This window comes from Desulfovibrio sp. JC022, assembly GCF_010470665.1.
Lineage (GTDB): Bacteria > Desulfobacterota > Desulfovibrionia > Desulfovibrionales > Desulfovibrionaceae > Maridesulfovibrio.
In genome coordinates, this window is the sequence record NZ_VOPZ01000002.1 from 115,344 (window position 1) to 230,686 (window position 115,343).

Annotated in this window: 111 protein-coding genes (2 of these 111 cut by a window edge); 28 read left to right on the top strand and 83 right to left on the bottom strand. The window is 47.6% G+C overall.

Annotated features, from left to right (window positions below):
* The 9 genes from terL to FMS18_RS03540 form a co-directional block, all read right to left on the bottom strand.
* Positions 1–853: the 5' portion of a phage terminase large subunit gene (gene terL, locus FMS18_RS03500; protein WP_163292368.1), read on the bottom strand. The gene continues 689 nt to the left of window position 1, outside the view; the window shows 853 of its 1,542 coding nt (coding positions 1–853); its start codon is at positions 851–853; its stop codon lies beyond the left edge, outside the window.
* Positions 822–1,103 (bottom strand): hypothetical protein, encoded by a 282-nt coding sequence (locus FMS18_RS03505; RefSeq protein WP_163292369.1) that lies wholly within the window; start codon positions 1,101–1,103, stop codon positions 822–824. The genes terL and FMS18_RS03505 overlap by 32 nt, the downstream gene beginning before the upstream one ends.
* A gap of 149 nt (positions 1,104–1,252) precedes the next feature.
* Positions 1,253–1,477, bottom strand: a complete 225-nt coding sequence (locus tag FMS18_RS03510; protein WP_163292370.1) for a hypothetical protein — start codon at positions 1,475–1,477, stop codon at positions 1,253–1,255.
* Positions 1,474–1,683 carry a hypothetical protein gene (locus FMS18_RS03515; protein ID WP_136673149.1) on the bottom strand — a complete coding sequence of 70 codons (210 nt, stop codon included), beginning with the start codon at positions 1,681–1,683 and terminating at the stop codon, positions 1,474–1,476. Before FMS18_RS03515 ends, FMS18_RS03510 begins: the two co-directional genes overlap by 4 nt.
* Complete coding sequence (locus tag FMS18_RS03520) at positions 1,676–2,065, bottom strand: holin family protein (RefSeq protein WP_163292371.1); 390 nt, start codon at positions 2,063–2,065, stop codon at positions 1,676–1,678. Before FMS18_RS03520 ends, FMS18_RS03515 begins: the two co-directional genes overlap by 8 nt.
* On the bottom strand, positions 2,062–2,271 hold the full coding sequence (locus FMS18_RS03525) for a hypothetical protein (RefSeq protein WP_163292372.1): 210 nt from the start codon (positions 2,269–2,271) through the stop codon (positions 2,062–2,064). The genes FMS18_RS03520 and FMS18_RS03525 overlap by 4 nt, the downstream gene beginning before the upstream one ends.
* Positions 2,272–2,430: 159 nt before the next feature.
* Entirely contained in the window at positions 2,431–3,186 is a 756-nt protein-coding gene (locus FMS18_RS03530) for a sulfite exporter TauE/SafE family protein (RefSeq protein WP_163292373.1), read from the bottom strand.
* A gap of 2 nt (positions 3,187–3,188) precedes the next feature.
* Entirely contained in the window at positions 3,189–3,569 is a 381-nt protein-coding gene (locus FMS18_RS03535; RefSeq protein WP_163292374.1) for a rhodanese-like domain-containing protein, read from the bottom strand.
* A 202-nt stretch (positions 3,570–3,771) separates the two neighbouring features.
* Positions 3,772–4,782 carry a FecR domain-containing protein gene (locus FMS18_RS03540; RefSeq protein WP_163292375.1) on the bottom strand — a complete coding sequence of 337 codons (1,011 nt, stop codon included), beginning with the start codon at positions 4,780–4,782 and terminating at the stop codon, positions 3,772–3,774.
* A gap of 290 nt (positions 4,783–5,072) precedes the next feature.
* Here FMS18_RS03540 and FMS18_RS03545 point away from each other — a divergent pair, with 290 nt between their 5' ends.
* Positions 5,073–6,785: a methyl-accepting chemotaxis protein gene (locus FMS18_RS03545; RefSeq protein ID WP_163292376.1), complete on the top strand. Its 1,713-nt coding sequence runs from the start codon at positions 5,073–5,075 to the stop codon at positions 6,783–6,785.
* Positions 6,786–6,830: 45 nt separating this feature from the next.
* Here FMS18_RS03545 and FMS18_RS03550 read toward each other — a convergent pair whose 3' ends face one another.
* The 7 genes from FMS18_RS03550 to FMS18_RS03580 form a co-directional block, all read right to left on the bottom strand.
* The gene (locus FMS18_RS03550; protein ID WP_163292377.1) at positions 6,831–7,796 is read right to left on the bottom strand and encodes a zinc-binding dehydrogenase; all 966 of its coding nucleotides are present in this window, start codon (positions 7,794–7,796) and stop codon (positions 6,831–6,833) included.
* Between the two features lie 128 nt (positions 7,797–7,924).
* On the bottom strand, positions 7,925–8,917 hold the full coding sequence (hpnA, locus tag FMS18_RS03555; RefSeq protein WP_163292378.1) for a hopanoid-associated sugar epimerase: 993 nt from the start codon (positions 8,915–8,917) through the stop codon (positions 7,925–7,927).
* Between the two features lie 260 nt (positions 8,918–9,177).
* On the bottom strand, positions 9,178–9,792 hold the full coding sequence (locus tag FMS18_RS03560; protein WP_163292379.1) for a hypothetical protein: 615 nt from the start codon (positions 9,790–9,792) through the stop codon (positions 9,178–9,180).
* Between the two features lie 156 nt (positions 9,793–9,948).
* The gene (locus FMS18_RS03565) at positions 9,949–11,691 is read right to left on the bottom strand and encodes a carbon starvation protein A (protein ID WP_163292380.1); all 1,743 of its coding nucleotides are present in this window, start codon (positions 11,689–11,691) and stop codon (positions 9,949–9,951) included.
* Positions 11,692–12,102: 411 nt separating this feature from the next.
* On the bottom strand, positions 12,103–12,855 hold the full coding sequence (locus FMS18_RS03570) for an N-acyl homoserine lactonase family protein (RefSeq protein ID WP_368854141.1): 753 nt from the start codon (positions 12,853–12,855) through the stop codon (positions 12,103–12,105).
* A gap of 73 nt (positions 12,856–12,928) precedes the next feature.
* Positions 12,929–13,264, bottom strand: a complete 336-nt coding sequence (locus FMS18_RS03575) for a YciI family protein (RefSeq protein WP_163292381.1) — start codon at positions 13,262–13,264, stop codon at positions 12,929–12,931.
* A gap of 10 nt (positions 13,265–13,274) precedes the next feature.
* A complete protein-coding gene (locus FMS18_RS03580; protein ID WP_163292382.1) occupies positions 13,275–13,691 on the bottom strand; it encodes a MarR family winged helix-turn-helix transcriptional regulator in 417 nt (138 codons plus the stop codon).
* Between the two features lie 434 nt (positions 13,692–14,125).
* Here FMS18_RS03580 and FMS18_RS03585 point away from each other — a divergent pair, with 434 nt between their 5' ends.
* The 6 genes from FMS18_RS03585 (at position 14,126) to FMS18_RS03610 (ending at position 22,042) form a co-directional block, all read left to right on the top strand.
* Positions 14,126–14,902 (top strand): DUF169 domain-containing protein, encoded by a 777-nt coding sequence (locus FMS18_RS03585; RefSeq protein ID WP_163292383.1) that lies wholly within the window; start codon positions 14,126–14,128, stop codon positions 14,900–14,902.
* A gap of 166 nt (positions 14,903–15,068) precedes the next feature.
* Positions 15,069–16,229: a sulfite exporter TauE/SafE family protein gene (locus FMS18_RS03590; RefSeq protein ID WP_163292384.1), complete on the top strand. Its 1,161-nt coding sequence runs from the start codon at positions 15,069–15,071 to the stop codon at positions 16,227–16,229.
* Positions 16,230–16,484: 255 nt separating this feature from the next.
* A complete protein-coding gene (locus tag FMS18_RS03595) occupies positions 16,485–17,111 on the top strand; it encodes a hypothetical protein (RefSeq protein ID WP_163292385.1) in 627 nt (208 codons plus the stop codon).
* A gap of 52 nt (positions 17,112–17,163) precedes the next feature.
* Positions 17,164–18,123: a phosphate/phosphite/phosphonate ABC transporter substrate-binding protein gene (locus tag FMS18_RS03600; protein WP_163292386.1), complete on the top strand. Its 960-nt coding sequence runs from the start codon at positions 17,164–17,166 to the stop codon at positions 18,121–18,123.
* On the top strand, positions 18,120–20,057 hold the full coding sequence (locus tag FMS18_RS03605) for an ATP-binding protein (RefSeq protein ID WP_163292387.1): 1,938 nt from the start codon (positions 18,120–18,122) through the stop codon (positions 20,055–20,057). The genes FMS18_RS03600 and FMS18_RS03605 overlap by 4 nt, the downstream gene beginning before the upstream one ends.
* A gap of 38 nt (positions 20,058–20,095) precedes the next feature.
* Complete coding sequence (locus FMS18_RS03610; protein ID WP_163292388.1) at positions 20,096–22,042, top strand: PEP/pyruvate-binding domain-containing protein; 1,947 nt, start codon at positions 20,096–20,098, stop codon at positions 22,040–22,042.
* Between the two features lie 108 nt (positions 22,043–22,150).
* On the opposite strand, the gene FMS18_RS03615 is transcribed toward FMS18_RS03610, so the two are convergent.
* The 8 genes from FMS18_RS03615 to FMS18_RS03650 all read right to left on the bottom strand — a co-directional run bounded on the left by FMS18_RS03615 (position 22,151) and on the right by FMS18_RS03650 (position 33,541).
* Positions 22,151–22,897: a tetratricopeptide repeat protein gene (locus tag FMS18_RS03615; protein WP_163292389.1), complete on the bottom strand. Its 747-nt coding sequence runs from the start codon at positions 22,895–22,897 to the stop codon at positions 22,151–22,153.
* A gap of 51 nt (positions 22,898–22,948) precedes the next feature.
* Positions 22,949–24,565: a SpoIID/LytB domain-containing protein gene (locus tag FMS18_RS03620; protein ID WP_163292390.1), complete on the bottom strand. Its 1,617-nt coding sequence runs from the start codon at positions 24,563–24,565 to the stop codon at positions 22,949–22,951.
* Positions 24,555–26,945 (bottom strand): right-handed parallel beta-helix repeat-containing protein, encoded by a 2,391-nt coding sequence (locus tag FMS18_RS03625; protein WP_163292391.1) that lies wholly within the window; start codon positions 26,943–26,945, stop codon positions 24,555–24,557. Before FMS18_RS03625 ends, FMS18_RS03620 begins: the two co-directional genes overlap by 11 nt.
* A gap of 2 nt (positions 26,946–26,947) precedes the next feature.
* Entirely contained in the window at positions 26,948–29,119 is a 2,172-nt protein-coding gene (locus FMS18_RS03630) for an AsmA-like C-terminal region-containing protein (protein WP_203544522.1), read from the bottom strand.
* Positions 29,120–29,143: 24 nt separating this feature from the next.
* On the bottom strand, positions 29,144–30,130 hold the full coding sequence (locus FMS18_RS03635) for a hypothetical protein (RefSeq protein WP_163292393.1): 987 nt from the start codon (positions 30,128–30,130) through the stop codon (positions 29,144–29,146).
* A 14-nt stretch (positions 30,131–30,144) separates the two neighbouring features.
* Positions 30,145–31,350 carry an S-layer homology domain-containing protein gene (locus FMS18_RS03640; protein WP_163292394.1) on the bottom strand — a complete coding sequence of 402 codons (1,206 nt, stop codon included), beginning with the start codon at positions 31,348–31,350 and terminating at the stop codon, positions 30,145–30,147.
* A gap of 125 nt (positions 31,351–31,475) precedes the next feature.
* Positions 31,476–32,582 (bottom strand): hypothetical protein, encoded by a 1,107-nt coding sequence (locus tag FMS18_RS03645; RefSeq protein ID WP_163292395.1) that lies wholly within the window; start codon positions 32,580–32,582, stop codon positions 31,476–31,478.
* Between the two features lie 29 nt (positions 32,583–32,611).
* Complete coding sequence (locus tag FMS18_RS03650) at positions 32,612–33,541, bottom strand: hypothetical protein (protein WP_163292396.1); 930 nt, start codon at positions 33,539–33,541, stop codon at positions 32,612–32,614.
* Positions 33,542–34,077: 536 nt separating this feature from the next.
* Here FMS18_RS03650 and FMS18_RS03655 point away from each other — a divergent pair.
* Complete coding sequence (locus FMS18_RS03655) at positions 34,078–34,548, top strand: hypothetical protein (RefSeq protein ID WP_163292397.1); 471 nt, start codon at positions 34,078–34,080, stop codon at positions 34,546–34,548.
* 62 nt (positions 34,549–34,610) lie between these two features.
* On the opposite strand, the gene FMS18_RS03660 is transcribed toward FMS18_RS03655, so the two are convergent.
* Positions 34,611–35,102, bottom strand: coding sequence for a YajQ family cyclic di-GMP-binding protein (locus tag FMS18_RS03660; RefSeq protein ID WP_163292398.1), 492 nt, complete (start codon positions 35,100–35,102; stop codon positions 34,611–34,613).
* 96 nt (positions 35,103–35,198) lie between these two features.
* The gene (locus FMS18_RS03665; RefSeq protein ID WP_163292399.1) at positions 35,199–35,528 is read right to left on the bottom strand and encodes an STAS domain-containing protein; all 330 of its coding nucleotides are present in this window, start codon (positions 35,526–35,528) and stop codon (positions 35,199–35,201) included.
* Positions 35,529–35,673: 145 nt separating this feature from the next.
* On the opposite strand from FMS18_RS03665, the gene FMS18_RS03670 reads away from it, so the two are divergent.
* Positions 35,674–35,970: a YciI family protein gene (locus tag FMS18_RS03670; protein ID WP_163292400.1), complete on the top strand. Its 297-nt coding sequence runs from the start codon at positions 35,674–35,676 to the stop codon at positions 35,968–35,970.
* 36 nt (positions 35,971–36,006) lie between these two features.
* On the opposite strand, the gene FMS18_RS03675 is transcribed toward FMS18_RS03670, so the two are convergent.
* Positions 36,007–37,137, bottom strand: a complete 1,131-nt coding sequence (locus FMS18_RS03675) for a hypothetical protein (protein WP_163292401.1) — start codon at positions 37,135–37,137, stop codon at positions 36,007–36,009.
* Positions 37,138–37,167: 30 nt separating this feature from the next.
* Complete coding sequence (locus FMS18_RS03680) at positions 37,168–37,341, bottom strand: hypothetical protein (protein WP_163292402.1); 174 nt, start codon at positions 37,339–37,341, stop codon at positions 37,168–37,170.
* 448 nt (positions 37,342–37,789) lie between these two features.
* Here FMS18_RS03680 and nhaB point away from each other — a divergent pair, with 448 nt between their 5' ends.
* The gene (gene nhaB, locus FMS18_RS03685) at positions 37,790–39,412 is read left to right on the top strand and encodes a sodium/proton antiporter NhaB (RefSeq protein WP_163292403.1); all 1,623 of its coding nucleotides are present in this window, start codon (positions 37,790–37,792) and stop codon (positions 39,410–39,412) included.
* 141 nt (positions 39,413–39,553) lie between these two features.
* Positions 39,554–39,946 (top strand): tRNA (N6-threonylcarbamoyladenosine(37)-N6)-methyltransferase TrmO, encoded by a 393-nt coding sequence (gene tsaA, locus FMS18_RS03690; RefSeq protein WP_163292404.1) that lies wholly within the window; start codon positions 39,554–39,556, stop codon positions 39,944–39,946.
* A 137-nt stretch (positions 39,947–40,083) separates the two neighbouring features.
* On the opposite strand, the gene infA is transcribed toward tsaA, so the two are convergent.
* The 12 genes from infA to FMS18_RS03750 form a co-directional block, all read right to left on the bottom strand.
* Positions 40,084–40,302 (bottom strand): translation initiation factor IF-1, encoded by a 219-nt coding sequence (infA, locus tag FMS18_RS03695; protein ID WP_027722537.1) that lies wholly within the window; start codon positions 40,300–40,302, stop codon positions 40,084–40,086.
* Between the two features lie 184 nt (positions 40,303–40,486).
* Complete coding sequence (locus FMS18_RS03700) at positions 40,487–40,753, bottom strand: RNA-binding protein (protein ID WP_163292405.1); 267 nt, start codon at positions 40,751–40,753, stop codon at positions 40,487–40,489.
* Positions 40,754–41,029: 276 nt separating this feature from the next.
* Positions 41,030–42,019: a ketol-acid reductoisomerase gene (gene ilvC, locus FMS18_RS03705; protein WP_163292406.1), complete on the bottom strand. Its 990-nt coding sequence runs from the start codon at positions 42,017–42,019 to the stop codon at positions 41,030–41,032.
* A gap of 126 nt (positions 42,020–42,145) precedes the next feature.
* The gene (ilvN, locus tag FMS18_RS03710; protein WP_163292407.1) at positions 42,146–42,628 is read right to left on the bottom strand and encodes an acetolactate synthase small subunit; all 483 of its coding nucleotides are present in this window, start codon (positions 42,626–42,628) and stop codon (positions 42,146–42,148) included.
* Between the two features lie 9 nt (positions 42,629–42,637).
* A complete protein-coding gene (ilvB, locus tag FMS18_RS03715) occupies positions 42,638–44,332 on the bottom strand; it encodes a biosynthetic-type acetolactate synthase large subunit (RefSeq protein WP_163292408.1) in 1,695 nt (564 codons plus the stop codon).
* 12 nt (positions 44,333–44,344) lie between these two features.
* Positions 44,345–44,563 (bottom strand): DUF465 domain-containing protein, encoded by a 219-nt coding sequence (locus tag FMS18_RS03720; RefSeq protein WP_163292409.1) that lies wholly within the window; start codon positions 44,561–44,563, stop codon positions 44,345–44,347.
* A gap of 30 nt (positions 44,564–44,593) precedes the next feature.
* On the bottom strand, positions 44,594–44,914 hold the full coding sequence (locus FMS18_RS20630) for a DUF167 domain-containing protein (protein WP_163292410.1): 321 nt from the start codon (positions 44,912–44,914) through the stop codon (positions 44,594–44,596).
* Positions 44,911–45,414, bottom strand: coding sequence for a DivIVA domain-containing protein (locus tag FMS18_RS03730; RefSeq protein WP_163292411.1), 504 nt, complete (start codon positions 45,412–45,414; stop codon positions 44,911–44,913). The genes FMS18_RS20630 and FMS18_RS03730 overlap by 4 nt, the downstream gene beginning before the upstream one ends.
* Before the next feature lie 14 nt (positions 45,415–45,428).
* Positions 45,429–45,719, bottom strand: coding sequence for a YggT family protein (locus FMS18_RS03735; protein WP_163292412.1), 291 nt, complete (start codon positions 45,717–45,719; stop codon positions 45,429–45,431).
* Positions 45,720–45,909: 190 nt separating this feature from the next.
* Complete coding sequence (locus FMS18_RS03740; protein WP_163292413.1) at positions 45,910–46,620, bottom strand: HAD family hydrolase; 711 nt, start codon at positions 46,618–46,620, stop codon at positions 45,910–45,912.
* Positions 46,621–46,631: 11 nt separating this feature from the next.
* Positions 46,632–47,426, bottom strand: coding sequence for a hypothetical protein (locus tag FMS18_RS03745; RefSeq protein WP_163292414.1), 795 nt, complete (start codon positions 47,424–47,426; stop codon positions 46,632–46,634).
* Positions 47,427–47,452: 26 nt separating this feature from the next.
* Positions 47,453–47,812, bottom strand: a complete 360-nt coding sequence (locus tag FMS18_RS03750; RefSeq protein ID WP_368854147.1) for a hypothetical protein — start codon at positions 47,810–47,812, stop codon at positions 47,453–47,455.
* Positions 47,813–48,016: 204 nt separating this feature from the next.
* Here FMS18_RS03750 and FMS18_RS03755 point away from each other — a divergent pair, with 204 nt between their 5' ends.
* Positions 48,017–48,202, top strand: a complete 186-nt coding sequence (locus FMS18_RS03755) for a twin-arginine translocase TatA/TatE family subunit (RefSeq protein ID WP_163292416.1) — start codon at positions 48,017–48,019, stop codon at positions 48,200–48,202.
* 79 nt (positions 48,203–48,281) lie between these two features.
* Here the strand turns inward: FMS18_RS03755 and FMS18_RS03760 are convergent, their stop codons facing one another.
* Genes FMS18_RS03760 through FMS18_RS03790 form a run of 7 tightly spaced genes read right to left on the bottom strand, consistent with a single transcriptional unit; the run spans position 48,282 to position 54,523 of the window.
* The gene (locus FMS18_RS03760) at positions 48,282–48,854 is read right to left on the bottom strand and encodes a CDP-alcohol phosphatidyltransferase family protein (protein ID WP_163292417.1); all 573 of its coding nucleotides are present in this window, start codon (positions 48,852–48,854) and stop codon (positions 48,282–48,284) included.
* 10 nt (positions 48,855–48,864) lie between these two features.
* A complete protein-coding gene (locus FMS18_RS03765) occupies positions 48,865–49,878 on the bottom strand; it encodes a hypothetical protein (RefSeq protein WP_239060935.1) in 1,014 nt (337 codons plus the stop codon).
* Positions 49,844–50,887 (bottom strand): hypothetical protein, encoded by a 1,044-nt coding sequence (locus tag FMS18_RS03770; RefSeq protein ID WP_163292418.1) that lies wholly within the window; start codon positions 50,885–50,887, stop codon positions 49,844–49,846. Before FMS18_RS03770 ends, FMS18_RS03765 begins: the two co-directional genes overlap by 35 nt.
* A 55-nt stretch (positions 50,888–50,942) precedes the next feature.
* The gene (gene miaA / locus FMS18_RS03775) at positions 50,943–51,860 is read right to left on the bottom strand and encodes a tRNA (adenosine(37)-N6)-dimethylallyltransferase MiaA (protein WP_163292419.1); all 918 of its coding nucleotides are present in this window, start codon (positions 51,858–51,860) and stop codon (positions 50,943–50,945) included.
* Positions 51,861–51,863: 3 nt separating this feature from the next.
* Positions 51,864–52,364, bottom strand: coding sequence for a pantetheine-phosphate adenylyltransferase (coaD, locus tag FMS18_RS03780; protein ID WP_163292420.1), 501 nt, complete (start codon positions 52,362–52,364; stop codon positions 51,864–51,866).
* The gene (rsmD, locus tag FMS18_RS03785; protein WP_163292421.1) at positions 52,352–52,912 is read right to left on the bottom strand and encodes a 16S rRNA (guanine(966)-N(2))-methyltransferase RsmD; all 561 of its coding nucleotides are present in this window, start codon (positions 52,910–52,912) and stop codon (positions 52,352–52,354) included. The genes coaD and rsmD overlap by 13 nt, the downstream gene beginning before the upstream one ends.
* Before the next feature lie 3 nt (positions 52,913–52,915).
* Positions 52,916–54,523 carry an MBL fold metallo-hydrolase RNA specificity domain-containing protein gene (locus FMS18_RS03790; protein ID WP_163292422.1) on the bottom strand — a complete coding sequence of 536 codons (1,608 nt, stop codon included), beginning with the start codon at positions 54,521–54,523 and terminating at the stop codon, positions 52,916–52,918.
* 125 nt (positions 54,524–54,648) lie between these two features.
* On the opposite strand from FMS18_RS03790, the gene FMS18_RS03795 reads away from it, so the two are divergent.
* The 5 genes from FMS18_RS03795 to FMS18_RS03815 all read left to right on the top strand — a co-directional run bounded on the left by FMS18_RS03795 (position 54,649) and on the right by FMS18_RS03815 (position 59,415).
* Positions 54,649–55,536, top strand: a complete 888-nt coding sequence (locus FMS18_RS03795) for a DMT family transporter (RefSeq protein WP_163292423.1) — start codon at positions 54,649–54,651, stop codon at positions 55,534–55,536.
* A 469-nt stretch (positions 55,537–56,005) separates the two neighbouring features.
* On the top strand, positions 56,006–56,227 hold the full coding sequence (locus FMS18_RS03800) for a hypothetical protein (RefSeq protein WP_163292424.1): 222 nt from the start codon (positions 56,006–56,008) through the stop codon (positions 56,225–56,227).
* Positions 56,228–56,558: 331 nt separating this feature from the next.
* Complete coding sequence (gene wtpA / locus FMS18_RS03805) at positions 56,559–57,536, top strand: tungstate ABC transporter substrate-binding protein WtpA (RefSeq protein WP_163292425.1); 978 nt, start codon at positions 56,559–56,561, stop codon at positions 57,534–57,536.
* Positions 57,537–57,592: 56 nt separating this feature from the next.
* On the top strand, positions 57,593–58,381 hold the full coding sequence (locus FMS18_RS03810; protein WP_163292426.1) for an ABC transporter permease: 789 nt from the start codon (positions 57,593–57,595) through the stop codon (positions 58,379–58,381).
* Entirely contained in the window at positions 58,378–59,415 is a 1,038-nt protein-coding gene (locus FMS18_RS03815) for an ABC transporter ATP-binding protein (RefSeq protein WP_163292427.1), read from the top strand. Before FMS18_RS03810 ends, FMS18_RS03815 begins: the two co-directional genes overlap by 4 nt.
* Here FMS18_RS03815 and FMS18_RS03820 read toward each other — a convergent pair.
* The 13 genes from FMS18_RS03820 to FMS18_RS03880 all read right to left on the bottom strand — a co-directional run bounded on the left by FMS18_RS03820 (position 59,412) and on the right by FMS18_RS03880 (position 77,780).
* A complete protein-coding gene (locus tag FMS18_RS03820; protein ID WP_163292428.1) occupies positions 59,412–60,860 on the bottom strand; it encodes a lipopolysaccharide biosynthesis protein in 1,449 nt (482 codons plus the stop codon). The genes FMS18_RS03815 and FMS18_RS03820 overlap by 4 nt on opposite strands.
* Positions 60,850–61,824 carry a sulfotransferase gene (locus tag FMS18_RS03825; RefSeq protein ID WP_163292429.1) on the bottom strand — a complete coding sequence of 325 codons (975 nt, stop codon included), beginning with the start codon at positions 61,822–61,824 and terminating at the stop codon, positions 60,850–60,852. The genes FMS18_RS03820 and FMS18_RS03825 overlap by 11 nt, the downstream gene beginning before the upstream one ends.
* Entirely contained in the window at positions 61,821–63,761 is a 1,941-nt protein-coding gene (locus FMS18_RS03830) for a DUF4962 domain-containing protein (RefSeq protein WP_163292430.1), read from the bottom strand. Before FMS18_RS03830 ends, FMS18_RS03825 begins: the two co-directional genes overlap by 4 nt.
* Positions 63,762–63,775: 14 nt before the next feature.
* Positions 63,776–64,756: an ExeA family protein gene (locus FMS18_RS03835; RefSeq protein ID WP_163292431.1), complete on the bottom strand. Its 981-nt coding sequence runs from the start codon at positions 64,754–64,756 to the stop codon at positions 63,776–63,778.
* An 11-nt stretch (positions 64,757–64,767) separates the two neighbouring features.
* The gene (locus FMS18_RS03840) at positions 64,768–65,658 is read right to left on the bottom strand and encodes a polysaccharide biosynthesis tyrosine autokinase (RefSeq protein WP_163292432.1); all 891 of its coding nucleotides are present in this window, start codon (positions 65,656–65,658) and stop codon (positions 64,768–64,770) included.
* Positions 65,659–65,675: 17 nt separating this feature from the next.
* A complete protein-coding gene (locus FMS18_RS03845) occupies positions 65,676–67,427 on the bottom strand; it encodes a lipopolysaccharide biosynthesis protein (protein WP_163292433.1) in 1,752 nt (583 codons plus the stop codon).
* A gap of 12 nt (positions 67,428–67,439) precedes the next feature.
* Complete coding sequence (locus tag FMS18_RS03850) at positions 67,440–69,110, bottom strand: hypothetical protein (RefSeq protein ID WP_163292434.1); 1,671 nt, start codon at positions 69,108–69,110, stop codon at positions 67,440–67,442.
* Between the two features lie 38 nt (positions 69,111–69,148).
* On the bottom strand, positions 69,149–69,724 hold the full coding sequence (locus tag FMS18_RS03855; protein ID WP_163292435.1) for a polysaccharide biosynthesis/export family protein: 576 nt from the start codon (positions 69,722–69,724) through the stop codon (positions 69,149–69,151).
* Between the two features lie 74 nt (positions 69,725–69,798).
* Positions 69,799–71,190 (bottom strand): undecaprenyl-phosphate glucose phosphotransferase, encoded by a 1,392-nt coding sequence (locus FMS18_RS03860; protein ID WP_163292436.1) that lies wholly within the window; start codon positions 71,188–71,190, stop codon positions 69,799–69,801.
* A gap of 127 nt (positions 71,191–71,317) precedes the next feature.
* The gene (locus FMS18_RS03865) at positions 71,318–73,702 is read right to left on the bottom strand and encodes a tetratricopeptide repeat protein (protein ID WP_163292437.1); all 2,385 of its coding nucleotides are present in this window, start codon (positions 73,700–73,702) and stop codon (positions 71,318–71,320) included.
* A gap of 36 nt (positions 73,703–73,738) precedes the next feature.
* On the bottom strand, positions 73,739–75,247 hold the full coding sequence (gene xrtD / locus FMS18_RS03870; protein WP_163292438.1) for a VPLPA-CTERM-specific exosortase XrtD: 1,509 nt from the start codon (positions 75,245–75,247) through the stop codon (positions 73,739–73,741).
* Between the two features lie 158 nt (positions 75,248–75,405).
* Complete coding sequence (locus tag FMS18_RS03875) at positions 75,406–76,683, bottom strand: O-antigen ligase (protein ID WP_163292439.1); 1,278 nt, start codon at positions 76,681–76,683, stop codon at positions 75,406–75,408.
* Positions 76,680–77,780, bottom strand: a complete 1,101-nt coding sequence (locus tag FMS18_RS03880; protein ID WP_163292440.1) for a glycosyltransferase family 4 protein — start codon at positions 77,778–77,780, stop codon at positions 76,680–76,682. The genes FMS18_RS03875 and FMS18_RS03880 overlap by 4 nt, the downstream gene beginning before the upstream one ends.
* Before the next feature lie 248 nt (positions 77,781–78,028).
* Here FMS18_RS03880 and FMS18_RS03885 point away from each other — a divergent pair, with 248 nt between their 5' ends.
* Positions 78,029–80,299 carry a GGDEF domain-containing protein gene (locus FMS18_RS03885; RefSeq protein ID WP_163292441.1) on the top strand — a complete coding sequence of 757 codons (2,271 nt, stop codon included), beginning with the start codon at positions 78,029–78,031 and terminating at the stop codon, positions 80,297–80,299.
* 153 nt (positions 80,300–80,452) lie between these two features.
* Here the strand turns inward: FMS18_RS03885 and FMS18_RS03890 are convergent, their stop codons facing one another.
* From FMS18_RS03890 to FMS18_RS03915, 6 genes are all read right to left on the bottom strand, one after another.
* Complete coding sequence (locus FMS18_RS03890) at positions 80,453–82,645, bottom strand: ATP-dependent RecD-like DNA helicase (RefSeq protein WP_163292442.1); 2,193 nt, start codon at positions 82,643–82,645, stop codon at positions 80,453–80,455.
* Positions 82,646–82,828: 183 nt separating this feature from the next.
* Positions 82,829–83,434 carry a recombination mediator RecR gene (gene recR / locus FMS18_RS03895; protein ID WP_163292443.1) on the bottom strand — a complete coding sequence of 202 codons (606 nt, stop codon included), beginning with the start codon at positions 83,432–83,434 and terminating at the stop codon, positions 82,829–82,831.
* Positions 83,435–83,696: 262 nt separating this feature from the next.
* Positions 83,697–84,008, bottom strand: a complete 312-nt coding sequence (locus tag FMS18_RS03900; RefSeq protein ID WP_163292444.1) for a YbaB/EbfC family nucleoid-associated protein — start codon at positions 84,006–84,008, stop codon at positions 83,697–83,699.
* 69 nt (positions 84,009–84,077) lie between these two features.
* Positions 84,078–85,961, bottom strand: coding sequence for a DNA polymerase III subunit gamma/tau (gene dnaX / locus FMS18_RS03905; protein ID WP_163292445.1), 1,884 nt, complete (start codon positions 85,959–85,961; stop codon positions 84,078–84,080).
* Positions 85,962–86,038: 77 nt separating this feature from the next.
* Positions 86,039–86,962, bottom strand: a complete 924-nt coding sequence (locus FMS18_RS03910) for a branched-chain amino acid transaminase (protein WP_163292446.1) — start codon at positions 86,960–86,962, stop codon at positions 86,039–86,041.
* A gap of 230 nt (positions 86,963–87,192) precedes the next feature.
* A complete protein-coding gene (locus FMS18_RS03915) occupies positions 87,193–87,501 on the bottom strand; it encodes an isoamylase early set domain-containing protein (RefSeq protein ID WP_163292447.1) in 309 nt (102 codons plus the stop codon).
* A 339-nt stretch (positions 87,502–87,840) separates the two neighbouring features.
* On the opposite strand from FMS18_RS03915, the gene FMS18_RS03920 reads away from it, so the two are divergent.
* From FMS18_RS03920 to FMS18_RS03940, 5 genes are all read left to right on the top strand, one after another.
* Positions 87,841–89,016, top strand: a complete 1,176-nt coding sequence (locus FMS18_RS03920; protein WP_163292448.1) for an aminotransferase class I/II-fold pyridoxal phosphate-dependent enzyme — start codon at positions 87,841–87,843, stop codon at positions 89,014–89,016.
* An 88-nt stretch (positions 89,017–89,104) separates the two neighbouring features.
* Positions 89,105–90,394 (top strand): homoserine dehydrogenase, encoded by a 1,290-nt coding sequence (locus FMS18_RS03925; RefSeq protein WP_163292449.1) that lies wholly within the window; start codon positions 89,105–89,107, stop codon positions 90,392–90,394.
* A gap of 123 nt (positions 90,395–90,517) precedes the next feature.
* On the top strand, positions 90,518–91,699 hold the full coding sequence (locus tag FMS18_RS03930; protein ID WP_163292450.1) for a cofactor-independent phosphoglycerate mutase: 1,182 nt from the start codon (positions 90,518–90,520) through the stop codon (positions 91,697–91,699).
* Positions 91,699–92,109, top strand: a complete 411-nt coding sequence (locus tag FMS18_RS03935) for a thioesterase family protein (RefSeq protein WP_163292451.1) — start codon at positions 91,699–91,701, stop codon at positions 92,107–92,109. Before FMS18_RS03930 ends, FMS18_RS03935 begins: the two co-directional genes overlap by 1 nt.
* A gap of 131 nt (positions 92,110–92,240) precedes the next feature.
* Entirely contained in the window at positions 92,241–93,026 is a 786-nt protein-coding gene (locus FMS18_RS03940; protein WP_163292452.1) for an amidohydrolase family protein, read from the top strand.
* Positions 93,027–93,066: 40 nt separating this feature from the next.
* Here FMS18_RS03940 and FMS18_RS03945 read toward each other — a convergent pair whose 3' ends face one another.
* From FMS18_RS03945 to gpt, 9 genes are all read right to left on the bottom strand, one after another.
* Complete coding sequence (locus tag FMS18_RS03945) at positions 93,067–93,570, bottom strand: DUF2867 domain-containing protein (RefSeq protein WP_163292453.1); 504 nt, start codon at positions 93,568–93,570, stop codon at positions 93,067–93,069.
* Positions 93,567–94,034 (bottom strand): pyridoxamine 5'-phosphate oxidase family protein, encoded by a 468-nt coding sequence (locus tag FMS18_RS03950; RefSeq protein WP_163292454.1) that lies wholly within the window; start codon positions 94,032–94,034, stop codon positions 93,567–93,569. The genes FMS18_RS03945 and FMS18_RS03950 overlap by 4 nt, the downstream gene beginning before the upstream one ends.
* Before the next feature lie 16 nt (positions 94,035–94,050).
* Complete coding sequence (locus tag FMS18_RS03955; protein WP_239060943.1) at positions 94,051–94,614, bottom strand: TetR/AcrR family transcriptional regulator; 564 nt, start codon at positions 94,612–94,614, stop codon at positions 94,051–94,053.
* Between the two features lie 166 nt (positions 94,615–94,780).
* The gene (locus FMS18_RS03960) at positions 94,781–95,278 is read right to left on the bottom strand and encodes a cytochrome c3 family protein (protein ID WP_163292456.1); all 498 of its coding nucleotides are present in this window, start codon (positions 95,276–95,278) and stop codon (positions 94,781–94,783) included.
* 507 nt (positions 95,279–95,785) lie between these two features.
* Entirely contained in the window at positions 95,786–97,327 is a 1,542-nt protein-coding gene (locus FMS18_RS03965) for an ABC transporter ATP-binding protein (protein WP_163292457.1), read from the bottom strand.
* A 9-nt stretch (positions 97,328–97,336) separates the two neighbouring features.
* Positions 97,337–98,257: an ABC transporter permease gene (locus FMS18_RS03970; protein WP_163292458.1), complete on the bottom strand. Its 921-nt coding sequence runs from the start codon at positions 98,255–98,257 to the stop codon at positions 97,337–97,339.
* A 12-nt stretch (positions 98,258–98,269) separates the two neighbouring features.
* Complete coding sequence (locus tag FMS18_RS03975; RefSeq protein WP_163292459.1) at positions 98,270–99,328, bottom strand: ABC transporter permease; 1,059 nt, start codon at positions 99,326–99,328, stop codon at positions 98,270–98,272.
* A 6-nt stretch (positions 99,329–99,334) separates the two neighbouring features.
* Positions 99,335–100,411 (bottom strand): BMP family ABC transporter substrate-binding protein, encoded by a 1,077-nt coding sequence (locus tag FMS18_RS03980; protein ID WP_163292460.1) that lies wholly within the window; start codon positions 100,409–100,411, stop codon positions 99,335–99,337.
* A 176-nt stretch (positions 100,412–100,587) separates the two neighbouring features.
* Positions 100,588–101,085, bottom strand: a complete 498-nt coding sequence (gene gpt, locus FMS18_RS03985) for a xanthine phosphoribosyltransferase (protein ID WP_163292461.1) — start codon at positions 101,083–101,085, stop codon at positions 100,588–100,590.
* Positions 101,086–101,416: 331 nt separating this feature from the next.
* On the opposite strand from gpt, the gene FMS18_RS03990 reads away from it, so the two are divergent.
* Both FMS18_RS03990 and FMS18_RS03995 read left to right on the top strand, forming a co-directional pair.
* Complete coding sequence (locus FMS18_RS03990) at positions 101,417–102,499, top strand: GGDEF domain-containing protein (protein WP_163292462.1); 1,083 nt, start codon at positions 101,417–101,419, stop codon at positions 102,497–102,499.
* Positions 102,500–102,503: 4 nt separating this feature from the next.
* Entirely contained in the window at positions 102,504–104,435 is a 1,932-nt protein-coding gene (locus tag FMS18_RS03995) for a S9 family peptidase (protein ID WP_163292463.1), read from the top strand.
* Positions 104,436–104,516: 81 nt separating this feature from the next.
* On the opposite strand, the gene FMS18_RS04000 is transcribed toward FMS18_RS03995, so the two are convergent.
* The 8 genes from FMS18_RS04000 to FMS18_RS04035 all read right to left on the bottom strand — a co-directional run bounded on the left by FMS18_RS04000 (position 104,517) and on the right by FMS18_RS04035 (position 112,884).
* Positions 104,517–105,839: a deoxyguanosinetriphosphate triphosphohydrolase gene (locus FMS18_RS04000; RefSeq protein WP_163292464.1), complete on the bottom strand. Its 1,323-nt coding sequence runs from the start codon at positions 105,837–105,839 to the stop codon at positions 104,517–104,519.
* 5 nt (positions 105,840–105,844) lie between these two features.
* Positions 105,845–106,633 (bottom strand): ABC transporter substrate-binding protein, encoded by a 789-nt coding sequence (locus FMS18_RS04005; protein ID WP_163292465.1) that lies wholly within the window; start codon positions 106,631–106,633, stop codon positions 105,845–105,847.
* A gap of 3 nt (positions 106,634–106,636) precedes the next feature.
* Positions 106,637–107,404, bottom strand: a complete 768-nt coding sequence (locus FMS18_RS04010) for an ABC transporter substrate-binding protein (RefSeq protein WP_306774073.1) — start codon at positions 107,402–107,404, stop codon at positions 106,637–106,639.
* 63 nt (positions 107,405–107,467) lie between these two features.
* Positions 107,468–108,901, bottom strand: coding sequence for an NAD(P)/FAD-dependent oxidoreductase (locus tag FMS18_RS04015; protein ID WP_163292467.1), 1,434 nt, complete (start codon positions 108,899–108,901; stop codon positions 107,468–107,470).
* A gap of 12 nt (positions 108,902–108,913) precedes the next feature.
* The gene (locus FMS18_RS04020; RefSeq protein WP_163292468.1) at positions 108,914–109,870 is read right to left on the bottom strand and encodes a glucokinase; all 957 of its coding nucleotides are present in this window, start codon (positions 109,868–109,870) and stop codon (positions 108,914–108,916) included.
* Between the two features lie 212 nt (positions 109,871–110,082).
* On the bottom strand, positions 110,083–110,952 hold the full coding sequence (locus FMS18_RS04025; RefSeq protein ID WP_163292469.1) for a motility protein A: 870 nt from the start codon (positions 110,950–110,952) through the stop codon (positions 110,083–110,085).
* An 11-nt stretch (positions 110,953–110,963) separates the two neighbouring features.
* Positions 110,964–111,686 (bottom strand): OmpA family protein, encoded by a 723-nt coding sequence (locus tag FMS18_RS04030; protein WP_163292470.1) that lies wholly within the window; start codon positions 111,684–111,686, stop codon positions 110,964–110,966.
* Between the two features lie 241 nt (positions 111,687–111,927).
* Positions 111,928–112,884, bottom strand: coding sequence for an MBL fold metallo-hydrolase (locus FMS18_RS04035; RefSeq protein ID WP_163292471.1), 957 nt, complete (start codon positions 112,882–112,884; stop codon positions 111,928–111,930).
* A gap of 187 nt (positions 112,885–113,071) precedes the next feature.
* On the opposite strand from FMS18_RS04035, the gene FMS18_RS04040 reads away from it, so the two are divergent.
* The 3 genes in view from FMS18_RS04040 to FMS18_RS04050 are tightly spaced (at most 46 nt apart) and all read left to right on the top strand, a layout consistent with a single transcriptional unit that may run on beyond the window.
* On the top strand, positions 113,072–113,674 hold the full coding sequence (locus FMS18_RS04040) for a nucleoside triphosphate pyrophosphatase (RefSeq protein WP_163292472.1): 603 nt from the start codon (positions 113,072–113,074) through the stop codon (positions 113,672–113,674).
* Between the two features lie 45 nt (positions 113,675–113,719).
* On the top strand, positions 113,720–114,085 hold the full coding sequence (locus FMS18_RS04045) for a hypothetical protein (protein WP_163292473.1): 366 nt from the start codon (positions 113,720–113,722) through the stop codon (positions 114,083–114,085).
* A 46-nt stretch (positions 114,086–114,131) separates the two neighbouring features.
* Positions 114,132–115,343, top strand: the 5' portion of a protein-coding gene (locus FMS18_RS04050; RefSeq protein ID WP_163292474.1) for a diguanylate cyclase. 429 nt of this gene lie beyond the right edge of the window; only the first 1,212 of its 1,641 coding nucleotides appear in the window; its start codon is at positions 114,132–114,134; the stop codon falls past the right edge of the window.

Consider the following 115,343-nt stretch of genomic DNA (forward strand, 5'->3'; position numbering starts at 1 on the left):
TCATCTGGCAGCCGAACACATAAGGTCCCATTTCCCGCCGCTTTGTCTGCAATTGCTCACGGGTCAAAAGCATAGGTTCACCGTCCATAGTACCATCCGCAGTAGCCGGATAAACACGGGGAATTGCAGCCTCACGCTTCATCATTTCCCGATAAGTATCGTTAAAGTGATAACGGGTCCCGATGTACCGCTTGATGCCCTCACGGGTACCGAGGTTGATGGACAATGCCCATGCCTCAGTGGTCTTAAAAATCATATCCGGCGAGGAAACCGACTCGCGGGTCACCACATCATCATAGATAAGCCGGGAGAAATGTTTGCCCGTGGGCTGTCCGTCCACCAGTCCCCAAGCTTCTACCGTGGCTTCTTTGGGATTTGATTTACGTTTGACGATAATCCCATCCTCTTCAGACCATTTGGGGGAATCCTTTTTGGGATTAGCCCAGAGCACATCCGGGTAGCACTGCTTGAGCAGCTCGTTACGTTCAAATTCCTGCTTGATCTGACGCAGAAATCCCTTGGCAACAGGCCGGGTGTGGCTGAAAATTCCTACGGTAACTTCCGGGTCACGCAAAATATCCTGTATGGTCAACGCGAAAGTAATGATGGTCGATTTGTAATGCTCACGAGACCAGAGATCGAGATGTCCATCCGGGTTGGCCTGCACTTCGCGGCAACGTTCAAATACCCATTCGTTATTAGCGTCAGCACGGCCCAGCAACCGGGTCAGCAAAAAGAAAAGATCATTGCGGCCCAATTCTGCCATAATCAGCAAGGGCTGCTTATGCTGCTCCGCTTCACGCAGAATTTGGGCGTACCATTTATTTGCGCTGTCCAGATCCGTAAACTTCATCAAGTTTCTCCCTCAGTTCCGGGCTGATAGCACGGCTTTTCTTCGCACCTTTTGCCGCTGTACCCTCCTTTTTAGTGTCTGTGATGCCCCATGCTTTGCGTTCCATGTCGTGCCTTTTGTGCATGATGTCGAGCTTGGCTTTCAGGTCTTTGACCATGTCAGAATCATTGCCCTCTACTGCCAGTGCGAACACCTCCCGGAACCGGTCCAGCTCCTCTTTCTGTTTTTTAATGACTTCACTTTTTGTCATTTTTTCTCCAAAAAATATTTAATTTGATGCGCTGCGCGCTTTGTCAGATGATTTCGCCTCCGGCGGCCAAAGGGGATAATCCCCTTTGGAATCCCTATTAGTTGGGTCAGGATTCCTTTTGCTCTGGCGAGCTAAATTCATCATTTTTGCTAGTGAACCCATTTTGTTTCCGGCAGGCAGGAAATTTCAGCTCTCGCCCGATTCATGCACTTACGGCAGAGCCGGGCTTCGCGAACCATCTTGCGTTTACCAAAGTGAATCTCGATTTTAAACGGCTCCAGTACATCTGTACGTCCGCATCGTTCACAGCGATCTCCGTCAAACATCCCGCCAATCCATGCCGAGGCTTCAGCCAGTATTGCTGTCCCGGTCATTTGAAAGCCTCGTAAGCAACTCGCCCTGCTACCCCGGCAACAACAGCCGCAGTTCCCCAGACAGCCCTTTCCAAATTACGGAACTTCTCCGCATGGGTGTGGCAACGACGCGCCCCGTTAATTTCCGAGATATCCTCCTGAATGGACTTGACCCGTTCATCAATGCGGATGAGCAGATCCTGCAATTCACTCCTTTCCTCAACCATTTTTTTCCCTCCATGTTTTTGCAACCTTCTCAGCACTGCGCCCGACCACGTATCCTCCAAGCCCAAGTTCCATAAGCGACCAGAGCTGCGCAGGCAGTTCCAGATGAGGAGCCTTGGTCCAGAACAAAGCAAGATACGGATAAAGAAGGTAGTTGTTAGCTACGATGGCAACAATGGTCAGCATCAGAATCGGCCGCCACGAACGCTGCAACCAGTTGCCGGACATCTCCGCCAGCATGATCTTGACCCTCGATTCAAGGTCTGCCAGTTCGCCACGATTCTGCATTTCCATGAGCCGCAGCTTCGCCTTTTCGCGCTCCCCGGCATCAGGCCAGATCTTGTCGATGATGGTCGACCCAAGATCGAGGATTGAACCGATCATTCTGCCACCTCTACTCCGCCGCTACTTCCTCGACGTACGGGGCTGGAATAAGTTGGGCGTACTTTCTGCCTCTTGTAATCGAGCAGGGAATTTCCGAATTCGAGCCATTCGGGATGCTCATCAATAAAAGATGCATAGTTTTTGATTGTTCGCCGCGTCTCAAGCGGATAAAGCGCGGCAAGTGTTTCTGCCTTGATTTCTTTCACTATTTCGTCCTCCTATAACTATAAGATAATTGGCAGGGCGGACCTGAAGTAGGTGACTCAGGTCCGCCCGTGGGACTTTTGTGAAAAAATGACAAAAAAAATCCTCCCTGACCGAAATCAAGGAGGAAGTACAAATCCTATGGAATTAATGTTTAAACTTTAATTCAAAACAACAGACCATAGTAGTTTTATACCCAGCAGGATAAGCACCCCGCCGAGAAATTTCTTAACTGTAGCAGGCTTCATCTTAGCATGCATAACCTTGGTACCAAGATAACCGCCTCCCCAGGCAGCCAGTCCGGCAAAGATCAGTAGCTTAATGGAAACCGAGCCCATCATGGCATAAGCCGCAAAAGCGGTAATGGATGAAAAAGGCACAGCAAAAGCGGTTACAGTCGCTACCTTTTTGGGATTAAATCCCTGCATAATCATGAGCGGGGAGATAACACCTCCGCCGCCAACCCCGAGCAGTCCGGAAATAAATCCTGCCAAAACACCCACCAGAAACGGTCCGCCAAGCGGACGGTCCTCACGAAACTGGTCTTTATACTTGGAAGTCTTGAAGAATAGCATCATTGTCCCCGAAAAACACAGGAAACAGATAAATAGTATCATTAAAGACTTTAACGGCAGGAAGTGCCCGATCCAAGCTCCCAGCGGAGCCATGACCACCGAGGCAACCACAATGGGGATACCCAGTTTAAAATCAAGGCGCTTCTCCTTAATATTAGAATAAGTCGCCCCGATCATGCTGACAGCATTAACAAAAAGACCGGTAGGACGTGCCAGATCAAAAGGCACTCCCATCCACGTCAGAGTGGGAATAAGCACCACCGCCGACCCCACTCCGCCAAGCGCGAAAAAAAAGCTCAGCAAAAATGAAACCAAGGTAATGCCCAAAGTCAACATATCCATGGCTACATGTTGGCCAGCGGGCTGGGTTTGAATGCTTTGACCATATCTTCCATGGAAGCAGCCATGCCTTTGACCTGCTCAAAACCATGTGCGCGCAGCAGGGTATAAGCAACGGCGGAACGAAAAATTGAGGTACAATAAGCAACCACCAGCTTATCTTTAGGCAGCTCTTCCATGCGAGCAGGCAGCTCATTAAGCGGAATATGCTTGGCAAAAGGAAGCACCAGATATTCCATCTCCTTATCAGAACGTACATCAAGAAAAACCACGTTATCCTGTCCATTACCAAGAGCCTTGCGCATACCTTCAACGCTCATAGTATGTTCACCGGAACTCAGGAAATCAAAATCCATCTCAGCAACGGCATCGTTAAGAGCTTTCATTTCAGACTCCAATCGTATGAATATGGTTATTTGGCAAAATTGCCAAGTTTGAAACGTGAATTTGGTAATATTGCCAAATAGAGGACAAGTCAAGCGGCTAAATCATTTTACAACAAAAAGATGATATCGAAAGAAAAACATATATATAGAGCATTGCGGTGTCTCACTGCCACTCATTAACCTCATCAATTCTGCTCCGAAGCTAGCGTAACAATGAGTCCAGCACCTGCACATGCTTTCCGTCAGGGAAAATTTCCATATAACGACGTGCGTACTCTGCGGCCTTCCCTCGCTGGTCAAGCTGCATGAAGCAACGGATAGCACCGTAGAGGGCATTTTCGTAATACGGTGTATTATGATATTCACGAATAATCCTGCGGTAGGACCGCAACGCCCCATGCACATCATTCAGATGATAAAAATACAATCCGCCGATCTGGAGCAAAACTTCGCCTTTCACATTCTGGCAGGAGCTGAGTTCTTCAGCAATAAGCAATGCTGTTTCCGCGTCCCCAGCTTCTCCGGCATCAGCCAGGTAATGCGCATAATTTATAATCCAGCGGGCAAGGATCTCATTGAGCTGCGCCTGCCCCTTCAAGGACGGGGGAATCTCGACCGAAGTAAGCAGAGACAACCTGTCACGGGCTCGGGATAACCCTGACGACTTGGTAAATGAAAAAACCGGCAGAGGTTTGCGGCCAGCATAGGTTGCGGTCATCTGCCCGATATCAAGAATGGCAGTAGTGCCTTCTCCTTGGACGCCGACACTCCCTTCATCCAGAAAATAAAAACCTGCGTTCCCTTTCTGTGTCAGAGAAATATCAGTACCCCGAATGCCTATTCTTGTGCGAGGGGTGGCAATAACGGCCCCCTCACGCTTACTGAGCAAAGCCCTTAACACCCCGCGATAAAAAGTGCCGATAACAGTCTGTTTCACACCCTCGATTTCCCCGCCGAGCATAAATTCACTGTCCTCACCAAAACTCATGGTTGACCCGGCATCAAGTCGCAGAACGGCCTTGCCGTCCGGCCCGGTGCGCAACACATCCCCGACCTGAACTTCCTGACCGATCTGGACCCGGACGAAAAAATCCTGATTGGAACGACGCAATTCCACTGTGCCGGTCAGCATCTCAAGTGAAGCAGCATATGCTGTAGATGAAGCTACTATCCAGACCAGCAGAATTAACGAAAAGAACAGAGCACGCCGCATCAGAATCTCCTCCTTTATGGAAAAATTGAAGAGAACCGTAAACTAGAAAAACCGTCACATGAAACTTAATAATATCGAAAATTATGCTCAAAGGCACGACAAAAGACCTATACCTACATCTTACCAACAATCCGGACGTAAAATCCCTTGAGAATGGTTTCAACGACAACCATAAAACAACTTAACCTGAATATAATCATAGCTTTCAGGTATAATTCATGACACCTTAAAACAAGAATGAGAAGCACTATCAAGTGAACCTCATAACTAAACCAAAATAAGGAAAACTAATGAGCTTAAAAAATCGCCTTACACTGTCCGTTATAGGCATGTTTGCAATAATTTTATGTATGTTTGTCGGGACTACATATGTTGCTTTCAAGCAGAAAGATGACGGGCTCGTAATAAACCTTGCTGGCAGACAGCGCATGCTCTCCCAGAAGATTTCTAAAGAAGTAATGCTCTACATGCTGGACAGCAGTGAAGAACACAGAAAACTTATCCACAAAACAGAACAGGTATTTTCAAAAACGCTGGCTGCACTAGCTAATTCCGGTCAAGCCCCATTAACGCTTAACGTCAATGGGCCGTCTGCCTCCATTCCCAAGCCGGAAACAACAGTAGCAACTCAACTCAGAAAAGTGGATTCCGTATGGGATGAATACTCCGAAATGGTCGAAAGCATTCTCGACGGATCAAAACAGATTTCTCCTGATGCACTTTCCGGTAAGAGTTTAAGCCTCTTGAAAGAGATGAACGCAGCTGTCGTCATGTTGCAAAAAAATGCTGAAAACAACACGCGAATGCTGGTTTTAATGCAAGTTGGCTTTACAATTCTTGCTGTCATTTGCGTATTGGCTGTGCTGGTCATGCTACGCAAAAGAATATCCGGCCCACTGGAACGTTTGAAAAACTACGCACTGGCTGTGGCAGGCGGTAAACTTGATGCCAAAATTTCAGGAGATTACGAATCTGAACTTCTGGAATTAAAAAATGCTATTAGCGACATGGTTAATACAATCACAAAAACCATTGCCGAAGCTGTAGAAAAAGGAGAGCTTGCTGAAGCCGCATCCCTTAAAGCTGAACAAACTCTCGTCGAAGTTCAACAAAAGCAGGAAGAAGTTGAAAAACTGCTCTCTTCAATGGAAAGCGGAGCTGAAGAAGCAGGTAATATTTCCAATGAAGTTTTCGAATCTTTAGGCGAACTGGCCGCGCAGGTTGAGCAGGTCAACAGAGGAGTCGACGTACAACGTGACCGACTGACCGAAACAGCGACCGCCATGGAAGAAATGAACAGCACCGTGCTTGAAGTGGCTCATAACGCATCAAACGCAGCAGAAAGCGCGGATCAGTCACGTAAGAATGCTCAAACTGGGGCTCAAGGAGTCTCCAAAGCGGTATCCTCCATCCATCAGATCCAGAACCGGATAACCGGCCTGAAAGAAACCATGGATACTCTAGGCCAACAGGCTGACAGCATCGGCCACATTATGGATGTAATCACAGACATAGCCGACCAGACAAACCTGCTGGCCTTGAATGCCGCAATCGAAGCCGCCCGTGCCGGCGAAGCTGGGCGCGGTTTCGCAGTTGTTGCCGACGAAGTCCGCAAGCTGGCCGAAAAAACAATGGATGCCACAAAAGAAGTAGGCGAAGCCATTTCCAGCATTCAGGCTAATGCCAAGGAAAACATCAGTGCCGTTGAATTCGCTGCCGGAGATATTATTGAAAGTACTGACGCAGCCTCTGAATCCAAAAAATTCATGGATGAAATAGTAGACATTGTAGATGAAACAGCCGGCCTTATCCAATCAATTGCCACAGCCAGCGAGCAACAATCTGCAACATCCGAAGAGATTAACCGCGCACTGGGCGATGTTTCCACTGTGGCCTCCGAGACAGCTCAAGGCATGAACACCTCGACCGAAGCTCTACAGGAAATAAGTGATAACGTTGAAAGGCTTAACTCAGTTGTTCAACAACTGGCAGCCTCTAAATAGCAGATCAGACAGCCCGCAATATCTCATGGTATTGCGGGCTCTTCTCTACATCCGCACTAAAACCTTCTTAGCTCCCTTACTCATGGCCAGCTCGAAGGCTTGCTTAAAATCAGTAAAATCGAATTCCGCTTCGATCAAACCACTCACATCAATCATGCCCTGTTCCAGCACATTCAGGGCCAGACCGATATCCCCGCAACGGGAACCGACAATTGAAATTTCATCCACCACCAGCTTGGCAAGGTTGATGGAACTTGGCAGATGTGAAGTAGTTTTGGCTACAACAGTTCCTTCCGGGCGCACGAAATCAAGAGCGTAATTAATCCCCTGTTCACTACCTGTGGCTTCCACCACCAGATCAAATTTATCCCAGTCCGCTGCCAGCGCGGTGAGCTCTTCAGGATCGTTGATGCAATGGGTCTTAACACCCTGCTCGGCCGCAATGGCAAGCTTGTCTTCATGTTTACCCACCAGCAGCACGTGCGGATTATAAAGTTTCAGAGCCAGCGCGGTCAGAAGCCCGAGTTTACCATCCCCCAGCACCATTACCCGCATATCCCCGGTAACATGAATCTGCTGGCTTACCTCCAACCCGGCAGCCAAGGGTTCGGCAAAGACCGCAGCCCGATCCTCAACCCCGTCAGCGACAACATAAAGATTCTCCGCAGGTACTTTCAAATACTCGGCAAAAGCCCCATCATGATTAACAATACCAATAACGGTACGAACCGCAGCATGCCTGCGATCGCCTACATACGGCCCCACCGGACAATTGATGTCTGCCACTACGCGCTTACCGACCAACTCCGGCCTGTCCGGGCATTCCTCAACTTCGGCAACAAACTCATGTCCCGGCACACCTGCAAACCCGTAATAGCCCTTATGCAGTTCAATATCTGTGTTGCAAATTCCAGCCAATTGGACTTTGAGCAGAGCTTCGCCCTCATCAAGCTGAGGCTTATCCCGCTCTACAAAATCAATCTTCCCGTCTTCAAAATATATTGCACGCATGATTTCTCCTTTGATTCCTATCACTATCGCTTCTAGCAGCAAGTTCAGCCAACGCCAAGGGATGAAACATAAAAACCCCGGCAACCTACAGGCTGCCGGGGCATCAAAACATATTCACTGATCTACAGTTAACTAAGCATCTGCTGCTTTTTAAACCAATCCACTGCATCCTGAACAGCTTCCACAGCCGGACGATGGGTGTAGCCCAGTTCTCTTTCCGCCCGATCAGATCTGTAATACATTTTTTTAGATGCCATACGCACGCTGTCCATGGTCGCCACAGGATTTTTAATTAACCCCAGCCTTGCCAGTAACTCTCCGAAAAAACCTGCGGAATACATAACAGCCTGCGGAACCTTGAATTTTGGTCCGGGCTTGTGCGTAATGCGGGCGGTCATGGCGAATAAATCCTTAAGACTGAGATTATCTCCACCCAAAATATACCTGCGCCCGACCTTGCCATTCTGCAAAGCCAGCAAATGCCCGAGGGCGATATCATCCACATGGGCCACATTCAGCCCGGTATCGGCATAGAACATTCCACCGTCGCGAGCGGCATTAAGCACCATGGTTCCGGTGGGAGTAGGACGAGAATCACCCGGACCGACCGGTGTTGAGGGATTCACAATTACAGCCGGAAGACCTTCGTTGCGGACCATATCCATAACTACCTTCTCAGCCAAAAACTTTGATTTCTTGTACGGACTGATCATATCGGCAACTGAGGAAGATGCATCCTCATCAGCAGGACTGCCGTCAGCATTACAACCCAGAACGCAAACACTGGAAGTGTAGACAATGCGTTCCACTCCAGCCTCAAGAGCCTTCTGCATGAGCAAACGTGTGCCTTCCACATTAGTGCGGGTCATGGCTTCCGGGTCCGGGACCCAGAGACGGTAATCCGCTGCCAGATGAAAAAGATATTTACAGCCCTGCAAAGCTTCTTCAAGCGCAGCCTCATTATTAAGATCTCCGCTGACGAATTCAACAGACTCTTTGACAAGTTGTCGCGCTCTACTTTTATCGCGAACAAGGGCTTTAATAGAGAATCCCTTTTCAGCAAGAATTCTGACAAGCCGGGACCCAATCAATCCGGTTGCCCCGGTGATCATTACGGTCATGATATATCTGGTTGTTTATTGGTAAGGTATTGATATGAAATATTTTACTGGACCTGATCGGCTTTCATAAGAGGACTTGAAACTGGCAGGAATAAATTAATGGAAAGCCGTGCCTGCGCTTGCAGAGATGAATGAAGGAGAGAGTTGTGTCAAGCCGGGAATTGTAAAGAATTGTTATCATATTGAATTTAAAATAAAAATACCCAGCAATTTTATCGGCTACCGTTTTTTTACGCTCTCTACTTTTAATCACTATCAGCCTATTCAGCGTCTTCCTGTACCCCCTTAAGCCCGGCCCGGATTTTTGCTGCAATTTCCTCATAATGCTGCGGCGGACAATTCATATAAAAAGGCTTGCTGTACCACGGTCCCTTAAACTTTATTGTGCAGTCATCAGGATACCAACTGATCTTCTTCATATCCGCAAAACTGATTTCAATATATTCATCAGATTTAGCCAGCATCCCCGCTCCCATGGCTTGAGGATTTTCCATTATGGCAGCCAGAACGACTATAGCTGATGCGACATCTTTCATCTTTCCCGTAAACATGCGCGAATAAACGGATCTATCAGAAACTCCGAACTGGTAACTGAAAACATGCCCCACCAAAGCAAGTGCCACAAAAATCAGCACTGCAAATCCCCCAATAGCGGCAACAGAAATATAAAGTGCATTCTGGATTTCCTCCACACCTCCATCAACACTAACCACTATAATGACCATCAAGACAGAAAACATCACCAAGACAGCCAGCAGCAATTTCACGAACTCAAGCATACGAAATTTATCCGCAAGAATGTGCTTGGCATTCCAGTTCCAGATAATCCCTGATTCATTAATGGTTATGTCTGTAGCTCTGTCTTGGAGTTTCATGGTTTCCGCCTTTATATAAATAGTATTTAGACGCTAGCGGTTACGATTATACTTCCTCATGAAAAATATGTACACAGCACAACAACCAAAACACCCCCGACACCCATCAGGCTGCCGGGGGCTTCTATCATTCCAATTATGAGCTAACGAAAAACGCTAAACGTTTTGAGTAGCTCCTTGCGAATCATCTTCTCCGCCATAAACCTTCTTCATGATGAGATAGGTTTCAGCGATCATCCAGATTTCGAGCACGAATACGATCAGGCCGACTACGAAGAGCAGCCATTTTCCGCCTGTGTAGAATTTCATGAGGTTGTAAACCATTGCCCAACCGGTCATGGCGATCATGAAGACCATGGGGATACCAGTGTAGACAGCTTTAACTTTCTTGCGGGCAAGGTAGACAGTGATAATCAGCAGAGCCAATGCGGCCAGCAGCTGGTTTACGGTACCGAACAGAGGCCAGAGAGCCAGCGCTCCCTGCTTAAGTGCACCGATGGAAAAACCGCCGTTAAAGCAAAGCACTGCAGCGGTACCTACCGCGATCAGAGTTGCAGGAATTGCGCCGGACAAGGCAGGCATTTTGTATGCCTGTGCCAGTTCGCCTACAACGTAACGCTGAATACGGGTAGCACTATCAAGTGTGGTGGCTGCGAAGCTGACCAGAAATACACCCATAATTGCAAGAGCTATATTGCCGGGAATGCCGTAGCTGGCCATCAGGTTTGCAGAACCCTCAACAAACGCGCCGAGCTTGGCACCGAGTCCGGCAGCGGAAGCCCATGATGCGTAATGGTTTGTGAAGGCTGCGGTTCCGGTCAGGAGCTGACCGTCAGCAGTGTGTTTACCCAGACCGATACCGGCACCGACAGCAACGATAACAAGAATAGACAGGGCTGCTTCCATGAGCATGGAACCGTAACCGATCATGCGTGAATCGCGCTCGGTCTCGCACTGCTTGGCGGAAGTACCGGAACTTACCAGCGAGTGGAAGCCGGAAATAGCACCGCAAGCGATGATAACGAACAAGAAGGGCAGCATCGGCGGTGCCCCCTGCGGGGCAAGGTCCAGAGCCGGAGCCACGAATGTGGGATGCGCCACAACAGCACCGACAACCAGCAGGATAAGTGCTACGAAGAGCTGGTGACCGTTGATGTAGTCACGGGGCTGCAACAGGGTGGTAACCGGAAGGATGGATGCAATAAATGCATAGATCAGCATGATCACAGTCCAGACCACGATGGGGTTCATGCCTGCGATGGCGGGCATCTTGAAGGGCAGGTAAACACCGACCACAACAAATGCGTACATTGCCAGCAGGGCAAGAATGGACCAGACAGTATGGTTTGCACCCTTTTTGTACATGAGCCAGCCCAGACCGATGGCGATGGGCACCTCACTCCATACTGGAATGACCGCTGCGGGGTACATATTAAAAAGGATGGCAATAACCAAAGCAAACACGGCGATAACAATCAGCAATTCAAAGAAAATGATGATCAGAAACAGCGAACGTACGCGATGGTTAAGCAAGCCGGCGGCAAGGTCACCAACTGAGCGGCCCTGATTACGCAGACTGACTACGAGGGAACCGAAGTCATGCACCGCGCCCATGAATATGGCACCGAAGAAAACCCAGAGTACAGCGGGAACCCAACCCCAGATGATCGCAATTGCAGGCCCGACAATGGGTCCAAGTCCGGCAATAGAAGTAAAATGGTGCCCGAAGAGCACTTCTTTTTTGGTAGGAACAAAGTCTTTTCCATCCTCAAGTTCGCAACTGGGACAAATCTTGTTCTCATCAACCTGAAAAATCTTTTTTGCCAGGAATTTGCCGTAGGTATGATACGCAACAATATACCCCACAAAGCAAAGACCGGCGACAATAAGTGAGTTCACCTCAACACCTCCAGTAAAAAGAACCAAACAAACAGGGAAGCGTAATGCTTCCCGCAACCACACACTGCTATAAGTACCAGTCGCTTTAACCCGTTCCGAACTCAGCCCGCCCGTTGCCGCAAGTGTACAAATTTGATGAACATTACATACAGCAACACATAAAAACTGAACCCGGCCCCCTCGGGACGACAGTGGGTACTCATAATAATTTTTAAGTATATCTACCTAAATTATTTCAGCCCAAATTACCAGTTCACCACTAAAAAATCCGTAACAACAACTGCTTACAATTCCACAATTCAAAATATCACTGCAAAATTAAACGTTTAACCTGCAACACTGTTACCGAAAATCGTTTTTCCGCAAATAATAGCTATACAAATTAATTGCTAATTTATTCCGAACGTAAGCTTAAGTCCCTTCCACCACATCAACTTTAGCAAAAGCAGGCTCATGCAGCGGGATAAGGATATCAGCCAACTCCTTAACCTTAAGCATAATATTGTAGGCCTCATAGGTGTTAACAGAAGTTCCCGGAGGAATCACTTCCATCTCCATACCGCGCACTTCCGGCGGAGGATTGAAGTTCTCCATGATCACACAGAATCCGGTGATAGCAGCAAGACCGCCTTCGGTATCAATTAAGATGGTCATGCCTCCCGGTGTGTGGGCCGGGGTATGCATCATGCGGATACCGGGAACAACTTCATAATCACCATCAACAGCGACCACCTGCCCGGCCTCCTCCACATCCTCCACGTAATCTTCCAGATAACGGAAATCCAGCGGATGCGGGTCATGCACATGATCCAGCTCTTTGCGATGCACGTAGAATTTTGCATTACTGCACTTGTAATCATTCTCGCAATGATCGTTGTGTAGATGGGTATGAATGACAATATCAATATCTTCAGGCTTTAACCCGAACTTCGCCAGCCCGTCTTCGAAAGTATAAATTCTGCCGCCCAGATCAGCTTCGCGATCCTCAGAAATAATGGGCTGCATCTCACCGGTATCAACCAGTATTTTTTTGTCCCCACCTTCGATATACCAGCAGTAAATGGGAATAATGTAAGGCTGACCATAATCATGCTGATAGGTCATCATACCTTTATCGAATCTCTTAGTGCCTACGACGATAGGGTGAATTCTATATTTGGTCACTGTTAGCTCCTTACCCGGACAGCTATCCGCCTGATGCTGTTTATATTAATGATGGCTGCAACATAGCACTGATTTACTTCGGTATCCATTCCTTTAAACGCGAATCGGAAATGAATCCCTCGATCACAAACGGATCTGCGGCAACAATTTTCCCAGCAGAATCTTCACCTTCAGCCTCAAAGATAATCATGCCGCCGGAACGATCCGCAAACGGGCCACCCTGATATCCGTCCAGATCACGGGACTCCCAGTATTCCACATGTGCAGGCACAGCCTTGCCTATCGCCTCCGGATTGCCCTTCATTAAGTAATAGTAGACAAATGTTCCCTTTGAATCCTTTTCCATATCGCCTCCTAATGCCGGGGTTACTGAAAACATCAACAGAAACACCAAGAAAAACCATTTCATAAGTCCTCCTTTAGTCCATGGGGCGGATGGAACCTAAAACCTGCACCACCTGCTCCAGTTCATCTTCAGGAATATGTTGCAGCCATTTTTCATTTGAAGCCTTCATTATAACCATGCACCGCTCAACAATATCCCGCCCTTCGTCTGTAACCTCACACAGAACAACACGGGAATCCTTCTCAGATCTGGAAGTCTTGATCAGTCCAAGGGCGGAAAGACGCGAAATTGATTTGGATACGTTGGATTTCTCGTAGAGGAGATCCGAAAGAATCGCTTTTTGCGAAACAGGGCCCTGCTCTTTAATAGCTACCAGAACCACAAACTGCTGTTGAGCCAGACCGAATTCACGGGTGATACGAGCTCCCTCTCGTTGCAGATAAGCCCCCAGCCGGAGCAATTCAATCACCATTCTATTTGCGTTAGACATCACTTCTCCATTTAGTTTCCTAGTCAACTAACTATTAAAATCTCTCAATATAGTTTCCTTGTCAACTAATTTTCATAAACACCCTCACCCTTCTTGCCCATCAGTGAAACGTGAAAAGATACACAATCATAATTATACGAATTCATATCACAGCCAAAATCAAACCATATACTTTAACCCTAAAACAAACAAAACAGCCCTAAATAATTAAAATAAAAGAAATTAAATTAAAACTTGTGATTTATTTCACACAATAAGCTGCTTCAGAGAGAGTTTTACAGGGCCGTCAATGTGAAAAAATGTTACTTTTTTCTTTATCCCGAAAAAGATTGTTTCTTTTTTCACAGACCCATAAAAAGTGTCTAAGTTGAAAAACTAATCAAGAACCACAGCACAATTATTTTAACCTAAATAAAGGAAGCGAGGAGGTCGCCATGACTTACAAAGAGATTCAAGAACTGCTGATGAAGGAAATGAGACTTTATCATTACCCTGTAGCCGTTAAATATTTCTTCGACCAGGCTGAAGTTGACCACTTCAAGGAAAACGCTGAATTCCACATCCCTCTCAAGGCCATGACTTTCTGTCAGTGGGAAATCGCTGCCCGCATGAAAGGTCAGACCGTGTACTCCGACCGTGATGGACTTGGATGCGGTAACGCTGTCTACGCTTTTGCGTGGAAGGAACTGGATGAAAACGAAATTAAAGGCCATGCTAAATATGTTGTAAACATGGAGCAGGCTGAAAAATTCGTAAAAAGCAAACCCCGCCTCCCCGAAGGACTGCTCGGCATTGCCGTTGCTCCTCTCGGTTCCATTGATGGAATTTTCGAACCGGACACAGTCCACTTCTATTGCGACAACATGCAGGCCTACCACCTTGCAGTTGACTACGCAGCAGCAACCGATACCCACCCCATCCGTCCGAACATCACCATGAACTCCTCCGCCTGTGCAGGTAACGTATTTTCTTACATGGAACAGGAGTTCAACATGGTTCCTGCATGCTCCGGCAGCTACAACGCAGGTAAAACCGAGCGCGGCGAAATCAACGTCATGATCCCCGGCAAAAAGTTCAAAAAAGTTGTACAGAGACTCTGTGACCGTATTGAACTGGCAAGCTCCGCCATCACCAAGCCCGGCGACGGCTTCCCCGGTCAGGACATCTGCAAGAACTGTCCGCTGATCATTTTCAAAAAAGAAAAGAAATAAAAAAGCAATTCCCGGACACGGGAGTGTCCGGGAATTGCACAAATAGGAATGAAGGCGCTGTTCCTGTTCAATCTGAATCTGACAGGGTCTCCGGCTGCTGCAACAGCCGGTATGGAAGCAGAAAAACAGACACAGCAAAACCAACTTTCGATCAAGGAGATACACTATGTTTAAATCACGCAAAAGCCTTTTGATCATGGCTCTCGCGGCACTGGCAGTGGTGGCTTACATCCAGCCCGCCTTTGCAGACCGTCTGGCAGACGCCATCAGCGCGACCCCCAAGGGTGCTGAAGCAGGCCAGATCAACACCGAACTCGCCCCCGGTTTCCTCGGAATTCCCGGCGGTCCCAGCGTCAACCTCGTCATCGGCTTTGTATGGGCCATCTGGGTCGGTTGGATTTTCTCCACTGTCGGCGCATTCGGCGGCATCATGGCCGGTGTAGGTCACATCACCATTTACGGCTTCGGTAACTACGCTTCCACCTTCAAAAAGACCTCTCCGGTCATGAACAAGCTGGTAACCGACTCCATCCGCGTATCTAACCAGTGGCTGGTTGGTACTTCCGCGGCAATGTCCTCTTTCAACTACTACAAGATGGGCCGTCTGGTTCTGCCGCTGGGTCTCTCCCTTGCCGCAGGTTCCATTGCCGGTTCCTATCTCGTACCCTGGCTTACCGCCGGTAAAGTTTCTCTGAAAGCATATATCGGATTCTTCGGTCTCTTTGTTCTCGCTTTGGGCTGCTACCTGTTCTACGAAACCACTCCCAAAGGACAGGCTGGCAAAAAGCAGGCTAAAGAAGCAGCAAAGGCTTTCGAAGCTTCCATTAAAGATGAAAAAGAAGGCGCAAAGGTTGATACCGCAGCAATGGGTGTCAAGGTTGTCAGCTTTGCTCCGACCAAATGCATCTTCACCTTCTACGGCGTTGAGTTCTCCTTCAACCCCCTCATCCCCGTTGTCGGTGGTTTCATCATCGCAGCACTCGCCTCCTTCCTCGGCGTTGGCGGCGGATTCCTGCTCGTTCCTTTCCTGACCAGTGTTGCAGGTCTGCCCATGTATCTGGTTGCAGGGACTTCCGCACTGGCTGTACTCGTAGGTATGACCACCTCCGTCTTCACCTACATGGTTGTTAAAGATACCCCGGTATTCTGGCCGCTCATCGGCGTGGAACTGCTCGGTATCCTCGTGGGTTCCTTCATCGGCCCCCGTACTTCCAAATACATCCCGGACGTATGGCTCAAACGACTCTTCGTCGTACTGGCTCTGTACGTAGGTATCCGCTACTCATCCAAGGGATTCCTCGGCTACAGCCTACTGCCTCCGTTCTAATTAATTTGTCTCCGACGGCTGGGGAAGGGGAAACTATTGCAAGAGTTTCCCCTTCCCCAGCCCCCATCCCCTTCAGAACCTTTCAATAAGGCTTCGCCGCTGGGGACCCAAAAAAAAGATACAAAAAACAATTGATTAACCCGCGTCTGACTGTGCTCGGACGCGAAGCTTATTAAAAAAGTTTGGGATTCTTAAACTCTTTTCAAAGGGGTTAAGGCCCCCGGCAGGGTCGCCGAAGGCAACCATGGAGGCATTATGTTCGAGTCAATTTATCCAATCATAGACAGTTTGCTTATCGCACCTTACCGCATTGGTTTGCCTGCCCTTGCGGCTTTCTGGCTCGGCACTGCGGCTATCGCTTTGTGGTGTACAATCGCCGGAGAAATCTCCATGGGCCTGATCTATATCTGGAACAGAGACTACTACACTGACTTGAATCGCGAAATGACCCGCATGAACAATATTTCTATTGAAGCTATTCGCCATAAGCAAAAAGACACCTTCAAGTCCGCCAACAAATGGGCCAATGAATATTTCGGGAAAGTTTTCTTTTCCCATGCCGCACTCTTTGCTGTTTCCCTCTGGCCTGTTCCATTTGCCATGGCCTGGCTGCAATCCCGGTTCACAGGCATTGATATCCACACAGTTCCCTTTACCGAATTTTCCCTCGGCTATCCTTTTGTTTTTATTTTATCTTATATTATTGTACGCTATGGCTTCTCTAAGATAAGACCATATATACCTCTACTCAAAAAGATCGATGACCTGAGAGCGGAAGACGCGAAAAAAGCCGGTGAGATGACATCATGGAATGAACTTGCACAGATTCCTGAAGAAAACAACGAAACTGTTGGTAGCAACAGTCTTGAAAGCAAGGCCTAATCGTGAACGGAATTCTCTCCGGGAAAAATACACCCCTCTCAGTGGAGAATTCATGTTCAAACTCAGATATACTCTTCCAGCAATACTTCTGTTGGCCGGAGCTGCAATTTATTTCTTTGGTTCACAGCCAGCGGAAAAAATTGTGCGTGTGGATATGTCACTCCGTGAGGAAGTCCGCGTACCTGAACCGCGCCCGGCCATTACCTACGCATACCTGCCTCAGTATTCACACCGTGTTTCATACTTAAGACACAGCAAACTTATAGATTACCTTTCCCGCGAATCCGGCTTCACAATCCGGCAGGTCTTCCCGGATACATTTGAGGAGCACCGCCGCATGGTTGAAGATGGCGAAATAGACATTTCATTCTCCAACCCCATGACCTACGTCAGCATTGCCAAGAGCGGCGCGCGGGCTTTTGCCCGGATCATTGAACCTTCCGGCAGCCCCACCTTCAGAGGCCAGATCATCACCCGCAAAGATAACCGCGCCATAACAAGACTTAAGGACTGCATCGGTAAAACATGGATCGCAGTAGATCCCCTTTCCGCTGGCGGATACCTCTTTCCGCTGGGTCTTTTTCTCAAAAACGGCATCAAGGAATCGGACTTCAAGGAAATATCCTTTGCCCCCGGACCGGGCGGCAAGCAGGAAAAGGCAGTCCTTGCGGTTTACGCCGGTAAATACGATTTCGCCTCCATCCGCGAAGGCACGCTAAATGTTGTCCGCGACAAGATAAATATAGACAAAATAAGAATTGTTGCTGAAACCGAACCTTTTCCCGGCTGGGTCTACGCCGCACGTAAAGGACTCTCAGATAATGTTGTTAATAAAATCAAATACTGCATGTTCCGCATGTCCATGGGTGATCCGAAACAAGCTGCCATCTTATATCAGGCAGGCATGAGAGGGATTATTCCTGCCGAAGACAGCGACTACGATCCAGTAAGAAGACTCACAGAAGAATTAGGACTAAACATTGATTACGGACAACAGGGGGGGCTGAAATGATTGAAATATTCTCCCGGCTGAGATTCCGGACAAAAATCAATCTTGGACTGACTCTGATTGTTGCCTTCACCTCACTGATCATTGCAATTTTTGTTATCCGCATGTCCTCGGACGCGCTTATCGAACAATCCCGTAAGCGCGGAGAAGTGTTGGCCGGCAATCTGGCCCTGCGAGCTGAAAACCCTTTACTTTCGGTGGATCTGCTCAATCTGGGTTCCATGGTCAATGAGCTGAAAAAAGCGGACGATGAAATCGTCTATGCCTTTATCATGGACGACCAGAACCGGGTCCTCGCCAACACTTTCAGCGACGGTTTTCCGGTCCAGCTCAAGGAGGCAAATCAGAGTGAAAATAATAAAATAAACATCGTTACCATTGATACAGGGAAAAAACGTATCTTCGACTTTGCCGCGCCTATTTTTCTCAGCGACAAAAAACTCGGAACAGTCCGTATCGGCCTTTCACGGGCCGGCATTCAGTCCGTGGTTCAAAACCTGATCTTCGCCATTTTCGCCCTTACCGGGGCGGTTCTCCTGCTGGCTGTGCTGCTTTCCACCCAGTTTGCGCGCCATCTAACCTTCCGTCTCGGCTCTCTGCAAAAGCACGCCGAAGATATCGTCGCCACACATCTGGGACCGAGTCTGCGTAAAGAAGAGGCAAAAGATGAAAAATTCACCGACAGATTCAAACGTGCCATCACCCATCCCCCCAAAGGGGATGAGATTCAAGAACTGAACAATACATTTGACGCCATGGGCATGAGTCTGGCCTGTCACATTGAAGACCTTCAGATAACCGAGGCCGACCTGACCCGGCAGAAAGAACTTCTTAAAACCATCATCAATGTCTCCCCGGATTTTGTTTCTCTGCTGGGTCCACAGTTAACTTACCTTGCGGTTAACAAAAGCTATGCCGAACATCTGGGACGCACTGAAGAAGAAATTATCGGCCTCACTGACGAAGAACTCTACCCATCCGAGACAGCTGCCGCCCGCATGGAAGAAGCACGCATGGTCCTTAAGAGCGGGCGCACCGTAAACAAGGAAACACGCGAGCCGGAAACAGACGAATTCTCGGCCCGCTGGTTTCATACAATCCGTGTCCCGGTCCACGGGCAGAACAACAATATCATCGGCGTACTTTCCACTTCCCGTGAAATTACCGAACTCAAAGGTTATCAGGCTCAGCTGATACAATCCCAGAAAATGGAATCAATCGGCAAACTGGCAGGCGGTGTGGCCCATGAAATCAACACCCCTCTGGGGATTATCCTCGGCTATGCCCAGTTACTTCAGGAAGACCTTAATCCTGACGAGCAGATCTCTAAAGACATTGAAATTATTGAAAAACAAGCCCGTGTCTGCCGCAAGATCGTTGCCGATCTGCTAGGCTTCTCCCGTCAGAACGAAAGTGAAAAGATCACCATGTGTTTTAACAACTCCATTCTGGAAGTAGTGCAGCTGGTCAGTCACACCTTCAAGCTGGAGCAAGTTGAAATATCCACAGAACTTGATGACCGTTTCCCCATTATCCACGGCGACCCCGAAAAGCTGAAACAGGTCTGGCTGAACCTGCTTTCCAATGCTCTGGAAGCAATTGATGAAAAAGGACGCATTCATATCTCGACCCAGCTTGATACCAATTCGATGACCATTACAGCTATCTTTGCGGATACCGGACACGGAGTCGAAGCCAAAAACATCAATGCAATCTTCGACCCTTTCTATTCCACAAAGCCTGTGGGCAAAGGTACGGGACTGGGACTTTCCGTCTCCTTCGGGATTATCAAGGATCACGGAGGCACGATTAAAGCAGCAAGCCCGCTGCCGCGCCCCCTGCGCCGCACTCTCAACCTGCCGGAAAATGCAGGGCCCGGAACCCTGTTTGAAGTAACCCTGCCTCTTGACGATCTTTCAGAGGAAGAGCAAGCTTAGGGTTTATCTATCCGAACCTATTGTGATATGGTTTTATTATGAAATTTCGACACGTTTTCAGCCACTGGACTTACGAGACATTTCCACCCGGAAGATTGCTCAGGCGCAGGTACAACTCTTTTAAAAAGTTAATGGAACTTGAAGAGCTGTGCCTTAAATCCATCTCGCACATTGAAGATATCGGTTTCGGGCTGACTGTTACCGACTGGGCCTACGTGGAAAAGCAGGCCGCAGATCTGGGGATCAATATCCGAACCATGCTGGAGCACCTTCAGGATATGAATCCGGTGCGATTCATGGATATCATGGATTATTACAACAAGATCAACTTTTACGTGCGCATGGCCGTAACCGTTCCGGACCCCGAAATTTCAAAGCCGTTCACTTTCACTCTTGATGATGCCATTGACTACGAATTCAAGGCCGGAGCATGCGCTGCGGACCTTGCAAGACTGAAACAAGCCGGAGTTCCGGTTCTGGACGGTATGGTTATTGGCTCTGATGTTTACAATTACTTCATTGAAGCCAACAACCTGCGCATTGCCATTGATGAAATTCTGGAATCTGCGGTAACAACCGGAATCACCGACCTGAATATCATTTCCCGGACCATCATCGACCGTTTCATGCAGGGAGTAATGCCCGATACAATCGCCACAGAGATTGAAATCGCGGCACTTGAAACCTCGCGTGGAAGCGGCAACCTGACCCTGACCGCATCCTCCACCCCGGAAGGAAGCCTTTACGCCCTGCCGGAAAGCTGGTGCACCATCAGCCCAGTCCCGGCGCAGGATATTGTTGAAGCATGGAAAAAAGCGGTCACGTGTAAATTTTCAGCGGAATCCATCAAGGCCCGCATTGAATCAGGTTACGCGGACCGCGAAAGTCCGGCCTCAGTTATAATCCAGCCTTTGAAAGATATCCATGATTCAGGCGTAATTGAAACACTGCATGAATCATCCAATCTACCGCCCAAAGACCGGGAAGGCGGATGTTCAGCGATATTCAGCCACAACTCCACCACTCCGTTTCTGCTCTCCAGACGGGAAAAACAGCGGGTAATTTCCCGCCCGGAAAAATCTCCGCTTTCCACTCATTCAGCAAAAACAATCGCTTCTCTAGGCAAAAAAGCAGAAGAACTGTTCGATACGCCGCAGAAATGTCACTGGATCACCGACCTGCGCAACCGAGTCATGATCACCTCCGCACGCTCTTACCCTTTTAAAGGGGAAAAAGAGACTGTACGTATCAAGCAGGCCCTTTCCTACATCGCCAACCTGAATATCTCTCCGCGCAACACGGAAATGTTTTTGCCGGAAAAAAGCCGATCCATGTATGATCTGGTACGCTTTGCCAATGAAAAAGGCATTGAAGAAATGTTCTCACTGGTCAGCAAGAAAGGGTTGGGAATTGACGGAGCCAAACACCTTAAAGCCCGCCAGCCCATCGGCATAACTGTGCTCAACCTTGCGGACGGCCTGTTCAGCACAGCCGCCGGAAAAATGGATATTTCACCGGATGACATCAAGTCAGCCCCAATGTGGGCACTCTGGTTCGGGCTTGGCGCGGACCGTCCCGGCTGGGATGGAGATAACAGCATCGAGGGCTATGCCATCCTTTCGCGAACCTACATGAATATCACCCTGAAATCAGAAAAAGACCTGACCGAAGTGGACGCAGTCTGCGACCCGGATGCTCAGTCCAACCACATCCATTTCCGCTTTAAAGGCGGCAGCGGAAGTCCTGACCAACGCATCGCAAGGATCAGGTTCATTAATACGACCCTCAAGTCACAAGGATTCAGCACAAACCATCAGGGAGATATGATTGAAGCTAGATTCACGGGAGGAAGAGAACCGGAAATTCAAAAACTTCTGGCAACAACAGGCCACCTGATTGCCCACATCGGCACCCATCATCCGGTTGTTGAGGAAGGAGAAAATGCAGATCAGGTTGCAGCGCGGTTTATTTCGGGACTGGGGTAAATATTTCCAAAGGACAATTTAGATTCTTTTTTCAGCGAAGCTTAATAAAAGGTTTTGGGATTCTTAAACCCTTTTGCAAAAGGATTTAAGCCCGCCGGGAGGCTAATATTAATTTTTCGCCTGCGATTTCTTATGAATCTGGACCAAAAAATGGACCAGCTTATCTTCGATCTCACGGTCATCCACGTATTCGATGATCATTTCCTTGGCTTCTTCAAGATCATATTCCTTAAGAAGCTCACGCAGCCGCATACGCAGTTGCGCCTTTTCACGTTTTATCTGTAAATCTTCCAGAATATCAGTAACATAATCAAAATCTTTCTTGGCAAGGGCCTTTCTGAAACTGGTACGCACAAAATGAGAATAAAAACGGCCTGATATGCCGGTAAGAAGAGTACCCAGCCAAACACCTAGGACCAGAGTTACAAGGTCCGCAGCCCTTTCCTTGGCAATATTAATCCACTCGTAAAAATCACGGTCCCGAAGCAAATCCTGCGTCTTGCGCATTTCATAAACCATGCGCTTTGCAGCAGGGTTGTTCTTATCGATATCGAGTGCCATGCGGAACTGGGCCTCAGCCTGTTCAAGATCGCCCATTTTAAAATAAGCCCGCCCGAGCAGGCTATACAGCCAATCCGAGCGAGGATGTTTCTTCAAACCTTGTTCAAGGCTGGAGACCGCGAGTTCATAATCACCGCGGTCAATGAGTTCCTGCCCCATTCTTCCACATGAAAGCTCAGATTCAAGGCCCGCAGGAGAGGCGATCTCTGCTGCCCGACATTCCATGATGCCGATCATGGCTGTCAAAGTCAGAATAACGCAAACCAGCCAAATAATTCTTTCAACTTTATTCATTAACGGCCTTACCTACCAGACATCCCTAAAACAAATTTAATCAGCATAGCACTACCAAAGCTGCTTAATGCTGCTGCCGGGATAATAGAATTTCAAAATGTGATCGTACTTCTTGGTTTTACCAAGTTCCGCAGCTCCCCACTGCGAATAGCCAACACCATGACCCCAGCCACGGCCTTTAAATGTATAATAATCTCCTTTCTTGTCAATCTTCAAAAGAATATCAGGCAATTTCAATACACGCGAACTGCCCAGAGTGGTCCGGGTACGTAAATCACGGTAACCGGATTTATACTTAATACGAACCTTAACGATCCTGCCGGACGGCCCCTTTTCAAGGGCCTTGATGGAACGGATTCCGGGCACGGAAATACCGATTTTCTTCAGCTTGGCTTCAATGTCTTTTCTACTGTACTTCTTAGTCCATGACGCCATCTTACCCTTCAGACTGGCCGGATCTTTATGTGCCACAAGATAAGCCTTGCCAGCTCCAAAAATAGCCTTGGCATCGGCGGTAAAACCACCGCTGTTAGCAGTATATTGGGAAAGAATGGGCTTCTTCTTGTAAAGCATTACCTGACCGCGAGTCTGTTTGACCGCCTTATCGGTACGCTTATCTTCGCGAGCCACGCCGCCATACATCTGGTCGTAAGTATCAGCATAGACGTCATAAAACAAATGAGTACGGTGCTTCTTCTGGTAATATGCATAGGTCCGCGCAGCCACGGCCTGAGCCTTCAAGGTTTCAGCGGGCCACGAGGCATATGACTCCGCAGGCACCACTGAACGCAGGTAATCTTCAATCTCTACCAGATTAAGAATCAGAAGTTTGCCCTTGCGGATACTTACATCAATAATTCCACGCACCTTCTTGGTTTCAGAACCGTAACTGACCTTGAGCACACCACTGGATTTAAATTTGATTCTAGTTGCTGAAACCACCTTGCCGTCGAGGGTCAGCCTCTTGCCGGACATACCCACCTTATACTTACGCCCGCATCCAAGTTCATCAGTACAGATCTTATCCTTGCCCGATCCGGTAGTAACCGTCATGGACTTCACTTTTCGACTCAAACAAACCCGAAGTGTCGGCTCCTTGCCGACCTTGGCAGGAATTTTCTCATCCGGTTTTACTTCAGGTTTCTCATCGGGCTTTACTTCCGGTTTCTGCTTCTCTTTAGCCCGCATGGACGAGATCACCGCTTCAGCCTGATATTTGAATTTACCAGTAGGGAAAAACCGCAAATACTGACGAAAGACAGAATTTGCCCGGTCGTACCTATCCATCTGGTAATAAAGAAATCCTAATCGATAGAGAGCTGTATCCGCATAATCAGGATAATTCCGCCCAACCATGCGATAAAGGTCAGCAGCCTTTTCCGGGGCATCCAGAAAAGTAGACAGCACCATGGCCTTGCCGAACATGGCATTTACCCTTGTCTTTGCCACCGGAGAATAGTCAACCGCGGTATCATACTGCTCAAGGGCCTCAAAATATTTACCGATATCAATCAGATAGCTGGCGTAGTTTATATGCCATTGGGCCTGTGCCTGATCCTCCAGTTCAATGGGTGAATATTTGCGGGCTTGCGCGCCAGCCGGAATCAAGAGCATCAAGATCAGAACAGAAAGGGAAAGGCTCTGTATCATGTGGAATTTATTCTTCATCTTTATTGTCCTTCACTTTTTCTTCGCTAGGTTTATCTTCACCTGTCTGGGCTGGAGCAGACTCTGACGGAACAGACAGATGATCAAGGTAATCCTTCATATAAAGCAAATTACTATCCGCCGGGCTGAGCAGCAGAGCCTTATCGAGTACCTGCCTTGCCTGCTTGATATCGCCCTTGTTCAGCAAATAGCGCACATTAAGCTGATGCAGCCGGACATCATACGGAAACTTTGAAATACCCTCATCCAGTATCTCGGAAAGGGCTACATCATCCCCGAGTGCCAGCAGGGTGTAGGAAAGATAAAGATAAATATCACGATCATCCTTCATCTTCACAGCCTGACTCAAAGCCTGATAGGCATCGCCATAGTGCTGACCGTGAAAAGCATTCACGCCCCGTTCCTTGAGTTCAGCAAACTTCTTCTCACGCAATTCCGGAGTGATCTCCCGGTCATCAACCAGAATAACCTTTCGTCCATGGGGATACGGGGCATCAAGAATTGATTTGACCAGAATATCGCCTTCAAGCTTCAATTTCTCAACTGAAGTGGAACCGAAATAGTTTTCGCTGACAACCAGCTTTACTGAAGAGATGATATTTCTCTCATTATCAAAAATATTGTTATCCTTGATTTCAACACTGCCGCCATTAAAATCAACACCCTGCGTGCAATTGGTAATACTGGATCGGACCACAGAACCGTTCCCGGCACTGAGTACCAATCCCTGACGCACACCGGAAATACGCAAGCCCTTAAAATCATAATGGCCTGTCTTCATCACTGCCGCAGCATAATCACCGCCAGCAAATGACGATGAACGAATTTCAACATACCCTCCGACAGCAGTAACCGCCTTGCTGAATCCACTGAATTCACATTGAGAAAATAGTGCCTTACCACCGGAAAATACTTTTATCCCTTCAGTGGAATTGGATTCCAGCCGCACAGGTCCGCTAATCTCTCCAACGGACTCAAGTTCTCCGAAAACATCAACCCGTCCTTTGCTATCAAAACGGATCTTTGTCCCGGACTGAATAGTAAATTTTGAACCTTCAGGAACTGTCACCGGAAAACCAATACGGTAATTACCCTTAACCAGAACCCCGGAGAGTTCACCAAAAAGCTCCCGCTCATCAAACTGGGGCATAACAACTTTAATAACCCCGTTCAAAGGTGATAGGTTCCCGGCCTTATCCTTAATACGCACACGGTAAAAAACCGAAGTCCCCTGCATCACATCAGGGTCGATAAATTCAGGTGTCCGGGTCTGGGCCACAGTTTCAAACTCACCCACCGGATCATTGCCCTTTTCAACCACAAATTCTTCAAGATCGGTAGCAGCAGGAACCTGCCAGTTAAGCTGCACGCCATCCCGTCCGGTCTGAGATTGAACAGTCTCCAAAACCGGAGGCAAGTCACCATCCACAGAAAGAAGTGAACCGGACTCAATCCAGAGTCTGTCCACCCCGTTGGCCTTACGCATCTTGACCATCATAGGTTGATTGCTCGCTCTATCACCCTCGGCAACCACATAAAATCCTTCGTAAACGCCCTGCGAAGTCTGGGGTAAAGGTATGTTTTTCCTAAAATCCCCGATACTGAAGGAACACTTCAATCCCGGTTCGGCATCCACCCGCACAGCAATCCTCTGCCCTACACCGAAAAGGAGGTTATCCACATTGGTATCAACAGCAATTACTTCCGGAAGTTTCGGTCCCTTGGGGCAATCAGGCAGCACTTGCGCCATGTTCCATGCCCAGTCATAAACAACCATACGCATCTGCCGCCTGATAGGATCGGAAAAGACTTCCTCCACAATGGTCCCGGCAAGACCGATCACCCCGGTGGGGACGGAAATCCTGCGCTTGGAAGCACTGTCCCGCCACTTACCGACCAGAGTTCCGGCAGCGTTATACATCATAACTTCCGCATCCAGCTGGAAGAGATCAAAAGCCAAAGCCTTGATCATATCCGCGCTATAAATATCTGTCTTAACTATGCCGTCCGCATTGAGGAGCTTGCATAGTTCCACATCACTCAGCTTGCGCCAGCCGTCATCGCGCCCCAATTCAGCAAGGGTATTGTCCACCACATCCTTCTGCAAAGGCATAAATCCCTTACCCGCCAGCTGGTTACTGATAGCCGCACGGGTTATGTCGGCCACAAAAAGGCGATCATCATCCAGAACCAGCACAGATTTATGCTCTGTGGAATTTTCAGCGTGCTGCACATATTCCGCCGGCAGAACCGCAATCTTATAAGGAATTGATTCTTCCTCGGTATACTGCACGGACTGCGTGGTTTTCTTGGCAAAACATCCACCAAGCATTAGTGCTGCCAAAATCAAAATAGTAATGGAACTAAGCTTGTTCATCATGGCTATGACTTCAACTTTCTGTCTACGTTAAAAGAATTGACCGTACCAAGAACGGAACGGACCTTCCCCTCCAGTTGCAGGTGCTTATCAGCAAGGGAATATTCCCCCCCTCCCCAGGCCTGCAATTGCCGCCCACTAAGATTAAAAGAATTGATAAGCAGCTTTTTACCACTCAAAGCCGCACGCAATCTGGCTGTGCTGAAATTCAACCCCTGTCCGCCTTCAGGGTTAAAAGAAACTGCATCCAGCAGATCAATGAAAAATCCCAGCCGGGGATCAAGATTGGCAAGGTTGAAAATATGCAGCCCGTCAATCTTTGCGGAAGCCTCTCCGCGTACTGAATCAGAAAGCTCTCCGGCATCACCGCCCTGCATGAAAAGATTAGCATTCAAATAAATTTTACCACGCAAGGAAACCGATAGGTCTTTAGCAAAACAAGCAATCAAGCTGGGCAGACTGGTCCCGCGCCCCTTCACATTACACTGGGCGGCCAACTGATCCTGTGCCAGCACCACATCGGCATTCAAATTGAGATGAAAAAGTTTTCCGCTGGCCTTGAGCAAGGCACGGTCAGTACCGGATTGCAAATAAATAGCCACATCACTGAAAGGCCAGTCATTATAATAAAAACGACGAATTGAAGCCTTTCCGCTGAGACTGCGTCCCAATAATGGGCCGAAATCAAATTTCTTTTTGCCCTCAGCCACTTCTGCTGAAGCATCACCCTCCTTTTGCTCCGGGCTGCGGATGCTCAAAGATTTCAACTGCGCTTCATAGCCGGATTTCTTTGTGCGGGGCACATTTAAAAAACCGGAAGCTGAAATACGTGTGTCCTTATGGCTCAACTGGGTATCAAACACAGTCCGCAAAGGATTTTTTTTTTCAGCCTCGCAAGTAATGATGTAATCAAAAAGGGAAAAATCAAGGAGTTCAGCCTTAAACCGGGCCTGCTTCAAATCAAAGGGGAAAGCCAAGGATGCCTGCGCGTTAAGACTTCCACCGGTTGCAGAGGCAACATTAAAACTGCGCACGGAAACAACAGGCTTGCCGTCCTTGAGCTCAACATCAGCATCAATCTCGGAAATACTCAGTTCCTGTTTCTTACCATCCAAAGATTCCAGCACCAGAACAAGATCCTTGGCAGTGACTGTCATCTTGCCGGAAAGCCCCCTGTTAGCCACACTGCCGGGAGGAGTGGAAAGAGCAACAGCTTTAAAAATCAAAGTTCCCTGCGGCTTAATGGACTTGAGTTTAGCAGACTCACACAGAGAACGGGTGGCATTGCGGCCCCGTTCACTCTTCTGGGCCATGGCGTAAAGTTCACCGGCATCGACCTGAGCCTCATCAAGAGATACTTGAAAAGTTCCACCCTGCCCCATTTGCAGAGAAAGACCTTTGCCGCTGGTGGAATCAAGAACCAGCCCCCCAGCCTTCACATTCATGGTCCCGGCTGCACTGTCCACGCTGAAATCAAGATCAGTTGTCTGAAACTTCCCGGCCTCGGCAAGCTCGGGAATTGTAGAATTGGACATGTAACCGAATCCGGTCAGGAACCCCAGAAAGGATGCCGGATCAATGGAACATTCACTGGCCTGTAGGTTAAGCTTAAGCGGTGAAGTGGAAACCATATCCAGACGACCGGAAAATTTGAACCCCAACTCGGCAATAGAAGCACTGCGCACATTAAAAGCAAAGCCGGAACTTTCCTTTTCCATGCTGGCGGAAACAGTAAGCGGCTCAGCTTTATAGCTGTTAGTCAGCTGCACTTTGCCGGAAACAACGTCTATTTTATCGGGAAAGATAGCGGGTAATTCAAGCACACCGGAAGCGGATCCCCCACCCTCACGGTGAGCAAGAGCTTTCACATCCGGGTCCTGTAAAATCACATGACGGAGTTTGATTTCCCCGGTAAGCAGGCTGGGGATGTCGGGATAGATTTCCAGCTGCGGAATACGGACGGTATCCATACCGCTCTGGACGCGCAGGTTGGTAACCCGCAGGGAAGGAAGGGGGGAGTAATGGAATTCAATATCCTCCATCACCACCCCCATCTCGGTCATATCAGAGAGCAGCTTCTGTGCGGCATCCACAAAATGAACCCTGACCAGCACCATGGAACCGACCATAATCACGGCCGCAATAATTCCGCCAATTAGGAATCCTTTCTTGTGCATCACCACAAAAACCGCCTTCTTTTACTACTTAAGTACGAATACTACCCTTGCCTGTGCCAGCAGGTTATACTTCTGGTCAAAGGCAAATACGGTAGCAGCATCTTCAACGCTGACCACTGCGTCTGTTACATTCTGCACGGTCTTACCCTTAAGCACCATGGGAGACTTGCTGCCCCATGATTCGAGCAAAGCACGAGCCTTTTGCAGATCAGTGGTATACCCGCCGCAGCCTCTTTCAATCAGAACCTGATTAAGAACCTTGGAAGGATCAAAGAGGACTTCATTCTTTTCGGTCAGGATACGGTTGACCAGCGCGGGCTTGAAGTCGAAATCACGCACGTCAACAATTATACCGTCAATGGGGGTAGCCACTGCTTCCTGAATCTTTTCAGACGCAGGTTCGGTGGTCTGAACCGGAGGCTCTACCTTTTCAACCTTGGCAGGAACTTCTACCTTTTCAACTACTTCGCTAGGTGCTTCAACTTTGGCAATAACCTCTTCCTTTTTATCCTCTACTTTCGGAGCGATGATTTCAGGAAGGGTTTCAGGCTTGAAAGCCGGAATCTCGCGAATCTTGAGTTCCTTGGGTTCCTTGAGAATTATTTCATCAAAGGCACTGTATACGGAATCATGACCATGCAGGTTCAAACGCAAGCAGACCCTTGCATAACCTTCGGTGCGGTCAAAAGATTCACCGCAGGGAACAGCCCCGCGCAGAGTTCCATCAACAGTGGTGCGTACCCGTTCGCTGGCAAGCATTCCATCACGCACGGTAGTTTTACCACTAAGACGCAAACCCTGAAAGATTTCAAGCATCCTGCGCTGAGCGACAACTTCAGCAGCGCGTTTAGCACGATAACGGCTCTGCCCGGCTTCGGACTCGCCGATTACCTGAATGTATCCTTTCTGAAATACTTCATCCTGATTAACAACCTCGACAATCTTTTCCCCGGCAACAGCAGAGCCTGCAAAAAGCACTACCGCAGTCAGAGCGAGTAATAATTTTTTCACGTTATCCTCCACTGTTAATAAATATTCATAATGTTACGTAGACGCATCAGAGAAAGAATCAAATCCGCACCATCCATATTGGAATCAGGACGGAAAGCACCGGAAAGGTCGGTCTCCATCAAATTACGGTTAACCACGGTGACAATGGCGTTATACCATGCATCGGTAGATTCAACATCAGGATAGAGTGATCTTTTCTGGCCCATATGCTGAGTGGACATAGCTTCGTCCCCGGTCAGCTTAATCAGCACATCTTCCAGTACAAAAGCCAGCTCCTTGCGAGTCATGGGCTTCTTGGGATGAAAGAGAAAAGCGCGGGTCTGCTCATCGTAAGTAGGCTCAAGCCCCCTGACCTTCCACTTAAGAACTGTCATAATTTCAGGCTCAAACATATGCCCGACAACATCGGCGGGAGTAAATTCAGCCTTCTTGTCATTTCCGGGAACGGGAATACGTCCGGCAAAAAGCCTGTCCAGATGGAGTTCATCAACCAGCAATGCAGCAACGTCAGCACGGTCAACTTCTTCCTTAACCGCAATCTTCTTGGCTACATCAGTCAGGGTGTAGTTACTCATGGCCCGCAGGATTTTCTGGGCGCGGTTATAGAGCGCGTTAGCCTTGTCATGCCACTTACCCGGAGAAGCGGAAAGCACATCGCCAAGGACATCCTCGGACTTACGGAATTCTCCGCCCTTGAAATAGGCCTCGCCCATAAAGTAATGAACGGCCTCGGTCTGGCGATAGTAAGGAAGATCCTCTTCCACTACGTATTTGATCATCAGTTTGGCATCGGCGTAGAGGTCTTCAGCCCTCTGCAACCAGCCTCGAGTGGCGATATGGGTGTAAACCCGGATACCGGTTACATAAACGCTGAACTTCTGAGACCTGTCACGCCTTGCCTCACGCACGGCTTTATCAAACTGATCAATGGCCCGTTCGGCATCAACAGCACTGTATTCCTCATCGCTCTCACTCTCAGCACGCATGGCGTAAACAAGAGCCTTACCGGCAATAGCAGGTGCATATTCGTCATCAAGGGCTACTGCCCGTTCAAAACGGACAAACGCCTTCTCAGGCATTCCCTGATCAATAAGTTCCATGCCCATCAGATAATGATGAGCCGGGTTGTCTTCTATGGACATGGGTTTTACTTTTTTTCCGCATCCCGCAAGGGAGAGAATCAAAAGCAGGCCCGTTAGAAATATTACATATCTTTTCATCCGGTTATCCTCCTTGCAGCGGATGCGCTCCGCCTACAATCATGATTTACCTGCATGATACATCAACATTTTATGCAGGCGAGGGGAAAAATTTTATAATTCACCCCCCGCCCGTTTATTTACATTTAGAATCCTTCAGGATTCTGCCAACGGAATTTAAGATTCCTGCCATCCATTTTGCTCTGAAACTTTTCCACGCCTACATTTTTAAGTGCAGTGGAAACCCGCTTAAGCAGGTTCTCAGAACGCAAAGTGGACCAGTAAACCACTTCCATATTCAAACCGTTCTGACGCTTAACTTCCTTACGCACAAAACCAGGCACATCCTCAAGGGCGGTGCCCACATGGGATAATTCGGGAAAGCCAAGGAAAGTCAAGGTGTAGCGAAAACCCTTACCGCGATCCAGTTCGGACTCCATACGCTCAAGCAATTCCCGGGCAATCCGTACTGAGGCCCAGTACGCTTCCGGCTCGGCAGCTTCCACAGCCCGGCTGTAGACTTCAGCAGGTTTACCGGAAAGGCTCACGTACTTTTCAATAGGCCTGCGCACCTCACCGATTTTGAGACCGTCGGAGATTCTAACGCAGGTCAGATGCATGACCGGATTAGCGTCCCTTGGAAGCTCAAGCTCCACAGTGACAACATAATCCGCCTGAAGCAGCCTGTTAAACTTGTTAGCCTTTTTGAGGTTCATGGAACCTTCAATTTCACTGAACTTTGCGCGGGACATGGGCCAGTCGATCACCTCGAACTGAAATTTATTCCCGAAAGTACGCGAAACAGCATGTACAAGCTCTTTCATGGATTGCGGAGGAACGGAATTAAATCCGGCCCCTGAACCGAAAATGAGCAGCCTCGGCAGGCCGGACATTTTTTGCAGGATGGCAAGGGTGGTGTAATCGGAATACATGAGCTTGCTGTCGACCACGGCATCAATAGTGATGCTGTATCCATCAGCAGTGGCTCCTTCCCTAAGCACCTTATAAGATGAGATATACCCTTTTGAATGGCTGGCAATCTCGTCACGAACCAACACTCCGGACTCCACAAGGGAATCAGAAGCTACGGCTGTGCCGATCTGCATTTCAACCGCAGTACGCAAAGCGGAATTAAGTGCCTGATGGCGGTCAATTCCCTCGCCGGTAGCTTCCACGGCAAACGCCGTGGAAGCAGCCAGCAATATTGCAAGCGAAATGGCAACCACCTGAGAGTACAGTTTAGCTAAGGACATACAGACCTCATTTTTTTATGGCAGAGAGCCTACCAATCGCTGTTGCTCTGCTTTCTGCGCTGCTTAACGCGGTGCTGCTTAACAATCTTCACTTCGTTGCCCGAAATGTAGACACGTCCCTTCATGTTCAGCTTTCTGAGCATGCGAACCATATTACGCTTCAGGTGAGAGGAATCAATGGAGGTCTTGTACCACATTTCATGGTGGGAAGAAGTATTCAGAGCATTAGACTTAGGTCTGTGGCTGTCGTAACCGGTGAAGATAGTGATGTAATCTTCAACGTCGAGCATGTCGTCATCACTGAAACCGTCAAAAATAAGAGTCCATTCGAGAAGACGGCCGCTGGATCCGATACCGGAGCTGCCGCCGGAACCGCCGCCGGAATCGGAACCACCACCTTCAGGATGGTACTGGTCAAGACGATCCGCAAGCACTGCGCCAACGTCGGAACCGATAATTTTAGAAAGTTTACCTACTGCCTCAAGAACATCATTGCGGCTGTAAGGTCTGGGAACAAGCTGGTACTGCTGGGGTTCGGATTCAAAATTACCCATTCTGGAGCCGTCCCATACGGAAAGGAGGCGGCCTTCGATACGTGCGGTAACCCTTACGCTATTCTGATTGGCCTTGGCATTAGGATAAATGCTGAAAATACAAAGCACATCAATACCGGCATCCTTGGCGATCTGGATAAGCTCAGCATCATTGCGTCTGGTCCGACCCTGAGCATGAGTTGTGTGAGTCAGCGCGGTTTCATCTTTCACATCAAAGCCGAGATTGACCATCTCATTGGAAATCGCATTAAGAACCCGTTTAAATACTCTTGAATTGCGGGGGACAGTATCAGGGTCGGCATCTTCCCCGACAATCATAACCCTTGGCAGGTCAGTAGCAAACGCCATGGACGGCGCGACAAAAAAGCAGACTATGGCGATGAGAAGCAGTATCGGTTTCCTCATGTCACTCTCCTTAAAAAAGTATGGTTACACCATTTTGCCCGATTCCCGATGTCCGGGCAGTTTCAGTACAATAATCCTCAATCCTTCCCTGATTATGGAGGAAAAAATTGAATCAACTCAATTTCACTTATATAATTACTAACTATATTATATTACACAACTTATGCAACATAATTTAATCTTTCCATTCGAATCCCATACACCTGCGCACTTATTTATAAGATAATCCCGAAATAATACAGCAAACTCCGACCTCAGTCAAACCTCTTTAAAAAAATAGAAACATTCCCAGAAGTTATACTTATCACTCTTCATGCTACCCTCCAGTCGAATCAATTGTTTCCGGGTATCCATATTGAAAAACACCTAGTTTTATGTATACCACAGGAAAACAATATTTATCCACGGTTTTTATAATGAAATCATTGCATGGTAAAAGCGAGGGGAAAAAGAAGCCCGTTCACCCCACGCATTCTCCAATTCCGCAAATTGACACTGACAACGCAAGCTAACCATCTAAAATAAAGGCTTTTCGTATGAAATCCAAAAAGACAAATACAGCTACCAAGACTTGGGAAATGATGCAATGCTCCCGCGAAATACTTGGACCAACCTGCATGCAAAAGATTTTTTCAAGAGGACAGAGCCAGATCAACCGCTACTGCTCATCCCCTCAGCATGAAGACCACCAGCGCAATCCACTGGACAGACTGCACCTTCTTTTCAGCAAACTTGAAAAAGAAGGTGAAAAGGAATTGGTAATAGCTGCCCTGAACCACCTGTGCAGCTCTGTAGGATTCAGAATCCAGGAACAGTCGGAAGTTACCCCAGACAAATTGACAGTGGAAGAAGAGTGTCTTGATGACTACCCTGAAAAGGTAGAGCTGGACAGGCTGATCGCCAGCAGCGCAGCACCGGAACTGGTTCGCAGACAGGGAGAACACACCTGTCGCGAAATCATGGAAACAGTGACCAGCTATGAGGAACACTGCAAAAAGAACAAATAAAAACCGCCCTGAGACATATCTCAGGGCGGTTTTTATTATACTTTTTCGTAAGAATTTATTTTTTACTTTTTCATATTCACAAACTGAAACGGCATATCGAGATCAGAATCTTTAACCAGAGAAATTACGGCCTGCAAATCATCAAGTTTTTTACCGGTTACGCGAACCTGATCGTCCTGAATAGCTGCCTGTACTTTCATCTTTGCGCCTTTGATCATCTTCACGATCTTCTTGGCTGTATCTTTATCGATACCTTCCTTAAGCTTGATTTCCTGTTTGAGCTGCCCGTTGGAAGTAGGCTCGAACTTACCGAACTCAAGAGATCTGGGATCAACTTTGCGTCTGGTAAAATGGGTGATCATCATGTCCTTCACGGCCTTAATCTTCATTTCATCACCGGTAACAAGGCTGATGGTATTTGTCTTCTTGTTAAGACTTATCTCAGTATTCACTCCGCGAAAATCGTAGCGGGTATCAACTTCCTTGAGTACGTTGTTAACGGCGTTATCAATTTCCTGTGCATCGATCTGGCTCACAATATCAAAAGACGGCATTGTATATCCTCCATATAAAATTTTAATGGCTGTTTAAAGTCGCCCTGTAATTTAACAATCGAAAAGACATAGTCAAGTCCCGCACGGCCATGCGGATCAAGACATCAGGGCTTCATCAACGGAAGGGTATATATCGAAAATGGTATCCAGCTTGGTAAGCCTGAAAATCTGCTCCACCTTGGGATGCAGTCCGGTAAGTAGAAAACACCCGTCACCGGGAAGTTCGTGTGTAGCTGGAATCAATCCGGCAAGACCGCAGGAATCCATAAAAACAACAGATGACAGGTCCAACACAAACTTTCGCTCCCCCTCAGCTACCAGCGAAGAAACTAGCTCCTGCAACGCAGAAGAATTAGTTGCATCAACCCTATTTTCATCAACACGCAAAATGACAAAGTCCCCGACCTTTTCCTGAGACAAAATCATTTCCTGCTCCCAAACAACTTACAAAGTTACCCCGTTCCCCATTGCAACATCCTGACAAAAACATTATCAATCCAAATGTTGCAATAAGCATCAAAACAATTACAAGTATAATTAGTAACACCCCAACCAATAGAGGGCAACAGATATGTATATACTCAATTTACGCTATATTAAGCCGCTGGAAGAGATTGACGCCCTACTGGATGAGCATATCAAATTCCTTGAAAAGCATTATGACCAAGGAATTTTCATCGCTTCCGGACGCAAAGTGCCGCGCACCGGCGGAGTAATCCTCACAAAAAATATTACCCTGGAAAAACTTGAAAAAGCCATAAACGAAGATCCCTTCAAACGGGAAGGAGTGGCAGAATACGAAATAATCCAGTTCATCCCCACAATGATGGCAGACGGCTATGAAATCTTGAAAGATGAACTAGAATAAAGACTTATACATTTTTATCCAGTTCTCACAGCGTAATTAATCAAAAGAATTCAACCTGTTCGTCAGTTTCCTGAACTCAGTCTTCATTTCAACATTCTGAAATACTACTAACTCAGGTGTCTGCAATTCTGAAATACGATCCAGCATGGCGTTGGCATCCCGCATCAACGCTATCAGACTATGTGCCCCCTGAACGGTTTCATAAGTATTCAGGGCAACCTCATACTCATGTGAGATACCGGATTTAGCGTTCACAATGCGCTGCCTATTCTTGCGCAGGTAATCAGCATACATTCCGGCAGTCCGCACAGTCAGTCCCTGCGCTGCCAGATTTGTTTTGTAAATCCCCCGGTACTTGGCCGGCTCACTATTTATTTTTTCGATAGTCCGCTGAATCAGCTCCTCCTGCTTACGTATAATTTCAGCGATACGCACCAGATAAACATCGTCAATCTTATGTTCATAATTACCATAAAGATTAAGCAGGATACGCAGCAATAATGCGTGCATACCGTAATACCGCTTGGCCATTTCAATATTTTCATTAGCTTCGTCAGTCAGCCGCTGTAATTCAGTAGTGATGAGTTTCACATTGTTGAACACGGAAACAAGCCGTACATCATCATCCCCGGTAACACTGTGAACAAGCGTTTCCACCTGTTCCCGGTCTACCTTCATGCCGACAGACTGCATCTCGCTGAGCAACTGATCAACGAGACCTTCAATACGCTTATCATTTTCCTCTTCACGGATTTCAAGTTCCTTAATTTCCGCATCAATGGAATCTGCATCTTTTTTCCATACTTCCCACTTCTTCACCTTCTTAGGCGCGGCAAGACGTGCGGTCTTAAGCTCTGAAACCCGCTCACGGCAATATCTGGAATCCTTTTGCAATTTGCGGATAGCATCCTTGCTTTCCGACATGCCTGAAATACCTAGCACTTCAATACATTCATCCAGTAAATCATTAATTTTTCCGTCAACACTATCCTTGTCCGCTTCAAGAGGGTTCCATGATGAATCGGGAACGCTGGACCGCAAATCAAGCTCAGATACGGCATCAGAAAGCAAGGGATGAACTTCACCCCAAACAGCCTCTAGAGAGGAAGCCGGAGCAGAAGTCACGAAACACAATAACAAGCCAAGCACAAAAAAAAGGACTCTCACTTGAAACCACCTCTAACTATTCGCAAAAAATCAATCGTCTCCACCGGAATCATCATTTCCGCCGCTATCATTGCTCTCATAATAATCGTCATCATCATTATGCCGATCACGATGCCCGCTACCCCGATTCTTCTTTTTCAATTTCAATACAAGTAAAACAGCTGCAATAATAACTATCAAACTCACCAGACTTTCAAAATCCATACAACCTCCCCGCGTAGAATGATTGGAGCCTCAACAATAACATCTTACAAAAGCAAGTGCTATGCATTAAATACAAAACTTACATTCTCAATACAGAGTACAATTAATGAAACAAAGCCTATCATTTCACCTGAATGTGAATTTTTTCCCGATTATAAACTGAAAATCATATAATACTATAATTTAACACTTCATAACTGGACATCTGTTCAACAGAGGCATATATAACCCGCCGAAGGATAGTGGAATTATGTTCACCTCTACATACTGAACCCTACGACACCGCCTGGACCATCGCCAAAACTCGGCCCTTCGGCAGTGCCCCACCCCGGCTTCACGCTTTACGCATTTCCCGCAAGCCATACTAACCACACCACAGATACGGGATATGCCGGGATAATACTTCAGTATTCATTGTTTTACAGATCTAAGCGAATGGAGAGAAGCTATGACACAATCATTGGCAAAGACTTTTGTGAATACCTTTCTGGGCCATGCCCCGATGTGGTACAAACTGACTATTCTGGCCTTCCTGATCATCAATCCGGTGATTATGGTGACCGCCGGGCCTTTCATTGCCGGATGGGTTCTCATTGCAGAATTCATCTTTACACTGACTATGGCACTGAAGTGTTACCCCCTACCGGCAGGCGGACTGCTGGCCATGGAAGCCGTACTTATCGGGCTGACCACCCCTGAAACCATTTACCACGAAGCACATCATAACTTTGAAGTTATTCTGCTGCTGATCTTCATGGTTGCCGGTATTTACTTCATGAAGGACTTCCTGCAATTCACCTTCACCCGTATTCTGGTCAACGTACGCTCCAAGAAACTGATCTCCCTGCTTTTCTGCTTTGCAGGAGCGTTTCTATCCGCATTCCTTGATGCACTGACAGTCACCGCTGTTATCATGGCCGTGGCATTGGGATTTTACAGCGTTTACCATAAGTATGTTTCAAGCGGCGCGGATAAAGGCTCCCACAGCCTTGATTCCGACCTGCACCTCAAAGAGAAGAACCGCGAAGAACTCAAAGAATTCCGCGGCTTCCTGCGCAACCTGATGATGCACGGTGCTGTCGGTACTGCTCTAGGCGGCGTATGCACCCTCGTCGGTGAGCCCCAGAACCTGCTCATCGGCAGCGAAATGGGTTGGCACTTTATTCCTTTTGCCATCAACGTAGCCCCTGTAACCATGCCTGTTTTTGTAATCGGCATGCTGACCTGCCTTCTGACTGAACAGTTTAAAATTTGCGGATATGGATTCACCCTCCCCGGCAACATTCGCTCCTTCCTTTTTGAGGAAGCCATGCGTCAGGAAGAAAAGCAGGGTCAGGCGGGTAAGGTTAAGCTGATAATTCAAGCCCTCATCGGCGTCTGGCTGATTCTCGCGCTGGCATTCCACCTGGCCGCCGTAGGTATTGTCGGTCTTTCTATCATCGTACTGCTGACCGCCTTCACCGGCGTTATCGAAGAAAGCCGCATCGGCCCCGCATTTGAAGAGGCCCTGCCTTTCACCGCTCTGCTGGTGGTATTCTTCGCTGTCGTTGCCGTTATCCACTCTCAGGAGCTCTTCAAGCCGATTATCTCATACGTACTCAGCATGCAGGGTCAGGCCCAGCTCATGGCCTATTACGTGGCAAACGGGGTGCTCTCCGCCATCTCCGATAACGTATTCGTAGCAACCGTCTACATCTCCGAAACCAAGATGCATTTTGTACAGGTACTCAATGCCATCCCCGGTATCGGCATGACCGGTCAGGAGCTCATGGCCAAACTGACCGACCCCCACGCAGTGCGCGCAGACGTTATCGCCACACTGCCGCAGGCAGCAGGTGCTCAGGTTCAAGCCGCCATGCACCAGTTTGACAAGCTTGCCGTAGCTATCAACACCGGAACCAACATTCCTTCCGTTGCAACTCCCAACGGTCAGGCCGCATTCCTATTCCTGCTGACCAGCGCAGTCGCCCCGGTCATCAGGCTTTCATACGGCAGAATGGTTCTGCTGGCACTGCCCTACACCATCACCATGTCCATCACCGGACTGCTGGCTGTAGACTGGTTCCTGTAAGCCATACACATAGATAGAATCAAAAAAGCGGGTAACCTGAAGATCAGGTTACCCGCTTTTCTTTTATCCCTCTCTGGACATGAAAAAATAAAAAAACTAAAACATAGACACGATCAACATTTAACAACCACAAGATTGCCCATGAATACAGAATTAAAAATAATCGGCCACATCCACTCAACTATCAAGGATAGGGATAATGCCCCCAAGCAAGGCAGCGAAGGCGGCGTAGAAGCTACAGTGGAAATTAGAGAAAAATACAGGGAATCACTGGACGGACTGAAAGAAGGAGCAGACATATTGCTCTTCACCTGGTTCCACAAAGCAGATCGGAGCTATCAGAAAGTTCACCCGCGCGGCGATGAATCACGCCCGAAACGAGGGGTCTTTTCCACCCGTTCCCCGGACAGACCAAATCCCATCGGCCTGCACCCGGTGACCATCACCGCCATTGACGGCTGCAAAATAAAAGTCCGCCCTATGGAAGCCATAGACGGAACACCGCTAGTGGACATAAAAAATGCCCAGCGCTAAACAAATCGAAGAAAATACCACCAGCTTGGCGGCCATAAATTCATAGCCACCCACCATCCCACGGGGCCGGCTACAGAAAGACCGACCCCGCATGGGGTATTCCATCGATACAGGTATCGTGAAATCTCGGGTAGTTACTACCGGGGACGGTAAGTAATTCTGCCGCGAGTAAGATCATAAGGGGAAAGCTCTACAGTAACCTTGTCACCGGGCATAACCCTGATGCGGAATTTACGCATCTTGCCGGAGATGTGAGCCAAAACCTCATGACCGTTTTCAAGCTCTACGCGAAACATTGCGTTAGGGAGAGCTTCTTCCACGGTGCCATTAACTGCAATTCCTTCTTCTTTAGCCAAAATCTTTCCTCTTACTATTGTATGTTCATAAAAAAAGCCCGCATACGCAACTGCGACAGCGGGCTTAATTTTCGATTTTCCCGGATAAAGGGAATATCAAGACTGTCTTTAGGTACAAAATGGCTTTGGTGAAAACCAGCTGTTTTCACCCGCCCAAAGGGGCTTTATACCAAATTGCTACAAATTACCAGCGTCTAGGACGCTCTTCTCTCGGACGGGCTTCATTAACTTTCAAGTTACGGCCACCGAAGTCAGTACCATCAAGGCTTTCGATAGCTTTGATTGCACCATTGTCTTCCATTTCAACAAAACCGAATCCGCGGGGACGGCCTGTTTCACGATCATTGATGAGTTTAACAGAAACCACTTCACCAAATTCTTCAAAAGCTGACCTAACATCTTCCTCAGAAGCACTCCAAGGCAGATTACCCACGTAAATGTTTTTCGACATTTCTCAAAACTCCATAAAAGCGTTAAAACTTAAAACAAACCAGACTAGCCGCCCGCGAACAAAAATTCGTTACGACAAACGCTGCACTCAGAACCCCGCTGAGATACTAGCAATCAACTAAATACCTTAAAGACAATCTACGATATTCGGCTGAAATCCGGTAACCTATTAGCCCCATAACCCGGCAAGGATAAAAGAGCAATAGGCCCGTGCAAAAAAGGTTAAAGAAATATCCTTTTTTGCACGGGCCATTAAGTTCCAATATGGATAAAGCTGCTATTTCTTGAGCCAGCTCATCATTTTGCGGAGCTCACCACCAACCTGCTCAATCTGGTGCTCTTTGCCGATGCGGCGCATTGCACTGAAGTGAGCCTTGCCGGTCATATTCTCAGCGATGAATTCTCTAGCGAACTCACCCTGCTGGATTTCCTTGAGGATTTTTTTCATTTCCTTGCGGCTTTCCTCGTTGATAACACGGGGACCACGAGTAAGGTCACCGTACTCAGCAGTATCAGAGATGGAATCACGCATCTTGGCAAGACCACCTTCATAAATGAGGTCGATGATCAGTTTGCACTCATGCAGGCACTCAAAGTAAGCGATTTCAGGCTTGTAGCCAGCTTCAACGAGGGTTTCAAAACCGGCTTTAATCAGCTCGGAGAGACCGCCGCAGAGAACTGCCTGCTCACCAAAAAGGTCGGTTTCGGTTTCTTCGCGGAAAGTGGTCTGCAATACGCCGGAACGGGTCGCGCCGATACCTTTTGCGTAAGCAAGAGCGATGTCAAAAGCTTTACCGGAAGCATCCTGATCAACAGCGATGATTGCGGGAACAGCTCCGCCTTCAGTGTAGGTGCGGCGTACGAGATGACCGGGTCCCTTGGGAGCGGCCATGATAACGTCAACGTCCGCAGGAGCGGCGATCTGTTCGAAATGAATATTAAAACCGTGACCGAAAGCAAGAACGTTGCCGGGCTTAAGGTTGGGTGCGATGTCGTTCTTGTAGACTTCAGCCTGAACCTGGTCGGGCAGAAGGATCATGATAAGATCGGCCTGCGCTGAAGCTTCAGCAGCACTGACAGGTTCGAAACCGTGTTCTTTGGCAAGCTCGTAGTTTGCGCCGCCGGGACGCTGACCAACGACAACTTTAACACCGGAATCACGAAGGTTCTGTGCATGGGCATGGCCCTGGCTACCGTAACCGATGATGGCAACTGTCTTGTCTTTGAGCAGACCCAGATCAGCGTCATTTTCATAATAAACTTTCATTGCTTTCTCCTGATTTTTCTCTTTAATTCAGACACGAAACTCGCGAATAGTTTCCCGGCAGCTCGCCTTGAAAAAAGCCAGCCGGAGGGCACTCCTGTGCCGAAATGTTGATGAAATTTTTTTTACCTAAACTTGCAGAGCACGCTTCATGGCTACGGTGCCTGTGCGGGCGACTTCCTTAATACCGAACCGACCCAGAAGATTGATCAAAGCTTCAATTTTGCCATGATCGCCAGTGACTTCAATGGACAGTTCGTCCACGCTGACATCAACAACCTTGCAGCGAAAGATATCTACAATACGTAGAATTTCAGCACGCTTGGCGTCTTCGGCATTAACCTTGATCAGTACCATCTCCCGTTCCACCGAGCTATGCTCGATAAGATCCACGACCTTGATAACAGTGACCAGCTTGCGGAGCTGCTTTACAATCTGCTCCACAATATGCTCGTCGCCTATGGTTGTGATGGTCATATGGGAAACTCCCTCCTCAAGGGTGGGAGCAACGTTGAGTGATTCAATGTTGAATCCTCGCCCGCTGAACAGTCCTGCAACTCTGGAAAGAACCCCGGGCTCGTTTTCAACTGTCACGGATAAAGTATGTCTCATTACTTCCTCCTAAACGAGCAGCATTTCGGTTAATGAAGCACCGGCGGGAACCATGGGATACACGTTCTCCTGCGGATCTACACGGACATCGATGATGGTGGGCTTTCCGTTGGAAAAAGCTTCCTTGAGCATCGGTTCGAGGTCTTTTTCTTCAGTAACCCTGTAACCGGCGGCTCCGTATGCTTCGGCAAGTTTTACGAAGTCCGGCTGGGCATCCATACAGGTTTCACTGTAGTTGCAATTGTAAAAAAGCTCCTGCCACTGGCGGACCATTCCGAGATAGCCGTTATTCAAGATAACAATTTTTACGGGAAGGTTGTTGCAGACAGCCGTCATCATTTCCTGAATATTCATCTGAATAGAACCGTCACCGGCAATATTCACCACAAGCTTGTCCGGGAAGGCCATCTGAGCACCGATAGCTGCGGGAAAACCGAAGCCCATGGTTCCGAGACCACCTGATGAAAGGAATGATTTGGAGCGTTTAAACTTATAGAACTGTGCGGCCCACATCTGGTTCTGGCCCACTTCAGTAGCGACAATAGCTTCGCCTTTGCTTATTTCGTAGACTTTCTCCACGACACGCTGAGGCTTGATGTAATCGGTATCGCTCTTTTTATAACGCAGAGGATGAGTTTCGGACCATTCCTGAACCTGTCTGACCCATACGGCGTGGGCAACTTCCCAGTCAATGGAATCAAGATTCGGTTCCATTTCACTCTTTAATGCAGACAGTGCGCTTTTACAGTCAGCGACCAGAGGCACGTGTACGGCTACGTTCTTCTGAATTGAAGTGGGGTCAATATCGATGTGAACAAGAGTGGCTTTAGGGGCAAATGTGCTGACCTTACCGGTAACACGGTCATCGAACCTCGCCCCGATTGCCAGGACGAGGTCCGCGTTATTTATTGCCATGTTTGCGGCGTAGGTGCCGTGCATTCCCAGCATCCCCAGCCAAAGGGGATCATCTCCGGGAAAGGCGCCCAGCCCCATAAGGGTAGCGGTCACCGGAATGTTCAGGCTCTTGGCGAGCCATGTCAATTCATCCTCAGCTCCAGAGCTGATAACCCCTCCGCCGGCATAAATCAAGGGCCTTTCTGCGCCTTCGATCAATTTCGCGACTTTTTTAATCTGCCGCGCATGCGGTGTCAGATTCGGGTTATAGCTCCGTAGCGACACATCCTCAGGCCATTCGAACTCAAATTTCTGCTGCATAATATCTTTAGGCAGGTCAACCAGAACCGGGCCGGGACGTCCGGTGCGGGCCAGATAAAAGGCCTGTCGGACAGTGTAGGCAAGGTCTTTGATGTCCTTTACCAAGTAATTATGCTTCGTGCAGGGACGGGTGATTCCTACGATATCCACTTCCTGAAACGCATCGTTTCCGATCAGCGGAGTGGGAACCTGCCCGGTGAAAATAACCACCGGGATTGAATCCATGTACGCCGTTGCTATGCCGGTAACAGTGTTGGTCGCTCCGGGACCTGATGTCACGAGGCAGACTCCTACATCGCCGGTGGCGCGTGCATAGCCGTCCGCAGCATGGATTGCACCCTGTTCGTGCCTTACAAGTATGTGCTTAAACGGATAATTGGGCAATTCGTCGTAAATATCAATAACGGCTCCACCTGGGAATCCGAATACGACGTCCACACCCTCCTTTTTCAGACATTCAAGAAATATCTGAGCTCCGGTGAGCTCCATGGCTACCCTCCCTTATTTATGCTTGTCGAGCAAAGCTTGCAGCTTTGTCTTTCCAGCGAGTTTTTTCTTTTTCAATTCTTTAACTTCCTGAGTCTCAGTTTCACTCAGGTAGCTCTTGGCTTCCATTTTATCGATGAGTTTCTTGTATTCGTTGTGCTGATTCCATAGAGCGTTAATTTCGCTGTCCTGGCCCACTAGCTGCTCGATCTGATCAATGTCTCTCTGTTCCATTTGAAACTCCTTTTTGCAACGGTTTGCAACTCAGGCGCGGGCAGGGATTATCCCTTCCCAGCGCGGTTCAACATCGGACTCCACCAGTAAAACCTTTTTACGGTTGGTATGTCCTGATGCAATGGAAATATTTCTCTTTTTTAGACCCAAACGGGTCGCGACAAATAGGGCAAGAGCCTTGTTGGCTTTGTTATCCACAGCGGGCGCGTTTATACGCACGCGCACACTGTCCTGATACTCCCCGGTAACACCCTCATTCCTGGCACCGGGCTGCACCCATACGGAGACCCTCCACGAACCATGTCCGCAGGGTCTGATGTAAGAGGGGAGTTCAGTAATAACTTCGTTCACTTGGCTTTTTTGAAGAATTTAAGTTTGGATTCGATGGCTTCAACCTTCTCGACTTCGGGATCACCGATCTCCAAAGTTTTGAGATGAGATTCAAGCAGAGCCTTCAGCTCAACTTCAAAACGGGTTCTTTGCCGTTTCAACTCATTAATATCCTCATGGATCTGAGCCAGCCTGTTGTGGGCCTGCTGCAAAATCACCTCCGCCCTTGAATGGGCTTCGTTGATGATTAGCTCGGCCTCTTTTCTTGCAGTGGCTTTGAGATCGTCCACCATCTTCTGGGTGGTCATCAGGGTATCGCGCAGGGTTTCTTCACGCTGACGAAACTCGATGATGGTATTCTCTCTCCGGGAAACCATTTTCTGAAGCTGCTTTTTTTCATCAGCAGCGGTACCCAGAACATCCGCAAGTTCAACCATCAGCTGGTCCACTTCGCTCTTGGAGTACCCGAACAGGGATTTAGAGAACTTTTTATTAAGCAAGTCGATTTTTGAAAGACTCATGCCCACCTCCGGCATTACATACCATAAGCGAGTCTGGTGAGATTGCCCACCAGAGCTATGTCGATCATCTGGATAGCCAAAAGAACGACAATGGGTGAAAGATCAAATCCACCGATATTTACAAAGGGAAGATACTGGCGCACTTTGGCGAAAACAGGCTCTGTTACGCTGCGCAGAAATTTGACAATGGGATTGTAAGGATCAGGATTGACCCAAGTAATCAGGGCGGAAATGATAACCACCCACATATAGAGATTAAGAACAAGCGAAAGGACCTTCGCCACGGCAAGAATCACGTAATCCATTTAACATACTCCTAACGGGCTGGATCAGAAGCGGTGGCTTCCGATCTTGACTATAAATTGGCACAGCAGGATTCAAGAATCAACTGTTTTTCCAAATTTACCTGAATTCTATTAAATATAAGAACGCTGGTTGCAGGAGAAAGCAGGAAAATCAAGCCCTGAAGATTTCCCCCTGCCCTTTCGTACTGATTTAAATAAACTTTTGCTGACCGCAACCGCAACCGGCCCAAACATCATTCCGGGCCTTTTCCAGCAGGTTACAAAGAGTCCAGTAACTATCCACATGAAAACGGGCATTGAGTGTCGGGCTGCGATAGGCCCAGAACTCAACTCCTGCACGCTCGGCGCAGCTTTCATCCACCCAGGTATCACCGATATAGACAACCTCTTCAGGTTTCATATTCCATTTATCGAGAATGTAGTGAACGCCTTCAGGGTGCGGCTTACTGTTGGGTAATGTGGTCGAAGTGACCATGGGCGAAAAAAAGCCCTCAATATCAAATTTTTGCAGAACCAACGGCAGAGTATCGGTACGGTTGGTATTGATACCCATACGAATATTGTGGGTTCTCAGCCATTCGAGCAAACGAGATAATCCATCTTCAACCTGAATGTAGTTGATGCCTTCTTTCAGCAACGGATCGGAACAGAACTCAAAAGCCTGTTCATGAATCTCTTTGGGCAAGATTTGTTTTAATGATTCCGCATGGGTGTGGGCATGGACAAATTTCTCTTCATCAGCGGTCATGGGATCAAGATCAAATTTTTCTTTGAACTTGTTGTAGTACCACTTATTGGATTCAAAGGAATTGATCAAGACCCCGTCGCAATCAAAAATTACACCTTTGATTTCCTTAACCACCTCGGGAGGTGTTACCGGGCTGATATGTATGGATTCCATATAATTTCTCTCTACTTATCGTTTGCATTAAGGACAACGGTAAACTGCCGGTCAAGCCACGGCCTGTCTTCGGGCAGTCCGGAAAGATCCAGCAGCTTCCACGCCTTTTCGCGAAGCACCAGAGCCTTATCCGCTAGCAATCCTTCTTTTTCATAAAATTCTATATCACGGTCCCGCCAAAGAGAAACAGCATCGACATCATCGGTGACCAGCACGGAATTTTCCGGCAGCAGCAGGGCAAATCCTTCAAGAACTTTCTTCCACGGCAACTGCAAATCACCACCGCCCATACCGGGCAGATTAGCCATCAAACCGCCAAGAGCCATGGCTTTGCGATCATCCTCGCTATCAACATCCAGACCGAGGCTCTCCCCGAACCCGGCCCACTTGTCATTCAAATTCTTTTCAAGAGATCCAAGCTCAAGGTGCTTTTCTTCGTAAGCATAACAAAGTGCCAGCACGACCTGATTCTGAATCCGTGCCTCTTCATCACTTTTATCTTCTACGTCAGGGGCAATACGAGCTGCGAGCTCAGTATGAATAGCTGAAGTCCGCTCTCCGAACTGATCTTTGTCATTGGACTGAGGGTTGGCGATAAACTTGAACATATCACCAAGACTTTCACCGTAGCTGATAAAATCATCAACCATACGCTTGCAGGTCACGGGTTCTACAGGCAGGTTTTCCGGACGGTAAGCAGGAACTTCGCCTGCCGCTTCCCGGTCGATGCCCGGATCAAAAACCAAAGCACCCTCAACCTTTTCCTCGATCAGTTGCTCATGCATTTGCGGAAAATATATCAACACAGCAGGACTCCTTTTTATCTAAATTTCTATTCCTTACGCGGCTTGAAACGGCTGCACACGCCATCACATTCCGGCAATTCGAACAGGCAGACTCGGTCATGTATCGCTGCACAAAAACCACCGTCCTCTTCCTCGCACGGAAACATCTTGCGACACACCACTGTGGATTTCAAGTGTTCTTCTATTCTTTGTTCCCAGAGATCGCCGAAAGCCTTTGCATCAAGATTGAAATTTTCAGCCTGCAACAAAAGCTTATCGTACTCACCTTCCAGATCAATCATGACCTTGCAGCGGTACTGCCGATTATATCCGGGATTAAGATTCTCCTCAAAGAGACACCTTCCATTCTTATATAACCGGCACATGTGCCCCGGCATTCTAGTCACTTTAGCCAAACAATTTACCTCCGGGAAACCCCGGCCAGCGGCCTGAAACTGTTAAACATTCAAAGGAAGAATTATGTACGCATCGCTATTTTGTAAAGATCAAAAATATAAATTTTCCGTGTCGTTCCGAGATAAGAAGACATTCTTGACCTAAGAGCAAGGCCCGTGTAAAAGTTCATTACTATCTAGCATTGGAGGATTAAAATGTTCGGTTTAGGTATAACAGAGATTCTTTTAATTTTGGGTATCATCATCCTGATTTTCGGAGCTAAAAAACTTCCTGAAGTAGGAAGTGGACTGGGCCGCGCAATTCAGAATTTTAAAAAGGCAAGCAGCGAATCTGATGAAATTGATGTAACACCGTCAAAGGACAAAGATAAAGAAGCATAGACTTCTTCAAAAACTTGCTTGATTTTTTGTAGGTACATACCTGCAAGATCCCCGGTTTGCTTTGCGATCCGGGGTTTTATTATGCCCCTTTCTCCACTTCGTCTGCAAACATGAGCAGCCCCCGCCTGAGATAAATGGCACCGGAAATAAAAGTGAAGACAGCGGTAACAATCTCCAGCCACGGACGCATAAAGCTCACATCCAGCCTGAAGGCCAGCCCGGAAAGTACGGAAAAGATAACCAGCAGTTGCAGCGCAGTAGTAATCTTACTGGTCCAAAGGGGATCAATCCTCTTCTCCACTTCCACTCCATAAAATTTAAGCAGAAACAGACCGCCGACAATAATCAGATCACGGGAAACGGCAAGGACAGTCAGCCAGACAGGAACTACTCCCTGTGCAGAAAGACAGATAAAGGAAGTTACCAGCAGGATTTTATCAGCAAGGGGATCAATCATGGCCCCGAACTCAGTGCGCTGTTTCATTACCCGGGCCAGAAAACCGTCCAGACCATCTGAAATCCCGGCAACCATGAACAACAGCCATGCCGCAAGGAAATTGCTGTCGAGATATGCAATCACAAATCCCGGAGTCAGCAATATCCTGAAGATGGTTATGAGATTGGGTATGGTCCAGATTCTCCGGCTCGGCACGGTCCTTCCTTTATTCTTTAGCCTCCTCAAGTCCCTCCAGGCTGAAGTTCAGCCCGCGGGGAGGCAGGTAATCATTGAGGTAGCCACGAAGCACCCACTGGTCCGAGACTTCAAGGGACCAGCTTGCTGAAACAGCAGTAGGCTTCATTTCAACATCAAGCAGGTTCACTTCCTGTACTGCGGAATCCCATGATTTGAGTTTACGCCCGAATTCGCGAACCCCATCGGGATTGAACCAGCCGCTGACAACCAGCACGGCCTTGGGATTCATGAGGGCTTCAATATTCTCGGAACCGAAATATTTTCCCCAGAGTTCACGCCAGACCCGTTCCATGCTGCTACCTGAAGCAAACCACTTTCCACGGGAAGATTGCAGATCACCGGACCAGCGTTTTTTGGAAGCATGTCGAACAGACAGCACCGCCGCAGTACCGTTGGTATCAGCTATAGTAGCGTTGCTCAGCCCGTAAAGAGCGATCAACTCGTTGATTTGCTCATTCTGCTTTAATTGACGATCTTCATTGAGAGTATACTTTTCATTGGAAACATTAATTTGCGCAGGAACTTCAGCAGCTGAAAACAGTCCCATCTTTTTCATAGCCGAGCGAAGACTCTTACGATTCACACTGACATTGATGGAAACGGAAACACCATCTTCAGCCAGCTTGACGTTCATGTCCTTGTAGCCGTTGATGTACTCTTCATAATATTTACCGAAAGCCTTTTTCACAGCCTCAGTCCTTTCAGCGGACATGGTTCCGGGAAGCATACGTGAAGCCTCGGCGAACAGAGCCTGCGCAAAAGCTTCAGTAACCGCTTCCTGACGCAAGGTGCGCTGCGGCACTTCCTTTTCAGGATCAACAGGTTTGAAGATCTGCACCTTCACCGCATAGGCAGGCAGGGCGGAAAATAGCAGCACAACAACGCAGGCGGCTAAAACAAACGGCTTTATCTTATCTGAAAAATTCAACTTTATCGCTCCGGTAAATTTATCGCTGTTGATTCTGAACTGCGGGATTTCCATCCAAAGAATCTTCCTGAATATCACTTTCCCCTGCTGTCGCCGGAGATTCATGCGGCTGTTCCGTATCAGTAGATTCATCAACGTCACCAGCTTTAACGCCCGCATGAGGATCATCCACAAGAATGACCACAGCACAATTCTCGCTTACAATTTTGCGCTTAAGAACGGCCCTGACCTTGGCTGCATCATCAAGGGAAAGCACAAAATTACTCCGGGAAGGACCATGAGTATTGAGGGCTTTAATGGTCAAAGGGAAATTTCCAACCCGCGAACGCAGGTTCTCGGATTTATCATCAACCATGTAGGTCACAAGTCCGCGTTTAAGAACTGATTCTCTGCTGACCGCGAAAGGACCGTACACGCCAACTCCCCTGCCATCATAAATAAGGGGAAGCAACACAGGCTTGCAGTTGAGTCCTCTGGCATCGATAATCACACCGCTGTATACTGTGCTATCAATATAGCCGTTTTCCTCGCTTTCAAGGGCTTGTAACTCAGCTCCGGCCTCGCCGCGCTCACCGGAAATGGTCGGCGGAATTCCGGTCTGAAAGGAAAGTGTCGGCGGAATAATGATGGAAGAAAGACCGTTACGCAAATTCAGGGAAGAAGTAACTACCACAGTCCCGTTTACGTCCACAGCGGTATCAAGCAATGAATTCTGCACGTATCCGCGCAGGGAATTCAAGGCCTTAAGATCATTTTTAATAATGGAAGAAACTTTACGACGGCTGTCCAGCGGCAGCGAAAGGACCTCATCCAGCAATCCCTTGCGGGATTCAACCCCGCCCTGTCTTACAGCAAGAGCCTTACTGCGCACCGGGTCAATGCTGTCCGGCATGAGCTTGATTTCTGAAGCTGCGGAAATAAATCCATCACCCCAATTAACTATGGTTCCATCGGATTTTTCAACCAACCCGCCGAAGCCGTTACCATTATCTGCTGTCTGCGCGGACGCAAAAGAAACCGTAACCAGCAGAACAAGTAAATTGAAAAGTATATATTTTTTCATATGTATTCCGTTTTAGCGTAATTATCTGTTCTGGGATTACTTACCCTTCCCGGACTCAATCCGCAAGCCACTGCGCGACATATTCAACAGCCTTGTCATGCTCGTCGGGCGCGAACCAGTGGATATCCTGCTCCCGCTTAAACCATGTGAGCTGCCGTTTGGCATAGGCGCGGGTATTCTTTGCCCAGAGCCGGACAGTTTCATCCATATCGATCTCACCCTTAATAAAACGCATAAGCTCAATACAGCCGATGCCGGTCCAGCCGGGCGCATTTTCATCCGGGCACCTTTCCCACGCCCTGCGTGCTTCATCCACTGCTCCGGCCTCCAGCATCTTTTCAATGCGAAACTTAAGCAGCGGAGTCAACTCCTCAAGATCGACCTTGATGCCGATCTTCAAAAAATTATACGGAGAAGGCGGAACTTCGCGATTATGCCACCAGCTAAAAGGCTTGCCTGTGGCCTCGTATACCTCAAGAGCACGGGCATTGCGCTGGCGATTGTTAGGATGGGTGCGCTTGCAATATTCCGGGTCAACCTTCTCAAGCTCGGCATAGAGTGCCGGGCCGCCCTCTTCTTCTGCCCGCTTACGAATGCGTTCCCGAATCTCATCCGGGATATCAGGAATCGGGGCAAGACCGGAAGTCAGACTTTGCAGATACATACCCGTTCCGCCGACAAGCACCGGCAACTCATCAACAGCGGCAACATCAATGCGTTCCTTGGCAAGATCGACAAATCCGGCAGCATGAATGGTCTCGGTGGTGGGCAGAAAGCCATACAGCTCGTGCGGACATACCGCCCTTTCTTCCGGGCTGGGCTGAGCGGTAATCACCGGGAAATCAGTGTAGACCTGCCGGGAATCAAAATTAATCACCCGCACCGGAAATTTCCGGGCCATGCCAAGTGAAGTGGCGGTCTTCCCGGCTCCAGTAGGACCGAGGATGCATACTACGGGTCTGAGCTTTTCCATTGTCTATTTTCCGGGAACGAGCCTTTCAATTACTTCATCATAAATCTGACGCGGCACCAGACCTTTAATATCACCACCGTTCACAGCCACATCTTTGATAATGGAAGAACTGAGGTACATCCACTTATAGTCGGTCATTAAAAAGATCGTCTGGATATCATTATCAAGACGGCGGTTCATAAGTGCCATCTGGAATTCATATTCAAAATCTGAAACAGCGCGCAATCCACGCATGATTACGTTAGCCGGGCTTTGTTCAACATAATGAACCAACAACCCGTCAAAAGAATCAACTTCCACCTGCGGATGATGCGCAAAAATACGTTCAGCCATATCCACCCGTTCTTCAAGGGAGAACTTACAATTCTTGGATGTGCTGCCTGCCACAGCAACAATTACTTTATGAAATGTCTTAATTCCGCGCATGACCAAAGAGAAATGGCCACGGGTGAAAGGATCGAAAGTTCCGGGGAATACTGCTGTAACTGGCTTTACTTCTGCCATAATAATATCCTTGTCTGACCATAGAGTTTGTTTACCAACAGATCGAGACGGTCCACGTGTTCCGACTCGGGAGGCTCAACCTTGTCCTCCACTTCCGCCAGTACAAACCCGTCCTCGGAAAGCCAGCCGTTTTCAAGAGCCGCATCAAGGGCCTTGGGCAGCAGGTCATATCCGTATGGTGGGTCGATGAAAATAAGATCGTACGGTTTATCCGGGGCTTTCCCGAGTACTTTGAACAAGTCGGTTTTAAAAACCTTATACTCTTTGGGAGAAGCTCCCAGCTCCTTTAAATTGGTACTGATCAAGGCAGCGGCGCGCCCATTTTTCTCCACAAAAAAAGCGAACTCCGCCCCCCGGCTAAGGGCCTCAATGGCAAGACTGCCGCTTCCGGCGAACATATCCGCAACGCGCAATCCGTCCCAGTCCACGCCCCTTGATTCCAGCATGGAAAAAATAGCCTGCCGAACCTTGGATGTAGCCGGACGGTATCCGGGACCACTGGCGGTCTTGATTACCCGACCACCGTATTTGCCGCTTATCAGTCTCATATTTTACAATTCCGAAATAAGTTCAATAACCTGACGGTTAATTTCAAGCAGTCTGTCCCTCAGCTCGGTCTGGCTGAGAAAGGACTGTGACTGCACTTTATCCAGCCTGCCCCTGAATTCAGTAAAAAGCTTTTCCGAATCATTAAGCAGGAAATCCCAATCAATTCCCGGACTGGAAGACTTGCCCTTAACCACGGGTTTAATCTCGCCACCGGGCACAAGCATGACCTCTTCCCGGTAATCGGCAATATGCACCTTGTAACCGAGTTCCTGCTTGATGCGGCCCGCCAGAACTTTCTGTCCTTTAGGCTCGCCGTGGGTCAATATGACTTTCATGGCCGGACTGTCAAAGTGTTTCAGCCAGTCAACCATCTCATCCTGCCCGGCGTGACCGGAAAAACCGTTAATAGTGAAGATTTTCGCCTCCACAGCCAGTTTTTCGCCAAAAATTGTGATGTTGTCCGCGCCGTTGACCAATCTCCGCCCCGGAGTACCCACACCTTGATAACCAACAAATACCACACTGGCATTTTTACGCCAGATATTGTGACGCAGATGGTGCTTGATTCGCCCGGCGTTAGCCATACCACTTGCAGAGATAACGATAGCAGGCCCTTCTGTCTCGTTAATAGCCTGTGATTCTTCGGTAGTCAGAGTAAATTTCAATTTCGGCAGGGAAAGCGGATCATCACCGTTATGCATCAATTCTTTGGTATCAAGGTCGAAAAATTCCGGGTGATTCCTAAAAATTTCAGTAGCCTTGATAGCTAAGGGACTATCCAGATAGACAGGCATGTCCGCAGGGAGTTTGCCGTCTTTATAAAGCAGGTGCAAAGTATAGATGAGCTGCTGCGAACGTTCCACCGCAAAGGCCGGGATAACAACCTTTCCGCCACGCTCATAGCTCCACGCAATGGCTTCAGCAAGTTCATCAAGACTGTTGGAGGAATCCTTGTGATTACGGTCCCCGTAGGTGGATTCCATAAGCAGGTAGTCGGCCTTTTCAATGATGCTGGGATTACGCACAATGAGCTGGTCCTTGTGGCCGAGATCCCCGGAAAATACCACTTTGGTGGTCTCGCCGCCTTCCTTGATCCAGAGTTCGATGAAAGCGGAACCGAGAATGTGTCCCGCATCCTTAAAATTTACAGTCACCCCTTCCGCAGGATCAAAACTGGCACCATACTGCACGGTACGCATGAGCGGAACGGTATTGATGGCATCTTCCTGTTTATAAATAGGAGAGATGGGTGCCATGCCCTTACGCAGCCTTTTACGGTTGGCCCAGTCAGTTTCCATTTCCTGAATGTAAGCACTGTCCAACAGCATGATATCGAGCAGATCACGGGTGGGGATGGTCATATATATGGGACCGTCAAATCCGGCCCGAACTGCGGCCGGAAGCAATCCGGTATGATCAATATGAGCATGGGTAATCAGGATAAAATCAAGATTCTTGGGATCGTAATCAGCTATCCCCCGATTTCGTTTTTCAACTTCCGCGTTACCCTGATGAAGCCCGCAGTCAACGGCGAATCTAACATTCTCAGTCTCAATTATATAGCAGGAGCCGGTAACAGTTTTAGCAGCACCCATAAAAGTTATCTTCATTCATCCTCCCAGATCATTTCCCTGAAATCTATTCAGACTATGCGACTCAGGCTTTTTTTGATAATTCGAATGCACTGTTACATGCACCAATAATCAAATTCAGGCAACAGCGGAGCAGTTAGAAAATGCAGCAGCGCAATCAAAAAAAAGCATACCTGTACGGCCTTTCAGCCGTACTCATCTGGTCCACTGTGGCTTCGGCATTCAAAATAGCCCTCGGTTATATGGACCCGCTGCAACTACTCTTCTATGCTGTCATTTTTTCCAGCATAGCTCTTTTTGCCATTTTAAAGATACAAAATAAAACTGCGCAGATAAGGCAGATGAGCTTAAAAGAACTGCTTAAATGCGGACTGCCCGGTCTGCTTAATCCGTTCTTATATTATATAGTACTCTTTAAAGCCTATGACCTGCTCCCGGCGCAGGAAGCGCAGCCACTCAACTACACTTGGGCAATCACCCTTTCGCTTTTGTCGATCCCCCTGCTGGGCCAGAAAATGACCATACGCGAACTGCTGGCAATCCTGACCAGCTATCTTGGAGTGGTAGTTATTTCCACCCATGGAAATCTTTTAGACATAAAATTCAGCAATGGTTACGGGGTCTTTCTGGCCCTGTTCAGCACCATAATCTGGTCCCTCTACTGGATCATGAATACTAAAAGTAAATCCGACCCGCTGATCGGGTTATTCCTGAATTTCTGCTTCGGTCTTCCGCTGGTAGCAGGAGCCATGCTCATATTTTCAGGTCCGCCACCAATGAGTATTCCGGCTATCCTATCCGCTGCCTATGTAGGATTCTTTGAAATGGGCATAACTTTCGCACTCTGGCTGAACGCCCTCAAACTGACTGAAAAAGCTTCAAGGGTCAGCAACCTGATTTTCCTCTCCCCATTCCTGTCATTAATATTAATCCATTTTATTCTTGGAGAAGAAATCCTGCCTTCAACGCTGGTGGGGCTGCTCTTTATTGTGGGCGGGAACGTTATTCAACAGTTGGGTAAGAAAAATTAGTTATATAAAAATACAAAAGGACCGGGCTGGAGGTTCCCGGTCCTTTTTGTATTAAGGAGTGATGATGAGGAATGAAGACTATATGTATATTCGGGACTTGTTGAAGAAAATGCAGGGGAACAATTTCTTCGCCCGTCTTGCTTTTTTACTTAGCATCTAGTGTGCCAAAACTTTTTATCCTTTATTTTCAACATATTACCATTTTAAATCTTTTTTCAAATCCAACCTGCACATCCATTTGCACATAATCTTTGCACATATGTGCAATGCACATTTGCACACACTGCACATCCATTCAGTCTGCCAGACAAATCCAAGTTTAAGAATTAACGACAGAACGGTTAAATTCGCGCAAACCCCTGTACATAACAATTTTTCCGTATTATGTTGTAAGTAACGGTATATGAAGGAACTCTGAATCAATACTCAATATAATAAACACACCACACTGAATAATAAGGAGGAAATTATGCATACACGCCTTTCAGATGTGTACCTGAATCATGAAATCAATGAAAAAATCGAAGAAGCCTGCCAGAACTTAGGGATCAGCAAAAGCATGTTCCTGAACGTCCTGCTGCAAGAGCTGTTCAGCAAGGCCGGACCGGAAGATCTTTTCTACAACCGGGTAAAACTTTGTGATGACAATGATCTCGCTTCCATAAACAAAACTGAATCGATCACCCAGTAATTCTATTCACCTTCATTTAAACCGCCGCACAATCCAACCTCTAACCACAAGCGGCAGACAACAAAGGAACGGCGCAAAAATCAGGAACCATAAAATATTGAACTTGCATTTTTGCGCCCATGTTTCTTCATAAATTCCGTGGCAGGGACCGTACTACGCAGCATTAATATGCTGCTTTTTTTTGCCCAAATATCAAAACCCATTCTGCCTGATCAGCGACAATCTATTATGCAGCCAATGACATAAGTCGCGTTTGACAATAATTCCCCTACTAAATATACGGTTATTCCAATTCCCTTAAAAATTTAAATACTCATAATTGGAGAAAACAATGCGTTTAGTATCTTTAGGAGTAATGCTCGTTATGCTTTCACTGGTATCCGCTGCCCCGGCATTTGCCGCCGAAAAACTCAGCGGTGATGTCATCATGTTCCACGCCGGCAGCCTTTCCGTCCCCCTTGCAAAGATGGAAAAAGAATTTGAAGCCATGCACCCCGGTGTAGACATCAAACGCGAAGCCGGCGGTTCCACCAAAATGGCCCGCATGATTTCCGAAGTAGGCAAGCCTGCCGACATCATGGCTTCCGCTGACTACGTGGTCATCGACAAAAACCTGATTCCTAAATACGCGGACTTCAACATCCGTTTCGCCACCAACCAGCTGGTGCTCTGCTACACCGACCAATCCAAATTCGCAGAAGAAATCAATGCTGACAACTGGTACGATATTCTTGCCAGAACCGGTGTTGTCTGGGGACATTCCGATCCCAACCTCGATCCCTGCGGCTACCGTAGCGTAATGGTCATGCAGCTGGCTGAAAAATTTTACGGTAAATCTGAACTCTATAAGAAATTGGTTTCCCAGCGCAAAAAGGAATGGGTCCGCCCCAAATCCGTTGAGCTGATCTCCCTGCTCAAGACTGGAAACATGGATTACGCCTGGGAATACCTCTCCGTAGCAGTACAGCACGGTCTGAAATACATCACCCTTGATAAACACATCAATCTTTCCGACTACAAATACAACAACTTCTACAAGCAGGCGAAGGTAACCGTCAGCGGCAAGAAACCCGGAACCACCATTGAGCGTACCGGTAAATCCATCACTTACGGCATCACCCAACTCAAAGACGCCCCGAACAAAGCAGCAGCCACCGCTTTCATGGCTTACATGCTCTCCCCCGAAGGCGGCCTGAAAATCCTTAACGAAATGGGCCAGCCTCCCTTTGTTCCGGCTATTGTTCCTGACGAAACAATGGTCAAAAACATGCCTGCACAGTTGCAAAAACTCGTTAAAGTAAAAAAATAATTTGACCTTACACAGGAAAGCCGGGATCAACCGCCCGGCTTTCCTGCTTTCCACCCATGAAAAAAATCCACAGAACATCAGTCAGCTCTATTATTTCCACCATTCTGGTCCTCGGCTTCATCCTTGTTCCCTTAAGCCAGTTAATTCTCGGCTCAAGCGTTGATGAATTGCTCCAGACCATCATGGACCCGGATGTACGCGCAGCAATTACCCGGAGCATGCTCTGCTCCGGTCTGGCGGCATTCATATCTTTCGCCATCGGCACCCCCTTCGCTTTCCTGCTGGCCCGCAAGGATTTCAGAGGCAAAGGGCTGGTGGAATCCATCATCGACATGCCGATCATGATCCCGCACCCGGTCATCGGTATTGCCCTGCTTTCAATCGCCGGACGCAACCATTGGATCGGACAGATATTAATTGATGCCGGAATCCGTATCATGGGCACCAATACGGGGATTGTTGCTGTTCTGGTATTCGTAGGACTGCCCTTCTATCTCAATGCCGCACGGGACGGATTTGAAAACGTTCCCGAAAGACTCGAAAAAGCGGCTCGTACCTTGGGAGCTTCACCAACCCAGACGTTTATCCGGGTCACCCTGCCCCTTGCCTGGCGATCCCTGCTCACCGGGATGATCATGTGCATGGCCCGCGCGCTCAGCGAATTCGGAGCAGTAGTCATCGTGGCCTACCATCCCATGATCGCTCCGGTGCTCATGTACGAACGATTTACTGCTTACGGTCTTTCGTACTCCCGCCCGGTGGCTATCTGGCTGATATTTCTTTCACTGGTGCTCTTTGCGGCACTGCGACTTCTTTCACGCGGAGTGGGGAGCAGGGAATCATGATTAAAATAGAAGAACTTAACGTTGAACTGCCAAAATTTTCCTTGCAGGATATTAACCTGCACATTCCTGAAGGCGACTTCTTCACCCTGCTCGGTCCCACAGGGTCCGGTAAATCCGTACTGCTGGAAACAATCGCCGGGCTGGTTCCGATTTCTTCCGGCTCCATTAAAATTTCCGGCAATGAAATTGCCCATCTACCCCCGGAAAAACGGGGACTGTCCATTGTCTATCAGGATTACGCCCTTTTCCCGCACCTGAGCGTGATGGAAAACATCACTTTCGGTGCAAAATACCAAGGAATCAACGAAGCTAAGGCTGTACGCAAAGCTGCCGAACTTGCTGAGAAGCTCAATATTTCCCACCTACTCACCCGCACCCCCCGCCATCTTTCCGGTGGTGAACGGCAACGCGCTGCTATTGCCCGCGCCTTGCTGGTAGATCCGGCAGTGCTGCTGCTTGATGAACCGCTTTCCGCACTGGACCCTGCTTTCCGGCAGGAGGTACAGGACCTGCTCAAAGACCTGCACCGCGAAACAGGGATAACTTTTGTAATGGTCACCCACGATTTTGACGAAGCACTTTATCTTTCCACCAACGGAGCTATCATCAGGAACGGGGAACTTATCCGCAAAGGAAAAATAAGGGATATTTTCAACTCTCCCGGCTCTGAATTCGTGGCCGGATTCGTGGGCATGAGCAACATATATCTCTGCACTCCCATGAAGGAGTGCGTAAAGCTGGGCAATTTGAAATTAGAATGTACAATGGAGAAGAAGGGATCTGAAACAAGGCTGGCCTTCAGGCCGGAAGAAGTACTGCTGGGCAGCGAAATAAGTAAACGCAACGGACAGAACAGCTTTTACGCCACCATCAAAGGTATTACTGCCGGTGGTTTCCACGCACGGGTTACACTGGATTATAACGGCATGGATATTTACGCCCTTGTGCCCCGCAAGATGATTGGTAACGGTGAGCTTGAGCCGGGCTTACCCATAAAAGTTGCCATCCCGGAACAAAGTCTGCACTTGTTTTAATGCTGAGAACGCAAATTCCCGATCAAGACTTTAATATTACTGAAATTTAAAAGCAGGTACACGGCAAGCAGGACCGCAACCGACACTTCACGATTAAGTTCGTTAAAATTGAAAATCTGGTAAGTACCCACCAACAGCAACTGTAAGCAGATAAAGAATTTTTGTTTGCGATCCAGCCAGCTGATGCCGAAAAACTTGCGACACTGGAAATAGCGCAACAGGTTGATCAACACATTTGAAAGACAAAAAGCCAGCCCGGCTCCGCTAACCCCAAGGCTGTTGTAAAGCAGCAGACATAATCCCGCGTTAAGGATGAGTCCGGCCACAGTGTTGAAGACTTCCAGCTTTGACTTACCGGAAAGAATCAGCAGGTAGCCCACCGGACCTGTATAACAATTACAAATCTGCCCAAGCAACATCCAGAGCAGGCATGCTGTTCCGGCACTGTACTGCGCACCGAAAAAAAACATGATCATATCCGCATACACAGCCACCCCGGCCAGCAGGATAAACGAAAAAAAAGTCAATGCATGAGTGACATCACGGTAGAGGTTACGGATGGAATCGTTATTGTCACAGGCATAGGCTGTGGAAATCTGCGGGGCATAAACACTGTTGAAAGTATAGAGCAGAATGGAAATGGACACTGCAACTTTCATCGCTGCGACAAAAAGAGCAGCTTCCACAACCGAACCGACTGCACCGAGAATGAGCGTATTTATCCAGATCAACGAAGTCTGGGAAAAAGCAATAATCAAAAGCGGAATGGAATAAACAAGTATTTCCCGCACACCCAATGAACTGTGCAGGCCAATGGAAAATTTCAAACCGTAATCCCTGCGCGTACTCATAAATGCGTACAAAAATGACACAATATAAAGTGAGGTCACAGCCGCCAAAAAACCAAGCACGCTGAATTCGACCACAAAGGCTAAACCGGAAAGAACCAGCATCCCCAGTGGGATTATCAGGTTTTCCACCAATGTAATCCCGGACATATCACCGAGACTCTGGCGAACCATGATGTTGATTCTGGTCAGGCTCCAGAAAAAAATTATGGGAGAAGCATAAAAAACGTACGCCCACTTTGACACATCTTTGAAGACCAATCCGGCCACAGGTTTGGCAAAAACCATGACCGCCACGCACAGCAGCAAGGCAAAGCTCCCCACAATCAACTGTGAAATAGTCCACATAGATGAAAGATTGCCGTCATCCTCACTCTTTAGCTGGGGGATAAAACGCAAACAGCCATTCCCAATACCCAGCTGGGCTAAATTTGCGCAAAGAAAGGCAAAGGTATAGCCGATGAAAAAAAGCCCGGAACCGTAAGCCCCGTACTTTTTAGCCAACACCCATGCCAGCAGCAAGCCGCCCACGCCCTTAACTCCCTTGGCAGTAAAGACGAGAACCAGCTTCTTCAGATTGGAATGATCACTGCTCAAACCGTCTTTCCTTCAACTTGCGGAGGAGACTCCGGTCAATAAAGGCATAATAAAAAAAATTGCGCACCTTAAGCCAAAGCCAATGCACAGCCTGCCCAAGAATCAGCCCGGCACTTTCCGTAAACGGCACATTGCTCGGCGCATATAGTTCGTATCCATTTTCTAAAAGTTCACGAGCGCAGATCAACTCGTAAAGCTGAATTTGTGCTGGGCTTAAAATATCTTTCCACTTCACGGCTATTTTTCGATCAGGGTCCCGGCCCACGTTTTCATGCAGATGCTTTTGTTTTTTACCAATCAGTTGATAGTAATCCTGCTGGGTATAGGTAATCTCTTTACCAGTTGGACTGACACCCAACACACCAAGCAAGCGCGTAACAGCACCTTCAGAATCAGCAAGTAGATCCTCAAAACGCAACCGGATCAGCGATTGCCCTTTAAGCCTGCCCAGCATTCTCTTCCAATCAAAAGCGGCCTGAAAAATATTATTGGACATCTTCATCCCGGTCACTGAAACCATATCCAGCTTGGAATTGAAAACCGCCCGCCCGTCCCGGAGCAAGAAAATAAACTGCGAATCGGGATATATTTTCCTCAGCATATCCAAATGGAAATCATAGCGCGCCCCTTTAATAACCAGTACTTCCGGTCCGCTCTCGCCGCGAATCTTGAGGTATTCCCCAAACACGGTATCAAATACAGCTCGGTAGGTTAACTGGTCCAGCCTATTCAAGCGGCTACGCAAGATATCCCGATCAACATTCCATTCACGAAAACGGGGTTCGGAATAAAGAAGATCCAGCACTCCATTCACAGTCATGGACTTTTCATCCCGGAAATTTTCCAGCACAAGGGAAATAAAAAGGCTTTCCTGTGCCACCACAACCCCGGCATGGCGGTTCAGTAGAGAGGAAAGTAGAGTTGAGCCGGACCTGCTGTCATAAATTATGAATGCATGGATCATAGTTTCAGCACCTCAAGCTTTGAAAAATCAATCCTGTACCTGCCGCTGCGGCATTTGACCTCAATAATATCTCCCGCGACTGAATTTCCAAACAAAGATGGATCAGTACCCCCTTCAACAGTCCGGCCCACAGCAGTATACATAGTTGAAGGGGAAGAAGTTTTACGCTCAGCCTGATAAAGCATCCCTGAACGGGGAATTTTCTTGCCCATAAAACGCAATAATCCCGCATACCGCTTGAAGGATGTCCTGAAACCATCCCCATGAAAATTTAATGCATACCCGCTATCCCGTTCGATACAGACTTTCCCCTTACCTGCATTTCTAAGCAGACGAGCCTTGCGGTAGAGATGTATGGGATAATAAATGCTGGTGCTGCCGGAAGGAACAATCCGGTCACGCACAAAAACATCCTCGCCGCCGACAACCACAATTGTCCGCTTCCAGGAATTGGGACGTACTGAAACCGGGTAATATCCGGCAAGCTCAGCCTCTACAGCCTGAAAGCCTTCACCACTCACAAAACGCGGTTCGGGAGTAGCCCCCTTACCCTTCTTATAATCATAAAGATTAAAAACGTCGGTACCTTCTCCCAATTGACCAATTTTATTAAAGACCGGAAGATTATGATTGAGTGAAAATTTCTTAAGCAGGAATCCATCATCGTTGACCAATGAACGCTTGCCCAACCAAAGGCCGAAATGTCCGGCATCCGGGTGAATATGTGATCCGGTGTAAATTTTCTTGGACTGGGCATGAAATCCCTGCGGCGGACCGCATTTGAAAAAAACAAGCGAAGCATCATCCTGCCATGATGAACGAGTCAGCAGAATTCCGAGATTTCCGAACCATGCGTGTAGCGGCAATCCTTGCGGGTCCTGCGGCTGCACTTCAGGATCATACCAGATATAGTCCTGCCAAAGCACAGTGCTCATACGTCTCTTGCGCTCGACCTCCGCGGCAAGCCACTGGGCACGACCATCCTTGAAAATTCGGGCCAGACAACGCAGGGTCGCGCCCGGACCGTAAAAGTCCACCATGGGAGAATCAGCAAAATCCACATTGTATTTAAAACCGGGCAGGGAAGCATAAAGCCGAAACTTTGCGGTATTACGTAAAAATCCGCTGGAACGGACCATCTCCAGCCCCTGTGCCGGAGCCATGGCCATATAATAATTAAGCAGCCACAATGCCCCGTAACTCCAATAACCGATACCTTCATGGGAGGCACCGTCCGGGGAAAGCAAAGGCAGAACCTGCTTGAAATTATCCGCAGCGGTCTTCAGCCACCTTGTGGCCCGACGATCTTCTCCATAGAGCGCAATACCAGCCACAGCCAGCGCACCGGAATTCACGTAATTATGGTTCTGGAGCAACCCGCGGGACTGTGCCCACCAAAGCCGTTTGGTACGGATAATCTCATCCAGAATTTCCGCATGCTCGATAATGGCATCCCTGACCATCAACCGCAGGGCCGAGGAAAGGTCATCGTAAAACCAGTCATAAACGAGAGACAGTGCAAAAATGGAATGTGCAGCCCCGATATCTTCGTTGCTTGCCCAGCGGGGCGAAATACAAAAGGTCCGTAAAAGATCCTGCACAGTGACAAATGCAGAAGGGTCGCCTTTAATTAAATGGTAAAAAGCAAGATCAACCAACCCGTCAGCCGGGCGGCGCAAAGTTTCATCATTATAGCGCAAAAGGTTGGCAGGTGCCCGGCTGCCTACAAGTCCGCGACCACGTTTGCGGATAATACGCAGAAAATCAGAATAAGGTTTTTCATCTTTCAGGGAGCGTAATTCTTCAAGGCGGGATTCATTAAAATAAAGTCTGGGACGGGATTTGAAAACAGAATAATCAGGATCAGCCGCGCAACACGGTGTAGTCCATATTGCCGAGAACAAAACAACTATTGCGACAACCGTTCCCAGCCGCATGTAAACCCCTTTGCTTATTTAGCGGTAACACGCTTAAGTTTCTTAATTATCTTCACCAAAGTACGTTTTACAATTCCCACAGAGGACTCAAGACTGGTTACCCTCTTCTCCAATTCTTCCACATATAATCCAAGATCTTCATCTTTATAACGCTCAGAACGTTCAGGGACAGTCAAGAGTCCATCACTGATCCTCTCCTGAGCAAACGTCTCCACCACTTCGGCTGTAACGGGTCTGATATCGTCAGCAAAACCAAAAATTAAAGCCCCTTCGCAAATCACATTTATATTACGCGGAATGCCATGGGAATACTCGTTGATCTTCGCAACAGCTCCCTCGGTAAAAATTGCAAACGGATCTTCAGCCCCGCCCTGTCTTAAACGGTAATAAACATATTCCTGAACTTCCTGCTCCCGCAGACGTGAAAGGTGGGCACTGACCACAATCCGTTGCACAATCTGACTATAGCGGGCCTTGCGTAAACGGTCGCGAAAGCCGGACTGCCCGACCATAAGGATAGAAATAAGATTATCCTTACCGGCCTGCAAATTGGAGATCATGCGCACCTGTTCAAGAGCACCGTCGCTCAAATTCTGGGCTTCATCCAAAATAAGCAGGACCTTTTTTTCACCTTTAGTATAAATCTTAAGCAGATGTTCCTGCAAAGCATCGAGACAAGAAGCAGGGGTAGGATTCTCAGGCATTTCAGCCTCAAGTTCAGTAAGAATCATTTCCACGATATGATCACTGCCCACTGAACTATTAAAGATAACCCCGACAATGGTATCCTCGCTGTACTCCATCACCAGCTTATAAATAATTGAGGTCTTACCGGTACCCGCATCCCCGGTCAGCAGAATCAGGCTATCCCCGTTCATCAGCCCGTAATCAATATGGGTGATTGCCTGCTGATGCCACGGACTAAGATAGAAATATTCCGGGTCGGGGAGGATATTAAAAGGCTTTTCTTTTAAACCGTAAAATTCAAGATACATTAGCCACCGCCTCAGCTGACAACATTCAAGCTTTCCCTTTCTGTCTTATTTAAAACAACACCAATAATATTACGACCTTCCAGCAGATTAAGAGCCTTTTGGACATATTCACGTGAAGTTTTACCTGCTTCCACAACAAAAATAATTCCATCAACATAACTTGAAAAAACCAATGCGTCAGGAGCGTGCAGAAGATCCGGACAATCAAATATAACATAACGGTCCGGATAACGGTCCTTCATTTCTGTAATTAACTCCTGCAACTTTGGCGAACCGAGAATTTCGGTTGAACCCCTGATGGGTTCTCCGGCAGGGAGAAAAGAAAGCTTGTTTATCCCCGGCTTTATAAGCAGATCAGAAACAGGAATATCATGGAGAAGATGATCGGTCAGCCCCTTTTCCACTTCAATCCCCAGATACTTATGGATGCTGGGGTTACGCATGTCAGTATCCACCAGCAACGCAAACTGATCCACTTCACGGGCAATACTTATGGCAAGATTGATGGAAGTAATGGTTTTTCCTTCTCCGGGCATGGCACTGGTAACCATCAGTACATTATGCATGCTTTTTCTGGTACGATGAAAAATCTGGGTCCGCAGCAGGTTATATATATCGGTAAAAGAAGCATTACTGTGTTTGGTAAGAATTCTGTTCTTTGCAAGTTCCAACTCATCCAAAACAATGTCATCGCTGTAAAATGACGCGGGAATACTACAACTTTGCACGGAATCATCGTTATCACTAAGCTCGCAGGAGTCTGGTTCAGAGACAGGGGCAGTAGGCGGCCTATCCGAAGCAGCAGCTTCAACATGAGGATCCTCACTATCTGCTACGACCTGATCTTCCTGGAGAATTCGGTTGCGTCTTGCTTTTTCAACAGCCTTGAGCAATTTGCTCATGATGACTCCCTGTACCTTTAAAAATTCAGGATAACCTTGCGAATCACTTTTACCGCAATAATATCAAGCGGCATAAAGAAAATATGTACCGCTGCCACGGTAACAACCATCAAAGAAAGAACCGTCAACACCATACTCCACTTCCGGCGCACAATAGCCCGTGCCTCAAGCTCAGTCTGCCAATAGGGAACAATAGCCAGCACGGGATATTTAATAATGGCGGAAAGTTCTTCCGGCCTACGTATGGAACGGTCCATGAATTCCAGAACCGTCCCGGTTCCCGCGCCAATCCCTAATGAAAGTACAAAACCGACAAGAATCAAAGCCAGCCGGTTAGGACGGATAGGCTTTTCAGGGACAATAGGCGGATCAATCAGGGTAAACCGCTCCGCAAGCTGACTCTGTTCCAAACCTTTGGCCTCACGGGCGGCCAAAAGTCTGGTATTAATATCCTGATACTTTAGCTGGGCATTATCATAATCACGCAGCAGAATTTTATATTCCTGCTCCACCTGCGGAGTGCTGACAACCCTGCGCTGGTAGGCCGCATATTTATTGCTCAATTCCTGAAAATTACGCTCCGCCTCGGCAATCTCAAGTTCGGTGGAAGCAATCTGGGTTTCAATCTGAATATATCCCGGATTATCCGGTATATCCGATGCAGAATCAAACATACTTTCCTGCAAAGCCGCTTCCTCAAGACTCTCATTCAGGGAATCAATCTGCCTGAGAAGCATGATCACTTCAGGATGTTTATCCGAATATCGCTTGAGCAGGATGGACAATTCCTGTTCTTTATTCTTGATTTCCCGATTGAGGGCATCAATATTGTCCGCAGCATCAACGTCTTTCTCAAGTGCGTCTATCTGCTTTTTCATAGCCAGTATATCAGGATGCCGCGAAGAATAACGGGATTGCAGGGTAAGATATTCCCGGCGCAACTTTTCCAGATCTTCCCTTGCTGTGGGAAAGCGGGTCCCGTCATTCGCAACAATACGCAAGTGCGGATCAATGCTGGCCCGCTGGCCTTCAAGATAAACCTTGCGATTCTTAAGTGAAGCAATCTGCTCCTGAACCTGATCAAGCTCGCGCTGCAACCTCTCCATGGAATTCATGTTATGAACCAGTAATTCCGGAAGTTCATTGACGTGTTCTTCTTTGAAAATGGCGATGCTGGATTCAAGTTCCAAAATTTCGGAACGCAACTCAGCTAGCTGCAATTCAAGAAATTCAAAAGTGGATTTAGCTTTTTCTTCCCTCTCCTTCAGGTTTTCCTTCAGGTAAAGAGACGTAAGCACGTTTGCAACCTGCGCTACTTTCTGCGGACTGCGTCCTTCATATGAAAGGGTAAATGCCACAGTGGCTGTCCCCGGACGGCCGGAATACTGGTTGGTGACATCTGCGGTAATAGGCTCCAACTGAATATCTTCACGCATCTTGGTGATGATTTCCTCAGTTGTATATTTACCGACGAGATTGGGATACAACTCAAATTCTTTAATAATATTAAGCAAGTTACCGTGACTGAGAACAATCTGAGAAATAGACTGCAATCTTTCTTCAACAAACCCGGTAACTGTAGTCTGCACCAGCTCCTGCGGAATATCCTGATCCTCAATCAGAATAGTTGCCGTGGATTTATAGACCGGGGCAAGCACAAAAGCCAGAATCACGATCAACGTAAAGATCGCTCCCGCCGGAAGAAGAAACTGGAATTTCCTGCGTTTTAATACATCCAGATAATATGCAATATCCGAGCTTTCCTGCATATGCCCGCTCCCCTAATTTATCTCAGTCGGAAAAGAGTAAGACAATCCGACCCAGCTCCTGAACCTTTCATTATTAGAACCACTGATCTCGTTATGCGACCAATTAACACTCATACCGCAATATGCCTTCCAGTCCTCTTCAAAAACCCAGTTCACAATCGCCTGAGAGAAGATACCCTTGGCTTTATGTTTGCTTCCGCCACTCTTTCCGTCAGACTCATTCATCCAGTATGTGTTTATATTGTCCAAGGTTAAATATTCAGAAAACTTATAGCGAAAAAACAACTCCGCCTGGTCATAAATTTCATTCTCACCATATCGTCCGGGACGGACAGTCCTTTCAATGGCCGGAACAACGCTGAAAACTTCCTGACGATATCCCAACTCAAACCGGAACTGATAGATGAAGTTAATATCATCTCCTTTTGTTGTTTGGCTTGAATAATTGGAAAAAGTCAATCCCGGACCACCCTTGAAAGAAAGTTTCAACGCTTCTGTAAACTGGTGGTCAATGCCCAGCACCGCCTGAAACGAAGTCTGGTCACTCCTGAAATCATCCATTTCGCGGCTGAAATGGGTAAAGGTATTCATCTCACCCAAATACAAAGTAGTCCGCTCATTATCTAATGCATGTCCCCACATAAAATTTAAAACATTAGTAATATAGTCAGAATCAGCTTTACGCTCATAGTCTGTTTTATCAATGTAATTGGTGATCGTAAGATTATCCCTTTCGCCCATTCGCCAATTAATTGTAGGAGTTAAAGATGTTTTCAATATAATTGAGGGATCAAGATCCACACCGCCTGCTTCATATGTATTCTGATCGAGGTTATGATAACGCTTGTGGACAAGTTCAAGCCCACCTTCCAGGCTGGGAGCAAACTGGTATTTACCGGAAAGCTGTACATTGTAATCATACCTGTCCAATTCACTATGATTAAGATAATCGCGATACAAAAACTCACCCCTGAAATTAAACTTGAAATCCTCGTCAAGGATGTCCAATTTCAAGGCCGGAGTAATTTCAGTAACCATATCAGCAAACTTTTTGTAATCCACATTACTGTCATACATCTCACGCAAACGAAGGGTAGGCTTAATCTTAACCACCTTGCCGGAAAGACCTGCCGCACGCTTGGGTGTGGTAAAAAAACTATCATCACCGGAAGCTATAGCCTCCTTCTCACGGGCATTTTCAGAAGGGACAAGTGATACGGACGGAGCCTCAATGCGCTCCTGAGCTTCAGCCCTTTCTTCCTTCAGGGAACTTCCGGCAAATTCAGTCGAGACAGAATCAGACTGTCTCTCCGCTACCGACACATTTTCCGCTGAAAGCAGAGTAGGCTCCCCTGCTTGAATACTCATCGCTGACACGGGAACAGCGGCTTCGCGCTTACGCACAACATCATCAGTAACAGAAGCTCTGAACTCTGTGCCACCATCTTGAACAGGTTCAAAAGGCTCAGCCTTCAATGTCACCTCATTAACAGGACGCTTAAGGTCGGCCACAAAAATTGCCGATCCTGTCTCCGCCTTGCCGGACCAACTTTCAAGGGGTTGAATCACAGGAATCCGCACCCGCCAGGAGACACCGCCTTCTCCTGCGAGAACAACGCAGACCGGCACCAGCACAAGGCTGAATGCCGCAGCGCGTAAGATTCTGCGAAACGATCCTGACATCCGACTCCCCTGTTAAACACGATTAGAGCAAGCATATTCTAAGGCACGATAACGGTATCGCCGTGTTTTAAAAGAATATTCTGCTTCAAATTCTCACCCTCAGCTAATTCGTCATAGTCAAAGTGAAAAACCATTTGGGAACCGTCCTTATTCCTGCGAACAACAAGAATATTGCCGCTCTCCGCAAAAGGACTCAAGCCCCCGGACATTGCCAGAGCCTGAACTACAGTTATATCCTGCCCCATCACGAGGACCTTGGGATTATTCACTTTTCCCATGACATAAACCTTGGGAGCCTCAACCTTGCGCAAAATAACTGTTACCGGGGCATCGGGAACAAACTCGGCAATACGTTTTTTAACCTTCTCGCGCAGTTCATTCACAGTCAGCCCCCCGGCCTTCAAATCCCCGGCAAGAGGAAACGATACACCGCCATCCGGCCTGACAACAACTTCTCTGGCAAGCTCTTCATCCCCCCAGACCGAAATTTCAACAACATCTTCAGGGCCAAGCCTGTATTCATCATTTACAGTCAATTGGGCAGAGACTCCCAGAGGGGACAATGCAAAAAAAGCGGCAAGAAGACATAAAGCAAAGAATTTCAAGCTGTTCACAACTCCTCCTCATAAAACACAAAATGCTTATTTAATGAATTTAGACCGTTAGGTCATTTTTCGGACATGAGTATTTACTGTCGCCAGGCAAACTTATAGACGGTCTTCAAAATAACCTTCAAATCCATAAGCACTGACCAGTTCTGCAAATATTCAATATCAAAGGATATGCGTTTTTTCATATCCTCATCACTTTTAATCTCACCTCTATAACCGTTTACCTGCGCCAGTCCGGTTATCCCCGGCTTGGATATATGGCGGAGCATGTATCCGGGAATATGCTTGCGGTAATCTTCATTCATTTTAACCGCATGCGGGCGTGGCCCGACAATGGACATGGACCCGGCAAGTACATTTAAAAATTGTGGAAGTTCGTCAAGACTGTTTTTACGCAGAAACATTCCGAACCGGGTAATACGAGGATCACTATCCGTAGCCGGGGTAAAGGTATAACCGTTTTCCAGCACCTTCATGGTTCTAAACTTATATATCTGGAAAGGCTCACCTTCTAACCCGTAACGCCATTGCTTAAAAAAGACAGGCCCCTTTGAGGTCATTTTTATACCCAACGCAATAAAGAGCATAAAAGGTGAAATTAAAAATAAAATCAAACCAGAGACGATCAAATCCTCCATACGCTTCACAAATCCGTTCATCCCTTCAAAAGGAGACGTCCGCAGCACAATTGCAGTCTGTCCGGCCACATGGGCCACATCACCACCCATCAGATGCTTAAAAATGGACATATCCGGAAAAAAATAAATCTGGGCCGTAGTATCTTCCAGCCCCTGCAAAAGAGTATTGAGCATAGCCTCATCACGCATAGGCAAAGCCACAAAAACAATCTGGATATGATTTTCATTTACATATCGCGGCAAATCTTCCAATGCCCCGGCACACGGCTTTGAATCTTTACAGCCCGAATCAGCAGAATCAAAAAAAGCCATAATCCTGATTCCAGCCCACGGATTATCATTTACCCACTCATCAAGGGCATTACCCAGCTTACCGCACCCGGCCACAACAGCCTTCCTGCTGGCTACATTTTCGATAAAGAAACCGGAAACAACCTTACGGATAAAAACACGCTCAAGACAAAGCACAGCAGGCCACAAAACCATCGCCGCAAGGATGACGCGTCTAGAATAAATACTGGAGACCTTAAAAGCGTACCCAAGAAGCAACAATCCGCCGAAGACTAAAAACACAGCTACAAGTATACGATTACATTCCTGAACAAGATCAGATCCGGCCCAATCCTTATAAACTCCGGCAATGTGAAAAGAAACCAGGGCCAGTGCCGCTGTTACAGCAGCCAAAAGAGCAATATGAGTCGGACGGGAGGAAAAGGAGGCTGGAGAAAGAAGATCATAAAGGGCGAGTAAAATCGCAATACCTGCCCCAACATCCACAATTCTGTGCAACGACTCAAGTATGTGCGGAGAGAGATGTATCTTCCTGTCCATTATTCCTCCTCGCTAAAGAAAAAAAACTAACAAACTAATTCACTAAAATTATAGCAAAAAAAATGGGGGTTGCATAACTATGCAACCCCCATATTTTTTCTTTATAAATTTTTAATGTATTTTTAAATCAAAGCCTTTCAAGCAAATTAACAGCTTCTTTACGCTCAGGAAAATCATCCTTACTTTTCAGAAGCTTATTAAGTATCTTTTTCGCTTCATCATTTTTGCCCTCACGATAGTAAACCAACGCTTTATGAAACAGGGCCGCTGAAAATTCAGGCAAAACCTGCAAAGCTGAGTTCAATACATGCAAAGCCTGCTCATACTCACCATTCAGATAAAGTACATAGCCGAGGGTATCAAGGGCTTCCGGACTCTGGCTGCTTGCTGCAACCCGGGCCAGCTTGAGAGCCTGCCCCATATGATCTCCGCTATCTGAAAACTTGGTTGCCAGCAGATAGGCAAGATTGTTAGCCGCAAGTTGAAATCCGGGATGCTGTTCCAGAAGTTTTGAGTAAACGTCCCTTGATTTATCATACTTCCCGCTCTGCTCGTAAAGAAGACCCAGAATAAACTGCGGTCCGGGACTGACGCTATCTTTCTCCACCTCTTTCTTGAATTTAGCAATACCCTCTTTAAGCTTCTTGTTGCTCACATACAGGTCACCAATGCGCAGATAGGGCAGCATCCATTCCGGCGCAAGGGTGACCGCTCTGGAATAATTGGTCTCAGCTGCCTTGAAATTCCCTCTTGCACTGAAAACACGACCGAGAAGTTCATAAATTCTCGCGTTGTCAGGAAATTTCTGAAGCAGCTTTTCACAAAATTTTGTAGCGGCAGTATATTTATTCTGAAGGATAAATATATCCACTTTCCCCTGAATCGCGGCCAATGAGTCAGGTGCGATCTTAAGGGCAGCGGTATAATGTTTTTCCGCCAGCGAATCCTTACCCTGTGAACGGGCCAGTTCGGCCATTTTCATCTGCCCCACAGGGGAATCAGGAAATTTTTTAGCCAAATCGGAAAAAGTCCGATTGGCAAGGTTCTTGTCACCTTTGATGGCATACACATCACCGATTGCAGCCACAATCTGAATATCATCAGGCCTTTTTTCCCTAAGTCGCTGCAATTCAAGAATAGCCTGATGCCAGTCCTTACGGTCAAGATAAGTATTGATCAGCACTTCCCTTGCCGGAGCATACCCCGGATCAAGAGCTATGGCTTCTTTCAGGTTTTCAATGGCTATACTGGCTTCATCGTTAATCAGATGTGCCCGAGCAAGAAGGACATAAGCTGGCGCACTTTCAGGGTTATCCCTGACCACCTGCCGGAATTCTGAAACAGCCATATTGCCACGCCCTTCAAAAAGATAAATTTGACCGCGCAAATAATGGGCCTCAGCATCCTTAGGGTTCAATTCAATTACATTATCCAGCTGTTCAATAGCCTTTTTCGGCTCATTCATATCCAAGAACATGGTAGCCAACTGCTTACGGTAAACAACATGATCGGCACTCTCGGCCCCTTCCGGGTCGAGAGCCACACCATCCAATAAAATCTTCACTGCTTCTTCCTGCCGCCCCTGCGACATGAAAAGCCCCGCAAGAGAACTCCTTATGGGCAATGAAGTTTCATCAAGGGCCAATCCTTCCTTAAGAATCTTTTCGGTTTCAACAAATTTTTTCTGAGAATTAAGAACCCTTGAATATAGAACCCTGTACTCCGCTTCCTCGGGATGTTTACGCACAACTTCGGCCATTAACTCCGAGGCTTTGGCAACATCTCCCATAGAGGAATAAAATTCTGCTGCAAAAACATCGGTCCGGGGATCTCCGCTGCTGTTTTGCAAAAGCTTGTCCACATACTCCAAAGCCTTTTCAGTTTGTTTATTGCTGCGGTAAAACGCAACAATCTTCATCATCAAAGAATTGTCACGAGGAAGACGGCTAAGCCCCTCAAGCAAGGCTCCCTCTGCCTTTTTCAATTTATCCTGCCGAGCATAAATACTGCTCCTGGAAAGATATACATCAGGGTTCCCCGGATCCTCATTCAAGGCGATTTCAAGCATTTTTTCTGCTTCGACAAACTTCCTGTTTTCAGCAAGAACAGAAGCAAGCACCAACCGAGCCTCAATATTAGAAGCGTCCAGATTAAGGGCCTTACGGGCCACATCCCCGGCATCATCATATTCGCGGGCCAGCAGATAAAGTTTGCTCAGCTCCACCTTTGCATCCACCAGAGCGGGATCAAGATCAGTAGCATACCTGAAGTTGATAAACGCTCCTTGAAAATTGCCTTTTTCCAAAGCTATTTTTYCAAGCAGAAGACGGCATGGCGCACATTCGGGAKCAATGGRAAGAGCATTTTTTATTTCAAGCCCGGCTTCGACGTACAGTCCTTTATTGTAGTACTCTACAGCCTTCTGGTAAAAATCGTCACGCCGCTTTTCACAGCCGCCTAGTAGGCAGATAGATATAATTATCAGGAACACTGCAAGAAAATTCTTTCGCATTGATTTCCCCGTATTTATAAATTCAATTCAGAGACTCTATTCAGGAATATAAGGTTTGAGCCTTGTTGAAAAGTTTTTAATGAAATTATCTAAAACCTTCTGACCATGTTCAACGCTTTCGCCATCCTCCAGCAGCAACTCAACCCGGACGAGAGAACCGTCCGTCCGCTGCCGGGTAACGGAATCAACAGCCAGATAAACCTTATTCATATATTCATCAGTTATCACTCTGCCCCGCTGCTGAAACCAGTAAAATGCCAGCAACCTCTGCCCCGGCTTATCAAGAAGCAGCCTGCGGACTTTGAATGGTCGGCCTGATTGCGGATCAGCAGGAAGATCACGGGAGGAAGCAAGACTCCAACCACCACCGCCCAGCAGACAACTGACCGGGTTATGGGCTGCCCGCTGCGGTTCCTGATAATCATAGTAGGTAACCAGAACCAGTATGTCGCGCCCTGACTGTTTGCCGCTGAAAACACCGGCAAGATAATCATCAGAGCCAAGCGACCTAAGAACATTCTCATCATAATATTCTCTTTTCCCGCTATAATCACCGATCTGCAAAGGAAAATGATCAAAACTTATCCGCTCCGGAACAACCCTGCCGGTAAGCAGATATTGATTTCCGGCAAAAAACAGCCCCAAAACCGCAGCCATTATAAAAATATGCAAAGCTCTCCCGGTGGGGGGGCCATAATATCCGGGCCGGGAATCCGCCCGCTGCTCCGCCTTTCTACCGCCCAACAGATTCAGCAGCAGACTCCATGTGGCAAGCACAACAATTGAAAGCAGGTAAATCACAATACCGGAAGCATCGTGAAAAAAACTCTCAGCTGTCTCCACGGAAACATTGCGGGCCAGATAGCCCACAATTGCAATGCGCAATGCATTAGTAAAAATAGCAGTGGGCACGGTGGACAGGATAACTAAAACCCGCTGCCATGTGCGGGAATTAAACCAGTAGCCCATAAGAATACCCAGAAGAATCGTGGGAAAGACATAACGCAAGCCGCTGCATGCATCAACGACATGGAGCTGAATAACCCCCAGATCAATGACATTACCTTCCCTGAATACAGGAATATCAATGAACTGCATTATGCGCACAGAAATATCGGATGAAATAAGGCGTAACTCAAAAGTAAGTGTACGGTTGATAAAAGGCGGCGGCGGCACGGCAAACGCAAGCACAAGCAAAGGAAAGAAAAAGGCTTTCATAGACCGCCAGCCGTAAACAAAAAGGACCAGCGCGACTACACACAGCCACATGGAAACAAAAACCAACGCGTCCACAGCCGCGGCCTTCCCCAGAAAAAACAATAAACCGCCCAGCAACAGGACAAGGTAACCGGAGCCGGACGAAGGGGTAAGGACCTTTGGAAGTAAATCTTTGCGTTGCCAAGCCACATATATGGCAAGTGGGACGACCAGCCAGCAATATGAATAATCGTCTGTATTCCACCGTCTTAAAAGAGGAGGAAAAGAATCCCAGTACAACGCGACCCATGCTGCCACAACGGAAATAAAAGATAGAACAGCTGCCACTTATAATTCTCCCCGGAGCAAGAAATTCCGCAAGACCTACAAAACAACTAGATACAAAAAGAAGTAACAGAAAAATAGCTGATCAGGAATATCAAACCTGCTGAAATAAAAAACTTAGTAAAATTTTCTCTACAACAACAATTACCGCCGATTCGAATTTATAAACGTCCCCTGCCTTCAATTATCCGGTCGGCTTCATCTTTCACAGCTTCCAATTTCTGCTGCCTGCGGACTTTATGTTCCGGCAGTTCAATATAAGCCAGCACGGCATAGAACATCTGCCCCAGCCCGAAACGGGTCACATAACTGTTGCTGACAAAGTTCATGAAGGTAACGGTCAAAAACAGGGCAAGAAAGACATACCGCTCCTTGCCCTCAAGTAATCGTATTTTTTGGAAAAGGCAGAATTGAAAAGCTACAAACAGAAAAAAACCGATAATCCCTGTCTGGGTAAGCACATCGAGAAAGTCATTATGGCTGTTCCACATATCACCGACCTGTTTTCTCGACTTGATATGGGTGCTGATGTTCCCGACACCTACCCCGGCCAGGATACCGTCCAACGGCTGAGCAGCAAATTCCTCAATATTATGCATCCATATGGTGGGCCGTCCCGAACCGAACTGTGATTTATCCGGGCCTTTGGCGGCATCAACCATATCAAAGAAAATAGTATATAATACAGCGGCGGAAAGCACCAGTAGCACTCCCATTATCCCGGTAAGAAGAGCCAGAAGTTTCTTATTACCCCTGAACAGATAGTAGTACACAAAACAGATAAAACCCAAAAAGCAGGTCCGCACATAACTTTTATAAAGACAGTAAAGGGCGAATATACTTATCATTAATGAAAAAACAAAAAACAGCCTTTGTTTAGGCAATGGGACAAGATCCTCGTATTTTGCGCAGATAACCGCATAAATAACAAGAAGCATGAGATACAATGACATGCAATGCCCAAGATTATGGGGATTAGTATACACACCGCAGAAACGGGCAAGGTTATTCCAGAATAATACAGTATACAACCCTTTCCCCTGCACAATAAGAAAGGTACTGCCAAGGATAGGAATAGCATATCCGATAAGCATGAACTTTATAAAGCGGGAATAATCCTTAATACTGGTAATAACATTCTTCAGTACAAAATAAGTAATAAATGGAAGAACAAATTTTGCTGCATCTTTAATGTGGGAGCGGTCAAAATAAAGCAGGTAAATAAACAGAACCCAGATCACAAATGAAAACAGAAAAAAATCAACAATGGATATATTTACCGTCTTTGCAGCAATAGCACGCAGAATAAAAGCAATGATCAAAATCCCGGTAGCAAAAATAGCAAAGACCTCGGTAACATTAAGACCGAAGACCAACCATCCGATATCCACAAACATGACCGGACGGAAAAAAAAGAACATGAACAATAATGTAGTCATGCTACTCCACCGTTTTGCATTTGAGAATTCAGCAGTTCATAAAAAGCCAGAATTTTTTCAGTAACTGTGCGGGAATCAAAATGTTCACGGGCATAGCTTCGGGCAAATTCAGACATTCCCCCCCTTAGACCGGGGTCATCAATCAACCCGGAAACAGCCCCGGCTATAGCCTCGGCACTTACCTCATCGAGAAGCACAGCAGTTTGCCCCGGCTTTACGACATCCTTAATGCCCCCCACACCTGTGACCACAGGCACAAGACCGACAGACATAGCCTCCAACAACGAAACCGGACACCCCTCCGATTTGGACGGAAGCAAAAAAACACACGATTGTGCCAAGGTACTGCTTTTTGCCTCATCACGAATATAGCCGGGAAAAAATGCATTTTTAAGTTTAAGGGAGGCACTCTTTTCCATCAGCCGTTCCCGCTCGGGTCCATCTCCGGCCATAACTAATTTCAGACCTTCATACTTACCGCTCAACAAAGAAAAAGCCTCAAGCAATTCATCTGCGCCCTTACCTTTGATCATACGGGAGAGAAACAGCAGTGATTTTCCATCATCTTTACATGAACAGGAATCAGGGACACTCCCCATGTCCACCATGGTACTGACAACCTGCACCTTGGAGCGATCAATTCCTGCACGGCTCAAGCTTTCCCTGAACTCTTCAGACAATACAACCACCATTCCGGCCCTATTCAAAATCAGGCGAAATATTCGCGAAAAAACAGTCCCGCCGACTATGCGTTCGAAGAACTGCTGATCCCAGCCGTGAAAAAAAACAAGAATCCTGCCCGAATATCCGAACATAAAAAAAACAGTAATAAGCACGGATTCCTTGAGCACAGAGAGAATATTCATGGACGGATTCATATGGATTACATCAAACCGATTAAAACACAGAAACCATGAATAATAAAAATAGTCGGCCAAAATCCTCAAATAACGGATCAATCCAGTCTGATTAAGCCTGCGCCCAAAAGGCACGGCAGTTACATTCACCCTGCCTCTAAGCTCACGCAGCAAAAGTTTCACGGTTTCAACGACTCCGCCCATGTGGCGCAGATCAGTGGAAACAATCAGCAAGCGCATTAATCCTCCATCCTCTTTCGTTTTTTCTTTAAATACACCAGCTAACGCCACTATTCCAGTCAATTATGAATTAAGGCCGATTATGCTCGATCAATATCCCAGTCCCTTCCTCCTGCAACAATTCTTAAACACATTGTAACAACGCAGTAACAACCGACGGCAGATTGAGCGTAGGTTTTTCATACCGTTTATTAGAACAAACTCTCACACGACCAACAAGTTACGCGCTATCATCACCGGGGATACACATGTTACAATTATTAAAGAAAAAAGCTGCCGATTTATACGAGACCGGCGAAGAAAGTTTGAACATTCTGGAAGGACCGGGCATAGGGAGTCTCATTCAGAATGCAGGCCGGCTCAACATACTCTATTTCGCAATTCAGGACTTCCCGACCCTCTCCGCCATGTACGGCCCGGAATGGGCAGACCACCTGGAAGAAAGAATACATTCCACCATAACAGAAGAAGGGAAAACAACACTACAACACAATGATTTTCACATCTTTTCATTCAATGCCGGAGAATTCTTCCTGCTTGACCCCACAGATATAATGAACCGATTCTCTTTGCAGGAACTGGCCTATCAATTCAAGGTAAACACTGAAAATAAGGTAAAAAGCGAGCAGATCGGACGCATCGGAAACACGGTCACCATAAACAGCGGGTACTCATCATTTCATGCCCAGCATTCAAATAACAAACTATGGTCAAACTTTCTTTCATCCATTGGCGAAGCACGTCTTGAAGCCCAGAAGAACGTAGACATATCCAAGCTGGAATTAAGCAATGAATTCAATGAAATCTTAAGCGATTCTGATATCCGCTGCCACTACCAGCCCATTGTGAACCTGAACGATAAATCCATCCACGGCTGGGAGGCCCTTGCAAGAGGGCCGCAAAACTCACCCTTTCGCTCCCCTCTAACCCTTTTCGACATGGCTGAACAACTCGGCAAATTGTTTCAGCTGGAAAAAATATGCCGCGAAGCAGCTATCAGAACATTCGGGGATCACAGCCCCCAGCACAAACTTTTTCTCAACATTCATCCCAGAACTATTGTCGACCCCAATTTCACCACCGGGGAAACAAAAAGGTTGCTGGATAAATGGGGTCTCAAACCCGGAAATATTGTCTTTGAAATTACCGAACGCCACAGCGTAAAGGACTTCAAAACCTTCCGCAAAACATTGGATCATTACCGCAACCAAGGTTATCTGGTTGCCATAGATGATGCCGGAACAGGTTATTCCGGCCTGACTTCCATTGCTGAAATCAAACCCGATTACATCAAAATGGACAAATCATTTGTCAAGAATATTGAAACCAACCAAGTCAACCGGGCTTTGATCGACACTTTCACCGACTTTGCGGAAAAAATCGGCGGCAAGCTGATCGTGGAAGGAGTGGAAACACAGGCACAAGCCCTGACACTGATCGACATGGGCGTACATCTGGGTCAGGGATATTTTTTTGCCCGGCCACAAAGAAATAAACCACAACTCAGTGCGGAATCTCTGACCCTGCGCCGGACCTCCGATCTAATTGCTAATACCGTAACATATGGAATTCCGGTAAAAAATCTGGTCAACAAAGTTGAGTCAGTTGAATCAGACATTCCGGTTCCCATGGTGCAGCAGATATTCAAGGAAACCAACACGCTGAACAGCATCGTGGTAGTAAAGAACAACTTTCCCTGCGGACTGGTCATGGAATACAACCTGAACAAACACCTTTCCGGCAAATACGGAGTTGCCCTCTACTCCAACAAACCCATAGCATCGGTAATGGATGACGGACCACTAATTGTAGACCTTGAAACCACAGTGGAAAAAGTTTCACAGCAGGCCATGGCCCGAGCCAGAAAACAAGCCTACGATGATGTAATTGTCACCTGGAAAGGACAGCTCATGGGTACGGTTTCAGTGCAGCGTCTTCTCGACACACTGGCCCACGCACAAGTGGAAATGGCTAAAGGAACAAACCCGCTCAGCGGTCTGCCCGGTAATCTCGACATTGAAAAAGAAATCGACCGGCGCATGAAGGCGAAAGAAAAGTACAGCATAATTTACGCTGATCTGGATAATTTCAAAGTCTACAACGACACCTACGGCTTCAAAAACGGGGACAAAATAATCCTTCAAATCAGCAAAATCATCTCATGGGCCGGCAAAAGACATGGAGCCAGCGGTGATTTCGTAGGCCATATCGGCGGGGATGATTTTGTTATGGTTACTGACCCCTCAAAAGCTGAACGCATCTGCAAGTCCATAACCCGTATATTCAAACGTCTGGTCAAGAACAACTACAATGAAACTGATGCGGGTAACGGCTGGATGGAAGGCAAAGGACGCGACGGCTCCATCTCCAGATTTCCACTGGTCTCAGTGTCCCTTGCAATCCTCGATTGTGAACCGGACCAGAATCTCATGGAAATAGGCGAACAGGCCGCATCTCTAAAAAAATGGGCCAAGTCCATCGAAGGCAACTGCTGGGTTCGGGAAAGAAGAAAAAAATAGCAGCAGCATACATGCTATTGCGATTTTTATTTCGGAAACCGTTCTACCACGCTAAATGCGAAGCATACTGAAAGGTTTTGAAAGGGATGGGGTCTGGGGAAGGGAAAACTTTTGCAAAAGTTTTCCCTTCCCCAGCCGCCGGAGGCATCTTAATTAAAATAAATTTTCGTCGAAAATCTGCTTGATACGATGGCGCAGGTTGGTAAACCGCTTGCCTGCGGTCACGTTATTGAGCCCGATATTAAAAGCACGTTTGCTGCCGATAAGCACAGCCAGCTTGCGGGCTCTGGTCAGCCCGGTATAGAGCAGATTGCGCTGCAAAAGCATGTAATGCTGCGAAACAATAGGCATAACCACTGCCGGATATTCGCTGCCCTGCGATTTATGCACACTGACTGCGTATGCGAGAGTCAATTCATCCAGCTCGGAAAGCTCGTAATGCACGATGTTACCGTCAAACTCGGCAGTAAGTTCGTTCTCTTCAGTATTAATATACATGACCCGGCCAAGATCGCCGTTGAATACTTCTTTGTCGTAATTGTTGCGCAGCTGCAAAACACGGTCGCCCACACGATATTCAACAAAACCGCGCTTAAGTCCCTTGCCGTTTCCGGGATTAAGTTTTTCCTGCAACACAGCATTCAACTTCTGGGTACCGACATCCCCTTTATGCATGGGAGTCAGCACCTGCACATCCGTCATGGGATCAAGGCCATACCGTTCAGGAATCCGCTCGCACACTGTCTGCACAATCATTTCCTGCACCTTTTGCGTAGACTCCTGCGGAATCCAGTAGAAGTCTGCCTCAGGTGCATCTGCCGGATGCGGCATGGGGAATTCCCCGTCATTGATGCGGTGAGCATTGACTACGATGTAGCTTTCCTGCGCCTGACGAAAAATATGATTCAGAACCGCACTCTGGACCTGTCCGCTTTGCAGCAAATCGGACAGAACGTTACCCGGCCCAACAGAAGGGAGCTGGTTAACATCACCCACAAAAATTACACGGCAGGTCAAAGGCACAGCGCGAAGCACCGCAAGACAAAGCTGGGCATCGAGCATGGAAGCTTCATCCACCACCAGCACATCGGCCTTGAGCTTCTGGTCTTCATTGTAATAAAAACCACCGTCTTCCGGGGTAAACTGCAACATGCGATGAATGGTGGAAGCCTGCCGCCCGGTAGCCTCGGAAAGTCGCTTGGCAGCACGTCCGGTGGGAGCGGCAAGTTTGACCTTCAGCCCCAGCTCTTTCAGGGTCATGACCACAGCGCGGGTGATGGTAGTCTTACCTGTGCCCGGTCCTCCGGTGATGATAAAAAATTTATTTACGCAGGCCTCAAAAACCGCTTCGCGCTGCTCATCTGAAAGCTCAAAACCAAGTTCGGATTCAACTTCGGGCAGGGCCTTTTCCACCTTTTCCCGGCTCACCGGGGAGGGATGGCTGACCAATCCGTGCAGCCGTTTACAAATCTCCCGCTCAAAACGATAGAAATGCATCAGGAAAACCGCTTCATCAATATCCTGTTCCGGCAGATTCTCCACCCGCACCCTTTTGCGTTCTTCCAGTGAATGAATACCTTCGCTGATCAATTCCAGATCAACACCGCCCAGCATCTTAGTCACATCCCCAATTAGCTTGTCTTTTGGGCGAAACATATGCCCGCCCCGCTCACTTACTGAAAACAGGGAATAAACAATTGCCGCCTCAATGCGCTGCGGAGAATCAGGAGCGAAACCGAGCTTAAGGGCCATAGTATCGGCGGTTTTAAAACCGATGCCCCGGATTTCATAAGCCAGTTCATAAGGATTTTCGCTAATTTTGGTGACCGACTGTGCGCCGTAGAGATTGAAAATTTTTGCAGCGTAGGTGGGCGGCACCTCATGGGTATGCAGAAAAACAATAAGGTTCTTGATTTCACGCTGGGATGACCACGATTCCTTGATCGCTTCCAGCTTCTTCTTGGAAATACCTTTGATCTTGAGCAGCTTTTCCGGTTCATCATCAAGAATGTCCAGCACTTCTATGCCAAAAGTCTTAACCATATCCGTGGCGATTGATTCACCAATGCCCTTAATGGAAGATGACTTCAAGAAACGGATAACCCCGGCCTCGGTTGCCGGGCGGATTCTTTCATAAAAATCGGCCTCGAACTGACGACCAAATTTGGGGTGCTGTTTCCAGCGTCCATGAAGTTCAACTGATTCACCGGGTGTGAGTGTGCCCAGAACTCCCACAACCGTGATCTGCATCGGTTCGTCCTTGGATGAAACACGGGCTACTATGTAACCGTTCTCTTCATTATGATAAACAACTGTCCGGACTTCACCTGTTAACGTATCTGACATTTGCCTTCGGCGACCCTGCGGGGCTTTATTTTGATGCGCTGCGCGCTTTTAAGAATAAATAGAGTTGCCTCCGGCGGCTTAAACCCTTTGAAAAGGGTTTAAGAATCCCAAACTTTTTTAGCAAGGCTTCGCCACTTCGTTTGACAAATCATCCATAATATAAATAATTTAAACAGATACAACTTACAACTTCTGGCGGTATTCCAGTGACTGCCGTAACGTTTCTTTGTCTGTGTATTTTACTTCTGATCCGATGGGGATGCCCTGCGCAAGACGGGAAAGCTCGATACCGGGAAATTTTGATTCAACCATATTTTTGATGAACGAAGCTGTGGCTTCAGCATCAACAGTAGCACCCAGCGCGAGAATCAATTCCTTAACTTCGTCCTTGGCAAGGCGTTCTTCAAGCTTCTGAAACTCAAGCTGCTGCGGAGTCACGCCGTCCAGCGGTGAAAGCAGGCCGCCCAGCACCAGATAGTAGCCGCGATAAAGCCCCATTTCCTCAATTGCCAACAGTGAATCCCATTCCGAAACAAGACATAGCTTGTCGTGCTCCCTCTTGGGATCGGAACAGATTTTACAGGGACAGGTATCGGTAATGCTGGCACACTGCTCACAGATGCAAAGCTTATCACGCAGGTCAATAACACTCTGCCCGATGCCAGTTACTTTCTCTTTGGGCATCTTCAGCATGGTCAGTGCAATTCTCAAGGCGGACTTAGGACCAAGACCGGGAAGTTTTGCCAATTCCTGCGCTACAACCCGTAACGGCTCAGGTAAATTTTCCATTCTATGCCTTCGGCGACCCTGCCGGGGGCCTCTCCGAGGGCCAAAGAAACTTTTTGTAAAAAGTTTCTCTGGACTCTTCCAAAACTTTTAATAAGCTTCGCAGCTAATGACGGCAGGACGTGGAGAAAAATATTTAATAGCTATCCCCAAATTCAATTCTCCCAGCGGCGAAGCCAACTAAGAGGTTCTGAAGGGGATGGGGTCTGGGGAAGGGGAAACTCTTGCAAGAGTTTCCCCTTCCCCAGCCGTCGGAGACATTTATTTAGAACATGCCGGGGATGTTCATACCGCCGGTGATGGCAGACATTTCGGACTCCATCATGGCTTTTGCTTTCTTGTTGGCATCGTTAACAGCTGCGAGCACGAGATCCTGAATCATTTCTACATCTTCAGGGTCAACGATGGCAGGGTCAATTTTGATTTCAAGAACTTCGGAGGAACCGTTAACCTTTACGTTAACCATTCCGCCGCCAGCGGAGCTTTCCACTTCGCGGGTCTTAAGCTCATCCTGCAAAGCTGTCATTTTACGCTGCATAACCTGAGCCTGACGTACGAGATCGTTCATACCTTTCATTATATTACTCCTTGAGATTATTAACTTGTTATTTCCACAATGGACTGCCGGAAAAACCCGCCAATCCGACTAAATATCTTTACGCGGTTCAATGGAAAGAATGCTGGCCCCGAAGGACTCCATCACCCTTTTCACATCCGGATGGGCTTCCACTTCATCACGGATCTCCTGCCTGCTCTTGCGCTTGCCCTTCTGGCTGATCTGGATATCCAATTCAGTTTCAGGGCCGAAATATTCCGCAGCAAGCCGGGAAACAAGACCGCGCGAATCACGTCCACCCACCTGACTCTGGTGAAACGGGTTGGCACAGGTAAGGACAAGTTTACCATCAGCAAATTCACCCTTACATTTGCTAAGCCCTGAAATAGAACCGTTTCCGCTGTCAGCAACATATTGCAGAAATCCCTTGAAATCGCGCGGCCCGCTGACAGAAGCCGGAAACGCGGGCTTAGCCGGAGCAGGTTCAGTCGGAACACGTTCCAATGGAGGAACCTCCGGCGCAGGGCTTTCCGATTCGGGAACGGGAGGATTTAAATCATTATCGGTCTGTAAACCTGCCGCGTCAGGAAGGGAGGAATCATCAGCTCCCATATCATTTGTAGAACGGCTACCAGCCGGAGGTCCGGACTCAGTGCGGCCCATAGGCCTACCATTCGCGCCCATACCCTGATTCTGCATGGACTGATTCTGCGGAGGAACCTGCTGCTGTTGCATCCCCTGCTGCCCGCCAGGCTGTCCACCGGAAGGCTGGCCTGTCGGCGGCTGACTTGGCGGAGGAGCCTGATTAACAGGAGCCGCAGGTGCAGATTGCGGCGCAGGTGCAGCGGAAGCGAGTGCCCCGGCCCGTTCCATGGAAATAAGGTCAGTAAGACTTGCCATATTGAGCAAAAGCAATTCCAAAGCCATGGCCGGTTCAAGGCTGGTCATAACCTTGCGCTGCCCGTCCACAGTCATCTGCCAGCAGGCATGAATGAATGAACGGTCAAAGGTCTGAGACCATTTCATGAATTCAGCCGCTTCCTCAGATGAAAGTCCGAGCAACGGAACCGCCCGTTCACCGGACTGATTGAGCAGAAACATATTCCGCCAGCAATTGCCCAGTTCACGGATGAAAAATCCAAGATCAAGCCCACGCCCAAGAACCTGCTGCACTGTCTCACCAACAGAAACAAGATCCCGCGAATGAATTGCCTGCATAAGCGAAAAGAAAACATCCCGCCCGGCAAGGCCGAGAATGGAACGCACGTCACCTTCAAGCAGCTTTTCGCTGCCGAGAGCAAGCACCTGTCCCAGCAGGGACATGGAATCACGCACACTGCCCGCACCGCGCTTTGCAATAAGGTCGATAGCTCCCTGCTCATACTCAATCTTTTCCATATTCAGAATATTGGAAAGATGTGCAGTAAGCTCATCATTGGTGAGCATCTTGAAAGCGTAATGCTGACAACGGCTGATAATGGTGGCCGGAAACTTGTGTGTTTCAGTGGTCGCCATGATGAATGTTGCGTGGGGCGGCGGCTCTTCAAGGGTTTTCAGCAGAGCGTTGAAAGCCTGCACAGTGAGCATGTGCGCTTCATCGATAATAAAAACCTTGTATCGAAATTCAATGGGCGCGTAGCCGATATCTTCCTTAAGCCTGCGGGCATCGTCGACCTTACCGTGCGATGCGGCATCTATCTCGACCACATCCACGCCGACACCTGCGGTAATCTGGCGGCAATTGTCGCATTCGTTACAGGGTTCGGCAGTTGGCGCGTTTTTGCAGTTAAGTGCCTTGGCGAAAATTCTGGCAATAGTGGTCTTGCCTACCCCGCGTGTACCGCTAAAAAGGTATGCGGGAGCAATCTTGTCCTGCGCGGCTGCACGGGAAAGAATTGTTTTGACTGCTTTCTGTCCGGCAACTTCACCAAAAGTCTGCGGACGATATTTTGCTGTCAGATTTGATGTACTCATTCAGGCAAGTCCATACTTATTTTATTTGAAAACTTAGCTTGGGAACCTGTGCAACAGGTTCCCAAGCTATATAAATACTAAATCTCGTAGTAATCCAGCCAGTTTTTGTACTCGTCATTGCCGCCTTTAACAGCGTTGAAGTACTCTTTCTGGAGGATGGTACCGATAGGACCACGCTTGCCTTCACCGATGGTGCGGTTATCCACTTCGCAGATGGGGGTAACTTCAGCAGCAGTACCGCAGAAGAAAGCTTCATCAGCAATGTAAAGTTCGTCGCGAGTGAAGAGCTGCTCTACCACTTCGTAACCGAGGTCACGGGCAACCTTCATCAGGCTGGCACGGGTGATGCCGGGAAGTACGGAAGTAAGCGGAGTGGTCTTGATTACGTTATCTTTTACGATGAAAATGTTCTCGCCGGTAGCTTCGGAAACAAAACCGGAAGTATCGAGCATGAGAGCTTCATCGTAACCGTCCTGCACAGCTTCAACCTTTGCAAGGATGGAGTTGACGTAGTTACCGCAAGCCTTGGACTTGGTCATCATGACGTTTACATGATGGCGGTTAAAGGAAGAAGTCTTTACACGGATACCCTTTTCAAGAGCATCTTCACCAAGGTAAGCACCCCAGGGCCATGTTGCGATGCAGACACGGATGGGGTTCTTGCCGGGGTGTACACCCATGGCACCGTCACCGATGAAAACCAGAGGACGGATGTAGCCTTCTTTCAGGCCGTTCACTTTCAAGGTCTCAAGAATCGCGTCGTGGATTTCTTCAACAGTAAAAGGAATTGTCATTCCGAGAATCTTTGCGGAATCGAAAAGACGAACCACGTGTTCACGCAATCTGAAAACAGCGGATTTGCCATCTACAGTTGCGTATGCGCGGATACCTTCGAATACACCGGCACCGTAATGCAGGGTATGGGTAAGCACGTGAACCTGTGCGTCGTCCCAGTTAACCAATTCACCGTCAAACCAGATTTTCTCTGCTTTTTGAACCATTATGTCCCCCTAATTTTCTTCTATAAATATAGTAAGCGCAGCGCACATTGTGACCCCGCTTGATTACAACAGCGAACAACAGAATGAATGAAGCTAAAAAAAAGAGGGTCTAAGGTCAAGAAGGAACGGGAAGATCAGGGTCATGAAATGATAAAAAACAGAATCTGGAAGCACCAAAAGGACGAAAGCCGTTAAACTTCCGCCCATATATTTCGATCATCACTGGAACTCTAAACGCTGACCACCGAATTTTCTGAGTCTCCGTACGGAGTTGTTTCGGTACGGTCCGGCGAGGTATCATTGAACCAGACACTACCCCCGGCTAAATAACGAAACTGGTAATCACGCCCGGTTTCAAGATCCACAGTCACAGTATACTTACCGCTTTTCAGTTTTTTCATGGGGATGGAATTTTGATCCCAACCGTTAAAATCGCCGACCAGATAAATGGCCTCGCCATTTTCCACCTGATCCTTTTCCACATCAAACTTAACCTTACACACAGGCTTGGTCTTCAGAAATTTCTTGGAAAGAGCCACAAGAGCCTCCTGCTGATTTTAAAATTTCAAAAAGTCAGTGATAAATTTTTTTCCTGTTAATAATTAATCCCTATTTTTTTTTAATGTCAACATTCATGAAAAAAATACATACAAACGTCACCTTTTTACTTGCAAATTATCTTCTGCGAAAATCGCTTTTCTCCAATTTCTACACGCCAAAACATAAATATAAGATAAATTTATAGCTCAAAACGAAAAACCGACCAACGATCATACGAAAACGCGAGACACCGATCATACAAATAATAATTTTGACAGCAACTGGTCCCACGGTTACATATCACCTTTAAGTTTATATTTTATTTAGGAGTAACGACCATGGACAAGTTTCCAAGAGTTCACCGGCTGCCCCCCTATGTGTTTGCCAAGGTGAACGAACTGAAAATGCAGATGCGCCACGAAGGCGAAGACATCATCGACCTAGGTATGGGGAACCCGGATCTCCCCACCCCCCAGCACATTGTAGACAAACTGGTTGAAGCGGCGCAGAAACCCGCCAACCATCGCTACAGCGCGTCTAGGGGAATTAAAGGTCTGCGCAGGGAAATGGCGCTTTGGTATAAAAGAAGATATGGCGTTGAACTGGATTATGATCAGGAAGTGGTCGTTACCATGGGCGCCAAAGAGGGGCTGGCGCACCTGGCGTTGGTTATGCTTTCACCCGGTGATGTTGTTTTCGCGCCGGACCCGTCTTATCCCATCCACCCTTACGCAAGTATTATTGCAGGAGCGGATGTAAGACGTATTCCCATGGCTCATGATCGTGATTTTTTTGAAGATCTCGAACTGGCAATGCGCCAGACATGGCCCAAGCCAAAACTGCTGATCATCAACTTTCCGCATAACCCCACCGGGATTACCGCGGACATTCCGTTCTTTGAAAAAATCGTCGATTTTGCAAAAGAAAACGACTTGCTGGTCATTCATGACCTTGCATACGCCGACTTTACTTTTGACGGTTACGAAGCCCCAAGCTTCTTGCAGGCTCGCGGCGCAAAAGACGTGGGCGTAGAATTCTTCTCCCTGTCCAAGAGCTATTCCATGCCCGGCTGGCGCGTAGGATTCTGCTGCGGCAATCAGGAAATGGTACAGGCTCTAACCCGTATCAAAAGTTATCTGGACTACGGACTTTTCCAGCCCATCCAGATCGCGGCCTGCCATGCCCTTTCCGGACCGCAGGATTGCGTTCGAGAAATTATGGACGTTTATCAGGACCGTCGTGATGCTCTTTGCGAAGGGTTGCAGCGTATCGGCTGGGACGTAACCCCGCCCAAAGCCACCCAGTTTGTCTGGGCACCGATCCCTGAGCAATTCAAGGATCTCGGTTCTGTGGAATTTTCCAAACTGCTGCTGCGTGAATGCAAGGTTGCGGTGGCTCCCGGACTAGGCTTCGGCCACTACGGGGATGACCACGTACGCATGGCCCTTGTGGAAAACAGACAGAGAATCAATCAGGCCGTACGCGGCATGAAAGATCTTTTCGCAAAAGGCTAAAAGATAACTATTCAAATTTCTAACAGGCTGCGGTATAACGCAGCCTGTTAGTTTTTTTGAACCCCGTGAAATGAATTAAGAGGTTTTAATGCAGACTGTTAAGCTTGCCATCGCCGGATTCGGCACTGTCGGCACCGGACTCGCCCGGATTTTGGAAGAAAATGAAGATGTAATCCTCGCCCGTTGCGGCAAAAAATTTGAGCTTGCATCCGTTCTTGTCCGAGACGTGAACAAAAAACGGGATTTCCTGCCCGGACCTGACGTAAAATTTACCGCCGATCCCGATGAATTCACTTCCAGCCCGGATGTGGACATTGTTGTGGAACTCATGGGCGGAACCACCGTTGCCAAGGAAATCGTCATCAAAGCCCTTGAAGCCGGCAAGCACGTAGTCACAGCCAACAAGCATCTCTTGGCTGAACACGGCATTGAACTTTTCGAAATTGCCGCTAAAAACAAAGTCGGATTGTATTACGAATCAAGTGTTGCCGGTGGAATCCCCATCATCCAGTCCATCAAGGAATCACTGGCCGGGAACCGCATTAAATCCATTGTCGGTATCCTCAACGGAACCGCCAACTACATTCTTTCCGAGATGTCCACCAGCGGACTGGAATTCGACACCGCTCTGGAACAGGCTACCGAACTGGGCTACGCCGAAGCCGATCCTACCTTTGATATCGAAGGAATCGACGCTGCGCACAAAGTATGTGTGCTGGCCCGCATTGCCTATGGTAAAGATTATCCCCTTGCCGAACTGCCCATCGAAGGCATCACCAAGGTTGAAGGGCAGGATATCCGCTTTGCCCGTGAATTCGGCTACCGCATCAAACTCATCGGCGCAGTGCGCGATGTGGGCGGCAAGCTGGAAGCCGGAGTATTCCCTGCACTGGTCAAATACACCCTGCTGCTGGCCCGCGTAGGCGGCAACTACAATGCCGTACGCGTTGAAGGCAACGCAGTTGGTCCCGCATTTTTCCACGGTCAGGGCGCAGGTTCACTGCCCACCGGCAGCGCGGTTCTGGCGGACATCATAGCTCTCGCCAAGACCAATACCCCGGACAATACCGGATTCTGCAACGCTCCTATTGAAAAAGCAGACATCCTCCCCCCTGAACTGGCGACCTCAGAATACTACTTCCGCTTCACCGTTCAGGATAAAGCCGGGGTCATGGCAGCGCTTTCCAAGTGCCTTGCTGAGCACAACATTTCCATTGCGCAGGCTGTGCAGAAAGGAAATCCAGAGGACAAAGACATTCCGGTAGTCTTCACCACCCACAAGTCCAGCACTAAGAATGTCAACGCTGCTATTGCTGAAATCGACAAAATGCCCTTTATCACCAAGCCGACCATGTCCATGCGGATATTGAAGGGATAAGTTCATATCATGCCTTCGGCGACCTGTGCCGGGGGCCTTAAACCCTTTTGCAAAAGGGTTCAAGAATCCCAAAACCTTTCATTATGCTTCGCAATCTTAAATGAAAAATAGGCACAATTACTTATGAAACTTCTTTTTCTCATTGCTGACGGAATGGGCGGCTGGCCCATTGAGGAACTTGGCAACAAGACCACCCTTGCCGCCGCCAACACACCGAACATGGATATGCTGGCCGGAAAAGGCTTGATCGGCACCTGTCGCACCGTGCCCAAAGGCATGGCTCCCGGTTCTGACATTGCCAATATGTCCTTGCTGGGTTTCAACCCCGCCACCTATCACACCGGACGCGGTCCCATTGAAGCTGCGGCGCAGGGCCTCAAGCTCGACCCGGATGACTTGGTATGGCGCATGAATCTGGTCAATATTTCCGAATTTGCTGAAGACGGCATCATGTACGACTACTCCGCCGGACATATCGGAACCGATCAATCTGTACCGCTGGTGAAAAAGCTGCAAGCCGAACTCGGCAATGATGAATTTACTTTCTATCCCGGTATACAGTACCGCCATCTGCTGGTGCAGAAAGGCGGGGCCAAAGAAATGGAAGCGGACCTTCACATCCGTCCGCCCCATGACCTGACCGATAAGCCCATTGACGAGGACGTCTGCGAATTTGCCAAAAGCCCGCGTCTGGACAAACTGGTCCGTGATGCGGAAAAAATACTTGCCGAGAACGGCACCAAGGCTGTATCCATCTGGCCATGGGGACAGGGACGCCCGCTGAACCTGCCGCCTTTTGAAGAAAAGTTCGGTATGAAGGGTGCTGTTGTCTCCGCTGTAGATCTGATCAAAGGACTCGGTCACGCTTCCGGCATGGAAGTAATTAATGTGGAAGGTGCCACCGGACTGGTGGATACCAACTACGAAGGCAAGGTCGAGGCAACGCTCAATTTCCTCGAACACGGTGATTTCGTCTACGTTCACCTTGAAGGCCCGGACGAATCCGGACATATGGGCAGCGTAGAAGACAAAATCAAATCCATTGAGCGGTTTGATTCCCGCATAGTCGGTCCGCTGCTGGAGAAGTACCCGCTGGATAAAGCCAATTACGTAATCACCTGCGATCACTTCACCCCCATTGAAACAAGAACCCACGATGAAACCCCGGTTCCCTTCATCATGACCTCACCGCGCTGCATTGCATCCGGCGAGAAATCATTTACCGAGGAAACCGCAGACCGCGCCGGAATCATTATTCCTGACGGACACAAATTCATGCAGTGGGTATTAAAGAAGATCAGATAATGACTACTGAATTCCCAAGTCCGCATTCATGGCTGGCCCATAGCGTTTCCTATGGCGAAACCGATGCCATGGGCGTGGTTTATTACGCAGAATATCTGCATTTTTTTGAGCGCTCCCGTTCGCTGTTTATCCGCGAACGGGGCATGAGCTATGCCACGGTTGAAGAACGCGGCATATACTTACCCGTGCGCGAGGCCAACTGCCGTTACCGCATCCCGGCCCATTATGATGACCAGCTCAATATTCAGGTGGGTATCAGCGAATGGAAGCGCGCTTCCATCAAGTTCATCTACGATATTTACAAGGATGACCGCTCCAAACTCATCGCAACCGGATTCACCGAGCACGCCTGCGTCAACAAAGACGGTCGCCCCGTGCGAGTACCGGAATGGCTGCGGGAAATATTTTAAAATACTTTTAATCCCCACTCGAGACTCTCGTCATTTTTCCTGACTTCAGATTCCCGTGAGAGGAAATAAGCAGGGTGTGAATACTTATATTCACACCCTGATTCATTAATTTCAAGCACGGATATATTATTATGCTCTACGACGTTCATACTCATGCATTCCACCCTAAAATTGCAGACAAAGTTATTACCCAGCTCCATGATCATTACGGAATAACAGCAGTGGGCAACGGCCACCCGGAAGACCTCCTTGAACGCGCCACGCGAGCAGGTCTGGACCGGGTCATCATCCATACTGCGGCAACTTCGCAGGATCAGGTCATCCCGGCCAACAACTGGTCCATTGAACTGGCAAAATCAGATGAACGCATTGTCACCTTCGGAACCATGCACCCGGACTACGCAGACCCCGAAAAAGAATTCGCAAGACTGGAACGAAACGGCATCAAGGGCTTGAAATTCCACCCCGATTTTCAAGGATTTTTCATGGACGACCGCAAATTTTACCGCATCATGGAAATGGTGCAGGACCGCTTTGTGTGCATGTTCCATATCGGCGACAGACTTCCGCCGGAAAAGAATCCCTCCTGCCCGCTGAAGCTGAAAAAGCTGCTCCAGAACTTCCCCCGGCTAAAGGCAATCGGAGCACATATGGGCGGCTTATATCACTGGAAGATGGTTGCAGAGGAACTGGTTGGTATGGATGTTTATTTCGATACTTCCAGCTGCCTGCCCTTCATGGACAAAAAAGTGCTTCATGAAATAATCAACAAACACCCGCGTGAACGGATTCTGTTCGGTAGCGACTATCCGCTCTTTGATCCGCAGGATTCAATGAAAGAATTACAACACGCACTCAAACTGAAAGACAGTGAATTGGAACTGCACATGAGCGCGGTGGAATCTCTGCTTGAATAAAAACTGAAGCGCACAGGGAATAACCTTGTGCGCTTTTTATTTATTCTGCCGCATACTTACCCATGAAATAAACCACCAAATGGCTAAACGGCCTGATCAGGTTGAAATAAACCGGCCCGGTCCAATGCTTATAACGGACAATCGTAAAGACATGGTAATGATGTGAGCTGTTTTCAGCAGGCTCAGAAACCACTCCGATATATCCGATGAGATGCTTATCTTCAGCCTCGCCGATCCAGAATGTCTCTGCTTCAAAATCAACTGAACTAAAAAAATCAACCTGCCCGCCACGGTTGAAATCGTAATCAGAAACTTCAAGACCGTGATCCATAAACTCATCATGCTTGAGCCCCATTATTTTGGCCAGTACGCCTCTGACTTTATACAGAAATGTCAGCCACCCCGGTTTGTAGGACATCAAACGGATCAAAAAATCATCCATTGCACGATGACTGACAAAATCCTTGCTGTAGATGTGATCAGCATCGACGCTTAATTTATGTATTTGGGGAATTGAATTTAAAATTGATGCTGACTCACTCATGGATTCATCCTCCCAAGTTCAACAGGTTCCACCCGCAAAACTTCGAACTCGCGGACCATGCTCATATCTTTCCAGAGCAGGTCATGCCCTTTAAAGAAACGGAAAGAACTCACTTTGGCTAGCCATCCATCGATTTCATCCTGTGTTGCATTACGCCTATTGCCAGCCTTACAGACAAGCCTAAGTGCAGGTTGTGATGCAAACCTGCCCTTCCACAATGACTTCACCCAGAACATCGGGGAAGGATGGACCGCCATTATGCTCATACTTGAATTCCGGTCTAAATTCTCCCGCATGGCCTGCGGAAATCTTTCGAAATAGTAGCCGCGCCCTTCTTCAATAAACGCAACGGACCCGATAGGAGAAATTCGCGGAAAACCGTCAGTATCAATTGTCGCAATTGAAACATGCTGAACTTTACCGAAAAGCTCTTCAACCTCGTTCCATAAAATATCTGATTGCATGATACAAACTCCCTTTTTATTTTGCAGGAATTCTGTACAGCTCCTGCTTCATTGTTTTAAGAATATGACTATGATCTTTTTCCGAGATATTTGCCCCCATCATACGAACACCTAAGAACATGGAATAGCTTATTTTAGAAAGCAGGACAGCCCGCTCAGGGTCTCCACTCACCTCTTCAAAAATCGACCGCAAATACTCAATTCGCATACTGTCAACACGCTCAATATATTTCTGCGCAAATGGATCACATAAAGCCCACGCCCTAATACTGGTCTCAGTTCCCGAGGGCAGCTTATGAGAGTTTTCGACTATCAGGTTGAATCGCTCAATTGCATCAGCACCCTTGTCCGCAGCTTCGATGCTCGCAAGCGTCCAACCCTCCACCCAATATTCGAGCATCCTTTCTAAAAAATCCGCGCGATTCTTAAAATGATGATAAAATGACCCCTTCGTCACTTTCAGCTTTCGACACAAAGAATCAATGGTCAGCTGCTGTACACTTTCAGTTTCCAGAAGCTTCAATCCTGCGTCGAGCAGATCTTCCGCACAATGCCGACTTTCTCGCTTACTTTCCTTCATACTCACTTCTCAAACTCCTTCTTCTGCATACCGTACGGTATGGTATGTTAAAACTATATACGTTATAAAGAGATGTCAAGACTATACACAAAACAAAAAATGAGCCGCCTGTGGGGCAACCACAGACGGCTCTTACGAACAACTTCGAAAAGCTAAGAAATACTTTCTAGTTGTGCGCTCTTTTCTGCTTGGGGTGACATGCGTTGTTTGCGCAAGGAGCAACAGCAAGATCAGTCTTGCCTTCCTTGTTCATCTTCACATGACAGCCACGACAGCTGATATCACTCTGAAGGGTATGGAACGCCTTAAAGTAAGAGTGAGGTGCAGCTTTGTGCTTCAGATCATCGTGACATCCAGCAGCGGCACAACTTTTGATCTGAGACTTTCCGTCCCAAGTATGGTGACACTTGGCACAGTTAACATCCTGATGGTCGAAGTGAGAAAACTTAACCGGGGTAAAACGAACCTTGTTAAGCACTTCAGGACGTTTGAATTCGAGATTTACGGGAAACCTTACAACCAACTCTTCGGAAACAATCTCTACCTTCTTGTCTCCGGAGATATTTGCAATCTCCTCACTGAGATTACTGGTCGCGGTTGAGTACACAATTACGAGAACGGCAAAAACTACAGCCGCTCCAACATACAGAAAATTCGTCTTCATTCTATTCCTCCTCATGAAAGTCGTATCTTCCTAATCAAAATCAGGGATTATTTCAATAAAAATACGTAGATGTATATACTATGCAACGCCCATAAACAGCGATTTAAGCGACTACACAACCTAGATTGGGAAAATTTTCACACAAAACAATTTTATGTAAAACAAACACTGTAAACCAAATTACAACTACAACTATGAAGATCAACTTAATTTCAAACAACTCAACACCCAAAAGTTATATTCAGTATGGGCAAATTTGAGAAATTTTACACAAAACCAGAAGCAACTTCTTCCAAAACAATATCCACTCACTTAAACTTAGAAACTAAAAAAACTTCATTTTTTTTCTATAATGACACATCCCCCTTCCCTGTCCTGAATAACGGACATTCACGGACAGGAATTTATACCCCGTTTTATATTCAAAACAATAAAAAACCCCTCTCTGCATAGCAGAAAGGGGTTTACAATTCTTAAATTATCGAACTCGATTCGAAAAGGAAATACTTACTCTCTCACACCGGCCATAAGCAGTCCGATGCTGTCCACTTTTTCTTTGTCATTGACGGAAAATTCATCCATAACCTGCCCGCAATACATGACTGCGACGCGGTCTGCCAGTTGCAAAGCTTCACCGAGATCACCGGTCACAAGCAACACCCCGGCCATCTTTCGGGCTTCCAGCAACCTGTTCCAGACTTCCTCTGTGGCGGAAATGTCCAGCCCCTGTGTTGGCTGCTCAGCGACAATCAAATGCGGCTGGCGGTAAAGTTCGCGAGCCAGAACCATCTTTTGAAGGTTCCCGCCGGACAGCTGCCATGCCAGAGCGCGAATACGTCCGGGACGCACATCATACTCTTCAACCAGCTCTTCAGCTACTTTTGCAGCCTGATCGTGCTTGAGCAACGGACCTGCGGTAAATCCCTGCCGGGTAGTCAGAAGCAGGTTGTCCACCAGATCAAGATTTCGGGCTGTAGCAAGATCAAGACGGTCTTCCGGAATGTAAGACATGGAATTATTCCACTTCATCTCGGCAAAGAACTTACGCCATGGTTTGCCCATGATAAAAATTGTATCCTTGGGAGGCTTGCGCATACCGCAAACTCCTTCCACAAGCTCCTGCTGACCGTTACCGGCAACACCGACAATGGCAACAATCTCACCCTTGCGCACATCCAGATTGATATCGCGCAATCCGATTCCGGTCATATTTTTAACTTCCAGAACCTTATGGCTGATCTCCACCTCTTCCTTATTCACTTCGAGGAGAATTTCCTTACCGACCATGCGACAGGCCAGATCAGCCTTGGACACAATCTTATCGCGGGAGACCTCAGCGTCAATGTTGCCGCGACGCAGGATGGCGACCTCATCGGCAATAGCCATAACTTCTTCAAGCTTATGACTGATAAAAACCACGGACTTGCCCTGTCGGGTCATAGCCCAGAGAGCTTCAAAAAGACGGAAGGCCTCGCGAGGAGTAAGAACAGCTGTGGGTTCATCAAAAATAAGCACCCTGCTCTCGCGATAAAGCAGCTTGAGGATTTCCACCCGTTGCTTCTCGCCCATGGACAGGGTGGAAACCTTTGCGGAAGGATCGATCTCAAGTTCGTAATCTTCAGCCAGCTTGCGGACCCTTGCTTCCATTTCCTTGGGATTGACGAAAAATCCGCCTTCCTGACCGAGCAGCACGTTCTGAGCAACAGTCATGGTATCAACCAACATAAAATGCTGGTAGACCATGCCCACCCCGGCTTTAATGGCATCCTTGGAGTTGGAAAAGTCCACACGCTTTCCGTCCACCTCAATGTGCCCTTCGTCTGGACGAAAACGTCCGGCAAGCATGGACATGAGCGTACTCTTGCCCGCTCCGTTCTCTCCGAGCAGAGCTTTGATGCGGCCGGGATAAAGATCAAGTGAAATATCGTTGTTGGCTACAACCTTACCGAAACGTTTGGTGATGCCTTTAAGTGAAATAAGCGGGGCACAGCCTTCAAAGCCGGTAGCCTTTTGGCATTCGGGACGGGTGAAATCCTGTTCTGAACTCATATTAATCACCTACCCTTCAGGCTCGATGTTGACTCCCAGATGCGCAGGAGCATTACCGCTGCGTCCTCTCATTGCGGAGAAGATCAGCACCAGAATGGTCAGGGCATACGGCAGCATCAGCAGCAGGGTTGAGGGAATATGAGTCCCGATAGCCTGCAAGCGAAGTTGGAAAGCCATAACACCACCGAAAAGATAAGCACCAAAAACAGCCCGGCCCGGTCTCCAGAAAGCGAAGATAACCAAGGCAACTGCAATCCAGCCGCGACCGCCGGAAAGTCCGTTTGACCAAAGATGGGTATAAGCAAGAGAAAGATATGCTCCGCCAAGGCCGATCAGAAACCCACCACCCAGCAACGCGACCCAGCGCAAACGAAGGGCCTTCAGTCCTACAGCAGCAGCGGCTGCCGGTTTCTCACCAACGGCACTGATCGCCAGCCCGAGGCTGGTCCGGTTGATAAAAAGCATAAACAGCACCGGAATCAGATAAGAGACGTAAACAAGAGCATCCTGCTTGAAAAAGATATCCCCGACATAGGGAATTGACGACAGTACAGGAAAAGCGAACTTGTCAAATCCTTCAGTAACCGTTCCGATATACGGGGTGCCGAGAAAGTTACACAGCCCCACGCCGAGAATGGTCAAAGCCAGACCGGAAACAACCTGATTACCGAGACAGGTGATACAAACAAATCCATGCAGCGCAGCCATAAATGTTCCGGCTATACCTCCGGCAATGAACCCGAACCACGGGTTGCCTGTGGTCATAGTCACAAAAAAAGCTGCAAAAGCCGCCATGCTCATCATGCCCTCGACACCGAGGTTGAGCACCCCGCCCTTCTCAGTGAGAATCTCACCAAGGGTGGCGTAGAGGATCGGTGTTCCGGACTGCACTGTGGCAGCCAGCAGGGGGACAATAAAACTTTCTAGCATTATAGTATCCGACTACTTCTTCTTAACAATCTTATAAGTAACAAACATCTGGCCTGCGAGCACGGACATGAGAATCAGTCCTTCCATGATGGAACCGAAAGATGCCGGGGTCTGCATTTCAAGCTGCATATTTTCAACGCCCACGCGCAGTGCTGCCAGCAAATATGCGGCGATGCCTATATAAAGTGGATGCAACCTTGCCAGCCATGCCACAACAATAGCGGTATAACCGTAACCGACCATAATGGAAGGTTGCAGCCTGTTGATGGTGGCGGAAGCTTCAATACATCCGGCCCAGCCGGCAAGCGCGCCGGAAATAGCCATGACCAAAATGGTCAGCATTCCATAAGGAAGGCGGGAATACATTGCTATTCTTTCACCCTCACCAGCAACCTTGATATCAAAGCCGAGTCTGGTGAAGCGCATGAATGCCCACATCGCTATTCCTGAACCGACACAGACCGCGAATCCCCAATGCAACCGGGTATCGCCGATCTGTCCGATAATGGCAGCCGGAGAAAACTCGGGGGTCACCGGAAAGCCGAAGCTGGCCGGGTCCTTCCAAGCGCCGAACACGAGGTATTCAAGCAGCAGGATGGCAATATAGTTGAGCATCAGGGTGGAGATAATCTCGTTGACCTGTAGTTTAAGCCGCAAAACAGCCGGTATGTAAGCCCAGAAGGCACCAAAAATGGCAGCACAAATGAACATTAGCGGCATAAGCAGATAGCCGGGCAGTCCGGGAAAAGTCAAAGCAGCCCACGTAGCCCCGATTGCACCAAGCGCAAACTGACCTTCAGCCCCAATATTCCAGACCTGCATCCTGAAGGCTGTAGCAACACCCAGTGCGCAAAGAAAAATGGGAATAGATTTTAAAAGGGCATCTTCCAAAGCCCATGAAGCACCAAAAGACCCCTGCCAGAGCACGAAGAGTCCTTGTACAGCAGATTTTCCCTGCAATTCAAGCAGGAGCGCGCTGATCCCGAAAGATAGAACCAGAGCACCCACGATAATAAACGGGGTGCCCCAGTTCCAGGGTTCGTCACGCTTTTGTAAGCGATAACCCAACATAAATTATTACTTGGTATTCCCGATTACGCCTTCAACAAACCACATCATACCGAGCATTTCAGGATCGGTCATGGATTTTCCGGCGGGAACCACTACTTTGCCGTTCTGGTCCTTGATGGGACCTACAAAAATTGCGTTGTTGCCTTCAATAATCTCTTTCTTGGCAGCTTCAACCTTATCCTTAACATTTTGGGGAACCATGGGACCGTAGGGAGCAATACGCACTACGTCCTGATCCATGCCCCACCACAGGGATTCGTTACCCTGCCATACACCATCACGAAACTGCTTAACAGCGTTCTCGAAGATAGGTGCCCAGTGCCAGACAGCAGCGGTAAGGTGAGCTTTGGGTGCCATCTTGGACATATCGGAGTTGTAACCAATGGAGTACTTGCCGCGCTCCTGAGCAGCTTCCTGCGGGCCGGGGGAGTCCTGATGCTGGGTGATAACATCAGCTTTCATATCCAGCAGGGAGATGGCTGCGTCTTTTTCCAGTGCGGGATCGTACCAGGTTTTGGTCCATACGACACGAACGGTGGCTTCGGGATTAACAGAACGCACACCAAGAGTGAAAGCGTTAATGCCGCGGATAACTTCAGGAATGGGGAAAGCTGCAACGTAACCGATGACGTTGGACTTGGTCATCATACCTGCAACCATACCGGTCAGGTAACGTGCCTGATACATACGGCCGAAGTAGTTGCTCATGTTCGGGGTGGTTTTGAAACCGGAGCAGTGCAAGAATGCGGTCTTAGGAAATTTCTTGGAAACTTTGACCATGGGGTCCATGTAACCGAAGCTGGTACCGATAACCATGTCGTAACCCTTACGGGCAAAGTTGAGTACTACACGCTCGGAGTCCGGACCTTCAGCCACGGCCTCAACATAAGAAGTTTCAACCCAGTCGAATTTATCGATTGCCTGACGGCCCTGATCCTGTGCGTAGGAGTAACCTTCGTCACCAACGGGGGTAATGTACACAAAACCGACTTTAACTTTATCCTTCTTGGTACCGGCAAACGCAACAGATGCCAGCATTACGGACATGGCCGCAACAATGGCCATAAGCAGAACTTTACGCATCATCCACTCCTTGAGAATTAGTTAGTAAACCCTGTTGAAGCTCCGTATCAACGAACCTTCCCCTGATTTTGAAAACAAAAAAACAAATACACAACCAGCCCCCGGACTCCCTGCGTCCGGCAGCTGGAAATGCAAATGTCTAATTAACCCTGAACCGTGCTAAGACCTTGAAAGTCTTAGTTATTTTCTTCCTGACAAACCTTCGCAATGGGCTCGGCGAACTGAGTCGCGCTGTCCCACGGAAAAAGAATCCAGGTATCCTGACTCACTTCAGTAATGAAGGTGTCCACTAAAGGACGCCCTTCGGGCTTGGCATAAATAGTGGCAAAATGGGCCTTGGGAACCATTTCCCGGACCAGTTTTGCAGTGCCTCCGGTGTCGACAAGGTCATCCACCAAAAGCCAACCTTCGCCATCGCCTTTGAAATCTTTAAGCACAGTGGCTTTCTTTTCCTGAACTTTCCAATCATAAGTGGAAATGCAGACGGTGTCGATAAGTCTTATATCAAGCTCACGAGCCAGAATCGCCGCAGGAACAAGTCCGCCACGGGTAATGGCAAGAATGCCTTCAAAAGGACCTTTTTCAAGCAGCCGCCAGGACAAAGCCCTGCAATCACGGTGCAGCTGTTCCCATGAGATGGGATACATTTTATTATATCTGTCTGCCTTGGACAATTTATCTTCTCCTTAATTTCCATGCATGCACGCGGTTTCCCTAGCCCAAGGAATGGACAAGAGCAACATAAAAATAAACGTGATCCCACATTTATGAAAATTCAGGCATTACTGATCATTGTTATAAGCCGCTTCAATTACCGTAAAACAAGGCTTCAAACGGCAATCAACCTTTTAACAGCAGAAAACTACTCCCGTCTACCCTGCACTGGAAATGAAATCGACCACCGACCTTATTATTATTTTTGATTTTACATAAAACACAGGCAAGGATAAAAGAAGAGTTGAAGATAAGAAAATTCCAACAATTCAAAATTAAAGGTCAATGCTTATGAGATTTCAGGATGCCGCCCGTCTGCGATACAGAATAACCCTGCCTATTATCCTTCTGCTGGCCCTGAGTGCACTTCATATTTTTCATACCCTGCTGATCGAACGCAGTAATTTGACTGATACGCAAGAGCTGCTCAACGGTCTGCAAGCAACTGCCGGGGAAATCCTGACCAGCCCGGAAGGTATGGGTTACGACTCCGCAGCAAAGGCTTTTACCGCCATTACCGATAAATTGCAGAACTACCCCGAAGACAACCGCTTTAAAGAACTCTTGAATGATGAAAATTCCGGCTTGTTTCTTTCTACTGACAATTTTCTTGCCGCTGTTAAATCCGGCGACAACAGCACAATCAAAAAAGCCATGCGCAAACTGGGGTTGTCCATAGGCATGGTCTCTTCGGATATCAATAAATCATCGACCAGCGACCATGTTGATCTAGTGAAATATGAGTACGGAATACTTTTTTTAATCTGTATTCTCGCAGTCATCCAGTACTACCTTGTGGATTCCCCCATGCGTGATGAATTGATTCGCTGCGCCCGTGAAAAAGAACTTAGCAAATCCACCATCAAAAAACTTGCCGAACGGGATACCCTGACCAACCTGCCCGGCAGAATGAAATTTTATGAAGAATCGGAAAAAGCCGTCTCCACTGCAACGAGGTACGGCTCGGACCTCGCACTCATAAAAATGGATATCCACGACTTTAAAACCATCAATCAGCAGCACGGACAAAAGGCCGGAGACAAAATTCTGGCCGGATTTGCCCGCGTTGTGCGTAAAAATTTAAGACGCCCGGACAGCTTCTTCCGGGTCGGCGGGGACAAATTCATCATCCTTGCCCCGCACACAAGTGTGACCAATGCCAAGAACCTTATGGAAAAAATCAACAAGCTGATTACCCGTACCAAGAGCTTGAAAGCTGTTCCTTTTTTATTGAACACCGGGATTGCCATGAGCGAACACAAGGAATCCGCAGAATCCCTGCTTAAAAAAGTTGATCTGGCTTTGAATGAATCCAAAAAATACGGCCCCGGAGCCGTATATACCCATCCTGAATCTGCTAAACCTGCTGAGTAACAAAATGAAAACACTGCGAACTCTTATTGTTGCGGTCTCTGCTGTCACCCTTTTTCTGGGGGCTACAGCCTGTTCCACCCACAAACCGGCACCTGCCCACGAAATCACGAAAACAGTGCTGAAAGCTGGGCAGATTCCCCTGCACGAATTCTTCAAAAACCCTGTAGCTGAAGGATTCACCATATCCCCTGACGGCAATAAAATCGCATGGCTGGCACCTTGGCAAGACAGGCTCAATATTTTCGTCAAAGAACTTTCCAGCGGCAGGACCACCAGAGTGACCAGCGCAACGAAAAGAGACATATACGGTTATTTCTGGGCCGGAAGCCAGCGTATTGTCTTCGGGCAGGACTCCGGTGGAGATGAAAATGTCCACACCTTTTCTGCCGCCATTGACGGCAGCGGAGAAAAGGACCTGACCCCATTTGAAAACACCCGCACCAACCTTCTGGATGAACTTGAAAATGATGATAACCACATCCTCATTACCATAAACAAGGACGACTCCAGACTTTTTGATGTGTACAAACTTAACGTTGTCAGCGGAGAGCTTGAACTGGAAGCCCGCAATCCCGGCGATGTAAGCGGCTGGATGACCGACCATAACGGTAAAGTGCGCATAGCCATGGCCAACCGCAACGGACAAAATGTAGTTCTCTACCGGAACACCGACTCTGAATTATTTCGTCCGATCCTGAGTATGGATTTCAGGACAGCCTTTAATCCCCTGCTCTTTGATTTCAAAAACAAAAAAATCTACGTCAGCACCAATATGGACCGGGACAAACAGGCCATTTACCTTTTCAACCCGGAAACACAAAAGCTCGAACAACTGGTTTTCGAGCATCCCGATGTTGATGTCGCTCAGCTCCTTTATTCCAAGAAACGCAAAATTATCACCGGTACGGGCTTCTATACCGACAAACACCATTACGTATTTTTCGACGATAATCGTGAAGAGTTGCAAAATGAATTGGAATCAAGGTTGCCCGGCTATGAAGTGGTCGTGACTGATGCAGACAAGGACGAAACCAAATGCATCGTCCGTACCTACTCTGACCGCAGTCTCGGTGCCGGATATATTTATGATGTAAAAAGTAAAAAGCTGGAAAAAATTGCCGAAGTCAGCCCATGGCTTGATAAATCTCAAATGGCTGAGATGAAACCTGTTTCCTTCATTTCCCGCGACGGCCTGACCATCCACGGCTACCTGACCCTGCCCAAAAACAAAAAAGCGGGAGGCTTGCCCGTACTCATTAATCCACATGGCGGACCGTGGGCACGTGACCACTGGGGATTCAACCCTGAAACACAGTTCCTTGCCAACCGGGGAATCGCGGTCATGCAAGTCAACTTCCGGGGTTCAACCGGATACGGACGCGAATTCTGGGAAAAGGGATTCAAACAATGGGGTTTGAACATGCAGAACGACCTCACTGACGCGGCACACTGGCTGATAGATTTAGGAATTGCCGATCCCGAGCGGATTGCCATTTATGGCGGATCATACGGTGGTTACGCCACTTTAGCAGGATTGACCTTCACTCCGAACCTGTATGCCTGCGGCATTGATTACGTCGGTCCCTCCAACCTGTTCACCCTGCTGGAAACCCTGCCCCCGTACTGGGAAACTGAAAAGATGGAATTTTACATCAAAGTCGGCGATCCGGTCCGCGACTACAAACTGCTGCGCAAAGTTTCCCCGGTCTTTCATGCGGATAAAATCAAGGCCCCGCTCTTCGTAGCTCAGGGAGCCAACGATCCAAGAGTCAAACAGGCAGAGTCAGATCAGATTGTAAAAGCCCTGCGGGATCGAGGAGTGGCAGTAGAGTATATGGTTAAGGATAACGAGGGACACGGATTTCACAATCAGGAAAACCGCTTTGACTTCTATGAGGCTATGGAAAGATTTTTGGATAAGCATCTGTTGCAGTAAGTTCATATCTTAGCACCAATAAAAAAACGCCGCTCTCTTAAACGAAAGCGGCGTTTCTTGGTTCTTTAAAATATAATCAACTTACCGCCTCAACAACGAAATTCCCGAAATCTTATTAAAAGTACGCACAGCAAAGGTATCGGTCATTCCAGAAACATAATCCACTATTCTCTGGGTATTTTCATACACGGTTGCCTCAGCTGACGGTGCGTAAAGTTCAGGCAGCAGCTTGACGGACTTCTTGCATTTCGCTCCCAGCTTGCCCTTGCCATGAATCTCAATCACGATCTGCCCCAGAAAATCCAAAATCTTCCAAAGCACTTCATAAGCTGCTGCTTCAGTTTCAATTACTTCTGTAGAATTGTAGACCTTTTCAATGGCAATTTTTTTAAGTGTGCTGAATTCTTCAGCCTTGTCGATTTCCTCAGTCAGGCTGGAATTAAATTTCCCGGCCAAAATTTCCTGCTCAAAATCAAAAAAGATATCGCTGCAACTTTCCACCAACGCATTGATGGTGCAGGCCCGCAGATACTCCACTTGCTCCTTTTTACCGGGAATCCGGTCTACACGAGCAACTATGTCCGGCTTATTGTCCATGATATCCAGAAAAATACGGCGCAGTTCATCAAAGGAAATCAAATTGAGACGATGACCGTCTTCAATATCAATAACGTGGTAGCAAATGTCATCCGCTGCCTCCACCAGATAGGCAAAGGGATGGCGGGCCCATTTTTTATCTTCCAGCTCGATCAATCCAAGATGCTCAGCAACTTCGGCGTAAATTTCTGCCTCACTGGCAAAAATACCGAACTTTTTTTTATCTTTAATGTGCCCGGAAACATAAGGATACTTGGTAAAAGCTGCCAAAGCTGCACAGGTCAGCTGCATTCCGCCTTTGCTGTACGGACGTTGGAGAGCCAAAATATTTCGCAACCCCTGCGCATTACCTTCAAACCAGATAAAATCGTTGCGATGCTCTTCAGCAACCATAGAACAAAGCTTTGTGCCGATCTCCGAAGTCTGAAACCAGTCCCGAATAACATCCTCCCCGGAATGCCCGAATGGAGGGTTTCCTATATCGTGGGCAAGACAGGCCGTTGCCACTACGGTTCCCGGTTCCGAAGAAATCAGGTCAAGATCTGGATACTTTTCAACCAGCTTACTGCCGACCATATTCCCAAGGGAGCGGCCCACGGAAGAAGTCTCCAGACTGTGAGTCAGTCTGGTTCGCACATAATCACTGCGAGAAAGCGGAAAAACCTGCGTTTTATCCTGCAATCGCCTAAAAGCTGATGAAAAAATAATGCGGTCAAAATCTCTCTGAAATTCACTGCGGTCTTTATCGATGTAATTTGATTTTTCTTTTCCGATTCTCTGCTTACTGAGCAACTTATGCCATTTCATTTATGTTATTTTCCTTTTTCTATAACGGACGAATCCATATATTTCTTCATTATCAGGTGCAAGGTCCCGTCCTTACGCATGGATTCAAGAGCTACATTAAAACGGTCACGCAAGTCACCCATTTGTTTATTTTTGTAAAAAGCAACATAGACTTTATTGAAACTGACAGGAGGGTAAAGTTTCCGTATCTGCCCTTCCAGCCCTTGCTTACGAATGGTATGTAATGTTGAAGCAGTATCCCCAAGTAATATATCAAAACGCCCTTTAATTAACTTGGCAACATTCATTACCGGGGAAACAACTTTCTCAATATGGGCTTCCGGCACATTATTTTCAAAAAAAATGTCAACTTTCTTTCCATAATTGTAACCACTTACAACACCGAACCTGAATTCCTTCATTTTAGACAAATCACCATCAAAAACAATATCCGAATCCTTGCGAACAAAAAAAGAAATGGTCTCACCCCTGATCGGATTACTGAAATACATCTTTTGCTCTCTATCCGGGACCTTCAATATTCCGAAAAGGCCGTCAGCATGCCCATTCATGCCCATATGCAAAGCGCGCTTCCATGGAACAAGATTTATATCCAGGTCCACATTCATGCGGTGAAAGCTTTCCCGCATAATTTCAATATCCCATCCCTTAAGGGTTCCATTCTGGCAATACGCATAAGGAGTATACTCCAAGGAAACAAAAGAGTACCTATCCGCCCGCACAGCAGTTGTTGATAGTATAAATACGGCACAAAGAAGCCAGAAGGCAGCGGTTATCTTGACACCCCTAACCATCTATCAGTCCACATACTTCTTCATAATACGTTCCCATGTCCCATCCGCCCGCACAGATTTAAGAGCAACATTAAAACGATCACGCAAATAAGCAAGCCTGCGTTTTTTAGAAAAAGTAATATAAATATTATTCTCAGCAACCGGAGGATCAAGACTGCGGACCTTTCCTTTCAACCCCTCATTACGAATGGTGTGTAATGTTGAAAAGTGATCACCAACTAAAATATTGAAACGGCCCTTGATAAGCTTGGCAAGATTCATTTCCGTATCAACCACTCGTTCGACACGACCTGTTTTTGAAGCTTCGGCAAGAAATTCATCAAACTTTGATCCGTAGCTGAAATCACGAATCACTCCAAAAGAAAGATTCTGCAACTTCTCTAGATCTCCATTAAAATCAAGCTTCGAATCCTGCCGTACAAATAAAGAAATCTGTTCCACACGCACAGGATCACTGTAATACATTTTCTCCATACGCTCAGGTATCTTCACTGCTCCGAAAATACCGTCTACATGGCCGAGCATTGCCATTTGCAAAGCCCGCTTCCATGGCAAAAGCAAAATGTTAACATCAATATTCATACGCCGAAAACATTCCTCAAGAATCTCAATATCAGACCCTACGGGAACTCCGTCTTCATATATCGAATATGGTAAATATTCTAAGGACACAAACGTATATTCTCTCGCCACTCCTATACTGGGAACAAACAAGAGAAACATGCAGAGGAATAATGTAACCAGACTTCGCTTAATAAAAATTTCCAACATACTGAAACAATAGCTCAAACAGACAACAGCGGCAACAAATTCATCTTTTTTTTAAGTAAGCGACTACCCCCGATAAGAAAACAACAGCTTCAAAATCTTGCGCACCCTGTCTGAGAAAAGCTTCTCCCCAAGCAACTTCCCGGCAACCTTCTTATTCATCTCAGACAACGTGGGATAAGGATGAATGGCCCCGGCAAGAGTTGCTAGTCCTACCTTACCATTCACAGCAGCAACCCATTCGGAAAGCAGCTCTCCGGCATGGACCGCAACAATCTGGCAACCGATGGGCTTTTCTCTTTCATTAAGCAAAAGTTTGATCCGTCCCCGCCCTTCGCCTTCAGCCAGAGCGCGATCACTGGACGAAAATTCTTCGACCACCGTTTTATATTTTATACCTGCCTGCTGAGCTGCTTTCTCATTCATGCCTACACTGGCAAGCTCCGGGTCGGTATAAGTACACCATGGCAACCAAGTGTAATCAGCCTTGCGCGAAATACGGAAGACAGCATTGGAAATTACGATTCCACCCTCATATCCTGCGGCGTGGGTAAAACGATGCTTCCCGATCACATCCCCGGCAGCGTAGATATTGGGTACTGAGGTACGCATACGCGCATCAACAACAACCGAGCCCCGTTCAAGTTCAACACCTATATCTTCCAGCCCCAATCCGGCTGTATTTGATCTGCGCCCCATTGCGACTAAAAGTTGCGCCCCTCTGACACTCATACGCTCCCCGACTGATTCCAACAGCACTTCAACTCCGCCGTCGGACTTGCGAACTTCATGAATCTGTGACCCGAGAATAAAACGCACTCCATCATTAGCCATGCCATCCATGACATAACGAGCCATGTCCTCATCTTCCCGGCTGAGAATCTGGTTACTGCGCTGAACGACTGTGACCTTGGTTCCCAAGCGCTGAAAAGACTGGGCCATTTCCACGGCAATAGGACCGCCGCCGAGTATAACCAGCGATTCCGGCAATTCCGGCAACGAAAACACATCCACATTGGTCAGATATAAGACTTCATTCAGGCCTTTAACAGGCGGGGCAGATGGAGAAGAACCTGTTGCAACCACCCATGACCGGGCAGAGACGCTACCCTCGTTCAGAGAAACAGAATGAGAATCAATGAACCGGGCTTCGCCGAAACGAACCTCAACGCCCAATGAATTGAATCGTTCCACGGAATCATGAACCTGAATTTTCGCTATAACCTCGCTGATACGCTTGGCGACCTGTGCGTAATCCACCGGAGGCAGCTCAACCTCGGGCAACCCGAAATCCCCGGACCTCTCCATGAGATGACGCACCCGTGCGGTACGGATCAGGGTTTTACTGGGCACACAACCGAAATGCAGGCAATCACCGCCCAATTTATCTTCTTTGTCGACGAGCAGGACTTTTACGCCCAGCTGTGCGGCCCCGGCAGCAACGGTAAGTCCGGCAGCACCGCCACCGATCACACCGAGATCGTAGTCATATTTAGCCATGTCATCTCCACGTTAAATGTGCAGCACGCCCCTCAAAGCAGCTCCATAAAGTCCGCTTTCCTGATTGTCATTCAAGAACACGGGGATCTGCCTTAAGTAATCTCCCATGGAGCTGGAATCGAGAAATTCTTCCAAAAATACGGGTTGCTCAACCACAAAGGGATTCTTGGCTACAATGCCCCCGGCAATATACAGCCCCCCGGTTGCGCAAACACTGATAGCGTAGTTACGGCAACAACGAGCGGTAAACCGGGAATACCATTCAAGAGTTATATTGCCCTGCTTCATTTTTGCTGCAATATCGCGCGGCTCAAGGTCTTCCCCGGTGAGATAGAGGTGAAGCATGTTCAGCCCGCGCCCGGTCAGGACCTCATCGCCGCAGCAATAGCTGATCTTACGCTTATCCATAACGAACTTACAGAAATCCAGCTCTTCAGCAGTCTGGCAGGGAAAACTGATATGACCTGCTTCCGACGGAACAGGAACATAGCCCAGCTCGGAAACAGGAACAGGAACCAGTGCGCAATGCCCCAGCCCGGTTCCGGCACCGATAACCCCAACTGTTCCGGTAGGTGAAATTTCAGCCTCATGGACAACCAGGCATCCTTCCACCGCAGCTGTGCGGCAGGCATAAGCCTGCGCGGCAAAATCATTGATCAGCACGGCGGCACGGAAACCGTATTTCTTATAGCCGTCCCTAAAATCCACATCCCAGTCCACATTGGTAACGTTGCAATATACACCGCCTACCACCGGACCTGCCACAGCAATGACCGTGACATCAAAATCAGACGGCATGTAGGGAAAATCACTTTCAGCCAGCATTTCCATAAGATGATCAAAACTGCGAGCCTGTACACTTGAGAGCCAGACTGTCTCCTTCATGACCAGTTCATGGCCCGAACCGGACTCAAACGCGGCAAATCTGCTGTTTGTGCCGCCAATATCAACGGCTAGAACAAGTCCCATTATAGCAATCCCCTACTCTGAAAATTAAAATTCGTTTCCATATTTACTGACCGGAATTCTAATACATTCAGGAGAATAAATAAATGCGAACCATGTGGATTTCATCAGGAGTCAAAAATCGGACACGAAAAAGCCCGGTACGAACTGCCCCGTATAGGAACGCCGCACCGGGCCGATTATTCAATTATGCCCTGGAGATCTGTCGTATACGCCTATGAAGCCTTAGCCTTCACCAAAGGAACTTCATGCAGAATCTTATCCTTGGAATTCTTCTCATCCCTGCGCATTTTGATATACTTGCGGGTAATATTTCTGAGGGCTTCGGCCTTTTCTTCACGGTCATCCGCATCAAGAAAGGCACCAAGCTTTCTTTCCAGCTTGTAAGGATTCTGTTCCTTTTTAATGGCGATAACACCGTCGAGGATCATTTTCTGATTAATCAGCTCGTTGCGGGTCCGGCAACGCACGGTTTCAGCCATGGGCGCGAAAATCATGTTGCTGAAAATTACCCCGTAAAGAGTGGAAATAAATGCAACCGGAATATGTTTGAGAATCATTGCCGGATTATCGATACCCATGAGCAGACCGATCAGCCCGATTACAGAACCGGCTACACCGAACGCGGGAGCAAAGCGGGCCATGGACTGGAAAACACGCTCGGATTCACCGCGACGCATATTGAAAAATGACATTTCAGTCTTCAGGCAATCCTTGATTTCATCTTCCTCAAAATTATCCACCAGCAACATAAGTGCATTGCGCAAAAAGGAAATAGTTGTTTTTTCGCCAGCTTTTTCAAGAGAAAGCATGCCGTCCATTTTAGAACGAACACTCAGGTCCAACAAAGTCTCGACAATCTCCTCATGGGTGGCAAGGCGGGTGGAGTAAGTATCCTGCACCACTCGGAAAGCTTCGCGCAGCTGCTCCACCGGATAGCTGAGCAACACAGCAACAGCTAGGCCGGAAAGCACAATGGCAAGGGCGGCCCCGTTCCAATAAAGAGCGATTCCACCGCTGAGCCAGAAACTGGCTCCGAAAACAGCTAAGGCGACGATGACACCGATTAAATTCTTCTTATTCATTGCAGACCTCCTTACTGAGCCTTGACGTCAGTATTTATGACTACGATCTCTACCCTGCGGTTGTTGCCTGCCACCTTACCCATATCTCCGGGCAGTTCCGGGGCAACCCCGCCTCGTCCGCTGACTATAATGCGGACCGGGTCGATTGTTTTTTTATTAATCAGATATTCAGCGACCTGAGCGGCGCGCCTTGCGGAAAGCTCAAAAGTATTCTTCTTGCCAATCTTGGCAGCATCTGATCCATCGGTATGCCCGATTATATGAATTGCGTGTTTACTGGTCTTGAGAACCTCGGCAACCTCTGCAAGGTACTTGCGGGTCTTGGCTTCAAAGCCGTTTTGTCCCGGAGCGAAAAATGCGTTGCCGCGCATGACGATCTTCAGTTCACCATCTTCCTCTTTCATGCTCACAGCCCCGTCATCACTACGGTAAAGAACATCTTCAGGAGTCATGACAACTCTGGCTGAACTGGACATGGCTTCACGATGAAATGAGATCATCTCAATAAGTCCGTCCGCAGGATCGACCGCAACCTGAGACTGGGCATTGCCCTCAAAAATGACTTTTATATTCTCTTTTGACTGGCTGTAGATAAACAACACCACAAAAAGAACGAACATAACCATCATCAGGTCGGACCACGGGACCGCCCAGCCGTTCAGGCCGGAAGTATCCGCATCCCCTGAATTAAAATCCATGAGATCAAGTTCACATTTCAGTTCATCGAATTTCATACCATGCTCCATCGTCTGATGAGTTCGGGACTTAGCCCGCGGTTCTCTTTCGATCTATGGAGCAAGGGTAATGCCAATCGCCGCAACAGTGTATATTACAGGGACTAAGAAAGGATATTTTTACTTAAGGAAAAGATAAAAATTGAAAATGTCAAAAACAGGACATAAACGGATAGTCCGAAAAAAAAGACGGTTTCCGAATTCGGAAACCGTCTTTATAAAATTCTAAATATAAAAACTGCTACAAATCGATGCAAAGACCGTCCTGAGCCATAATGATCTTTTCAGGCCTGAACTCGGCAAGCTGGGAAAATTCCTTTGTATCTTCCAGAAATTTCTGAAGCTGAAAATCATCAAGCACCGGCTCCTGATGAAAGAGGCAAAGCGTCTTGACTTTAGCCATTCCGGAAAGTTCCACAGCAATGATATTGTTAGAATGTCCCCAGTCTTCCTTGATGGAATTAGCCTCCGCAAAGGAGTACTGGGCATCCATGATCAAAAGATCCGCTTCCTTGAAAAATTCGACGAATCCCTTATCAGCAAGGGCCGTAGCACTTTTGTGTTCACAGTCGGTAGAATAAACAGCTGATTTGCCGCCTTTTTCAAAACGATATCCAAAGGAACCGCCCGGATGATACTGGGCCTTGACCTCGATATTAACCTCGGCAACTTCCAGCTTCTGCCCGGTCTTAAGGCGGATAAAATCAAATTCAGCTGCCAGATTCTCAAAATGAACCGGGAAGCAGGGTTCGCTCTGCTGGTTACGCAACACCTTTTCTATACCGGGATGACCGCCGTAAAAAGTGATTTTATTACCGGGAATGTAGGCAGGAACGAAAAACGGAAAACCCTGAATATGATCCCAATGCAAATGGGACATAAAGATATGAAAATGCGCTCCCGGAGCCCCCATACGTTCGGCCATGACTTTATTACCCAAGTCGCGCAATCCGGTCCCGCAATCACAAATAATGTATTCATCTCCCTGTCCTTCAACCTGAATGCAGGGAGTATTGGTCCCGTAAGAACCGCGGACAGGAAAAGGCAGCTCATTGTCAATGAACCGATCAAGATCGGTACTTGAATCAATACCTTTCTCGACTGCAATTTCCAATGCTGCCTTAACTTTAGCTCTGGCCCTTTCGGCATTATATGTAGCAGACAGGGAACCTCGCGCTCCCCAGATGCAAACCTTCATTAAACACTCCTGTACAGTAATTTATTAATTATTACATTTAGAAGCACAAAAGAGCAACAAAAGCGTACAAAAAATAACATGCCAGCTTCAATTAGCATTCACTTTTGCTAATTTTCAAACTATCACTAAAATAAGAATCAGGCCTAACGCCATTTAAAATGATAGATATCTATAAAAAGGATTCATGATGAGTATATACAGAACCGTAAAACCATTCGTGCTGGGATCAGGTTCCCCACGCCGCAAAGACCTGCTTGGGTCCGCCGGGCTTGAATTCGAAATCAAGCCCGCAACCTGCGACGAGCCAGCCCCCTACCCCGGTCAGGACCCTGAAGATTATGCAATAAAAATGGCGGAACTCAAGGCTGAAAACGTAGCCGCAAACAATCCTCAAGCATATGTATTAGGCTCGGACACCATAGTAGTCCGTGACCGGGATATTTTAGGCAAACCAGTGGACCGCGATGAAGCATATCAAATGGTCAAATCCCTTTGCGGACATAAACACAAAGTAATCAGCGGCTGTGCTCTCATTTCACCAGAGGGTAAAAAGATCAGCTACGCGGTCTCTACCGAAGTAGAGTTCATAGACTTCAACGAAGCAGCGGTTCGCGCCTACGCCGCCACCGGAGAACCGGATGACAAAGCCGGAGCATATGCCATTCAAGGACAAGGCGCATTTCTAGTCAAAGGGATCAGCGGATCATACACCAATGTAGTCGGATTGCCGCTGGCACGGGTGATTGAGACTTTGGTGGATTTGGGAGTGGTTGTTGCAGGGGATTGCTAAATTTCACCAGCGCATGGTATATAAAAATATCAAAAGGAGCTTTTAATGAAAAAGACGCTAAACTTATCTTTTTTCTGTCTGCTGCTCATCTCGCTGGTACTGATTCAAAGCAATATTGCGAAAGCAGAAAGCAAGATCGGAAAGGCTGTTGAATACATGTGCTGCAAACAGTATGAATTACCTAAAGGGTCGTATAAGGATTCATGCTGGAACATTAAATGGACTATTCCCGACGTAAAATACCAAGGTGGAAAACTAACCCATTGCAGCGACAAATTCATTGCAAGGTGCAAATCTGAAACACCTACAGAAACAGGAAGATACTCCCGTCTTAATGGTATCCCATGCAGCAAAGTCATCGAATGCAACTTTCGACTTAAAAACGTTGATGGAAGGCTGGAGTGCGAATAATGCTAGAACAATAGATATTCAGCAACCGCTAACCTAACGGGTCACCATGCGCAATCGCTTACCTCTACACAAACGAATCCCCTTCAAACTCGCTTGTGTGCTCTCAAGTTTGGTCTTTGCAATCATCATAACATCAGAGATTCTCAGCTACCACTACGTAAAGGCTGATGTTCTAGGCAAAATCCAAAATGACCAAATACTTGAAGCCAAATACATTGCTCACGATATTGATGTTAAACTAAAAGCAAGAATTAAATTTTTAAACTTCCTTGCCTCCTCCCTTACCCCGCAACAACTTGCAAACCCGGAATTATTACAAAAAGAACTGCGCCAATACAGCTCCCTGACCAATTTCTTTAAGCAGGGGATTACAGTTTTACGCGCCGATGGCAGCGGCCTGATAGCGGAATTTCCTATAATGCCCGGTCGCAATAAACTGACATTTTATGATTCTGAATGGTTTCTGCGGACACAGGAAGAAACAGGAGTAATTATCAGCAGTCCGTTCAGAGGACGTGACAGCGGCTCCCCCATTATTGCTATGGCCGCAGCCATTCGCGACAAAAACGGTCAACTAATCGGAATCCTAGCCACCCCCATACTTTTGAATGACCCGGATTTTCTAGGCTACGCTTATGACCAACACCGTCAATTTAGTGATGTGCTCATCATTTCCAGAGCAGACGAAATCTTTGTTGCAGCAAACAACAAAAACATGGTCCTAAAGCCTACCCCGGCCCGAGGAGTTAACAAGCTTCACGATAAAGTAATGGATGGATTTAATGGAGTAGGGACAACCATAAATGCTTTCGGGGTCGAAGACATCTCGGCCATATCAGACGTTAGCATCACAAACTGGTTTGTAGTGGTGCGAACCCCTTCAAAAATTGCATTTGCTCCGTTGAGAGACCGTTTACAAGCAAACGTGGCAATTGCCTTTTTAATCGTATTCATAACCTCTTCCACTATTTTTCTGGTCTTGCATACATATTTCCTTCCCCTTGAAAATGCCGCCCGCGAAGTCAGAATAATGAGCACCGACGGCCTTAAGTCTTTACCCCAAAAAAGAAACGACGAAATTGGCGACCTGATCCGGGGTTTCAACTATCTGGTCGAAACAGTGACCGAAAAAACTGAAGATTTGGAACTGGTGAATACAAAACTTGAAAAACTTTCCCAGACCGATGGACTGACAAAAGTTTTCAATAGACGCTACTTTGATAAAAGCCTTGAGCAGAGCTGGCGCACTCATCGCAGA

Bases quoted from the DNA above. Each gene is read 5' to 3' on its own strand.
- FMS18_RS03505 (WP_163292369.1), bottom strand. From the start codon at position 1,103: ATGACAAAAAGTGAAGTCATTAAAAAACAGAAAGAGGAGCTGGACCGG.
- rsmD (WP_163292421.1), bottom strand. From the start codon at position 52,912: ATGAGACTGATAAGCGGCAAATACGGTGGTCGGGTAATCAAGACCGCC.
- FMS18_RS03935 (WP_163292451.1), top strand. From the start codon at position 91,699: ATGACTACTGAATTCCCAAGTCCGCATTCATGGCTGGCCCATAGCGTT.
- FMS18_RS04005 (WP_163292465.1), bottom strand. From the start codon at position 106,633: ATGGTTAGGGGTGTCAAGATAACCGCTGCCTTCTGGCTTCTTTGTGCC.
- FMS18_RS03900 (WP_163292444.1), bottom strand. From the start codon at position 84,008: ATGAAAGGTATGAACGATCTCGTACGTCAGGCTCAGGTTATGCAGCGT.
- FMS18_RS03930 (WP_163292450.1), top strand. From the start codon at position 90,518: ATGAAACTTCTTTTTCTCATTGCTGACGGAATGGGCGGCTGGCCCATT.
- FMS18_RS03520 (WP_163292371.1), bottom strand. From the start codon at position 2,065: ATGATCGGTTCAATCCTCGATCTTGGGTCGACCATCATCGACAAGATC.
- FMS18_RS03530 (WP_163292373.1), bottom strand. From the start codon at position 3,186: ATGGATATGTTGACTTTGGGCATTACCTTGGTTTCATTTTTGCTGAGC.
- recR (WP_163292443.1), bottom strand. From the start codon at position 83,434: ATGGAAAATTTACCTGAGCCGTTACGGGTTGTAGCGCAGGAATTGGCA.
- FMS18_RS03590 (WP_163292384.1), top strand. From the start codon at position 15,069: ATGTTTAAATCACGCAAAAGCCTTTTGATCATGGCTCTCGCGGCACTG.
- FMS18_RS03610 (WP_163292388.1), top strand. From the start codon at position 20,096: ATGAAATTTCGACACGTTTTCAGCCACTGGACTTACGAGACATTTCCA.
- FMS18_RS04015 (WP_163292467.1), bottom strand. From the start codon at position 108,901: ATGGCTAAATATGACTACGATCTCGGTGTGATCGGTGGCGGTGCTGCC.
- FMS18_RS03650 (WP_163292396.1), bottom strand. From the start codon at position 33,541: ATGAGGAAACCGATACTGCTTCTCATCGCCATAGTCTGCTTTTTTGTC.
- FMS18_RS03965 (WP_163292457.1), bottom strand. From the start codon at position 97,327: ATGAGTTCAGAACAGGATTTCACCCGTCCCGAATGCCAAAAGGCTACC.
- FMS18_RS04000 (WP_163292464.1), bottom strand. From the start codon at position 105,839: ATGAAATGGCATAAGTTGCTCAGTAAGCAGAGAATCGGAAAAGAAAAA.
- FMS18_RS03515 (WP_136673149.1), bottom strand. From the start codon at position 1,683: ATGGTTGAGGAAAGGAGTGAATTGCAGGATCTGCTCATCCGCATTGAT.
- FMS18_RS03980 (WP_163292460.1), bottom strand. From the start codon at position 100,411: ATGCGTAAAGTTCTGCTTATGGCCATTGTTGCGGCCATGTCCGTAATG.
- FMS18_RS03600 (WP_163292386.1), top strand. From the start codon at position 17,164: ATGTTCAAACTCAGATATACTCTTCCAGCAATACTTCTGTTGGCCGGA.
- FMS18_RS03925 (WP_163292449.1), top strand. From the start codon at position 89,105: ATGCAGACTGTTAAGCTTGCCATCGCCGGATTCGGCACTGTCGGCACC.
- FMS18_RS04040 (WP_163292472.1), top strand. From the start codon at position 113,072: ATGAGTATATACAGAACCGTAAAACCATTCGTGCTGGGATCAGGTTCC.
- FMS18_RS04020 (WP_163292468.1), bottom strand. From the start codon at position 109,870: ATGGGACTTGTTCTAGCCGTTGATATTGGCGGCACAAACAGCAGATTT.
- FMS18_RS03575 (WP_163292381.1), bottom strand. From the start codon at position 13,264: ATGAAATGGTTTTTCTTGGTGTTTCTGTTGATGTTTTCAGTAACCCCG.
- FMS18_RS03970 (WP_163292458.1), bottom strand. From the start codon at position 98,257: ATGCTAGAAAGTTTTATTGTCCCCCTGCTGGCTGCCACAGTGCAGTCC.
- FMS18_RS03795 (WP_163292423.1), top strand. From the start codon at position 54,649: ATGCAGCAGCGCAATCAAAAAAAAGCATACCTGTACGGCCTTTCAGCC.
- FMS18_RS03510 (WP_163292370.1), bottom strand. From the start codon at position 1,477: ATGACCGGGACAGCAATACTGGCTGAAGCCTCGGCATGGATTGGCGGG.
- FMS18_RS03645 (WP_163292395.1), bottom strand. From the start codon at position 32,582: ATGTCCTTAGCTAAACTGTACTCTCAGGTGGTTGCCATTTCGCTTGCA.
- FMS18_RS03665 (WP_163292399.1), bottom strand. From the start codon at position 35,528: ATGATTTTGTCTCAGGAAAAGGTCGGGGACTTTGTCATTTTGCGTGTT.
- FMS18_RS03880 (WP_163292440.1), bottom strand. From the start codon at position 77,780: ATGCGCTTGCTGATTGTTTCCACTGATCTGCGCCACATGGGCGGAGTC.
- FMS18_RS03815 (WP_163292427.1), top strand. From the start codon at position 58,378: ATGATTAAAATAGAAGAACTTAACGTTGAACTGCCAAAATTTTCCTTG.
- FMS18_RS03625 (WP_163292391.1), bottom strand. From the start codon at position 26,945: ATGATGAACAAGCTTAGTTCCATTACTATTTTGATTTTGGCAGCACTA.
- FMS18_RS04045 (WP_163292473.1), top strand. From the start codon at position 113,720: ATGAAAAAGACGCTAAACTTATCTTTTTTCTGTCTGCTGCTCATCTCG.
- FMS18_RS03875 (WP_163292439.1), bottom strand. From the start codon at position 76,683: ATGACTACATTATTGTTCATGTTCTTTTTTTTCCGTCCGGTCATGTTT.
- miaA (WP_163292419.1), bottom strand. From the start codon at position 51,860: ATGGAAAAGCTCAGACCCGTAGTATGCATCCTCGGTCCTACTGGAGCC.
- wtpA (WP_163292425.1), top strand. From the start codon at position 56,559: ATGCGTTTAGTATCTTTAGGAGTAATGCTCGTTATGCTTTCACTGGTA.
- FMS18_RS03765 (WP_239060935.1), bottom strand. From the start codon at position 49,878: ATGGAAATCCCGCAGTTCAGAATCAACAGCGATAAATTTACCGGAGCG.
- FMS18_RS03910 (WP_163292446.1), bottom strand. From the start codon at position 86,962: ATGGTTCAAAAAGCAGAGAAAATCTGGTTTGACGGTGAATTGGTTAAC.
- FMS18_RS03640 (WP_163292394.1), bottom strand. From the start codon at position 31,350: ATGAAAAGATATGTAATATTTCTAACGGGCCTGCTTTTGATTCTCTCC.
- FMS18_RS03800 (WP_163292424.1), top strand. From the start codon at position 56,006: ATGCATACACGCCTTTCAGATGTGTACCTGAATCATGAAATCAATGAA.
- tsaA (WP_163292404.1), top strand. From the start codon at position 39,554: ATGAATACAGAATTAAAAATAATCGGCCACATCCACTCAACTATCAAG.
- FMS18_RS03730 (WP_163292411.1), bottom strand. From the start codon at position 45,414: ATGAGTCTTTCAAAAATCGACTTGCTTAATAAAAAGTTCTCTAAATCC.
- FMS18_RS03840 (WP_163292432.1), bottom strand. From the start codon at position 65,658: ATGAGCAAATTGCTCAAGGCTGTTGAAAAAGCAAGACGCAACCGAATT.
- FMS18_RS03835 (WP_163292431.1), bottom strand. From the start codon at position 64,756: ATGTATCTTGAATTTTACGGTTTAAAAGAAAAGCCTTTTAATATCCTC.
- ilvB (WP_163292408.1), bottom strand. From the start codon at position 44,332: ATGGAGCTCACCGGAGCTCAGATATTTCTTGAATGTCTGAAAAAGGAG.
- FMS18_RS03770 (WP_163292418.1), bottom strand. From the start codon at position 50,887: ATGAAAAAATATATACTTTTCAATTTACTTGTTCTGCTGGTTACGGTT.
- FMS18_RS03550 (WP_163292377.1), bottom strand. From the start codon at position 7,796: ATGCGTGCAATATATTTTGAAGACGGGAAGATTGATTTTGTAGAGCGG.
- FMS18_RS03540 (WP_163292375.1), bottom strand. From the start codon at position 4,782: ATGCGGCGTGCTCTGTTCTTTTCGTTAATTCTGCTGGTCTGGATAGTA.
- FMS18_RS03680 (WP_163292402.1), bottom strand. From the start codon at position 37,341: ATGGATTTTGAAAGTCTGGTGAGTTTGATAGTTATTATTGCAGCTGTT.
- FMS18_RS03580 (WP_163292382.1), bottom strand. From the start codon at position 13,691: ATGTCTAACGCAAATAGAATGGTGATTGAATTGCTCCGGCTGGGGGCT.
- FMS18_RS04010 (WP_306774073.1), bottom strand. From the start codon at position 107,404: ATGTTGGAAATTTTTATTAAGCGAAGTCTGGTTACATTATTCCTCTGC.
- FMS18_RS03940 (WP_163292452.1), top strand. From the start codon at position 92,241: ATGCTCTACGACGTTCATACTCATGCATTCCACCCTAAAATTGCAGAC.
- FMS18_RS03995 (WP_163292463.1), top strand. From the start codon at position 102,504: ATGAAAACACTGCGAACTCTTATTGTTGCGGTCTCTGCTGTCACCCTT.
- dnaX (WP_163292445.1), bottom strand. From the start codon at position 85,961: ATGAGTACATCAAATCTGACAGCAAAATATCGTCCGCAGACTTTTGGT.
- FMS18_RS03990 (WP_163292462.1), top strand. From the start codon at position 101,417: ATGAGATTTCAGGATGCCGCCCGTCTGCGATACAGAATAACCCTGCCT.
- FMS18_RS03700 (WP_163292405.1), bottom strand. From the start codon at position 40,753: ATGTCGAAAAACATTTACGTGGGTAATCTGCCTTGGAGTGCTTCTGAG.
- FMS18_RS03720 (WP_163292409.1), bottom strand. From the start codon at position 44,563: ATGGAACAGAGAGACATTGATCAGATCGAGCAGCTAGTGGGCCAGGAC.
- FMS18_RS03605 (WP_163292387.1), top strand. From the start codon at position 18,120: ATGATTGAAATATTCTCCCGGCTGAGATTCCGGACAAAAATCAATCTT.
- FMS18_RS04035 (WP_163292471.1), bottom strand. From the start codon at position 112,884: ATGAAGGTTTGCATCTGGGGAGCGCGAGGTTCCCTGTCTGCTACATAT.
- FMS18_RS03655 (WP_163292397.1), top strand. From the start codon at position 34,078: ATGAAATCCAAAAAGACAAATACAGCTACCAAGACTTGGGAAATGATG.
- FMS18_RS03830 (WP_163292430.1), bottom strand. From the start codon at position 63,761: ATGCGGCTGGGAACGGTTGTCGCAATAGTTGTTTTGTTCTCGGCAATA.
- FMS18_RS04030 (WP_163292470.1), bottom strand. From the start codon at position 111,686: ATGAAATTCGATGAACTGAAATGTGAACTTGATCTCATGGATTTTAAT.
- FMS18_RS03535 (WP_163292374.1), bottom strand. From the start codon at position 3,569: ATGAAAGCTCTTAACGATGCCGTTGCTGAGATGGATTTTGATTTCCTG.
- FMS18_RS03755 (WP_163292416.1), top strand. From the start codon at position 48,017: ATGTTCGGTTTAGGTATAACAGAGATTCTTTTAATTTTGGGTATCATC.
- FMS18_RS03630 (WP_203544522.1), bottom strand. From the start codon at position 29,119: ATGCACAAGAAAGGATTCCTAATTGGCGGAATTATTGCGGCCGTGATT.
- FMS18_RS03545 (WP_163292376.1), top strand. From the start codon at position 5,073: ATGAGCTTAAAAAATCGCCTTACACTGTCCGTTATAGGCATGTTTGCA.
- FMS18_RS03950 (WP_163292454.1), bottom strand. From the start codon at position 94,034: ATGCAATCAGATATTTTATGGAACGAGGTTGAAGAGCTTTTCGGTAAA.
- FMS18_RS03560 (WP_163292379.1), bottom strand. From the start codon at position 9,792: ATGAAACTCCAAGACAGAGCTACAGACATAACCATTAATGAATCAGGG.
- FMS18_RS03595 (WP_163292385.1), top strand. From the start codon at position 16,485: ATGTTCGAGTCAATTTATCCAATCATAGACAGTTTGCTTATCGCACCT.
- nhaB (WP_163292403.1), top strand. From the start codon at position 37,790: ATGACACAATCATTGGCAAAGACTTTTGTGAATACCTTTCTGGGCCAT.
- FMS18_RS03810 (WP_163292426.1), top strand. From the start codon at position 57,593: ATGAAAAAAATCCACAGAACATCAGTCAGCTCTATTATTTCCACCATT.
- FMS18_RS03620 (WP_163292390.1), bottom strand. From the start codon at position 24,565: ATGAAGAATAAATTCCACATGATACAGAGCCTTTCCCTTTCTGTTCTG.
- FMS18_RS03960 (WP_163292456.1), bottom strand. From the start codon at position 95,278: ATGAAGACGAATTTTCTGTATGTTGGAGCGGCTGTAGTTTTTGCCGTT.
- FMS18_RS03850 (WP_163292434.1), bottom strand. From the start codon at position 69,110: ATGTCAGGATCGTTTCGCAGAATCTTACGCGCTGCGGCATTCAGCCTT.
- FMS18_RS03660 (WP_163292398.1), bottom strand. From the start codon at position 35,102: ATGCCGTCTTTTGATATTGTGAGCCAGATCGATGCACAGGAAATTGAT.
- FMS18_RS03945 (WP_163292453.1), bottom strand. From the start codon at position 93,570: ATGAGTGAGTCAGCATCAATTTTAAATTCAATTCCCCAAATACATAAA.
- FMS18_RS03860 (WP_163292436.1), bottom strand. From the start codon at position 71,190: ATGGACAGGAAGATACATCTCTCTCCGCACATACTTGAGTCGTTGCAC.
- FMS18_RS03975 (WP_163292459.1), bottom strand. From the start codon at position 99,328: ATGTTGGGTTATCGCTTACAAAAGCGTGACGAACCCTGGAACTGGGGC.
- FMS18_RS04025 (WP_163292469.1), bottom strand. From the start codon at position 110,952: ATGAATAAGAAGAATTTAATCGGTGTCATCGTCGCCTTAGCTGTTTTC.
- FMS18_RS03740 (WP_163292413.1), bottom strand. From the start codon at position 46,620: ATGGAATCCATACATATCAGCCCGGTAACACCTCCCGAGGTGGTTAAG.
- FMS18_RS03735 (WP_163292412.1), bottom strand. From the start codon at position 45,719: ATGGATTACGTGATTCTTGCCGTGGCGAAGGTCCTTTCGCTTGTTCTT.
- FMS18_RS03670 (WP_163292400.1), top strand. From the start codon at position 35,674: ATGTATATACTCAATTTACGCTATATTAAGCCGCTGGAAGAGATTGAC.
- FMS18_RS03845 (WP_163292433.1), bottom strand. From the start codon at position 67,427: ATGCAGGAAAGCTCGGATATTGCATATTATCTGGATGTATTAAAACGC.
- FMS18_RS03920 (WP_163292448.1), top strand. From the start codon at position 87,841: ATGGACAAGTTTCCAAGAGTTCACCGGCTGCCCCCCTATGTGTTTGCC.
- coaD (WP_163292420.1), bottom strand. From the start codon at position 52,364: ATGGCAGAAGTAAAGCCAGTTACAGCAGTATTCCCCGGAACTTTCGAT.
- FMS18_RS03615 (WP_163292389.1), bottom strand. From the start codon at position 22,897: ATGAATAAAGTTGAAAGAATTATTTGGCTGGTTTGCGTTATTCTGACT.
- hpnA (WP_163292378.1), bottom strand. From the start codon at position 8,917: ATGACCGTAATGATCACCGGGGCAACCGGATTGATTGGGTCCCGGCTT.
- FMS18_RS03890 (WP_163292442.1), bottom strand. From the start codon at position 82,645: ATGTCAGATACGTTAACAGGTGAAGTCCGGACAGTTGTTTATCATAAT.
- ilvN (WP_163292407.1), bottom strand. From the start codon at position 42,628: ATGAGACATACTTTATCCGTGACAGTTGAAAACGAGCCCGGGGTTCTT.
- ilvC (WP_163292406.1), bottom strand. From the start codon at position 42,019: ATGAAAGTTTATTATGAAAATGACGCTGATCTGGGTCTGCTCAAAGAC.
- FMS18_RS03825 (WP_163292429.1), bottom strand. From the start codon at position 61,824: ATGATCCATGCATTCATAATTTATGACAGCAGGTCCGGCTCAACTCTA.
- FMS18_RS03790 (WP_163292422.1), bottom strand. From the start codon at position 54,523: ATGAAGATAACTTTTATGGGTGCTGCTAAAACTGTTACCGGCTCCTGC.
- FMS18_RS03585 (WP_163292383.1), top strand. From the start codon at position 14,126: ATGACTTACAAAGAGATTCAAGAACTGCTGATGAAGGAAATGAGACTT.
- FMS18_RS03955 (WP_239060943.1), bottom strand. From the start codon at position 94,614: ATGAAGGAAAGTAAGCGAGAAAGTCGGCATTGTGCGGAAGATCTGCTC.
- FMS18_RS03885 (WP_163292441.1), top strand. From the start codon at position 78,029: ATGTTACAATTATTAAAGAAAAAAGCTGCCGATTTATACGAGACCGGC.